At 44.9% G+C, this 115,343-nt stretch carries 99 protein-coding genes and 2 pseudogenes (1 of these 101 cut by a window edge); 51 read left to right on the top strand and 50 right to left on the bottom strand.

Features of this window, described 5'->3' with window-relative positions; all coding sequences use genetic code 11:
• The 12 genes from murC to JV36_RS0116030 form a co-directional block, all read right to left on the bottom strand.
• Positions 1 to 3, bottom strand: partial view of a UDP-N-acetylmuramate--L-alanine ligase gene (gene murC, locus JV36_RS0115975; RefSeq protein ID WP_032097465.1) — the start only. It extends 1,452 nt beyond the left edge of the window; the window shows 3 of its 1,455 coding nt (coding positions 1–3); the start codon lies at positions 1 to 3; its stop codon lies beyond the left edge, outside the window.
• Positions 3 to 1,184: an undecaprenyldiphospho-muramoylpentapeptide beta-N-acetylglucosaminyltransferase gene (murG, locus tag JV36_RS0115980; RefSeq protein WP_032097464.1), complete on the bottom strand. Its 1,182-nt coding sequence runs from the start codon at positions 1,182 to 1,184 to the stop codon at positions 3 to 5. Before murG ends, murC begins: the two co-directional genes overlap by 1 nt.
• Complete coding sequence (gene ftsW, locus JV36_RS0115985) at positions 1,177 to 2,556, bottom strand: cell division protein FtsW (RefSeq protein WP_032097463.1); 1,380 nt, start codon at positions 2,554 to 2,556, stop codon at positions 1,177 to 1,179. The genes murG and ftsW overlap by 8 nt, the downstream gene beginning before the upstream one ends.
• Positions 2,553 to 3,953: a UDP-N-acetylmuramoyl-L-alanine--D-glutamate ligase gene (murD, locus tag JV36_RS0115990; protein ID WP_032097462.1), complete on the bottom strand. Its 1,401-nt coding sequence runs from the start codon at positions 3,951 to 3,953 to the stop codon at positions 2,553 to 2,555. Before murD ends, ftsW begins: the two co-directional genes overlap by 4 nt.
• A 7-nt stretch (positions 3,954 to 3,960) precedes the next feature.
• The gene (gene mraY / locus JV36_RS0115995; protein WP_032097461.1) at positions 3,961 to 5,043 is read right to left on the bottom strand and encodes a phospho-N-acetylmuramoyl-pentapeptide-transferase; all 1,083 of its coding nucleotides are present in this window, start codon (positions 5,041 to 5,043) and stop codon (positions 3,961 to 3,963) included.
• Positions 5,037 to 6,434 (bottom strand): UDP-N-acetylmuramoyl-tripeptide--D-alanyl-D-alanine ligase, encoded by a 1,398-nt coding sequence (locus JV36_RS0116000; RefSeq protein ID WP_032097460.1) that lies wholly within the window; start codon positions 6,432 to 6,434, stop codon positions 5,037 to 5,039. Before JV36_RS0116000 ends, mraY begins: the two co-directional genes overlap by 7 nt.
• Entirely contained in the window at positions 6,431 to 8,008 is a 1,578-nt protein-coding gene (locus tag JV36_RS0116005; RefSeq protein ID WP_032097459.1) for a UDP-N-acetylmuramoyl-L-alanyl-D-glutamate--2,6-diaminopimelate ligase, read from the bottom strand. The genes JV36_RS0116000 and JV36_RS0116005 overlap by 4 nt, the downstream gene beginning before the upstream one ends.
• Complete coding sequence (locus tag JV36_RS0116010; RefSeq protein ID WP_032097458.1) at positions 7,998 to 9,773, bottom strand: penicillin-binding transpeptidase domain-containing protein; 1,776 nt, start codon at positions 9,771 to 9,773, stop codon at positions 7,998 to 8,000. The genes JV36_RS0116005 and JV36_RS0116010 overlap by 11 nt, the downstream gene beginning before the upstream one ends.
• Positions 9,770 to 10,099, bottom strand: coding sequence for a cell division protein FtsL (gene ftsL / locus JV36_RS0116015; protein ID WP_032097457.1), 330 nt, complete (start codon positions 10,097 to 10,099; stop codon positions 9,770 to 9,772). Before ftsL ends, JV36_RS0116010 begins: the two co-directional genes overlap by 4 nt.
• Positions 10,096 to 11,052: a 16S rRNA (cytosine(1402)-N(4))-methyltransferase RsmH gene (gene rsmH / locus JV36_RS0116020; RefSeq protein ID WP_032097456.1), complete on the bottom strand. Its 957-nt coding sequence runs from the start codon at positions 11,050 to 11,052 to the stop codon at positions 10,096 to 10,098. The genes ftsL and rsmH overlap by 4 nt, the downstream gene beginning before the upstream one ends.
• Complete coding sequence (mraZ, locus tag JV36_RS0116025; protein WP_032097455.1) at positions 11,049 to 11,507, bottom strand: division/cell wall cluster transcriptional repressor MraZ; 459 nt, start codon at positions 11,505 to 11,507, stop codon at positions 11,049 to 11,051. The genes rsmH and mraZ overlap by 4 nt, the downstream gene beginning before the upstream one ends.
• 390 nt (positions 11,508 to 11,897) lie before the next feature.
• A complete protein-coding gene (locus JV36_RS0116030; RefSeq protein ID WP_032097454.1) occupies positions 11,898 to 12,659 on the bottom strand; it encodes a SapC family protein in 762 nt (253 codons plus the stop codon).
• Between the two features lie 555 nt (positions 12,660 to 13,214).
• Here JV36_RS0116030 and JV36_RS0116040 point away from each other — a divergent pair.
• Positions 13,215 to 14,501, top strand: a complete 1,287-nt coding sequence (locus JV36_RS0116040) for a dipeptidase (protein WP_152561607.1) — start codon at positions 13,215 to 13,217, stop codon at positions 14,499 to 14,501.
• A 338-nt stretch (positions 14,502 to 14,839) separates the two neighbouring features.
• Here the strand turns inward: JV36_RS0116040 and JV36_RS0116045 are convergent, their stop codons facing one another.
• Both JV36_RS0116045 and JV36_RS0116050 read right to left on the bottom strand, forming a co-directional pair.
• Positions 14,840 to 15,874 (bottom strand): alpha/beta fold hydrolase, encoded by a 1,035-nt coding sequence (locus JV36_RS0116045; RefSeq protein ID WP_200883168.1) that lies wholly within the window; start codon positions 15,872 to 15,874, stop codon positions 14,840 to 14,842.
• Between the two features lie 173 nt (positions 15,875 to 16,047).
• A complete protein-coding gene (locus JV36_RS0116050; protein WP_032097451.1) occupies positions 16,048 to 16,788 on the bottom strand; it encodes a glutathione peroxidase in 741 nt (246 codons plus the stop codon).
• Positions 16,789 to 17,260: 472 nt separating this feature from the next.
• Between JV36_RS0116050 and JV36_RS0116055 the strand changes: the two genes are divergently transcribed.
• From JV36_RS0116055 to JV36_RS0116075, 5 genes are all read left to right on the top strand, one after another.
• Positions 17,261 to 17,956, top strand: coding sequence for an AAA family ATPase (locus JV36_RS0116055; RefSeq protein ID WP_032097450.1), 696 nt, complete (start codon positions 17,261 to 17,263; stop codon positions 17,954 to 17,956).
• Positions 17,916 to 18,284: a hypothetical protein gene (locus JV36_RS0116060; RefSeq protein ID WP_032097449.1), complete on the top strand. Its 369-nt coding sequence runs from the start codon at positions 17,916 to 17,918 to the stop codon at positions 18,282 to 18,284. The genes JV36_RS0116055 and JV36_RS0116060 overlap by 41 nt, the downstream gene beginning before the upstream one ends.
• A 442-nt stretch (positions 18,285 to 18,726) precedes the next feature.
• Positions 18,727 to 20,865 carry a diguanylate cyclase gene (locus JV36_RS0116065; protein ID WP_032097448.1) on the top strand — a complete coding sequence of 713 codons (2,139 nt, stop codon included), beginning with the start codon at positions 18,727 to 18,729 and terminating at the stop codon, positions 20,863 to 20,865.
• Positions 20,866 to 20,869: 4 nt separating this feature from the next.
• Positions 20,870 to 21,172, top strand: coding sequence for a hypothetical protein (locus tag JV36_RS0116070; protein WP_032097447.1), 303 nt, complete (start codon positions 20,870 to 20,872; stop codon positions 21,170 to 21,172).
• A 220-nt stretch (positions 21,173 to 21,392) separates the two neighbouring features.
• Positions 21,393 to 21,851, top strand: a complete 459-nt coding sequence (locus JV36_RS0116075) for a hypothetical protein (RefSeq protein ID WP_032097446.1) — start codon at positions 21,393 to 21,395, stop codon at positions 21,849 to 21,851.
• Between the two features lie 213 nt (positions 21,852 to 22,064).
• Here the strand turns inward: JV36_RS0116075 and prsR are convergent, their stop codons facing one another.
• From prsR to JV36_RS0116095, 4 genes are all read right to left on the bottom strand, one after another.
• A complete protein-coding gene (prsR, locus tag JV36_RS0116080; RefSeq protein ID WP_032097445.1) occupies positions 22,065 to 23,426 on the bottom strand; it encodes a PEP-CTERM-box response regulator transcription factor in 1,362 nt (453 codons plus the stop codon).
• Between the two features lie 110 nt (positions 23,427 to 23,536).
• Positions 23,537 to 25,573, bottom strand: coding sequence for an XrtA/PEP-CTERM system histidine kinase PrsK (gene prsK / locus JV36_RS0116085; protein WP_032097444.1), 2,037 nt, complete (start codon positions 25,571 to 25,573; stop codon positions 23,537 to 23,539).
• Positions 25,574 to 25,815: 242 nt separating this feature from the next.
• A complete protein-coding gene (locus JV36_RS0116090) occupies positions 25,816 to 26,940 on the bottom strand; it encodes a beta-ketoacyl-ACP synthase III (protein ID WP_032097443.1) in 1,125 nt (374 codons plus the stop codon).
• 406 nt (positions 26,941 to 27,346) lie between these two features.
• The gene (locus tag JV36_RS0116095) at positions 27,347 to 29,149 is read right to left on the bottom strand and encodes a choice-of-anchor I family protein (RefSeq protein ID WP_032097442.1); all 1,803 of its coding nucleotides are present in this window, start codon (positions 29,147 to 29,149) and stop codon (positions 27,347 to 27,349) included.
• Positions 29,150 to 29,570: 421 nt separating this feature from the next.
• Here JV36_RS0116095 and JV36_RS0116100 point away from each other — a divergent pair, with 421 nt between their 5' ends.
• Entirely contained in the window at positions 29,571 to 30,371 is an 801-nt protein-coding gene (locus tag JV36_RS0116100) for a M48 family metallopeptidase (protein WP_032097441.1), read from the top strand.
• A 67-nt stretch (positions 30,372 to 30,438) separates the two neighbouring features.
• Here JV36_RS0116100 and JV36_RS0116105 read toward each other — a convergent pair whose 3' ends face one another.
• Positions 30,439 to 31,281 carry a mechanosensitive ion channel family protein gene (locus JV36_RS0116105; RefSeq protein WP_032097440.1) on the bottom strand — a complete coding sequence of 281 codons (843 nt, stop codon included), beginning with the start codon at positions 31,279 to 31,281 and terminating at the stop codon, positions 30,439 to 30,441.
• A 951-nt stretch (positions 31,282 to 32,232) separates the two neighbouring features.
• On the opposite strand from JV36_RS0116105, the gene JV36_RS0116115 reads away from it, so the two are divergent.
• From JV36_RS0116115 to ruvX, 4 genes are all read left to right on the top strand, one after another.
• The gene (locus JV36_RS0116115) at positions 32,233 to 32,961 is read left to right on the top strand and encodes a 16S rRNA (uracil(1498)-N(3))-methyltransferase (protein WP_032097583.1); all 729 of its coding nucleotides are present in this window, start codon (positions 32,233 to 32,235) and stop codon (positions 32,959 to 32,961) included.
• Positions 32,962 to 33,083: 122 nt separating this feature from the next.
• The gene (gshB, locus tag JV36_RS0116120) at positions 33,084 to 34,040 is read left to right on the top strand and encodes a glutathione synthase (RefSeq protein WP_032097438.1); all 957 of its coding nucleotides are present in this window, start codon (positions 33,084 to 33,086) and stop codon (positions 34,038 to 34,040) included.
• 117 nt (positions 34,041 to 34,157) lie between these two features.
• Entirely contained in the window at positions 34,158 to 34,724 is a 567-nt protein-coding gene (locus tag JV36_RS0116125) for a YqgE/AlgH family protein (protein WP_032097437.1), read from the top strand.
• Positions 34,717 to 35,160 (top strand): Holliday junction resolvase RuvX, encoded by a 444-nt coding sequence (ruvX, locus tag JV36_RS0116130; RefSeq protein WP_032097436.1) that lies wholly within the window; start codon positions 34,717 to 34,719, stop codon positions 35,158 to 35,160. Before JV36_RS0116125 ends, ruvX begins: the two co-directional genes overlap by 8 nt.
• Positions 35,161 to 35,234: 74 nt before the next feature.
• On the opposite strand, the gene JV36_RS0116135 is transcribed toward ruvX, so the two are convergent.
• The 3 genes from JV36_RS0116135 to JV36_RS0116145 form a co-directional block, all read right to left on the bottom strand.
• Positions 35,235 to 35,564 (bottom strand): putative signal transducing protein, encoded by a 330-nt coding sequence (locus tag JV36_RS0116135; RefSeq protein WP_032097435.1) that lies wholly within the window; start codon positions 35,562 to 35,564, stop codon positions 35,235 to 35,237.
• A gap of 33 nt (positions 35,565 to 35,597) precedes the next feature.
• Positions 35,598 to 36,710 (bottom strand): PilT/PilU family type 4a pilus ATPase, encoded by a 1,113-nt coding sequence (locus JV36_RS0116140; RefSeq protein ID WP_032097434.1) that lies wholly within the window; start codon positions 36,708 to 36,710, stop codon positions 35,598 to 35,600.
• Positions 36,711 to 36,771: 61 nt separating this feature from the next.
• Positions 36,772 to 37,815 carry a type IV pilus twitching motility protein PilT gene (locus JV36_RS0116145; protein ID WP_032097433.1) on the bottom strand — a complete coding sequence of 348 codons (1,044 nt, stop codon included), beginning with the start codon at positions 37,813 to 37,815 and terminating at the stop codon, positions 36,772 to 36,774.
• A 27-nt stretch (positions 37,816 to 37,842) separates the two neighbouring features.
• Between JV36_RS0116145 and JV36_RS0116150 the strand changes: the two genes are divergently transcribed.
• From JV36_RS0116150 to JV36_RS0116170, 5 genes are all read left to right on the top strand, one after another.
• Entirely contained in the window at positions 37,843 to 38,529 is a 687-nt protein-coding gene (locus JV36_RS0116150; RefSeq protein WP_032097432.1) for a YggS family pyridoxal phosphate-dependent enzyme, read from the top strand.
• A gap of 216 nt (positions 38,530 to 38,745) precedes the next feature.
• On the top strand, positions 38,746 to 39,567 hold the full coding sequence (proC, locus tag JV36_RS0116155) for a pyrroline-5-carboxylate reductase (RefSeq protein ID WP_032097431.1): 822 nt from the start codon (positions 38,746 to 38,748) through the stop codon (positions 39,565 to 39,567).
• A gap of 21 nt (positions 39,568 to 39,588) precedes the next feature.
• The gene (locus JV36_RS0116160) at positions 39,589 to 40,128 is read left to right on the top strand and encodes a YggT family protein (RefSeq protein ID WP_032097430.1); all 540 of its coding nucleotides are present in this window, start codon (positions 39,589 to 39,591) and stop codon (positions 40,126 to 40,128) included.
• 177 nt (positions 40,129 to 40,305) lie between these two features.
• Positions 40,306 to 40,695, top strand: coding sequence for a DUF4426 domain-containing protein (locus JV36_RS0116165; RefSeq protein WP_235207880.1), 390 nt, complete (start codon positions 40,306 to 40,308; stop codon positions 40,693 to 40,695).
• 618 nt (positions 40,696 to 41,313) lie between these two features.
• Positions 41,314 to 43,341 carry an NADPH-dependent 2,4-dienoyl-CoA reductase gene (locus JV36_RS0116170; protein ID WP_032097429.1) on the top strand — a complete coding sequence of 676 codons (2,028 nt, stop codon included), beginning with the start codon at positions 41,314 to 41,316 and terminating at the stop codon, positions 43,339 to 43,341.
• A gap of 40 nt (positions 43,342 to 43,381) precedes the next feature.
• On the opposite strand, the gene JV36_RS0116175 is transcribed toward JV36_RS0116170, so the two are convergent.
• From JV36_RS0116175 to yaaA, 3 genes are all read right to left on the bottom strand, one after another.
• Complete coding sequence (locus tag JV36_RS0116175; protein ID WP_032097428.1) at positions 43,382 to 44,593, bottom strand: tetratricopeptide repeat protein; 1,212 nt, start codon at positions 44,591 to 44,593, stop codon at positions 43,382 to 43,384.
• 135 nt (positions 44,594 to 44,728) lie between these two features.
• Positions 44,729 to 46,561 (bottom strand): DUF885 domain-containing protein, encoded by a 1,833-nt coding sequence (locus JV36_RS0116180; RefSeq protein ID WP_032097427.1) that lies wholly within the window; start codon positions 46,559 to 46,561, stop codon positions 44,729 to 44,731.
• A 584-nt stretch (positions 46,562 to 47,145) separates the two neighbouring features.
• Positions 47,146 to 47,922 (bottom strand): peroxide stress protein YaaA, encoded by a 777-nt coding sequence (gene yaaA, locus JV36_RS0116185; protein WP_032097426.1) that lies wholly within the window; start codon positions 47,920 to 47,922, stop codon positions 47,146 to 47,148.
• 299 nt (positions 47,923 to 48,221) lie between these two features.
• Between yaaA and tal the strand changes: the two genes are divergently transcribed.
• The 3 genes from tal (at position 48,222) to JV36_RS19480 (ending at position 51,317) form a co-directional block, all read left to right on the top strand.
• On the top strand, positions 48,222 to 49,181 hold the full coding sequence (gene tal, locus JV36_RS0116190; protein WP_032097425.1) for a transaldolase: 960 nt from the start codon (positions 48,222 to 48,224) through the stop codon (positions 49,179 to 49,181).
• A gap of 13 nt (positions 49,182 to 49,194) precedes the next feature.
• On the top strand, positions 49,195 to 50,844 hold the full coding sequence (gene pgi / locus JV36_RS0116195) for a glucose-6-phosphate isomerase (RefSeq protein WP_032097424.1): 1,650 nt from the start codon (positions 49,195 to 49,197) through the stop codon (positions 50,842 to 50,844).
• A gap of 296 nt (positions 50,845 to 51,140) precedes the next feature.
• On the top strand, positions 51,141 to 51,317 hold the full coding sequence (locus tag JV36_RS19480; protein WP_012519516.1) for a DUF3545 family protein: 177 nt from the start codon (positions 51,141 to 51,143) through the stop codon (positions 51,315 to 51,317).
• Between the two features lie 61 nt (positions 51,318 to 51,378).
• On the opposite strand, the gene ung is transcribed toward JV36_RS19480, so the two are convergent.
• The 5 genes from ung to JV36_RS0116220 all read right to left on the bottom strand — a co-directional run bounded on the left by ung (position 51,379) and on the right by JV36_RS0116220 (position 58,041).
• Complete coding sequence (ung, locus tag JV36_RS0116200; RefSeq protein ID WP_032097423.1) at positions 51,379 to 52,038, bottom strand: uracil-DNA glycosylase; 660 nt, start codon at positions 52,036 to 52,038, stop codon at positions 51,379 to 51,381.
• A complete protein-coding gene (thrC, locus tag JV36_RS0116205) occupies positions 52,035 to 53,321 on the bottom strand; it encodes a threonine synthase (protein ID WP_032097422.1) in 1,287 nt (428 codons plus the stop codon). Before thrC ends, ung begins: the two co-directional genes overlap by 4 nt.
• Before the next feature lie 100 nt (positions 53,322 to 53,421).
• Positions 53,422 to 54,372, bottom strand: coding sequence for a homoserine kinase (thrB, locus tag JV36_RS0116210; RefSeq protein ID WP_032097421.1), 951 nt, complete (start codon positions 54,370 to 54,372; stop codon positions 53,422 to 53,424).
• A gap of 33 nt (positions 54,373 to 54,405) precedes the next feature.
• The gene (gene thrA / locus JV36_RS0116215) at positions 54,406 to 56,871 is read right to left on the bottom strand and encodes a bifunctional aspartate kinase/homoserine dehydrogenase I (RefSeq protein ID WP_032097420.1); all 2,466 of its coding nucleotides are present in this window, start codon (positions 56,869 to 56,871) and stop codon (positions 54,406 to 54,408) included.
• A gap of 291 nt (positions 56,872 to 57,162) precedes the next feature.
• A complete protein-coding gene (locus JV36_RS0116220) occupies positions 57,163 to 58,041 on the bottom strand; it encodes a LysR family transcriptional regulator (RefSeq protein ID WP_032097419.1) in 879 nt (292 codons plus the stop codon).
• Between the two features lie 383 nt (positions 58,042 to 58,424).
• Between JV36_RS0116220 and JV36_RS0116225 the strand changes: the two genes are divergently transcribed.
• The 6 genes from JV36_RS0116225 to arsB all read left to right on the top strand — a co-directional run bounded on the left by JV36_RS0116225 (position 58,425) and on the right by arsB (position 63,384).
• A complete protein-coding gene (locus JV36_RS0116225) occupies positions 58,425 to 59,582 on the top strand; it encodes an S-(hydroxymethyl)glutathione dehydrogenase/class III alcohol dehydrogenase (protein ID WP_032097418.1) in 1,158 nt (385 codons plus the stop codon).
• A 258-nt stretch (positions 59,583 to 59,840) separates the two neighbouring features.
• Positions 59,841 to 60,521, top strand: coding sequence for a hypothetical protein (locus JV36_RS0116230; RefSeq protein ID WP_235207870.1), 681 nt, complete (start codon positions 59,841 to 59,843; stop codon positions 60,519 to 60,521).
• Between the two features lie 191 nt (positions 60,522 to 60,712).
• Complete coding sequence (locus JV36_RS0116235; RefSeq protein WP_032097417.1) at positions 60,713 to 61,063, top strand: metalloregulator ArsR/SmtB family transcription factor; 351 nt, start codon at positions 60,713 to 60,715, stop codon at positions 61,061 to 61,063.
• Positions 61,064 to 61,121: 58 nt separating this feature from the next.
• Positions 61,122 to 61,604, top strand: coding sequence for an arsenate reductase ArsC (locus JV36_RS0116240; protein WP_032097416.1), 483 nt, complete (start codon positions 61,122 to 61,124; stop codon positions 61,602 to 61,604).
• Positions 61,605 to 61,633: 29 nt separating this feature from the next.
• Positions 61,634 to 62,308 (top strand): arsenical resistance protein ArsH, encoded by a 675-nt coding sequence (gene arsH / locus JV36_RS0116245; RefSeq protein ID WP_235207881.1) that lies wholly within the window; start codon positions 61,634 to 61,636, stop codon positions 62,306 to 62,308.
• A 53-nt stretch (positions 62,309 to 62,361) separates the two neighbouring features.
• A complete protein-coding gene (gene arsB / locus JV36_RS0116250) occupies positions 62,362 to 63,384 on the top strand; it encodes an ACR3 family arsenite efflux transporter (RefSeq protein WP_032097414.1) in 1,023 nt (340 codons plus the stop codon).
• A 155-nt stretch (positions 63,385 to 63,539) separates the two neighbouring features.
• Here the strand turns inward: arsB and JV36_RS0116255 are convergent, their stop codons facing one another.
• The gene (locus JV36_RS0116255) at positions 63,540 to 63,935 is read right to left on the bottom strand and encodes a response regulator (RefSeq protein WP_032097413.1); all 396 of its coding nucleotides are present in this window, start codon (positions 63,933 to 63,935) and stop codon (positions 63,540 to 63,542) included.
• A gap of 296 nt (positions 63,936 to 64,231) precedes the next feature.
• Between JV36_RS0116255 and aceK the strand changes: the two genes are divergently transcribed.
• The 4 genes and pseudogenes from aceK to JV36_RS19940 form a co-directional block, all read left to right on the top strand.
• Positions 64,232 to 65,962 carry a bifunctional isocitrate dehydrogenase kinase/phosphatase gene (gene aceK / locus JV36_RS0116260; protein ID WP_032097412.1) on the top strand — a complete coding sequence of 577 codons (1,731 nt, stop codon included), beginning with the start codon at positions 64,232 to 64,234 and terminating at the stop codon, positions 65,960 to 65,962.
• A 204-nt stretch (positions 65,963 to 66,166) separates the two neighbouring features.
• Positions 66,167 to 66,847, top strand: a complete 681-nt coding sequence (locus tag JV36_RS0116265) for a response regulator transcription factor (RefSeq protein ID WP_032097411.1) — start codon at positions 66,167 to 66,169, stop codon at positions 66,845 to 66,847.
• Positions 66,844 to 68,268 (top strand): sensor histidine kinase, encoded by a 1,425-nt coding sequence (locus JV36_RS0116270; RefSeq protein ID WP_032097410.1) that lies wholly within the window; start codon positions 66,844 to 66,846, stop codon positions 68,266 to 68,268. The genes JV36_RS0116265 and JV36_RS0116270 overlap by 4 nt, the downstream gene beginning before the upstream one ends.
• Before the next feature lie 128 nt (positions 68,269 to 68,396).
• Positions 68,397 to 68,555 (top strand): annotated as a pseudogene (locus tag JV36_RS19940) (DUF2986 domain-containing protein); the annotation flags it as partial.
• A 273-nt stretch (positions 68,556 to 68,828) separates the two neighbouring features.
• Here the strand turns inward: JV36_RS19940 and JV36_RS0116280 are convergent.
• The 4 genes from JV36_RS0116280 to JV36_RS0116295 all read right to left on the bottom strand — a co-directional run bounded on the left by JV36_RS0116280 (position 68,829) and on the right by JV36_RS0116295 (position 73,599).
• Positions 68,829 to 70,331 carry a catalase gene (locus JV36_RS0116280; protein WP_032097408.1) on the bottom strand — a complete coding sequence of 501 codons (1,503 nt, stop codon included), beginning with the start codon at positions 70,329 to 70,331 and terminating at the stop codon, positions 68,829 to 68,831.
• A gap of 352 nt (positions 70,332 to 70,683) precedes the next feature.
• Positions 70,684 to 71,967, bottom strand: coding sequence for a pectin acetylesterase-family hydrolase (locus JV36_RS0116285; RefSeq protein ID WP_032097407.1), 1,284 nt, complete (start codon positions 71,965 to 71,967; stop codon positions 70,684 to 70,686).
• A gap of 267 nt (positions 71,968 to 72,234) precedes the next feature.
• Complete coding sequence (locus tag JV36_RS0116290; protein ID WP_032097406.1) at positions 72,235 to 72,789, bottom strand: DUF3833 domain-containing protein; 555 nt, start codon at positions 72,787 to 72,789, stop codon at positions 72,235 to 72,237.
• 153 nt (positions 72,790 to 72,942) lie between these two features.
• Positions 72,943 to 73,599 carry a chalcone isomerase family protein gene (locus JV36_RS0116295; RefSeq protein WP_235207871.1) on the bottom strand — a complete coding sequence of 219 codons (657 nt, stop codon included), beginning with the start codon at positions 73,597 to 73,599 and terminating at the stop codon, positions 72,943 to 72,945.
• Positions 73,600 to 73,718: 119 nt separating this feature from the next.
• Here JV36_RS0116295 and JV36_RS19130 point away from each other — a divergent pair, with 119 nt between their 5' ends.
• The 4 genes from JV36_RS19130 (at position 73,719) to nspC (ending at position 78,160) form a co-directional block, all read left to right on the top strand.
• Positions 73,719 to 74,948, top strand: coding sequence for a 1-aminocyclopropane-1-carboxylate deaminase/D-cysteine desulfhydrase (locus JV36_RS19130; protein ID WP_052010336.1), 1,230 nt, complete (start codon positions 73,719 to 73,721; stop codon positions 74,946 to 74,948).
• Between the two features lie 182 nt (positions 74,949 to 75,130).
• On the top strand, positions 75,131 to 75,541 hold the full coding sequence (locus tag JV36_RS0116305; protein ID WP_032097405.1) for a hypothetical protein: 411 nt from the start codon (positions 75,131 to 75,133) through the stop codon (positions 75,539 to 75,541).
• 197 nt (positions 75,542 to 75,738) lie between these two features.
• A complete protein-coding gene (locus JV36_RS0116310; RefSeq protein ID WP_032097404.1) occupies positions 75,739 to 76,941 on the top strand; it encodes a saccharopine dehydrogenase family protein in 1,203 nt (400 codons plus the stop codon).
• A 67-nt stretch (positions 76,942 to 77,008) separates the two neighbouring features.
• Entirely contained in the window at positions 77,009 to 78,160 is a 1,152-nt protein-coding gene (gene nspC, locus JV36_RS0116315) for a carboxynorspermidine decarboxylase (RefSeq protein ID WP_160173377.1), read from the top strand.
• A 135-nt stretch (positions 78,161 to 78,295) separates the two neighbouring features.
• Here the strand turns inward: nspC and JV36_RS0116320 are convergent, their stop codons facing one another.
• The 3 genes from JV36_RS0116320 to rsmI form a co-directional block, all read right to left on the bottom strand.
• Complete coding sequence (locus JV36_RS0116320) at positions 78,296 to 79,288, bottom strand: LLM class flavin-dependent oxidoreductase (protein ID WP_032097403.1); 993 nt, start codon at positions 79,286 to 79,288, stop codon at positions 78,296 to 78,298.
• A 93-nt stretch (positions 79,289 to 79,381) separates the two neighbouring features.
• On the bottom strand, positions 79,382 to 79,645 hold the full coding sequence (locus tag JV36_RS0116325) for a hypothetical protein (protein ID WP_032097402.1): 264 nt from the start codon (positions 79,643 to 79,645) through the stop codon (positions 79,382 to 79,384).
• 91 nt (positions 79,646 to 79,736) lie between these two features.
• Positions 79,737 to 80,573 carry a 16S rRNA (cytidine(1402)-2'-O)-methyltransferase gene (gene rsmI / locus JV36_RS0116330; protein ID WP_032097577.1) on the bottom strand — a complete coding sequence of 279 codons (837 nt, stop codon included), beginning with the start codon at positions 80,571 to 80,573 and terminating at the stop codon, positions 79,737 to 79,739.
• Between the two features lie 149 nt (positions 80,574 to 80,722).
• Between rsmI and JV36_RS0116335 the strand changes: the two genes are divergently transcribed.
• The 9 genes from JV36_RS0116335 (at position 80,723) to JV36_RS0116375 (ending at position 90,540) form a co-directional block, all read left to right on the top strand.
• Positions 80,723 to 82,762 carry a penicillin-binding protein activator gene (locus JV36_RS0116335; RefSeq protein ID WP_032097401.1) on the top strand — a complete coding sequence of 680 codons (2,040 nt, stop codon included), beginning with the start codon at positions 80,723 to 80,725 and terminating at the stop codon, positions 82,760 to 82,762.
• A 9-nt stretch (positions 82,763 to 82,771) separates the two neighbouring features.
• Positions 82,772 to 83,113 (top strand): YraN family protein, encoded by a 342-nt coding sequence (locus JV36_RS0116340; protein WP_032097400.1) that lies wholly within the window; start codon positions 82,772 to 82,774, stop codon positions 83,111 to 83,113.
• A gap of 87 nt (positions 83,114 to 83,200) precedes the next feature.
• Positions 83,201 to 83,797 (top strand): phosphoheptose isomerase, encoded by a 597-nt coding sequence (locus JV36_RS0116345; RefSeq protein ID WP_032097399.1) that lies wholly within the window; start codon positions 83,201 to 83,203, stop codon positions 83,795 to 83,797.
• A gap of 19 nt (positions 83,798 to 83,816) precedes the next feature.
• The gene (locus tag JV36_RS0116350; RefSeq protein ID WP_032097398.1) at positions 83,817 to 84,389 is read left to right on the top strand and encodes a BON domain-containing protein; all 573 of its coding nucleotides are present in this window, start codon (positions 83,817 to 83,819) and stop codon (positions 84,387 to 84,389) included.
• A 40-nt stretch (positions 84,390 to 84,429) separates the two neighbouring features.
• On the top strand, positions 84,430 to 85,785 hold the full coding sequence (locus JV36_RS0116355; protein ID WP_032097576.1) for an MFS transporter: 1,356 nt from the start codon (positions 84,430 to 84,432) through the stop codon (positions 85,783 to 85,785).
• A gap of 213 nt (positions 85,786 to 85,998) precedes the next feature.
• A complete protein-coding gene (locus JV36_RS0116360) occupies positions 85,999 to 87,735 on the top strand; it encodes a serine hydrolase domain-containing protein (RefSeq protein WP_032097397.1) in 1,737 nt (578 codons plus the stop codon).
• Positions 87,736 to 88,010: 275 nt separating this feature from the next.
• Positions 88,011 to 88,592, top strand: a complete 582-nt coding sequence (locus tag JV36_RS0116365; RefSeq protein ID WP_152561606.1) for a hypothetical protein — start codon at positions 88,011 to 88,013, stop codon at positions 88,590 to 88,592.
• A gap of 250 nt (positions 88,593 to 88,842) precedes the next feature.
• Positions 88,843 to 88,962 (top strand): cold shock domain-containing protein, encoded by a 120-nt coding sequence (locus JV36_RS19485; RefSeq protein WP_081926654.1) that lies wholly within the window; start codon positions 88,843 to 88,845, stop codon positions 88,960 to 88,962.
• A 504-nt stretch (positions 88,963 to 89,466) separates the two neighbouring features.
• On the top strand, positions 89,467 to 90,540 hold the full coding sequence (locus tag JV36_RS0116375; protein WP_152561605.1) for a hypothetical protein: 1,074 nt from the start codon (positions 89,467 to 89,469) through the stop codon (positions 90,538 to 90,540).
• A 103-nt stretch (positions 90,541 to 90,643) separates the two neighbouring features.
• Here the strand turns inward: JV36_RS0116375 and JV36_RS19490 are convergent.
• The 7 genes and pseudogenes from JV36_RS19490 to JV36_RS0116410 all read right to left on the bottom strand — a co-directional run.
• A pseudogene (locus JV36_RS19490) lies at positions 90,644 to 91,003 on the bottom strand (transposase); the annotation flags it as partial.
• A 188-nt stretch (positions 91,004 to 91,191) separates the two neighbouring features.
• Entirely contained in the window at positions 91,192 to 91,578 is a 387-nt protein-coding gene (locus tag JV36_RS0116385; RefSeq protein ID WP_032097393.1) for a Na+/H+ antiporter subunit G, read from the bottom strand.
• Between the two features lie 102 nt (positions 91,579 to 91,680).
• Complete coding sequence (locus JV36_RS0116390; protein ID WP_032097392.1) at positions 91,681 to 91,950, bottom strand: K+/H+ antiporter subunit F; 270 nt, start codon at positions 91,948 to 91,950, stop codon at positions 91,681 to 91,683.
• Positions 91,944 to 92,444 carry a Na+/H+ antiporter subunit E gene (locus JV36_RS0116395; RefSeq protein ID WP_032097391.1) on the bottom strand — a complete coding sequence of 167 codons (501 nt, stop codon included), beginning with the start codon at positions 92,442 to 92,444 and terminating at the stop codon, positions 91,944 to 91,946. The genes JV36_RS0116390 and JV36_RS0116395 overlap by 7 nt, the downstream gene beginning before the upstream one ends.
• Positions 92,441 to 93,967, bottom strand: coding sequence for a monovalent cation/H+ antiporter subunit D (locus JV36_RS0116400; protein ID WP_032097390.1), 1,527 nt, complete (start codon positions 93,965 to 93,967; stop codon positions 92,441 to 92,443). The genes JV36_RS0116395 and JV36_RS0116400 overlap by 4 nt, the downstream gene beginning before the upstream one ends.
• Entirely contained in the window at positions 93,964 to 94,332 is a 369-nt protein-coding gene (locus JV36_RS0116405) for a Na+/H+ antiporter subunit C (RefSeq protein WP_032097389.1), read from the bottom strand. The genes JV36_RS0116400 and JV36_RS0116405 overlap by 4 nt, the downstream gene beginning before the upstream one ends.
• The gene (locus tag JV36_RS0116410; protein WP_032097388.1) at positions 94,332 to 97,127 is read right to left on the bottom strand and encodes a monovalent cation/H+ antiporter subunit A; all 2,796 of its coding nucleotides are present in this window, start codon (positions 97,125 to 97,127) and stop codon (positions 94,332 to 94,334) included. The genes JV36_RS0116405 and JV36_RS0116410 overlap by 1 nt, the downstream gene beginning before the upstream one ends.
• Positions 97,128 to 97,485: 358 nt before the next feature.
• On the opposite strand from JV36_RS0116410, the gene JV36_RS0116415 reads away from it, so the two are divergent.
• From JV36_RS0116415 to JV36_RS0116430, 4 genes are read left to right on the top strand one after another with little or no spacing between them, the layout of a single operon-like run.
• The gene (locus JV36_RS0116415) at positions 97,486 to 98,076 is read left to right on the top strand and encodes a DUF7010 family protein (protein WP_052010349.1); all 591 of its coding nucleotides are present in this window, start codon (positions 97,486 to 97,488) and stop codon (positions 98,074 to 98,076) included.
• A 23-nt stretch (positions 98,077 to 98,099) separates the two neighbouring features.
• Positions 98,100 to 98,429 (top strand): DMT family transporter, encoded by a 330-nt coding sequence (locus JV36_RS0116420; RefSeq protein WP_032097387.1) that lies wholly within the window; start codon positions 98,100 to 98,102, stop codon positions 98,427 to 98,429.
• A gap of 13 nt (positions 98,430 to 98,442) precedes the next feature.
• Entirely contained in the window at positions 98,443 to 99,612 is a 1,170-nt protein-coding gene (locus JV36_RS0116425; protein WP_052010333.1) for a sensor histidine kinase, read from the top strand.
• 9 nt (positions 99,613 to 99,621) lie between these two features.
• Positions 99,622 to 100,227, top strand: a complete 606-nt coding sequence (locus JV36_RS0116430; RefSeq protein ID WP_032097386.1) for a response regulator transcription factor — start codon at positions 99,622 to 99,624, stop codon at positions 100,225 to 100,227.
• Positions 100,228 to 100,254: 27 nt separating this feature from the next.
• Here JV36_RS0116430 and JV36_RS0116435 read toward each other — a convergent pair whose 3' ends face one another.
• Together JV36_RS0116435 and JV36_RS0116440 are read right to left on the bottom strand one after the other, a co-directional pair.
• Positions 100,255 to 100,611: a hypothetical protein gene (locus JV36_RS0116435; protein ID WP_235207873.1), complete on the bottom strand. Its 357-nt coding sequence runs from the start codon at positions 100,609 to 100,611 to the stop codon at positions 100,255 to 100,257.
• Between the two features lie 238 nt (positions 100,612 to 100,849).
• On the bottom strand, positions 100,850 to 103,114 hold the full coding sequence (locus JV36_RS0116440) for a TonB-dependent receptor (RefSeq protein ID WP_032097384.1): 2,265 nt from the start codon (positions 103,112 to 103,114) through the stop codon (positions 100,850 to 100,852).
• A gap of 850 nt (positions 103,115 to 103,964) precedes the next feature.
• Between JV36_RS0116440 and JV36_RS0116445 the strand changes: the two genes are divergently transcribed.
• The 5 genes from JV36_RS0116445 to prpF all read left to right on the top strand — a co-directional run bounded on the left by JV36_RS0116445 (position 103,965) and on the right by prpF (position 111,243).
• A complete protein-coding gene (locus tag JV36_RS0116445; protein ID WP_032097383.1) occupies positions 103,965 to 104,627 on the top strand; it encodes a GntR family transcriptional regulator in 663 nt (220 codons plus the stop codon).
• Between the two features lie 65 nt (positions 104,628 to 104,692).
• Positions 104,693 to 105,568, top strand: a complete 876-nt coding sequence (prpB, locus tag JV36_RS0116450; protein WP_032097382.1) for a methylisocitrate lyase — start codon at positions 104,693 to 104,695, stop codon at positions 105,566 to 105,568.
• A 259-nt stretch (positions 105,569 to 105,827) separates the two neighbouring features.
• The gene (gene prpC, locus JV36_RS0116455; protein WP_032097381.1) at positions 105,828 to 106,952 is read left to right on the top strand and encodes a bifunctional 2-methylcitrate synthase/citrate synthase; all 1,125 of its coding nucleotides are present in this window, start codon (positions 105,828 to 105,830) and stop codon (positions 106,950 to 106,952) included.
• 11 nt (positions 106,953 to 106,963) lie between these two features.
• Entirely contained in the window at positions 106,964 to 109,555 is a 2,592-nt protein-coding gene (acnD, locus tag JV36_RS0116460) for a Fe/S-dependent 2-methylisocitrate dehydratase AcnD (RefSeq protein ID WP_032097380.1), read from the top strand.
• A gap of 506 nt (positions 109,556 to 110,061) precedes the next feature.
• The gene (prpF, locus tag JV36_RS0116465; protein WP_032097379.1) at positions 110,062 to 111,243 is read left to right on the top strand and encodes a 2-methylaconitate cis-trans isomerase PrpF; all 1,182 of its coding nucleotides are present in this window, start codon (positions 110,062 to 110,064) and stop codon (positions 111,241 to 111,243) included.
• Positions 111,244 to 111,306: 63 nt separating this feature from the next.
• Here prpF and JV36_RS0116470 read toward each other — a convergent pair whose 3' ends face one another.
• The 3 genes from JV36_RS0116470 to JV36_RS0116480 form a co-directional block, all read right to left on the bottom strand.
• Positions 111,307 to 112,926, bottom strand: coding sequence for a sodium:solute symporter family transporter (locus tag JV36_RS0116470; RefSeq protein WP_032097378.1), 1,620 nt, complete (start codon positions 112,924 to 112,926; stop codon positions 111,307 to 111,309).
• 68 nt (positions 112,927 to 112,994) lie between these two features.
• Positions 112,995 to 114,686 (bottom strand): PH domain-containing protein, encoded by a 1,692-nt coding sequence (locus JV36_RS0116475; protein ID WP_032097377.1) that lies wholly within the window; start codon positions 114,684 to 114,686, stop codon positions 112,995 to 112,997.
• A complete protein-coding gene (locus JV36_RS0116480) occupies positions 114,686 to 115,237 on the bottom strand; it encodes a PH domain-containing protein (protein ID WP_032097376.1) in 552 nt (183 codons plus the stop codon). Before JV36_RS0116480 ends, JV36_RS0116475 begins: the two co-directional genes overlap by 1 nt.
• Positions 115,238 to 115,343: the final 106 nt, after the last annotated feature.

A 115,343-nucleotide genomic window follows, 5' to 3' on the forward strand; every position in this document is an offset into this window, starting at 1 on the left:
CATTAGTCCCCTACTCCTACCACTGACTTAATGTGGCTTACTACTTGGTGTGTGGCGTGGGGGCTTGCACATTTACGTGCAAGCTCGCCCATTTTCAAACAGTCCTCTGGATGCTGTATCCAGTGACGAACGGTTTGCCCTAAATTCTCTTTTAATACCGATTGCACAATCATGACGCCAGCGCTGTGCTTAACCAGCGACTGTGCATTTTTAGTTTGATGATCGTCCACCGCATGAGGCAGCGGTACAAAAATCGCCGCTCTTCCCGCCGCCGCAACTTCGCTAACGGTAAGCGCGCCCGCTCTGCATACAATAAAATCGGCCCATTCGTACGCGTCTGCCATATCGTCAATAAAATCACTCACTATTACATCTACTGTATTAGCGCCTAAATTATCGTAGGTCTGTTTTACAGACGAGGCGTTATCTTTGCCGCATTGATGGCGAATGGATAACCCTTTTAATGCGCTGCACACTTGCGGCACTACTTCGTTGAGCACTTGTGCTCCTAGACTGCCGCCAACAACCAGCATATTGAGGGATGAGGCGCTTTTCTCTAAGCTATTCTCCGGGCTTTTTTCTGAGCTATTTTCTAAAATATTGGCCGAGCTATTAACAGTTTGGGATTCGTTTTGGTAAACGCTCTGTAAGTGAGACTTACGAGAGACTTCCCAAATATCGTCTCTTACTGGGTTGCCAACAACGTGCACTTTGCTGGCCACGTTGGCAAATTGCGCTTTCGCATCCTCAAACCCAAGTAAAACGCGATGCGCCACTTTGCTCAATAGTTTGTTCGTCATTCCGGCAGCCGCATTTTGCTCGTGAATAATCACCGGAATGCCAAGAGTCTTAGCGGCTATGCCACCAGGTCCACTCGCGTAACCGCCAAAACCGACGACAATATCAGGATGTATACGCTTGATAATACGCCTTGCCGATAGCAAACTTTTCAGTAGTGCGATGCCACCTTGAATACGCGCTGACATACCTTTGCCACGTAAACCCTTTACCGGAATAAAGTGAATAGGAATATCGTGCTTTGGCACCACGCTCGCTTCCATACGCTCTGCAGTACCAAGCCAATGAATGTCCCACCCTTCTGTGCGAAGCGCGTTGGCTACTGCGAGTCCAGGGAATACATGCCCGCCAGTGCCGCCGGCCATAATAAGACAACGTTTAGTCATTATCGGCCTCCTCGGCTACCCGTGCGAGTATAGCTTTGATACCGGCCTTTCCTTCGTCTTCCGGTTTTGCTTTAGCACTAGAAGAGTTAGATGCAGCCTGTGAAGAAGTATTCGCCCCAGCGCTTTTATCTGAGCTTGGGGCATTTGAGCCTGCAGCATTTGATGTAGAAGCCTTAGTCTTTCTCTTTTCCCCGCGATTTAATGCCTGTACGCCATCTACGCGAAGCTCAAAGTCTATTCGCAATAAAATGGCAACCGCAATCGACATGATAATAAGGGAAGAGCCACCGTAGCTGACAAGCGGTAGCGTAAGCCCTTTTGTGGGTAAAATACCTGCGCTAGCGCCAATATTTACCGCCGTTTGAAAACTAAACCAAATGCCGATACTGTAAGATAGGAAACCGTCGAACGCCCGTCCTCTCTCCAATGCGTGATTGCCAATATGCAGTGCTTTAATCACCATCCACAAAATAAGACCTAACACAGCAAGAACGCCTACAAAGCCCAGCTCTTCAGCTAATATTGCCATCACGAAATCGGTATGGGCTTCAGGCAAAAACTCTAACTTCTGTAAACTATTCCCTAGCCCTTGACCAAACCAGTTACCTCTACCGTAGGCCATTAGCGATTGGGTTAGCTGATATCCAGCGCCGAAAGGGTCGGCCCACGGATCTAAGAACGATGTCACGCGCTTAAGGCGGTATTCTTCAAATACGATAAGCGCAACCACAGCCATAAGCCCAACAAACACTAAAGCGAAGAACTGCCACAACCTTGCGCCAGCTAAAAACAACAGCCCTATTGTGGTGGCAAACATCACTACAACTGTGCCTAAATCTGGCTGCAGTAGCAGTAGTAGCGCAAGTAAGAAGAACACGCCGAGGGGCTTGATAAACCCTTTTAAATTCTCGGTAACTTCTTCATAACGACGAACTAAATACCCAGCAAGGTAGGCAAAGAAAAATAACTTTGCCGGTTCGGCTGCTTGAATGGTAATGGGCCCAAGTGCTAACCACCGGGTACTGCCGTTTACGGTTCGACCAATAAGCAGTACCGCTAGCAATAAGCCTATTGCGGCAAAAAGAAGGTAAGGGTTGGTCACACGCCAAAACTGCATGGGCAGCTGCAATACAGCAATAGCCGCTAAGATGGCGCCGACGATATAAATGCCGTGGCGAATAGCAAAGTGAAAAGGATTACCGTGTAATCGGTCGGCCACGGGCATTGATGCCGAGGTAACAATAATGACGCCTATGCTCATTAGCGCTAGCGCAATCAGCACCAAGGTAGCATCGTAAGGGTACTTTGGCTGCTGCGGTTTATCATGCTTGGCTGCAAATAGCGCGCTGAGTTTGGTAGAGGTTAACATCATGCTGCTAATACCTCTTCAACGGCCTGCTTAAATACATCGCCACGGTGCATATAGTTGTTAAACATATCAATGCTAGCGCAGGCCGGAGACAGCAAAACCACATCGCCATTGCTTGCCACCTTGCACGCACTTTTCACTGCATCGTTTAAATTGCTGCTTATTACGGTGTTGGCAAAAGCAGTGGTGAACAAAGCTGCATCTTTACCGATGGCAAATACGTGTGAGACAAACTGATTCAAATAGGGAGACAGCGCATTTATATCGCCGCCTTTTGCATCTCCACCAGCAATAAGGATGAGCTTACCTTGTGTAACAGGCGCTAACCCTTCAAGGGCGGCAATGGTGGCTCCTACGTTTGTGGCTTTTGAGTCATCTATAAAGCGCACGCCATTGTTTGCGATTTCAACACAGCGGTGTGGAGCACTGGTAAAGCTGCCGATATGCGTTGCCGCTGCCTCTAGACTTATCTCTAGTGCATGGCTCTTATTTAACGCATGGCTCTTGTTCAATGCGTGGCTCTTATTTAACGCATAGCAGAGACCTAGCGATGCCATTACGTTAAGCACATTATGCGTGCCTGCAAGGTGGATGCTACTGAGGCTGCAAAGAGGTTTACCGTTAAAGGTTAGTTGCGGTTTCTCGGTAGAATCGCTAACACCAAAACCATGCAGCGCTTCCCCTAACCCATATTGCAGCTGTGAAACAGATGACGAGTGAGGTGCGACATGATGACCATCGCGCCATACGATGGCCTGCGATGCATTATCAAAAATACGATGTTTTGCAAGAGCGTAATGTTCAAACGAGCCGTGGCGGTCGAGGTGGTCGTCTGACAGGTTGAGGATCGTCGCAGCACAGAGCGACAGGCTTGATGTGGTTTCAAGCTGAAAGCTAGAAAGCTCAAGCACAATAACATCTGCATCAGAATCCAACGTATCTAAAGCAGGAAGCCCTACATTGCCAGCAGCAATCGCTTTAACGCCAAGTGAGTTAAGCAAGTGCGTAGTCAGTAAGGTCACTGTGGTCTTGCCATTTGAACCGGTAATGCCGACAACGGGTTTGGTGTTCAGTCGAGCAAAAAGCTCTATATCACCAATAACTTCAACGCCACATTGCTTCGCTAGCTTAACTTGCTCTATATCCGGCGATAAGCCAGGACTGAGTACTAGCGTATCCACATTATCGAAAAAAGCGGCTGACAAAGGTGCTGTTTCTATTTTGCCCTTCATGCTTGCTTGAATGGCTTCTGGCATTGAAGCCATTATCGATGAAGCTGTAGGTCGTGTATCGAACGCTTTTACACTAGCGCCTTGTTGAAGTAAGAAGCGCACGCAAGCCTGACCTGTTATTCCAAGGCCTCCTACTACATAGCTGTGCTCGCGTACGTTATACGTCATTATCGACTTATCTCAACTTCAGCGTTGCTAGACCTACTAGCACTAAAATAATGGATATGATCCAGAACCGAACAATAACTCTGGGTTCAGGCCAACCCTTCAATTCATAGTGATGATGGATGGGTGCCATTCTAAAAATACGTTGCCCGCGCAGTTTGTAAGAGCCCACTTGTAAGATCACCGACAGCGTCTCTATCACAAACACACCGCCCATAATGATAAGTACCAGCTCTTGCCTTACTAATACCGCTAGCACGCCAAGTGTGCCACCTAGGGCTAACGAGCCTACATCGCCCATGAATACTTGAGCTGGATAGGTGTTAAACCACAAAAAGCCAAGTCCTGCGCCCACCATAGCGGTGCAGACAATCACCAGTTCACTGGTAAGGGGGATGTGTGGAATATTAAGGTAGGCCGCGAAGTTCGCGTTCCCTGTCACATAGGCAAAAACGGCAAACGCACCGGCAACTAAAATGGTTGGCACAATGGCCAAGCCATCAAGGCCATCGGTTAAGTTGACTGCGTTACTCGTCCCCACAATAGCGAAGTAAGTAATAATGATGAAAAATATCCCTAACTGCGGGAATACTTCTTTGAAGAAGGGCACTAGTAGAGATGTTTCTGCACTTAGCGTAGCGCTACTGTAAAGATAAAACGCAACACCCAACGCAATCACTGATTGCCAAAAATACTTCCACCTGGCAATAAGACCTTTTGAGTCTTTGCGTATTACTTTTCTGTAGTCGTCAACAAAGCCAATGATGCCATAAGCCACGACCACGGTAAGCGTCACAAGCACGTATCGATTTGATAAATCAGCCCACAGCAAACCGCTTATTACAATTGCCGCGAGTATGAGTAGGCCGCCCATTGTAGGCGTTCCAGACTTCGACAAGTGACTTTGCGGGCCATCGTCGCGCACCGTTTGGCCTATTTGCATGTTTTGCAAATAGCGAATCATTTTAGGACCGATAAGAATAGCAATCAGAAGCGCAGTTAACGTACTTAAAATAGCCCGTAACGTGAGGTACGAAAATACGTTAAACCCTGAATCGAATTGAGTTAGCCAATCGGCCAGCCACATTAACATTTACTTTGCTCCTCATTACTATCGCACTGTCCGAATGAAGAGGCTTCAATAGCCTTAACGACTCGCTCCATTTTTGAACTACGGGATCCTTTTACCAAAATTGAAATATCTTGGTGTGCTGTCACTACGTCGTCTTGTAGCGAGGCGAGTAAACTGTCAAGGTTGTCGAAGTGACGCCCCCCGAATGATTCACTCGCTAAATGACTTAGGGCACCCATGGTGTAAAGGTAATTTATACCCTGCTGCTTTGCATACTCGCCGACGTGCTGATGGTAATAATCTGACTCATCACCAAGCTCCGCCATATCCCCTAAAATGAATACCTTAGCGCCAGAAAATTCGCCCAAGGTGTTAATAGCGGCTTTCACCGAGGCAACATTGGCGTTGTAAGTATCATCAAGCACTCTTAGCTGCTTGTTAAGCCGCTTTACGTTAAGTCGGCCATCTACTTGATTCATTGCACTTAGCCCTGCGCTTACATCAGCAAGGGTAGCTCCAACATTCAGCGTAAGAGCTGCTGCAAGTAGTGCATTGCCTACGTTGTGAATGCCGGGAATAGTTAGCGCAATAGCTATGTGACCCTTTGGTGTATTAAGCGTAAAAGACGCACAGCCGCTGTCTTTTATTTCAATATCTGTGGCAGTGAAGTCTGCTGCGTTTTTTTGATCAGGTGAAAACGTCAGGGTTTGCTTACCGCTCACTTTGTCCAACCAAAAATCACCAAATTCACTGTCAATGTTCACTATGGCAACGCCATTGTTGCCTAAGCCATCGAATATTTCGCTTTTTGCTCGTGCCACACCATCTACGCTACCAAATCCCTCAAGGTGTGATGCAGCGGCATTAACAATGGTGGCGACATCAGGCTTTACTAGTTCAGTGGTATAGGCAATTTCACCTTTGTGGTTTGCACCAAGCTCCATGACTGCAAAGTCATGATGAGGTTCAAGGCGAAGTAAGGTAAGCGGGACGCCAATATCATTGTTGAAATTGCCCTTTGTGGCCAACACACTTCCGCAACCTTGCAATATGGATGCGCACATTTCTTTTACTGTGGTTTTGCCACTGCTGCCTGTTATGGCGATAGTTTTTGGAGCCACAGAAGCTTTTACTGCCGCCCCTAATAACCCTAAGGCTACTTTTGTGTCTGAAACCTGAATAACGGGTAAGGATGTCGTAATATCTTCGCTAGCGATTATCGCTTTTGCACCTGCACGTTGTGCTTGGTTAACAAAGTCGTGGCCATTAAAATTAGGGCCCTTAAGCGCAAGATAGATAGCCCCTTCGCTAATTATCCGGGTGTCTGTGCTAACGTTTGAAACGTCGCAATCATTTCCTATTAATGTACCGTTTATTTTCTCGGCTACCCAAGACAGCGTTGTAATTATCATTTGCTGTATTCCTGTTGTAGTCGCGCCACTACTGCACGTTCATCGTAATTTGTTTTCGTATCACCAATAATTTGGTAATTTTCGTGGCCTTTACCCGCCACGATGATAATGTCGCCCGCTGCGCTGTGCGCTAAACAGTAACGAATTGCCTTCTCTCTATCGGGGATTGACACCGCAATGTCTGGGTTGTGCACCCCTTCAACAATGTCTTTTGCAATGTCCTCAGGTGCTTCACTTCGACTGTTGTCGGTAGTAATCACTATGCTGTCTGCACCCGTTTCTGCCGCGCGCCCCATCAAAGGACGCTTTCCTTTGTCTCTGTCTCCACCGCAGCCAAATACGCACCACACATTTCCTTGTGTATGCGCCTTAGCGCTGGCAAGCACTTTTTCAAGGGCATCAGGAGTGTGAGCGTAATCCACAACCACATTGGCGTGAGCTTGAAAGGGAAATACTTCCATACGCCCTTCAACGGGTGTAATGGCGTTGACGGCGCTGACCACCTCATTAAAACGCTCTCCCTGCTGCAATAAAGTCGCAATGGCACTAAGCACATTGGCAACATTAAATGCACCAAATAGCGGAAGCGCTATCGCGGCATTCCCCCAAGAGCTTTGAATGTCAAAACGACAGCCGGCTTCGTGGTACTCGGCATTTAGCGCAAAACAATATTTGCTAGCGGGGCTCTTTGCACTCGTAGTTAAAGCGGAGCCTTGGTTTTCATACGTACTGACTGAAACTTCGTTACTAGTTACACCAGTCCACACACGAGTAATGTGTTGTTCTGCCGCATGGTCCCAACGATTACTTTCTTCATCGTTTGCATTTAATACAATTGCCGCAAGCCCCGGTTGTTCTAGCAACAAACGTTTAGCCTTTGCGTACTCTTCCATAGAGCCATGATAATCAAGATGATCCCGGGTTAAGTTGGTCAACACCGCAATATCGGTTTTAACATGACTCAGACGCCCCTGAACCAGAGCATGAGAACTCGCCTCAAACGCAACGTGCTTCACATCGCTTTGCACAAACTCTGCCAACAAGTACTGCATGCGAATGGCATCGGGCGTGGTATTTGCCGCCGACGTCGTCTGCCACTGAGTATCAGCACCTTCAAACACACTGCTACCTAAGGTTCCAATACTGGCACTGCGTGTACCTAGCGCGTCTTTAAGTTGCGTAAGCAATTGAACTGTCGATGTTTTTCCGTTCGTACCCGTTACCGCAACCGATGTCATTTTTTGTGCAGGATAATCGTAAAATGCGCCTGCTAATGTGGATAGCAAATTGGGCAACTGATAAAGCGAAATGATAACGCTATGGTCGCGCATCTCCATAGCGCCATGGTCATCACTGTCGTCAGTTTGCGCCAGAATCACTCGGGCACCTAAGCTGATGGCTTGGGGAATAAATTCACGACCGTCCCTTTCATGACCTTTTATGGCAACAAACGCTGAGCGCGTGCTAACTTCACGGCTATCAAGGGTGAGTCCTTCTACGCGGATATCAGGGGCATCTACGCCAAACTTTGCTAGTAAGGCCCGAACGCTTTGAGTGAAGGCGCTAGCTACCACTTTCACCTCCCTTCAAAAATCGACTGAACGTAACCTGCTTGTCATCGGGGGTAATATTTAATATGTGAAGTGCCCCACCCATAATGGATGAAAATACAGGGGCAGCGGTGTCGCCTGCGTGGTACAAATCGCCACCAGGCTCATTAATAAGCACAACTGTGACTAATCGCGGATCGGAAACAGGGGCTATGCCTGCAAAAATATTCACATACTCTTCGCCATAACCACCCGCTACTGCTTTTCGACTTGTGCCCGTTTTGCCCGCAACACGGTAGCCAGGTACAGCGGCCTTAGTTGCTGTACCGCCACGCTGGGTAACGCTCTCCATCATTTGAACAATGGCTTTTGCATTTTCTTCGCTAATCACGCGCTCGGCCTGCCCTTGCCATGCAGGCTGCTCTGGCGACTTCACCATATTAAGTGGCATTTTAATTCCACCATTGGCGATAGTAGCGTAAAGCCGTGCTAACTGAGCAGTGGTTACCGAAATACCGTAGCCAAAAGACAGCGTGGCTAATTCAAATTTAGACCATCGGCTTCTTTCGTGGAAAATACCGCTGCTTTCCCCAGACATATTAAGCCCAGTGTCGCTCATTAAGCCAAGGTTGTAGTAGGTGTCTAATAAGAAGTTTTTAGGCACAGAAAGCCCTAATTTAGACGTTCCCATGTTGCTTGAGTGTTGAATAATTTCTTCAAGCGATAGTTCACCGTAATTGCGAGAGTCTTTGACTAAACTGCCGCCAAGTCGCATCCAACCAGGACTAGTATCAATAGTATCGTTAGGTTCTACTTCGCCAAACTCAAGTGCCGTAAGCACCGCTAATGGTTTTAATGCAGAGCCTGGCTCAAAGGCATCAGTAATTACGCGGTTACGCATTCTGTGCGGCGCAATATCACTTCTGTCATTAGGATTAAATGACGGTGCGTTTACCATGGCCAATACATCGCCCGTTTTTACGTCAACCACCATGGCTGATGCAGAGCTGGACTGATAATAAATCATGGCTTCTTTAATTTCTTTATATGCTAGAGCCTGGATACGCTGGTCTATAGCAAGCTGAAGATTACCGGCTTTTTCGCCTGCTTTGGTCTCAAGAATTTCTACCTGCCGTCCTTTTGCATCGCGACGGATTTTTCGAGAGCCAGGCGTGCCCGTTAGCCACTCATCGAACATGTGTTCAAGACCTTCAACACCCGTATCATCAACATCGGTGATGCCAATAAGCTGTGCTGATACTTCACCGGTTGGGTAATAACGGCGACTTTCTCTTCTGAGATAAATACCGGGAATATCAAGTTTGTCCACGTATTCGGCCATAGCTGGCGATACCTGGCGCTGCAGATACACAAATCGACGTTTAGGGTTTGCTACCTTCTCTTTCAGCTCAATTACGTCCTGACGTAAAACGTCTGCCAGTGCATCCCAGCGGCGCACTTCATCAAAACCGTTGTTTTCATGGATTACTTTTGGATCGGCATAAATCGCTCTTACCGGTACGCTGACCGCTAATTCAACGCCGTTCCTGTCAGTAATAATACCGCGGTAGGTGGGCATATTGCGTGTACGCAGTGTGCGGCTGTCACCCTGTTGAATAAGCTCATCGGGCTCTATCACTTGAATAAACGCGGCGCGGGCTGCAAGTACCCCAAACACAGAGGTAATAACCACAAGCACAACGAGGAATCGCCAGTGCATGAAACTTGGCGTTACGTTTTGTTTTGCGCCTGTCTTCTTGCGCGACCGAGTAGTCGATACCGTGCTCATTTAAGTCTGACCACCACTTCATCATCGGCAGTAGGACGATACATACCAAGCTGCTTTTCAACTAAGGTTTCGATGCGGTTGTGCTCGGTTAAAGCGCGTTGCTCAAGCACGAGATTTCGCCACTCAACGTCAAGCTCGTCTTTCTCCTGCATTAAGTCCTCTAATGCAATAACTTGCTGTCTATTGTGGTGACTACTCAAAATCACGGCCATAGCACTTGTAATAACCATCAAATACAACAAAACCCGCAACTTGTTGCGGGTCAAATCTGAGACGATAATCAGTATTAAGTTAAAATTAGTACTGGCTTTATTCGGCGTTGTCATAGCTTTTCGGCCACCCGCAATACTGAGCTACGAGAGCGCACGTTATTTATGACTTCTTGCTCAGATGGCTTGATAGCTCGACTAAGCGCTTTTAGCACTTTGTCGGCATCAATTTCGGCTTGAGTAATGGGCATGTTGTGAGGAACCGACTTCCCTTTACTCTGATCTTTAATAAACCGTTTAACCAATCTGTCTTCTAACGAGTGAAAAGAGATAACCGCTAATCGACCTTCTTTCGCCAACACCTGAGTGGCTGCTTTTAACCCAACACGAAGCTGCTCAAGCTCAGCGTTGATATAAATTCGAATGCCCTGGAAAGCTCTTGTGGCCGGGTGCTTATATTTATCTTTCACCGGCACGGCTTCATCGATAATTTTTGCTAATTGGGCTGTACGAGTAATAGGCGTTTCCTTGCGAGTATTCACAATCGCATGGGCTATTCGCTTGCCGAACTTCTCTTCACCGAACTCTTTTATAACTTGCGTGATATCTTGCTCTTCTGCGTGCGCCAACCAATCAGCAGCGCTTTGGCCTTTAGAGGTATCCATACGCATATCAAGAGGGCCATCGCGAAGAAAGCTGAAACCCCGTTCAGCATCGTCAAGCTGAGGTGATGACACACCTAAGTCCATTAATACGCCATCAATTTTCCCCGTCAAACCTAGGGCTTCTATTTCTTCGGCCATATTGCCGAAGGGCGCGTGGATAATACTGAAGCGTTCGTCCTCGGCAAAGCGTTCAGCTGCCTTGATAGCTTGTGGGTCGCGATCAAACGCAATAAGTCTCCCGCCACTACCTAACGCCGCCAAAATGTGCGCAGAATGGCCTCCACGTCCAAAGGTCGCGTCAATATAAATGCCATCTGGCTTAATAGATAACGCCTCGATACATTCATCAAGCAATACGGAAATATGTTTAAATTCGCCTGTTGATGACGTGTTTTGCGATGTCATAAAGAGAAATCCTGTAGCCGTTCGGTAAGTTCAAATTCGCCTTTGCGTTCGGTGTCTATATCAACCTCAATTTGTTGAGCCCAAACATCGGCATCCCAAATTTCAAATTTGTTTAACTGACCAACTAACATGACTTCTTTGGATAGCTTTGCGTGAGCACGCAAAGGTGTAGGTATAAGAATTCGACCGCTTTTATCCATTTCCCCCTCTGAAGCATGGCCTAATAGCAAGCGCTGCATTCTGCGCTCGGCTGGAACCATACTAGAGAGCTTAATGAGTTTGAGCTCGATTTCTTCCCATTCGGGAAGTGGGTAAAGTAGCAAACAGCTTTGCTGTGTATCGACAGTGCAGACAAGTTGTCCCTCACAATCATCCAGCAGCGACTGACGATACCGCGTAGGTATAGCTAGTCTGCCTTTTGTATCCAGATTAATTGCGTTAGCGCCGCGGAACATTCCCCTAGCCTTTTGTTATTTGCTTTTATTTTTCTTACTTTTTGAGTACTAATCTGCAAAGTGATGATGATTTGATCCACATTTCGCCACATTTACCCACTAGGTGACAGTTTAGGTATCATTGATCCCCACTGTCAAGTATAAAAACAACGCCAAGCCCGCGTATTTACTGGCTTTAGACTGTGTGTATATACAGTACTTAGAGGAAGTGTATGATTAGGCATGTAAAAAAGAGAAAAATAATGGGAAAAGAAATTAAGCCTAGAAAAATTAATCGATGAACTGCAGTAAATAGTGTGGCTAACGGGTTAATTTGCGTGAGATACAAAAAGCCCCGCAAAAAGCGGGGCTTTGAAATACGCTAGGCCGTATAGACTACGGTTAAATCTATTATTCGCTTGCTTGTTGCTCTTCAGGCTGAACGGCTGAAAGCTGCATGTTGCGAATTGGGTTTTCTGTCTCGTTAGAAAGCTCAACCAAACGGTTTAATTGACCCACTGACATCATTACCGCGTAGATTGCACCTAAGAAGCCCGCTTTATGTAGCTCAAGTACTTGCTCTTCAGGAAGCTCAAGTAACTTTTTCTCATTGATGCTCATCATGCCAGTTACATTGCGTTGTTTACCGTCTTGGTAAGTTAGGCGAATTTGGATTTGATCAAGAAGGTCTAGCTCAACCACTTTAGCAACAAAACGCTGTGTTAGCATTTCGCTGTTAGCAAGGTCTGCTAAGAACTTCTGACGACCGTCTAGGAACTCGCTTGGCTCGCCAGCATCAGTGAACAGTGCTTGACCTTCACCCGTTGACACTAGGTCGCTGTTCTCATCGATGTATACACCTAATTTGTCGCCGTCAGGACGAACGTCAAACGGATAACGAAGAATGTTCATTGGAACATGAGGGCCTTTCCACGTGTCGCCAGTTAAAAACAAGTTTTGACCTTGTTCCATACCTAGCATAGTGACTACGTGGTGACGCTTTGATGTTGGATCTTCGATGAACACTAGAGGCATAGTTGCCGCAAGTTGTGCAAACTCACGAATTGTTGCCGCAGCAAGGTGAGTATTTTTTGCGAAGCTGAAAGATGAATTTACCGCAACCTTCAGGTCTTTATGCTTTTCTTTATCTAGCGGTACAAAATTAATAGCCATATTTATTTCTCATACTTGTTAACGGTGGCCCCTGCTTTTGTTTTGATAAGTGCGGAGCCACAAAAAATGTAGTTTTGCCGTTCAGGTGATATGTCGTCATCACCCATCGGACGAGCGCTAGGGCGTGTTGACCTCTGATGTACAGCAAAGGTCAACACGCCCAGGGATTCTCCCGAAAATAGCGCCATAAAATAGCGCCATGAAGTATCCCGTATTCGCGCAATGAAGTCACGCAGGCCTCACAATAACAAGTTTTAAATTTTTATTGCAATGTAAACTTGAGGTAAATACGCCCGACCGCTTTAAAAATGAGCAATTGAGGTAAAAACCTAGCTCAATAGGCCTAATAGTCGAAAGGAAGGTAGTAAATAGGCTCTAATAACCCGTTTAGAAAATGCGATAATAAACGATAGAAAAGCAGTCGTTGTAGCCCACCAAAATATGCATTAGGCTCATAGTATCGACTAAGCTCTGGTTTAAAAGCTCTAACACAAGGGCTTTTATCTACACCTAATGACCCACGAGTAATGAAAATAACAAATAAGGAATAAAATAATGAAGGGGCGTCTACCAACAACACACTTTTTAAAAAGTAAGTGTGCACTGGCTATCACCACATTTTTTACCGCCAGCGTATTGTCTGCTGGCGCATTCGCTTTTGTACCATTGTCTCAAGGCCAGGCACAGGACAATGGCCCTGCGGCTTCTAAATCATACAGTGCTTCAGATAAAGCGGTGAGCATTGCCAAGGAAACCATTATTGTCGATGGCCATATTGATGTTCCCTATCGGGTTAAAAATCAGTGGGTTGATGTGACTAAAGCCACCGACGATGGTGACTTTGACTACCCTCGGGCGGTAAAAGGAGGATTAAACGCTCCCTTTATGAGTATTTATGTTCCAGCCAGTTTGGATAACTCGCCCGAATCAACCCAACTGGCACATCTGCTTATCGATTCTGTAGAGGCCATTGTGGCGAGAGCGCCCGATAAGTTTGCCATTGCCAAAAGCCCAAGCGACGTAAAAGCACATTTTAAAAAAGGCATTATTTCACTTCCGCTTGGAATGGAAAATGGCTCACCTATTCAGGGTAACTTAGATAACCTGAAAGACTTTCACGAGCGCGGCATTCGCTATATAACCCTTGCACATAGCCAGTCTAATCATATTTCAGATTCATCCTATGACCTGCGTCGACAGTGGAAAGGATTAAGCCCGTTTGGAAAGCAGTTGGTTAGCGAAATGAACAACATTGGCATTATGCTGGATATTTCTCATGTGTCTGATGATGCCTTCTATCAGGTGATTGAACTTACTCACGTTCCTGTCATTGCATCACACTCTTCGCTGCGCCGTTTTACCCCAGGGTTTGAGCGCAACATGAACGATGACATGATTAAAAAGCTGGGCGACAATGGTGGCGTGATCATGATTAACTTTGGCTCAAGCTTTGTTTCTAAAGAAGCGGGTCAATGGCGCACTGGACTCACTAATGCGCGAAAAGCGCTGATAAAAGCTGAAGGCGAAGACAGTCCTAAGCTCGAAGATTTTGAAGCACAGTATCGCAAAGAAGTGCCTTATCCATACTCTACCCTTGACGAAGTGTTGGATCATATTGATCACGTGGTTAAGTTAATTGGCGTTGACCACGTAGGGATTGGCTCAGACTATGACGGCGTTGGCGACTCATTACCAATAGGCCTTAAGGATGTTGCGAGCTTTCCAAACTTAGTGCAAGGCTTGTTAGACAGAGACTACAGCCGAGCCGATATTGAGAAGATATTAAGTGGCAATTTACTACGTGTGTGGCAACAAGTAGAAGACTACGCAGAAACACACTAAAACACGTTTATCAAAACGGCTGTAACTGTTGCTCACCGAGTCTTATGTAATCTAAAATATTGAAAAAAAGGGGCGTTTTTTATAAAGAAAACGCCCCTTTTTTTGTCTTTTGCTTGCTGTTTATTGCTACTGTCTATTGTTGCTATCTATTGTTACTGTTTAGTGAATCATAGTGTCGTCAGCTCGCAATCCACTCCTCAGTTTAAAACTACTTCGTTACTTATGCTTCACTGGCTTATGCCTCACTGACGGGTACCACTGACGTTTAACCTAACGGTTAAACCAAGTATCTTTTACTTAAACCTGCCTCGCTTAAACCTGCCTTGCTTAAACCTGCCTTACTTAAAGTTAGCGAGGTAATCAACTAACATCAGTTTCATGGTAGGGAACAATGGGTTTGCTTTTGGAATAGCACATTCTTCCTGTTGATTGACCATATTTGCATTAAAGTCCATTTTGGCAAGCAGCGCAGCGTTAACGACTAAGTCGGCATGGCAAAGCTTGTAAGATTCATCAATCACGAAAAAGGTGTTGATACCTTTACTTTGCGCTATCAGGTTTTCAACCCCGTAAATAGGCGTTGTTGAATCCGCCTGAGAGTGGGCAGCAAATACAGGAATGTCTATGTGCTTCTGTCCGCCAGAGCTGCTTTTATCAGAACTGTTCTCATCAAAGCTATCTTCAGCGTCGTTGGAAGCATCCATCACGTCGCGAATATCATTAATGATATCCATTAGTTCCAAACCAGCAAAACCAGCCACATTAGGATACTTATAAGGGTTGGGACCATGAGTTTCATAAGTGCCATCAACAATTTTGGCAAGCAGTTTTATGCCCCAAATTCGAGACATGCCTTCTGCGTTATCAGACAACGCTAACGCCCCCGAAAACAGCATGAGTCCATCAATATTGTTTTCTTTGGTAAGGTAGTTATCAACGGCTAACGCCCCACCTGTGGAAAATCCGCCGACTACGAGGGTGTCTCCCATGGTGCCCGCTAATGAAATGACATCGTCCACATGGGCTTGCCAGCGCTCTGCAAGGCTCCAATCCGACATATCGTCATCGGCTTCTCGTAAGCCGTGCCCCGGTAGCAGCGGCACTACAACTGAAAAGCCTTCATCAAACAATACCTGTGCTATTGCACGCATGAAAAAGGGAGAGTCGCTTAAACCATGTACGAGCACTGCAACCTTGTCGCTATTTTTGTTATGCAAAATAAAAGGCGCATTTCCTTCATTTCGCAAAACATTGCTGCAAACGCCAAACTTATTTAACGCCGTCTCGCGGCACGTTTGTGTCTGTCCCCACTCGTTCTCGTAAAATCCTTTAAACCGCTCATTGGCTTCATTAGCCACAGTTAACATCGACATCAACGACAATATGAGTGCAGAAAGTAGTTTAAAACCTAATTTTGACGACACCTTAAATCTCCACGGAAAAACTCAAAAAAAAGCGGTTAATAAATGACAATAAAAAAGCGGGGCCATGGTATCACGGCCCCGCTAATTGTTGTTCACATTAGCTTTAGCTTACAACAACCTCTTTAGCTGAAGTAGGCTTCTAAGTCATCAGAACCACCAATGTGCTTACCACCGATAAACACTTGAGGTACTGTTTCTCTTCCGCTAATGGCTGAAAGGCTGGTTAACGTAGCATCTTTCCCTAGCACTAGCTCTTCGTACTCGTACCCTTTTTCTGTAAGAAGTGCTTTAGCTTTCGCACAGAAAGGGCAGCCTGGCTTGGTGATTAGTGCAACCGGTGCATTGGCGACTTCTTCAGGTGCAATATAGGACAACATAGTATCAGCATCTGATACTTCAAATGGGTCGCCTGGCACATCTGGCTCGATAAACATTTTATCTACCACACCGTCTTTCACTAGCATAGAATAGCGCCAGCTGCGTTTACCAAAACCTAAGTCTGCTTTGTCCACTAGCATGCCCATTCCATCGGTAAACTCACCGTTTCCATCTGGTATCACGGTAATGTTTTCTGCCTCTTGGTCGGCAGACCACGCATTCATTACAAAGGTGTCATTCACTGACATGCACACAATGTCGTCGATACCGTGCTTGGCGAATTTTTTCGCAAGGGCGTTAAAACGAGGTAGGTGTGTAGATGAGCACGTTGGCGTGAAAGCCCCCGGTAAAGAAAACACTACAACGTTCTTTTTAGCAAAAATGTCTTCCGTCGTTTTCGCTACCCACGACTCACCTTCTCTACACTGAAACGTTACGCTTGGTACTTTTTGGCCTTCTTTGGATGTGAAACGACTCTCTGACATATTTCTCTCACTGTTAAAGTTACTGTTATTAGTGGCGGCTTATCTTTGCTGTATATATTTTTGCTGCATGCATGTTGTTCACTCTACGTGCGTGCAGCACACTCTCGGCACATATTGTTTGTGCGCAGACTCGCGACGCATATTAAAGGTGCAATGATTCTGCATCTCAAGCAAACAACAAATAAAAACACATTGTGACAAGACTAGTTTGTGTTAGATCACAAATCAATAGATGCCCTTTATAAACTGCGCCATGCTTTATAAACAGCATCGGGGAGCGATTATGCCATAACAACAGTCACTTAATCATTATTAGGTATTTAACTACATTCGTTAATATCGTTTTTGATGCTGAAGATTCACCTAAGTGTTTCTATGCTTTGTGTCATAGGTTACCGACGCCGCACATTCAAAGCGTGACTCATGTTGGTAGCACAACGATTTATTAAAGGTTTACTTGAGGGTTTGTACCATGATTATTCTAGTCGGTGGTGAAAAAGGCGGAAGCGGTAAAAGTTGCTTAGCCCAGAACATAGCAGTGTATTTGCGTACCGAAAAAGGAGCAAATGTGCTAATGGTCGATTGCGACCCTCAACGAACCACATCGGATTGGATCCAAGAGAGAAAAGCCAACCCCAGACTTGCTGAAATAAATTGCGTTCAGTTATACGGAAAAATACGTAACGAACTTTTGAATCTTCGTCAGTATTACGATTACGTCGTAATAGACTGCGGTGGGCAAGACAACCTTGCACTTCGCTCTTCTATGGCAGTGGCCGACCATATTCTTATTCCGCTTCGCCCAAAACGCAGAGACTTAAAAACCGTTCCCCACATGGAAGATATACTGTCAACGTGTAAGATGGTAAATCCAAAGATGAATGCTGCATTTGTTGTAACGCAGTGCCCTTCCCTTCCTAGCCTTGCAGGACGAATTCTAGAAGCAAAAGAAGTGTGCCGTTCTTTTGGTATTCCGGTGCTTAACGCAGTTACCTTCAGCCGCAATATGTATGATGATTCAGAAGAATCAGGACAGTCAGTCATAGAGAGCGAGCCAGAAGGTAAAGCGTCGCACGAAATAAGAACCTTGTTTGAAGAGCTATTAGCGGGAAAAGTGGAGGATTCGCATGAGTTTACTCAGCCTCAAAAAGTCGAAGCCGTCAGCTAAAGCCACGCTTCACTCTGTCGATTCGTTTATTGACGATGCAATATCTTACGCAGCGGGTAAGGGGTTACAACAAGAAACGCCATTGGAAACGCTGGCAGACTCGAACCAAAAACCAAAAGACACTCGAGCAAAACCGTGTCTGAAAGCGGTTAAGTGTAATGCCACTCAGAAACAGCAAAAAGGCATGCGCCATGCAACCTTCACCCTTTCACCCGAGTGTATTACGCAGCTTTCACTGCTATCGCAAGATAGCGGTATGGCGAAATCAGCAATAATAAGAGAATGGATATCAGCTGAATTTGCCAAGCGTCAATTTAGAAAGCGCTAATTTTTAAAGCTCTAATTTATAGAGCTTTAATTTAGAAAGCCCTTATATATAAATCTCATTTTACAGATAACCGCGGTACAGAAGAGCGCGGCACGGATGGCGTTGCGAAAAAGAAATGAGCGTGGCTCAACACGTTTCATAAAGAAATAAAGATCATAAAACACTGAGCTTTATTTAGGCTCAGTTCGTTTAATCATTTATACTAAAGTATAACTGCCATCCTAGACGTTATTGAAAAACCGTTTATCGTTTATGCACGATGGGAGTATATAGATGGCAGTATATCGATGCCATCATGGCGGCTCTCGCTACCTAGCGCTCAGAGAACAAGGAGCACTCAAAAAAAGAGCCTATAAAGCGACACCTAAAACGCTATATCTAAAAAGCTATCAGCTAAAGAGTTATTATTAAAAATCTTATCACGCAACTCAGGAGGAAGAACGTGATTTACAGCTTCAAGCTTATTCGCTCGCTTGTTCTTTCTCTTTTATTAAGCAGTATCTTCGTAACACCATCGTTTGCTCAAAATAATGAAAAAAGCGAAATAAATGAACTCAACGTTATCAGTGGACTTTTAGAAGCAAAAAGATACGCAGATGCTGACAGACAAGCGCTTCTTTTTATAGAAAGAGCGCTTCAAAAAGATAATGCACCGTCAGACTACCTCCCCTTGGGAACGCTGCTTCAAGCCTACTCACGATTCAAAGCTTCCAAAGCAGTACTAAACGCAGCCCTTGAAAGGTATACACGTGAGGGTAAGTTACTCAACGTAGCTCGTTCACTTCTGCACCTAGCCAGCGCTGAACGGCACTTATCAAATTACGCATCTGCAGAAGAATATTTACGTCGTTCTCTATCGATTGCCGAAATGAGAAATGACAGACAGCTTAAAGCAAAAGTGCATTTAGAGTTGGGCGTCGTATATAAAGAGCAAGATAAATTAGAGCTCGCTTTGGAGCCTTTGAAGCTCGCATTGGCTGTGTTTCGCGACAACGACAACGTAACTTATTCAAGTCTTTGCTTGTCTCATATCGGGGATATTTACGGCTTACTTGGCCACACTACCCTCGCCTTTACGTATTATGACGATGCGTACTCTGCTGTTTCTAACTTAAGCGCAAATGTAGAAAATAAACGCTTATTAGGAATGATAAAAAGCAAAATGGGAAGTCTCCAGCTCAAAGACAACGAAAAAGAAGAAGCACTGCAATCAATTACTGATGGGCTTGATCTTCTTTTATCGACCAATGATGTTGGCGCCATTTTCGAGGCAAAGATGTTAATGGGCAAAGCGCTGTTAGAAACCGGAGACACAGCCAAAGGCACTACTTTGTTGCAAGAGGCAATGAGTTTTGCCTTAGAGTCAGGGCAAATTGGTTTAGTCAATGATGTGCGCTTAGCGCTTGCTCAGGGCTATATGCGGGAACAAAAGTTTGACCTAGCGCTCGTCTATGCGCGCGCCGGAACCGTTGACGCTCGAAAACATGGGAACTTGCGAGACCAATTGCGCTTTTTAGCTATTCAGCTAAGCGCCAATGTTAGCCTTGGCGATTTCGAGAAAGCATTAGACATACAGTCGGTAGTTCAAGAACTTCGCGAGGCGCTTCTTAATTCCGAAACCCAGAATGCTGTAAAAGGGCTTCAAGCGGAAATTGAGCTTGTTAGGCAATCGGGAGAGCTTGAAAAATTAGAAGAGTCCAAACAGCTTGTTATTGCAAAAGCGGAGCGGGAGAAGCTAAAAAACACTCTCTTTTGGAGTGCGTCTGTCGCGGTATTACTTATGCTCTTTCTAATGTGGAGCAGGTTTAAGCAGCGCCAACAAACCATTATTTTACGCCGTGAAGTTAGGCAGCAAACTGAAACCTTACAAGAGAAGAATAGTGAATTAGAGCAAGCCTACAAAACCTTAGAGCATGTCAGCTTACGCGACCCACTCACTGGGTTATACAACCGACATTACTTGGAATCTCAACTACCTTCAGAGATTAAACGCAGTCAGGTTGAAATTGACAATATATCTACGCCGTTAAAGAAGCGGGATCTTCTGTGTTTACTCATTGATATAGACCACTTTAAAAGTATTAATGATGATTATGGACATTTAGCAGGCGATAAGGTGCTCGAAGGTTTCTCATCTGTACTTAAAGAGGTGTTTAGGCACACCGATTTGATTATTCGCTGGGGCGGGGAAGAATTTCTTGTGGTTTGCCGTCATTCCTCGCGAGAGGAGCTTCCTGAATTAGCAGAACGTTGCCGGGCAACGGTGGCAAGCAGTGTATTTAATATCGGCGATGACAAAACGGTTAAAGTTACCTGCAGCATTGGATTTTCACTGCTTCCACCTAACGAAATTTCACATTTTGATAAGGCGTGGCAACGAACGTTTGCGGTCGTTGATTATGCCCTGTATGCCGCTAAACTTTCTGGCAGAAATGGGTGGATAGGGCTAATTGAAACCTATCACACGACAGATGCCAATCGAACGCCCTTAGACTGTAAGTTCGATTTTCCAAGTTCAAGAATAGCAACATCATTTAACAATATCGCTAGTATTCAATGGCCTGAAGAAGTAACGAGGTAGCAGTATGTATAGGGGAAATTGCAAATGCCAAGCTGTGCATTTTGAATTAGCCGATGGCAACCATCTAGAAGCCCATTCTTCAACGTCTCTGCTAACAGATGACAGTAAAATGTTACTTGAAGCTGATAGACAGCATGTCATTGTAGATTGCGCACCATCAAGTGTCGCAAGACTCCATGCTTCAAGCGGCGAAACACATCATGTGTGTAATATATGTGGGTCGCTGTTGTTTGTGGAAGTAAAGCCAAATACTTTCCAGCTTGAAGTCGTGTTTGCAGGGCATAGTAAACCGATTGGTTTCGCCTAAGTTGGCGGCTCAATTCAGTACATTACGGTATTGACCCATTGCGGTTTCTTCTTTGTGGGCGCTAATTCTCGCTATACAAATACTTCTCACACTTTGCTTTAGAATTAGGCTAGACTCGTGAAGTTAAGCGTAAGCTGAGGTGTGGTAGAGTCATTACCTGTTCTACGCTTATCAACTTGTGACACCAGCACTCAAATTATCCGGCAAAAGGAGTTTTACCATGAAAACAAAAACAATTGCGCTAGCACTACTACTTACCACTCTTGGCGTAGCAGGCTGCTCTGATCAGAAAGAAGAGCCGAAAGAAGAAGTAATGGCTGAAATGGAAAAGGCAGGCGAAGCAACTGCTGATACCTATGAAGATGCAAAAGAGAAAGCAGCAGATTCATGGGATGAGACCAAAGATGCAACATCTGATGCCTACGAAGAAGGTAAAGACATGGCGTCTGACGCGTATGAAGACGGCAAAGATATGGCCTCTGATGCATACGAAGACGGCAAAGATATGGCCTCTGATGCATACGAAGACGGCAAAGAAATGGGCTCTGATATGATGGACAAAGGCGCTGAAAAATCTGAAGAGCTGAAAGATGCGGCATCAGAAAAAATGCGCGAAGCGTGTATCAAAATGAAGAAAAAAATGGGTGGCGACGTTAGCGAATGCGACACGCAAGACTAATTTAGTCAATGCGATACGCAAGACTAATTTAGTCAATGCGATACGCAAGGCTAATTCAACGAATACGAATTTCCTAGCTACTTAGCAAGTTACCCTGTGAAGTGTTGGTTGGCGTAAGCCACCCAACACTTTATTTTGTAGAAACTATTCAACAGGTCTCGTTCTTTACTGGCGCAAATGCAAAAACTCGGTTGACTAGCTCGATTATCTGGCTCAGTCGCTACTTTTAATATCTTCCATGTGATATTTATCGATAAGCGAATAAAGCGTTGGTCTTGTAACCCCGAGTAACTCCGCAGTTTTAGACATGTTCTTTTCAGCTTTTTGATAAGCGTTTCGAATTGCCTTACTTTCCGCTATTTCTCGCACTTCCCTCAAATTTAATGTGGTGGGCTCGTCAACACCATCTGCAGGTAACAACCCTAAATCATCGGGCTGTATCACCGTTCCCTCAGCCATAATTACCGCTGATTTGAGTTTATTCTGCATTTCCCGAATATTGCCAGGCCATTTGTGAGCTAGCAGTGCGTTAACAGCAGACTCGGAAAAGCTTTTTGCTTTCGCTTTAAACTCTTCGCGATAAATATTGAGAAACGTTCGTGCGAGTAAAATGACATCCTGATCCCTGTCTCGCAGTGGTGGGATCATAATAGGCATTTCCCCTACCCTGTAATATAAATCTTCTCTGAATGTTTCGTTCGCCACCATAGCCTGCAAATCTCTGTGGGTTGCACAGATAACTCGAATATCGACGGGTATCTCACTTCTTCCACCTACACGTTCGATAATGCGCTCTTGAAGAAAACGCAGCATTTTAGCCTGTAGTCCAATCGGCATATCGCCAATTTCATCAAGAAAAAGAGTCCCGCCCTGGGCGGTTTCGATTTTACCGAGCGTGGTTTTGTTAGCTCCGGTAAATGCCCCTTTTTCATAACCAAACAGCTCACTTTCAAGTAAGTTTTCCGGTATGGATGCGCAGTTAATAGCCACAAACGGCTTATCTTTACGCGGACTATGTTCGTGAATACTGCGGGCAAACACCTCTTTACCCGTACCACTTTCCCCAAGAAGCAACGTGCTAATATCAGTATTTGCTATTTTTTCTGCGCGTCTTACCACCGTTTGAATGGCTTCGCTATTTCCTACAATTCGAGACATCCCGGTACGAGTGCGGGCTAAAATAGCGTTCTCGTGTTCCAATTTTGCTAAGTTTAAAGCGCGGTTTACCAACAGCTTTATCGTATCTGAATCGATAGGTTTTTGATAAAAGTCATAGGCACCAAAGTCGATGGCCTTTAGCGCATTTTGTTTATCGCTGTTGCCCGTTACCACGATTACCTTTGTACGAGGCGCGAGAGAAATTATATCGTGAAGTATACGCAGCCCTTCTGAGGCGTTTGCTGGGTCTGGAGGGAGTCCTAAGTCAAGAGTAACAACTTTGGGCTCATGACGTCGCAACTGGGCAATTGCCGAGGTGTGATCATCGGCAAACACAACGTTGTAGTCGGTTAAACTCCACTTGAGCTGCTTTTGGATACCGAGGTCATCATCAACTACCAGTATGGTATCTGTCATCTTGTCATCCTATTCTTCTACTTCATCATACGCCGCGAACAATCCACTGCGCTCGTATTTGATTGCGTGCTTACTGCGCCTAAGCGCTATTTTGCGAAAGGTATCATCGCCTACTCTATGGGAAAATGCAGAGTAAAACAGCTTCCTTTTCCCACTTCACTTTGTACGGTAAGTTTGCCGCCAATAGACTCTAGGTAGGTTTTTGCATCGTAAGCGCCAATGCCCATACCTGCATTTCCTTTTGTTGTATCAAAGGGTTTGAAAAGGCGCTCTTCAATAAAGGCTTTTTCCATGCCGGTACCCGTATCTTCAATCATGATCATTTGCGTGCGCTCTGCGCCATCAACCGTCAATACCACATCAACCTCACCATCATCTGCGGTAGCCTGCTGAGCATTGCTGATTAAGTGATAAAGTACATTGGCCACTTTCTCTTTGTCCACAATAACAGATTCTTCTTTCATCAAGTGGACTTTTGGTATCGGAGAAATTGAACTGCAGCGCTGCGTTACCACCTCATCGGCTATTCGCGACAGATACTGATCATCATTCACACTCTCTTCAATGACCTTTTTATCGGTTAATTGTTTCAGCATTTTTTCCATACGCGCTTTTGTGTGCTCAAGCGTCTCAAACGTATCTTCAATGAACTCGGGATTATGTTTGTGCTGCTGCGCATTAGCAAGAATGAGGTCTACCTGAGCAAGTACGTTTTTCAAATCGTGCAGCACAAATGCGGACATTCGATTGAAAGCGGCAAATTGTGCATTCTCAGCGACGACTTGAGCTGCTTCATGATGTTGTATAAAGGTACCGACTTGTTCTGATACTGCGTTGAGGTAATCTTTAACTTCCCAATTCAAAGCGACTTTTTCTTTATCACCCGCGGCTAACACGGCAAAGCCCCATACTTGGGCATCTTGCATGAAGGGGATGAATAGTTGGTAATCCCACTGTTTTAACACTTCCCTATCAAGCTTTAACCCTTCATAGTCAAAGGGCTTTACCAAATAAGCATCCGTATCGATTACCCACCCTTTTTCACCACTATATTCAATTAGTTGCGTAAGCATAGCGTGCTGCTTTTCATTCAGGCTTGTATCGCCAGACGGAGAGGCAGCGGCGACGCAATCGAGGCCGCTTTTTGATACTTTGAACAACAAGCCTGAGTCGTATTGAATGGCATTTAATAGACCGGTTAACCCCGAATGATAAACGTCTGCCGTGCTATCCCCTGAGCGGGTTAACCATTTAGTAAGCTTTACCCACTCCACTCGATAATCGTATTGATTAGCAAAAAAGTGCTTGGTGATGAAAATTTTGATTTTTGTTCGAAATGCATTTGATAAAAAGACAGTGGCTAACAAGGCGAAAGACATGACCACCAAAATAATTTGTACTGTGGCGCCCCAGCTCCCCCCTACGAAGTTAATCGCATAGCCAACAACGGCCATGACAAATAAATAGCCACCAGCCACAAGTAACAGGGAGCTATGCAGAACCACATCTCGGGAAATAAAAATGTCGATACCCCAGTGATGGATACGACGAATAGAGATAACGAGGAGCGGCATGAGAAGGAAATAGATATAACCGCGCGCTGCGATGTACCCGACCTCGACCTGGTTCACCATGGTAGCATTCGCATAGGTGACAAATTCAAATACATTTGCCGCGCCAAGGTAAATGATGAGGGGTTTAAACGCCCACTGCTCCCGCCCAGCCTGGCGATAAACAACCTCGAGTAGCACCAACACTTCCAGCGACAACACAATGAGCGTTAAAAAGCTCCACGTAGGGTCAATAGCAAACAGATAGGGAGCAACAAGTGCGACAATGGCAGGCGCTATGATCATTAATGTCGCAGGGCGACGAAGCACGTGATGAAGATTTTGAAAATTAGTTTGAATACAGCCAGCAAGGAAAAGAAGCCACGCCAGCTGTTTGACTATGTCGACAGTGAGTAACCAGTTTAGCGAAATAGGCCCAAACAACACCGTAATTAAACTTGTCGACCAAACGAATGTGGTGGCAGTAGCGAGCACAAGTAAATGCTTCGCTACACCTGGCTTCCTTACCGTTAGCAATAAAAGTAGCAGTGCTAAATGCGCTAGGCTATTTAGCCCATAACCTAAATCTGAAACCATCCCTTCGCTGTCATCCTAGTAAGTCTTATTATTTGGGTGCCGATAGGCTATTTCTCATAAGTGCTCTTTTAAAGCGCTGTTCTTGTAACCATTTTTAAGTACTTATGTTCACGTACTTATGTTTACGTACTTGGCTTGAAGCACTTATCTTAAAGCCCTTGGCCTAAGACAATTGACTTGAAGCGCTTATTTTCGAGTACTTGTCCTCGAGTATTTGGCTTCAAGTGCCTATCTTTAAATGCTTAGCGCTTTTTAACGACCAACGAGCCAATCGAGTAACCTGCACCAAATGAACATAGCACGCCCACATCGCCAGAAACTAGGTCTTGATGATGCAATCCAAACGCAATCACCGACCCTGCTGACGCTGTGTTAGCATACTCATCTAGCACAATTGGCGCTTCTTGTTGTGTGGCATCTCTGCCAAGCAGGCGCTTACAGATCAGTGTATTCATGTTGATATTCGCCTGATGGAGCCACCATCGTTTCACTTGCGCGGGCGTAATATTGTGTTTTTCTAAATGCGCTTCGATGTGTGAGGCCGCCATGGGGCAAACTTCTTTGAATACTTTGCGCCCTGACTGATGGAACAGCTTGTCTACACCGTAGGGTTCAACGTCTTCAGCTCTCGTTAAATAACCAAAATTCGAGCGTATATTGTTTGAAAACTTAGTGACCGCTTTTGTGCTCAGCACGTCATACACATGCTCGCTTTTTGCAGTATCAGCTAATTCCATAACGGTTGCTGTAGCGACGTCGCCAAAAATGAAATGGCTATCTCGGTCGGTATAATTTATTTGCGGCGATACTAGCTCAGGGTTTATCACCAACACTCGAGAAGCGTTGCCGGCACTTAACATTTCAAATGCTCGGTGCATCCCAAACGTTGCTGCTGAACATGCCACGAGCATGTCAAAACCAAAACCCTCTATGTTCAGTGCTTCTTGTACTTCAATGGCAATTGCGGGATATGCCCGTTGCGTATAAGCACACGAAACAATAACGGCATCTATCTCTTCTGCATTTACGTTCGCTGAATTAAGTGCCAAGCGCGCAGCTTCAACAGCGATTTCAGCCTGATGGGACAACGCGTTATCACTGCGAGGAGAAATTTTAGGCTTCATTCGCTCGATATCCAAAGCACCTTCTTTCTGATAGACATATCGGCTTTTAATACCTGATGCTTTTTCGATGAATTCAGCACTTGAATAAGGCATTGGCGCTACGTCGCCGCTTTCGATGTCCTGTTTATTCTTTTCGTTGAAGCTGTCTACATACGCATTGTAACTTGCTACCAATTCTTCGTTGGTGATGCTTTCTTCAGGGTGCCAGACACCCACGCCACTTATCACGACTTGCTGAGACATAGTTACTCTCTTCTAATTATACGCTTCTATTATTTGGTGAACCTAGATGGTAAATACAGGGGCACAAACCCTATTATCAAAGCAATCGCTTGCGCCTCTATTTACGGCTGAATCACCTACGCATCAATATTAAAGGCATTAATACACAGTCTGTGTATTTGAATTAGGCAAACCTTCGATATCTTTGCTCGCGGGCATCCTATAAAACGCCACTTCTTTTGCCATAGCTTACCTCAATCAAGTCGCTCTGTAACTATTCTCAACCATTGAGACGCTCTTGCATTACTACGTGAGTCCGCAGTGTATTTATGCAAAAGAGTGACTCGCTAACCCTTGAAACAAAAAAACCCGCTTTTGAGCGGGTTTTTGTCACTAATGCAACATACTAGGTTGTTGTCATATTTTATTACAGCTGGCTAATTTGCCATACCGAAACGGTACCACTTACTTCGTTACCGACAACCAGCAACGCTTCACCGCTTGGGCTGTCTTCTGCACTAACAAACACTAAACTCTCAGGCGCTAAGTCACCAATCACATCGTCAGAGGTTAGGCCTTCAGTCAAGTCACGGTTAATTACGTATTCGGTAAATTGCGCATCATACGGATTAGTCACATCATAAACGAAAATTCCGCCCATGCGCTCTAGACCGATAAAGGCGTACGTACGATCGCCAATTTGACCAACGGTAATAGCTTCCGGCTCAGGCCCTTTGTTTTCAGAGCGTGAATCGCCTTCGTTTACATCATTGTCGTTATTAAACTGTGCGCCGTGCACTGACGCCGTAATGCGCTCAAAATCATCACCTGAATCGAAAACCACTAAACCGTTTTGATCCCAGATTGTGAATGAACGTGCGCCGTAGGTAAATGCAGCGTCATACTCACCGTCGCTATCAGCATCACCCATGGCCGTTGTAACACGTAAATCATCAGCTTCACCACTGGATTGCAACATCGCTAATTCGGAGTTTGCTTCTGCAACTAAATCACCCACTTGTACTTCATCGGTGTAAGCTAAACAGCCGTCGTCTTCATCAAAAGAAACGCCACCTGCAGCGGTACATGCAGCATCATCAGCAGCATCAAAGAAGTATTCACGAGCATCACCCTCGTTAGCTGTCACAATAAAGGTAGCGTCTTTCCAAGTAAAAGTAGCAAGGCTATCAGGCTGATACACGCCATATAGACCAGTGTACTGACCAAAGCTTACTGAGCTGTCTTCTTGAATATCGATATTCAAATCAGCCCATGCTTTAGTACCTAACCCAACAACATCAACGGTTAACTCTTCTAAATCAAGTACCGCTAGGCCGTTATTTTCTTGCAAGCTGACGTACGCTACGTCATTAGTTGCTGCAATGTACTCAGGCTCTAGATCTTGCGCCACTGTCGTTGCAATGGCAGTCCCATTGATTGTGCGACCAGATGGGTTGGGGAACATCATGCCCTGTGCCATAAGCTCAGCTTGTGAGCCGTTGAATGCCGTGAACCCAACGGTGGTTCCCGTTTCTTCTGGTTCGCCACTGGCAAGTACATTAATAACTGATATTGAACCAACCGGGTCTACCGTGTAATCGTCTGAAGGCTCGCCTTCGTTTGCCACTAACACTTTGCCGCCATCGGGAGTGAACGTAACCATATCTGGTAGCGCGCCCACTTCTACCGAATCTAAAAATGCCGGCGTTGCGCTATCTAAACCGTTGTAGAAAAGCACATAGCCGTTGTCAGTTTTCACTGCTGCTGATACGGCAACAGCCATAAGGTCACCGCTAACCGCAATGCTATTAACACCGCCTAGGGCAACCCCATTAATGTCTGCTGGTAAATCAACAGTTGAAGGTGTCAGGTTAATTGTGTTTATCGGGTCGCCTAACGCCGCTGTAGTAACAGTGCCAGCGGGAATAACCGCTATAGTATTGGTTGAGGTGTTAGTCGCGTAAATCGTTTGGGTATCGGCGTGATATTGAACAATTTCCGCAGCGCCCTGATTACCTAAAAATGCACGACCAACAACATCTAAGGCAATACCAATTGAAGCATCAGTACCGTCAGAACCATCTGCGCCAGGTGTTCCCTGTTCACCCTGAGGCCCTTGAGCACCCGTTTCGCCTTGCTCACCATCGTCGCCGTCTAGGCCACAACCCGTTAACGATGCAGACACAAGAAGGGCGAGTAATCCGTACTTGAATTTATTACGCACTGCCATTTTTATTTCCTTTTTTATTAGTGTGTTATTCAGTGTTGAACTGTTGAAATAGGTATCGCTTCCTGCGCACTAGTACAATCAGCAGGCGTAGGTATCTGTTCAACATTATTCCAGTACAACAGAAATATCATGTAACTTCTATGTATAAATTAAAGCCAGTTTATGACACAAATATTAATTTGGCAAAGGCTTTACCAAGGGCTATCAACTACTTATTGAGCGATGGTATTTTTACCATTGCGCACCACGGGAACCACTAAATAATTTAGCCACTATTGATGCACCGAAAATAAAGGTATGCTTAGCGTCAGCCTAATGACCTTTGGTCTGCACGTTTCTGCGCTTTCTTAGGCCTTAAAAGTGCAAACCAAAGATCATCAGGCCCAAAGCCAAACGATGTTTAAGACACAAAGGACTCAAAATGAAATTGAAATTCACCTTATCAGCGGCGGTGGCCGCAGCGCTCGCACTATCAGCGTGCGCCACCTCCCCAACTGGCAGAAACCAAGTACTGCTTTTTTCTGACTCCCAGTTATCTGAAATGGGAGCACAAGCGTTTTCAGGCATGAAAGAAGAACTCAAAGTGTCGACTACGCGAGTGCAGAACACTTACGTGGAATGTATTGCCAATGCAATTACTGCACAGGTGCCCGCCTCCGTTTTTGACGGAAAATGGGAAGTGGTAGTTTTTGACGATGAGCAAGTCAATGCATTTGCTTTGCCTGGCGGTAAAATAGGGGTTTATACTGGCCTTCTTGGTGTCGCTGAAAACCAGCACCAGCTTGCAGCGGTAATAGGCCATGAAGTCGGTCACGTTATCGCTGAACACGGTAACGAGCGTATGTCTCAATCTACCTTAATCAATATGGGTACTCAGGCAGCAGGCCAGGTGCTTGCAGCGAATGAGGTACCTCAGTCGGGCCCTATTATGGCGGCCATTGGATTAGGTATGCAGGTTGGCGTTCAATTGCCTTTTAGCAGAACTCACGAATCAGAAGCCGATGAAATAGGTCTTCAGCTAATGGCAAAGTCTGGCTTTGACCCTCGTCAGTCTGTCAACCTTTGGCAGAACATGGAGGCAGCGAGTGGAGGAAATAGCCCAATGGAGTTTTTATCTACTCACCCGGCTCCGCAAACGCGTATTGCAGATTTAAGAGCAAATATGGGTCCAGCGCTTGCTGATTATCAAGCCACGAACAACCGCCCCAATTGTAAGCAGTAATTCAAAGTAATAGTAATAAAAAACGCCGCTTAAAAGCGGCGTTTTTGTTTATCTCGCTGGCGTAATCTTATTCGCCATCTGTTTTATGCAAATGCACATCCATTTGTGGAAACGGAATAGAGATGCCTTCTTGGTCGAAACGCAATTTAACCGCTTCAGTAAAGTCGAACTTAACGCCCCAGAAATCTGCTGCCTTAACCCATGGGCGAACCACAAAGTTCACACTGCTATCGGCAAGTTCAGATACTGCAACCGTTGGCGCTGGCTCTGCTAAAATTCGTTCATCAGCTGACACCATTTCTTGAAGTATTTGCTTCGCTTTCAATAAGTCAGCGTCGTAGCCAATACCTACAACCATATCTACACGACGAGTTTCCTTAGCCGAGTAATTGGTAATATTACCACTGTAGATATTACCGTTTGGTACAATAATTTCTTTATTGTCAGGCGTTGTCATTGTCGTTGTGAAAATGCCAATCTTTTTAATTGAGCCCGCAGTTCCACCCGCTTCAACGAAGTCACCCGCTTTAAATGGTTTGAATAAAAGAAGCATTACGCCCGCTGCGAAATTCTTGAGCGAGTCTTGTAATGACAAACCAATGGCTAGGCCAGCTGCACCTAAAATAGCAACAAGCGATGTGGTATCAACACCAAGTTGGTCTAGCGATGCCACAATAACGAAAAGCATTAATATGGCGCTAATGATTGCTTCTAAGAAATCAACGAGCATGTCGTCGTATTTAGATTTGGCCATTACGCGTCGGAAAACTGACAGCAACAGACCGACAACAATTTTACCAATCACATAAATTGCGATTGCCATGGCGATATTAATGCCCCATGGAATTGCGTAATCATTTATATACCTTTCAACGTCACTTGCAGAAAAGAGCGAGAGTTGTTCTTCCATAATTATTCCTTGTTGAGTTTATAGTTACTATGCAATTCACGATATCAGTAAAAACTAACATCACCAATAGTTAAAATAAGTTAATCTTCAAAACTAAGCTAAAGTCTAACGCTGACGCAGCCTATAGAGGGCATTCATTACCCAAAAGTAGTAAGTTTTATGGTTATACATTCACGATTTCTGTTATCATTACGAATGTCATTTTGATTTCATTTCGAACTTTATTTTGTGTTCACTCACCTGTCACATTTCTCACCTAAGCTCTAAGCATAGTTTTAGCTTACGTATTAATTTAAATACTTCATTTTAAATCTTCATATTGATCACATAGATAGTTTTTTAGACAGTATGAGAAGAAAAATACTGATGTTTTTTTAATCAAAAAAGTTTACACTAGGGCTTCACGGATGGTGCATTAGGCAATTGCATCGACTTTTAAATAAAAGTCGGTTCATTGCACTCCTAATGCAAAGACATTAAGTACGCTGTTGTATAAAAACCACAGCCACACTGATGCTTTAGTAGATTATTATAAAAAAGGATTATCGTATGTTGCTCTTAACCACGTTATTTACTGTCGTTGCTGGAATTTTTCTTTATTCTTTGCGATCAGACACCGGCAAACATACCAAGCACGCACGAGCTCAACGGGACATGAACCGTAATAAAAGCGAAAATACAGCGTCGACGCCTGCTCACTCTCTACAGTCGGGTTCCACGGATTCAGCTCGCGCTGCGTAACCGTCTCTATTTAACATTCACACGGTTTCTGTCACGCTTTCTCACTTTATTGAGTTGCTCATTGGCTTAACTCAATTGCGAATGTTTACAGTAAAGTAACTAAAGAAAGAACGTGTTTAAACGTGTTATCGCCGATTTCGCTGACGTCGGCGTTGCATGTCGCCCCCCTCCCCACGTATTATACGCAAAAACGACAACTGCAAATTTTTCATGCGTATACCTAGAGTTTATTACCCCGATCCTATCGCCTTAGAACAAGAATTTGAGCTTACCCAAGAAGCAGGACATCACGTTGCAACGGTTTTACGCCTGAAACCTAATCGACCGATTGTTTTGTTTAACGGCGATGGCAATGAGTACAGTGGAATAATCATCAGTGTTCAGCGGAAAAACGTTATCGTTGAGATTGATGCCTGCTTGTCTGTCTCTAATGAGTCACCTCTGCACCTGCATTTAGGTCAAGGCGTTTCTAAAGGTGACAGAATGGATATGGTGTTGCAAAAGAGCGTTGAATTGGGCGTCAGTGAAATTACCCCAATCATCACTGAGCGGTGTGCAGTGAAATTAGAGCCATCACGCTGGGAAAAAAAGCTGCAACAATGGCAAAAAATTATCCTAGGTGCCTGTGAGCAAAGCGGTCGAAACAGAGTGCCTACGCTTAATGAGCCAGTTTCTCTTGTTCAGTGGCTGTCTCAATCTACTTCTAGTTCTCGTATAGTCCTTGCACCGGGTGCGTCACAGCCTCTTGCTAAGCAACCCTACAATACGCAAGGCTACAGATTACTAGTGGGGCCGGAGGGCGGCCTTTCTGAGACAGAAATTCATCAGGCTAATGAAAATGGATACCTGTCGGTAAGCTTAGGTCCACGAATTTTAAGAACAGAAACTGCAGCCCTCACGTCGTTAAGCATACTGCAAGCTCAACATGGCGATTTCTGAGTAACCTGAATCCTCTTTACATTTTAGAACATAACGCCGCTGTCTTGAACTGTGGTAGAGCGCCCCAACATAAGGGGGTATAAGGTCATAGTGACTACCGTTAATTTTAAAGCGAGAACCTAATGCAATATACTGTCGGCGTAATCATGGACCCCATTGAGGCCATCACACCACACAAAGATACCAGCCTCGCAATGATGCTAGAAGCACAGCGCCGCGGTGCAACTGTAGTGTATTTTGAACTTAAGGATCTCTACTTAGAAAACGGTAAGCCAATGGGATTGGCGAAAACGGTAACAGTGAAAGATCAGCCCGCAGACTTTTACGAGATTACCGAAACCAATGCGGTTCACCTAGGTGATATCGATGTGTTGCTTATGCGTAAGGATCCGCCATTTGACAGTGAATTTCTCTATGCCACTCAAATGCTGTCGTTGGCACAAGATGCAGGCGCTCTTGTGGTAAATAACCCTCAGGCGTTGCGAGACTACAACGAAAAGCTGTTTACTTCATACTTCCCTGAACATATTCCAGCTACGCTTGTTGCTAATAACCAAGTGCCAATTCGTGAATTTCACGCTAAGTACCAAGATATTATTTGTAAACCTCTTGACGGCATGGGCGGAGCTTCCATATTTCGTGTGAAGCCTGATGGCAATAACCTTGGGGTCATCATTGAAACGCTGACTCACCTAGGCACGCGCTACATGATGGTTCAAGAATATTTGCCGCAAATAAAAGACGGTGACAAGCGCGTACTCATTGTAGACGGTGAAGTTATTCCTTATTGCTTGGCTCGCTTACCTACCAAGGGAGAAACTCGTGGTAATTTAGCCGCCGGCGGTACCGGACGGCCCCAACCCATTTCTGAATCAGACAGAGCGTTAGCAGAAGCCATTGCGCCAACGCTGAAAGAGAACAACATTCTTTTTGTTGGGCTTGATGTGATTGGCAATAAAATAACGGAGATAAACATTACTAGCCCCACATGCGTACGAGAAATTGAACGTCATTTCGATATCAACATTATGGCGAAGCTGTTTGAGGCAATAGAGAAACGCTTGGCACTCAAGGCTTAGTGCAACTCAGGCCAGGTAAAACCCAGGCCTAGTAAAAGCTAGGCTTGACGAAACTCAGCCTTTATAAAAACTGAACGGGATAAATTTTGAGAGAAATAAACTGAAAGTGAAAAAAATATGACAGAGTTAACGAGTTTAAAAAATCACTTTTTGGTAGCAATGCCAAGCTTAGACGACCCTTATTTTTCTCGCTCTTTGATTTATGTTTGTGAACATGACTCAGAAGGCGCCATGGGAATTGTGGTGAATCAACCCTCCACAATGAATGTGAAGCAACTTTTAGAACAAACCGACAAAGAACTCACGGTGTCAGACGATAAAGCCGAAGAAATCGTACTCGCAGGCGGCCCTGTAAGTCAGGAACGAGGTTTTGTATTGCACTCTACGCAAAAAGGTTGGGCCTCGAGTTTAGCCCTAGCACCAGGGGTAATGGTAACAACGTCAAAGGACATTTTAACCGCCATCGGTAACGATGAAGGTCCTGATGATGCCATTATCGCTCTGGGGTTTGCCGGTTGGTCTAAAGGGCAGTTGGAGCAGGAAATGCAAGATAACGCATGGCTAACGATTGAAGCTGATGAGGAAATCTTATTTCACACGCCTATCCATAAGAAATGGCAAGCTACCGTGAACAAGCTCGGCGTCGATGTGTGGCAATTAGCACCAGGCTCTGGTCATGCCTAAAATGGGAAATAAACTTGGCAACAGAACAATACTTTCCTTCGATTTTGGTACTAAAAGCATTGGCGTTGCCGTAGGCCAAGAAGTCACAGGTACCGCATCGCCCCTTCCCGCTTTGAAAGCCAGAGACGGCATTCCCGATTGGAACCTTATCGAAACCTTATATAAGGATTGGTTTCCTGATGTGGTCGTTGTTGGGCTACCGCTAAATATGGACGGTACTGAGCAGCAGATGACCCAGCGGGCTCGTAAGTTTGCTAATCGCTTGCACAATCGCTTTAAGGTTAAAGTAGAGGTTTGCGACGAGCGGCTAACTACCACCGACGCTAAAGCCATGCTGTTCGAACTAGGTGGGTATAAAAAACTGACAAAAGAGAAAGTAGATAGTGTGTCGGCGTGCGTTATTTTTACTAGCTGGATAGAAAGCGCCTACGAGTAAGGCTTCAGACCGATTTTAAGCGTCGGCGCCTGAAAATTTCTCCTCTACTACTGGCCCTGTAGATGCTCGTAGCCTTATAGATCATCGCCGCATTGCCAGCAAACCTCAAACGCACTGCCATTTTCTTCACCGCAACTGTTGCATACCCATTCGCGCCCTTCTTGGCCCTGGCCGCCTTGGCTAGATGCAAAATTGGCTTTAATGCCGTCCACTACCTTTGAAGCGCGATGAAACCACGTATCGTCAACCAACCACAGCTCTTGCTGTGCTTCTTGCCATGGCAGTTCCCCGAGTGCTCCACTAGCAAACTCATTTTTTACCATGTAGGGAATACTAAGCGCGTCAAGCTCGCTGCGCACTGCCTGAAGTTCAAACGCATGCTCAGAAGAAAACAGTTTTTTCAAGCAGTCACTCCCGCGGCGCTCCAACTCATGTTGCTATTCATCCATATCAAAAGACACATTCGATAGCGTTCCCAAACTTGAGTTATCACTGGCATCTAGCTTAATCATAAGGCGAAGGTCGTTTGGTGAGTCAGCGTGATGCAGCGCTTGGTCCATTTCAATCCGTCCTTGCTTATACAGGTCGTATAGGGCCATATCAAAGCTCTGCATACCCTGCTCTTTACCTTTTTTCATCGCTTCTTTAAGACTGCCAATCTCGTTGCGTTGAATAAGGTCGCTTACCAACGGCGTATTAAGTAGCACTTCTATTGCCGCGACTCGGCCTTTTCCGTCTGGCGTGGGCACCAATTGCTGCGCCACAATGGCGCGGATGTTTAGGCTTAAATCGAAACGCAGCTTGTCGTGCATATCTTTTGGCGCTAGGTGCATTATTCGCTCAATGGCTTGGTTGGCATTATTAGCGTGCAAAGTCGCTACACATAAATGCCCTGTATCGGCAAACGACATGGCATACTCCATCGTCTCCATAGAGCGAATTTCACCAATAAGAATGACATCTGGCGCTTGGCGTAGAGAGCTTTTTAACGCATCATCAAAAGATTGCGTATCTATGCCTACTTCACGCTGGGTTATAACGCAGTTGTTGTGTTCGTGAACGAATTCAATTGGGTCTTCAATAGTAAGAATGTGACCGTGAGAGTTTTCATTTCTGTGGCCAATTAGCGCGGCTAAAGAGGTTGATTTACCGGTACCGGTTCCCCCGACAAATAGTACGAGCCCGCGTTTTGCCATAATGATTTCTTTTAAGACTCTCGGTAGCCCTAAATCATCGGCCTTGGGGATTTGCGTAACGATCCGCCTTATAACCATTCCTGCTTGGTCGCGCTGCCAAAAAGCAGAGCAACGAAAACGCCCAATTCCTTCTCTAACGATAGCAAAGTTACACTCTTTTGATGTATGAAACTCGTGTTGCTGTTTTTCTGTCATCGCTTCATGTACCAGAGACAACGCTAATTCTTCAGAGGTTACTGAATCAGAGATAGGCGTAAGCTTGCCGTTGATTTTTGCACTAATTGGAAAGTTTGCCGTGACGAATAAATCTGAGGCATTACCGTCGATCATTTTTTGTAAAAGCGAATCTAGCATTATGGTTCCTGGGCTTTAAACCTGAAAAATTGGACCTAATTACGGGTGTCTAACAAACTGTCTAGAAGCTATTCATCGATTGTTTATCAACAGACTTAGCCGCAGCATCTTGCTTTGTAATCACGCCCATTGCCACCAAGCGCTGCAGACACTGATCCATGGTTTGCATACCATGTGCCTGACCGGTCTGAATAACCGAGTACATCTGTGGCACTTTATCTTCGCGGATAAGGTTTCTAATGGCCGGGATACCCACCATAATCTCATGGGCAGCTACTCGTCCGCCGCCTACTTTTTTCAATAGGGTTTGCGATATTACCGCTCGTAAAGATTCGGATAACATTGAACGCACCATTGACTTTTCCTCTGCCGGAAACACGTCGATAATCCGGTCAATGGTTTTTGGCGCTGAGTTGGTATGCAAGGTACCAAATACCAAGTGACCAGTTTCCGCGGCGGAGATAGCAAGGCGTATAGTTTCTAAATCACGTAGCTCGCCCACAAGAATAACATCGGGATCTTCACGTAACGCCGAGCGCAGCGCATTGTTGAACGAGTGTGTGTCTCGATGCACTTCACGCTGGTTAATCAGGCTAAGTTTATTGTCGTGCACAAATTCAATGGGGTCTTCTATGGTAAGAATATGCTCTCGTTTGTGGGTATTAATGTGATCGACCATAGCCGCCAATGTGGTACTTTTACCCGAGCCGGTAGCACCTGTCACTAACACTATTCCAGTTGGCTGATTGATAATTTCTTTGAAAATATCTGGTGCACCTAAATCGTCTAAAGTAAGCACATCGCTAGGGATTGTACGAAGTACCGCTGCGGCGCCGCGATTTTGCACAAACGCGTTTACACGAAAGCGCGATAGTCCTTTTACTTCAAAAGAAAAATCGGTTTCTAAGTTTTCCTCGTATTCTTTGCGTTGCATGTCGTTCATGATTTCATAAACGAGGCCATGAACCTGCTTGTGATCAAGGGCTGGAACGTTGAGCTTACGCATTTCGCCATCAACGCGAATAAGCGGCGGGAGTCCGGCTGACAAATGTAAATCTGAGGCGTTATTCTTAACACTAAACGCTAAAAGTTCGGTAATATCCACAACCACTTCTCCATAACAAGGTGAATAATGCAAACAATAGCAGAAAGAATAAATTCCGCACTAGAGGGAATTACACAAGCCGCTACGTCAGTACATCGTCCACCAAATTCAGTCAAATTACTAGCGGTAAGCAAAACTAAACCCGTATCGGATATTATTGAAGCGTATGAAGCGGGACAACGATTGTTCGCAGAGAACTATGTTCAGGAAGGTGTTGAAAAAGTTCAGGAACTTGCTCACCTCACTGATATAGAGTGGCACATGATTGGCCCCATTCAATCGAATAAAACCAAGGTCGTAGCCGAGCACTTTCACTGGGTACAGTCGGTTGATAGAGAAAAAGTGGCGCGAAGATTAAATGATCAACGCCCCGACAACTTATCTGCGCTAAATGTATGCGTTCAACTCAACATTGATGATGAAGACAGCAAATCTGGCGTTAAACCTAGCGAACTTGACGGCTTAATTCAGTTTATCGAATCGCAGGAAAAATTATGTCTTCGCGGCATTATGGCCATTCCAAAAGCCAACCCAAGCGAGGAAGAACAAGCCCATACTCTCGGTAAACTGAAGGAATTATATGACCATTACCACAAATCGCTGGCCAATTTTGATACCCTATCGGTAGGAATGAGCAGCGATATGAACGCTGCCATCAAAAATGGTTCTACAATGGTGCGTATAGGCACGGCTATTTTTGGTAAACGTGGTTGAGTCGTCTCCCCCAAGCGTGAGCGTTTTAAAGTAAGCCGCTAGCGTTTGAAAATGAGCCGCGAGCGTAAAAAGTGAAACGTTGGCGTTCAAAAAACGAGGCGACAACGTTAAAACCCACGATTTAACTACTTATTCAGCAATACGCGATTGCAACGTTACTTTTGTGCAATTATGCGTGTTGAATTAAGCATTACATAGACAACAAATAGGATTTACATGCAACAGAAAAAACTGGCATTTATTGGCGCAGGCAACATGAGCCGCAGCATCATTAGTGGATTAATTCAGTCTGGCTATGCAAAAGAAAATATACTTGCAGCTAACCCGTCTACACCGAAATTAGACAAGCTGAAAGAAGAGTTCGGCATACAAACTACCCAATCGAACGATGAAGCCTGCCAGTTTGCCGATGCCATTGTGCTTGCAGTAAAACCACAGATTATGGGCGACATGTGCGCCGATTTACAGAAAAACAATGACCTCGCGGGTAAGCTCTTTTTGAGTATTGCAGCAGGCCTTCCGGTGTCTCGCCTGCAAGAGATGTTAGGTGGTGACTACCCAGTTGTTCGTATTATGCCGAATACGCCCAGTTTATTAGGTAAAGGCATGTCGGGTATGTATGCCGATGACACAGTGACGCAAGAAGACAGAACCTATGTAGACGATGTAATGAACAGCGTAGGTGAAACCGTTTGGGTTAATGAAGAAGATGGTATCAACGGTGTCATTGCCGCTGCCGGTAGTAGTCCTGCGTACTTCTTCTTATTCCTACAGAACATGCAAGAAGAAGCCATGAATATGGGGTTTGATAAAGACCAGTCTCGTCTTATGGTACAGCAAGCTATGCTAGGTGCAGCTGAAATGGTGTGCAATAACCCAGACCTTGAATTAAGTGAGCTTCGTGCCCAAGTTACCTCTAAAGGCGGCACTACTGCACAAGCGGTAAATACGTTCATTGACGAAGGCTTAAAAGATATTGTCAGCAAGTCTATGCGCGCTGCCGTCGCTCGAGCCGAAGAAATGGCAAAACAGCTTTAACGTTTTTAGGAAAAACAGTAGATGAACGCAACGGTATTTTTAGTCGATACATTATTTAACCTTTACCTGATGATTGTCATCTTGAGGTTGTGGCTGCAGATGGTACAAGCAGACTTTTACAACCCCATGAGCCAATTTATCGTGAAGGCCACACATCCGATTGTAGGACCGTTGCGACGCATTATCCCGTCCATAGGTCGATTTGATACGGCCACCTTTGTGTTAGCGATTGCTGTTTGTGCGCTTAAAATCATTACCTTAATACTGATATCTGGCGGCAATCTAAACCCTATCGGGATTGCCATTATGTCAGTCATGGGTGTGATAAAAGAAACCTTGTCGCTTATGTTCTGGGTGCTATTATTGCGGGCAATTTTAAGCTGGGTCTCACAGGGTCAGTCTCCTATAGACTATGTGCTTCATCAGCTTACCGAGCCTTTCTTAGCGCCTATTCGCAAAATTATCCCTCCCTTAGGCGGCCTTGATTTGTCGGTGCTTATCGCAATTATTGGATTACAGTTTTTACAGCTGCTGATCCAAGACGCGCTCAGAGTGCTATGAGTCTATAAGTGATGAATGGGCAATCCTCTCTCTTTGTAGGTGAAGATTTACGTAGGAGAGGATTAATGCTAACGCCGTTCACCAAATCGAAAGAAAACGGTGCGAACAATGTTAATGCGAGGAACAGCGGTGAATATAGTTAAAAAAGTGTCATCAGTGTTTATAGGTGCACTACTCATGTGCCTAAGCGTACAGGCTCATGCGGAGCAAAAAGAAACTCTCGGTGAGTGGGATGTGCACTACATGGTAGTGAATACGCCGTTTTTAACACCTGAGGTGGCAGCTAACTACGGTATCGTTCGCAGTAAATACAATGCGCTAGTGAATATTTCAGTGTTAAATAAGGATTCTGGCGAAGCTCAGCGAGTATCAGTGACTGGCAACGCAACGAATTTGCTTGGTAGTAAAAAGCAGCTGACGTTTAAGAAGGTGGAAGACGGTGATGCTATTTATTATTTGGCAGTATTGCCGTTCCGCGACCAAGAGACTTATCGCTTTGAAGTCACCGCTCAAAGAGCCGCTGAAAAGCAAACCCTTAAGTTTAAACAAAAAATGTTCGTGGACTAAGGCGAGCTGCCCTTGTTGACTACTTTTTAAAAACGAGGTCTTTGACCTCGTTTTTTTTATGTCCGCTATATTTTATACCAGTCCGCATAGATAATTGCTCACTCAGAAGGCGCTGGCAAGTTTCCTAGCGAAGCGTGGGAATGCAGGAATGGCTGTTCCCTTTCAAATTCCCAGAATGAAGCTAGGGAACTTGCCAGACCTTCCCAAAGGGCGAGTTTAAAATGTCCGTACTCTTTGTTGTGTCACCTTGATGTAGAACCACTGCACCTGCGGTAACACGCCGCGATTACGAACATTTTAAGTCTCGCTGAGTGGGTAACTATCTATGCGGACTGGTATTAATAAACTCTCTTTACGATACGCTGTTCCTAGTAAATAATCAGAACAGCGTTATTTTATGTATTCACATATTATTATGTTGTATTAGGCATAAGAGAGGCTTGTTAGGTGCGGCTTGTTAGGTGCGGCTTGTAAACTGCGACTTATAGGCTGGAACGCTTGCTTTGCGACCCGTGCAGTTTAGATTATCTACCTCAACACGTTTTGCTTTAAATAAAGCGCTTTATATAAAAGGCTTCGGAAAACGTGAGGCAAACCACTAAAATTATAAAAAGAGAAATGACTATGACTACGCCCTACCCCCACCTTCTCGAGCCTCTCGACTTAGGCTTTACCACATTGCGAAACCGCACATTGATGGGCTCTATGCATTTAGGCTTAGAAGAGGAAAAAGGCGGGTTTGACAAATTGGCAGCATTCTATGCAGAGCGGGCAAAGGGCGGCGTAGGCCTCATCGTAACGGGGGGAATAAGTCCTAACATCTCTGGGTGGGTAGCCCCATTTGCAGGGCGGATGACCAGTAAGAGACACGCTAAAAAACACAAAGTCATTACTGACGCTGTTCACGCTGAAGGCGGCAAGATATGTATGCAAATTCTTCACTCTGGGCGCTACGGCTACCACCCTCTAGCTGTATCAGCTTCATCCGTGAAATCACCCATTACCCCTTTTAAACCCAGAGCACTGTCTTCAAGCGGAATTAAAAGCACAATAAAAGACTATGCAAATTGCGCAGGTTTAGCTCAAAAGGCTGGATACGACGGCGTAGAAATAATGGGGTCAGAAGGCTACCTCATTAACCAGTTTTTCTGTGAACGCACTAATCAGCGAGACGATGAATGGGGAGGTAGCCTTGAAAATAGAGCTCGACTGGCTATCGAGGTAGTGAAAAGTGTGCGTGAAAAAGTGGGGCCGGAGTTTATTATTATTTATCGCCTTTCTATGCTGGATTTAGTGGGAGGCGGAGCCCAATGGGATGAGGTGGTTTATTTAGCGAAAGAGATAGAAAAGGCTGGCGCGACGCTTATCAATACAGGCATTGGGTGGCATGAAGCGAGAGTGCCAACGATATCAACCTCAGTCCCGCGAGCGGCTTTTACATGGATAACCAAGCGGATGAAGGCAGAGGTATCACTGCCGCTAGTGACGACTAACCGAATAAATACGCCAGAAGTTGCAGAGTCGGTATTAGCCGACGGTCACGCAGACATGGTTTCCATGGCGCGCCCTTTTCTTGCCGACGCTCATTTTGTGGCCAAAGCAATGCAAAATGAATCGAAGCTGATCAACACCTGTATAGCTTGTAACCAAGCCTGCCTAGACCATGCCTTTGAGCAAAAGCGTGCAAGCTGCTTAGTGAATCCCCAGGCCTGCTATGAAACCGAACTCACTTTCTCACCAACCGCTAACAAGAAAAAACTGGCGGTTATTGGTGCAGGGCCAGCAGGCTTATCCTTTGCCATGTACGCCGCTGACCGCGGGCACGATGTACATCTATTCGACCAAGCCAATGAGATTGGTGGCCAATTTAATTACGCAAAGAAAATACCGGGAAAAGAAGAATTTTATGAGACCCTTCGTTACTTTAAACATCAATTAGCGCGAGCCAATGTCACTATTAATCTAAATACTCTTGCTAACACAGAGACATTAAAGGATGGAAATTTCGATGAGGTTATCTTAGCCACCGGTATTAAACCGAGAAGCTTAACTATTGAAGGTCACGACCACCCGAAAGTGTTGGGTTATCTAGACGTATTGCGGGACCATGTTGAAGTTGGTCAGCGTGTAGCGGTAATCGGTGCTGGAGGCATCGGGTTTGATGTCGCCGAATACCTAGTTGAAGATGCAGATCTTACTGAAAATAGAGACAAGTGGCTCAATCACTGGGGTATTGATAAAAGCTATACTGCTGGCGGCGCACTTAAGGAAAAAGAGCTCACCCCAACGACGCGCGAAGTGTTTTTACTTCAGCGTAAAACCACAAAAGTGGGTAAGGGCTTGGGTAAAACAACGGGTTGGATCCACCGCCAGTCTCTCAAACTTCACAACGTGCAAATGATCAATGGCGTATCTTACGAAAAAATTGATGACAAAGGGCTTCACGTTGTTATTAACGATAAACCAAAACTACTGGAGGTTGATAACGTGATTGTATGTGCGGGCCAAGAACCGTTCACGCCATTAAAAGCGCCTCTTGAAGAAGCTGGGTTTACGGTACACATCATAGGTGGCGCCGACGTAGCAGCAGAACTCGATGCTAAAAGAGCCATTCGTCAGGGCGCCGAATTGGCTGCGAAAATCTAAGCGTTATTTGGCTGTATAAGTAATAAGGTTACTTTGCTAATCAATCGGTAAATTTATGAACACGCTGCAGGGCATCAAGCTTTGCAGCGTATAACCCTCTTTCCTTTTCACCAAAGGCGAGTTCCTTTGCTTTTTTAAGCTTAGACTCTGCACGTTCTATATCGCCGAGTAAAAAGTATGCTTTTGCTAACCCCATATAGCCTTCACTCAGGTACGGCCCGGTTTTTATGGACTTGTTGAAAAGGGCAACCGCCCTTCTTGTTTCGCCTTGATTTAAATATTTAACGCCTTGGTCATACCATTGATACGGATTGTTCTCTTCAACGTCTAATATCTTACTTTCTATTTTCGCTAATGTTGCAGTATCCCCTACCTCGGATAACAGCACGGCATAGTTCGATAAGGTGTGTATAGATTCAATGTTATTCTCAATCGCAAATTCATATATGTCTCGCGCTTTTTTATGTAGCATGTTCTGACGATAAAACACCGCCAAAGCGTTAAGGGTTTCTGAATTAAGTGGTGTTTGGCGCATTGCGGCTGAGAGTAAACTGTAGACTAGCGAAGAGTTATTGACTGCCATCGCCTTTGCCGCTTTGTTTTGATAATACATAGAAATAAAATCGTTAAAGGCAACGTACTCCCCTGTGTCGTTAAGCGATGAGGGGAAATAATCTATAACGGTTCTGCTGCGAAAAAATACAACGCCAAGCTTTTTCTCTTCCGCCTCAGGGCCAAGCACAATGGTTTTAACATGGGCAGAGGTGGTCAAAACATGATTGTGGCGCCGGTAAATAGGCGGCGTGAACACCTTCTTATAATACACATCTAACCCAACAACGTTAGCGAGTGCAGTGGTTAGTATTGCCAGGGTCAGGCAATTGCCCGACCTTTTTTCAAAGGCTTCTGTTGCAGTAAATGTGTCTCCTGCGTAGCTAAAATCCGTAGCCCATTTCTCTAAAAAGTTGGATATACGAAAATTGGGGGACACATCTTGCTGTTCGTCGCTATTGAAAAAGGATAAAAATTCCGCTTTTTGGTTGGGTGTGAGTGCTAATATCTCATGGGGCGTAATAACGTTGGTGTGGCTAAATTTGTCGCTTTGCCAGTTAAGTGAAGAAGACAGATTGCTGGAAACATCATCACTACTACTTACTTGCTGTGAGGTGCTTTGGCAGCCAGAAAGACTTAACGCTACACAGGCAAAGCCAATAGCGGCTAAAGACGCGAAAAGTCCATTATTTTGCTTCATTGCGTTCCCCTTACTCCACTTTCTAGTCCCGACGGGCTGAATTTTAGAATAGAGGAACTGTGATCAAAAAACCAGCTTTCGCTTGATAGCAAAAGCTGGCTTTGTGCGTACTTTTTTAAGAAGCTAACTTTTTGGCTAGCTTTTTTGACTGGCTATCCAGCGGTCTATTTTTTGTTCAAGAATAGCCAGTGGAATGCCACCTGTGTTTAATACCTGCGCATGGAATTCTCGAATATCAAAATTCTTGCCAAGGGCCTGTTCAGCCCGTGCGCGTAATTCTTGTATTTTTAATGCGCCAACCTTGTAAGATAAGGCTTGTGAGGGAATAGCAATATAACGCTCAACCTCTGCCACTACCTCAGTGCGCGTCATGCCAGAGTTATCAAGCATAAAGTCGATGGCTTTTTCTCTGCTCCAGCCCTTCGCGTGAATACCGGTATCAACCACCAAGCGCATGGCTCTTAACTGCTCATCTTGCAATGTGCCGTAACGGTTCCACGGATCATCGAAAAAGCCCATTTCGTACCCTAGCGTTTCAGAGTATAGCGCCCATCCCTCGCCGAAAGCGGGTAAAAAGCTAAAGCGCATAAACGACGGCAGTGAGTCATTTTCTTGAGCAAGGCTTATTTGAAAATGATGGCCCGGAGCTCCCTCGTGAAGATACAGCGTCACGTTCCCGGTAGTTAAACGGCTAGGTAAATCGTAGGCGTTAAAGAAAAACGTTCCTGGACGTGACCCATCAGGCGTACCCGGTTGATACGAACCACCGGCGCTAAACTGCTCAATTGCCGGATCGTAAGGCTTTATCTCTAGCTCTGACTTTGGCAATAATGAGAAATACTCACCAATTTTCTTGTCTACCTCTTTGCCAATACGATAGTAACTTTGGGTCAGTGCTTCACGACTTTCAGGCTTAAACTGCGGGTCTGTGCGCACGAAATCAAACAATTCGTTTAACGTGCCGTCAAATTCAACTTCGTCTTTTATTGCTAGCATGTCGTTTTTAACGCGCTTAACTTCTCTAAGACCAAGTTCATGCAGTTCTTCAGGAGTCAAAGGTAGCGTAGTCGAGCCTTCTACCATTAGCTCATAAAGCTTTTCTCCGCCTTTCATGTCGCTCAAACCGATGGTTTCACGAGCAACAGGTAGGTATTCAGTTTGAAGAAAATCGCGCATACGAGTGGTTGCATCATATATATCTTGCGTCGCTTGCTCATATTCACTTGTTAAGCGAGCCTTTTCTTCATCAGAAAATGAATCTGGAAGCATCGTCATAGGCCCCCAAAACTGCGACTCTTTGAGCGGTATTGCTAGCTGTGTATCAAACTGCTTAATAACGCGGTCTATGGTGAGCGTGGTTTCTAACACGCCAGATTCCATTCCCTCTTTAAAACGCTCTATAGCCCGGTCTGAAATGGCAATATAGTCTTTGTGGCGAGATAAATTGTTCTCGTAGTCTTCAACGGTTTTAAAAGGTGCTGCGCCCTTACCGCTTGCAAATGATGGATAGAAAGTATGGAACCCACTAAAGTGATTAACAGGACGTACTTCGGTTAAGGCGCTTATCTCAGGAGAGGACATCTCAAGTGCGCGCTCTTGATTGTACTTAAAAACGTCATAAGCCAATTTATCAGTATCATCTAGCTTGCTTCTATCAATCTGCGCAAGTTCCGATAAATTGAGCTGTGTATTGGTACGACTTGCTAAATCATGAGCATCAGTTAAAAAATCGCCCAAGCGATCTGCACGTCGCATATCACCGCGAAATATGGCCATTACGGGGTTCAGCGCTAAATTACGCTCATCAGATGCTGCAAAAAGCGCAAAGAGTTTTTCATGCTCATTCTGAGCTTCTTGCATAACGGTTGGCTCTTTTAAAGCGTCATTATGAGAATTTGCGGTAGCAGCTGATGTACCTAGCGCTAGCGCGACTGCACTGCTAATCAACAGCATCTTTTTGATAATCATACTTTTTCCTTTGTCGTTTTATTTTTAATTAGGTTTTGCAGACTACAATACAGCTAGCCCTTTCTCTGTACAATTGGCCTGTAAAAATGCTTGTAAAATCGCAAAGTAAAATTACTCTGTAAATCTACTTTTCTAATTTGGGCCGCTGCCGAAATCAGCGCATATTTTAATAAACAGAGCAAAACTTAATAAAGTGCGCCACTCAATCAAATACACGGTTTTATTTTAACCTTTTAAGATGCAACCCGAATTAGCGTGAACAGAGCCAGTCATTACTTCGGCGTGTTGCTCTTCGCTGCACGTTTTGCAGTGGCCTTTCTTAGCTAATTAATGCTTACTTTAGGCCTTATCCACACAAAGTGCTACGTGTGCGTGCATATCAATTGTTACGCAATATATACTAGGGGTGCTGTTTAAGAGGAAAGCTGGCTTGAAAGACTAGGTATCTGTAAGAGAGAGTCTGTTGGTAGAAGTATCAGAATGAAAATAATCGAATGTATGCATACGGCAAGACCGACACGCCATCTGGCGTGCCGGCTAAGTATTACGTCTTCTGGTTTCGCTTCAAGGTTACTCTTCTTGGGTTACTCTTCTTGGTTGCGCAAAAAGACAAGCTCAGTTGAGGAGCTTTGTTCTTCACTAAACTGGTAGCCATCAGTGTCAAACGCTTTTAACCCGTCTACATCAGCCACTTTGTTATCAATAATATAACGGGCCATGAGGCCTCGCGCTTTTTTAGCGAAAAAGCTGATTATCTTATACTGCCCGTTTTTGCAGTCTTTGAATGTAGGGGTAATAACCATCCCATCTAGCGTATTTTTCTTAACGGCTTTAAAGTACTCGTTTGATGCCAAGTTAATTAACACGTTATCACCTTGGGCCGCTAGTGCTTCGTTCAGCACCTCGGTAATGCGATTACTCCAAAACGCGTATAAATCCTTACCTTCGGAGTTGGCGAGTTTTGTCCCCATTTCCAATCGATATGCCTGCATTAAATCGAGTGGACGCAGCAGTCCGTAAAGCCCTGACAATATTCTCAAATGATCTTGCGCAAACGCTACCGATTCATCGCTGAGGGTATATGCATCAAGTCCGGTGTAAACGTCACCGTTAAACGCATACATGGCCTGACGGGCATTGTCTTTATCAAAAGGAGTAGAAAATTCAGCGAAACGATTAGCGTTTAAAGTTGCTAGCTTATCGCTAATTTTCATTAGAGACGATAAGTCTGCTGGCGACAAGGTACGACACACTTCCATAAGACGCTTTGTATCGTCCATCATGGTTGGCTGAGTGAACGAACTCACTGGAATTTCAGTTTCGAAATCAAGATTCTTTGCTGGGGAAACTACAACTAACATGTCAACTCCTTAGGTTTCTACAGACTAGCTCTTATAAACCCGAGTATATCACCACCTGATAGTGAAAAAATAATACCCCGCAACAAACATTCAAATTGGCTTAACAGAGAAATCCGATTAGCAGTAAATTAGCGCCTGTAAGCTATAATTTGTCACATGATTTTGGTATAACTATGTACCATAAGAATTTCATTAACGTAATCAAACGTTAATTCCCTACTCGCAGAAAAACGAACCATTTTATTCAACTTGTCTCCCTGACAAGTTGTACAAATTTTGAATGACTAATAGAGAGAATTATGAGCAATCAGCTAGCATCGTTACGTGATATCACTACCGTTGTTGCCGACACCGGTGACATTGACGCTATAAAAAAATACCAGCCTGTCGACGCTACTACTAATCCGTCTTTATTGTTAAAAGCGGCTGGCTTACCACAGTATGCAAGCTTGATTGACGACGCCGTAGCCTGGGCTAAATTGCAGTCGAACGACGCTGACCAGCAGCTTATTGATGCCTCAGACAAACTCGCGGTCGCTATTGGTAAAGAAATTTCAGGCACTATTCCTGGTCGTATTTCTACCGAAGTGGATGCTCGATTATCTTTCGACACTGCGGCCACTATCGAAAAAGCAGAACGCCTAGTTCAGCTTTATAAAGACGCGGGCATCGATAAGTCACGCATTCTTATTAAAATTGCATCGACTTGGGAAGGCATTCAAGCGGCAGAGGTTTTAGAAAAACAAGGAATTCAGTGCAACCTTACTTTGTTATTTGGTTTCGCACAGGCAAGAGCATGTGCTGAAGCAGGCGCTTATCTCATTTCTCCTTTCGTGGGCCGTATTCTAGATTGGTACAAGAAATCAACGGGCAAAGAGTCATACTCTGCCAGTGAAGACCCAGGGGTAGTATCAGTAACAAGCATTTATAACTATTACAAAGACCACGGCTACAGCACCGTAGTAATGGGTGCTAGCTTCCGTAATATTGGCGAAATTCAGGCATTGGCAGGGTGCGATCGCTTAACCATTAGCCCTGCTTTACTCGAAGAACTTGCCAATGAACCCGGTGAGCTTGAGGTGATGCTTAAAGACAATGGCGCAACACAAACTCCTGGTCCGCGCTTAACTGAAAGCGAATTCCGCTGGGATATGAATCAAGACGCAATGGCAACAGAAAAATTATCTGAAGGTATCCGTAACTTTGCTGCAGACCAAGATAAACTTGAGACTCTACTTCGCGAAAAACTGAATGCGTAAGGATCAAACTACGATGAGCGTATTAACATCACTACCCGAGTGGAAAAAGTTAAGTAAGATAGCCGAGACAGTTAAAAGCGCACACATGCGAGACTGGTTTGCGTCTGACAATGAACGCGCTGAAAAGATGACGCTTAACGCATGCGGCATTTATTTAGATTATTCTAAAAACCGTGTAAACGACGATGCGCTTTCTTCACTTTTCGATTTAGCCCGTGCATGTAATTTAGAAACAATTCGAACAAGCATGTTCGAAGGCAAACACATTAATACCACCGAAGGCCGCGCGGTATTGCATACTGCACTGCGCAACTTCTCTGACCGCCCAGTAATGGTTGACGGCGAAGATGTCATGCCTGAAGTGCATGCAACACTAGAAAAAATGAAAGCCTTTACCGAGTCGGTTCACAGTGGCGAGCACAAAGGCTACACCGGCAAGCCCGTTAAACATATTGTTGCAATTGGTATCGGCGGCTCGTTCTTAGGCCCTAAGATCATGACTGAGGCGCTTAAGCCTCACACTGTTGACGCCGTTAAAGTTCATTTCGTTGCTAACGTTGATGGCTGTCACATTCACGACGTGCTCTCAAGTGTAGATTTTGAAGAAACCCTTGTTGTTATGTCTTCCAAGTCATTCACGACACAAGAAACGCTCCAAAATACACTCACTGCAAAAGATTGGTTCTTAAAATCAGGCGGCACGCAGCAAGACATAGCTAAACACTTCGTTGCGGTATCTTCAAATGTTAAAGCGGCCACTGACTTCGGCATTAGCGAAGATAACATCTTCCCAATGTGGGACTGGGTTGGCGGGCGCTATTCATTGTGGTCTGCTATCGGCCTTCCTATTTCATTAGCACTTGGGTTTGATAACTACAAAGCACTGCTTGAAGGTGCTTTTGAAATGGATACCCATTTCACCACCGCGCCTCTTGAAGAGAACATGCCGGTACTATTAGGCCTTCTTGGCGTTTGGTATCGCAATTTCTTCGATGCACAGTCTCACGTTCTTCTTCCTTACTATCATTACTTGCGTGGCCTTCCAGCCTATGTACAACAGCTGGACATGGAGAGTAATGGTAAAGAGGTGACGCAAACCGGTGAAAGCGTAGACTATCCTACAGGGCCAATTATTTGGGGAAGTGAAGGTACTAACGGTCAGCACAGTTTCCACCAGCTTATCCACCAAGGCTCTGGCATCATTCCAGCTGATTTTATGTTGCCGCTTAACGTGCCCAATCAAGATGACACTCATCATGCAATGTTGGCCTCTAACTGCTTTGGCCAAACCCAAGCACTGATGCAGGGTAAAACCTTTGAAGCATGCTATGCAGACCTTGAAGGTCACGGCCTTGACGACGCAGAGCGCAAGCGTCTAGCGGCTCATAAAACCATGCCGGGTAATAAACCAAGCAATACTTTTTTGTTTGATAGCCTTACGCCTAAAACACTTGGCGCGTTGGTTGCAATGTATGAACATAAGGTATTCGTTCAGGGCGTTATCTGGAACCTTAATTCCTTCGACCAATGGGGCGTGGAGTTAGGTAAAGCACTTGGAAACCAAGTACTTGCAGGCATTCAAGGCGAAGCAGACAAAGACAACTTTGACGCTTCAACGCAACAATTGATTGCCCGCTTCAGAGCAGCGAATGCACCAAAATAAGGAAAGTATGGGGTAGCAACACACCCCGCCTTGGTGCAAATAATAAACTGAACGGTCGGCTTACCCCCGGCCGTTTTTTTTGGCCAGCTTTTAAGGCAATGTCTAAAGCTCACCATGGGTTTACTCGCTGCAAATAGATTTTGCTCGCCCTGAACAATGTCACGAAAATGCCACATCTTGTTAATAAAAAGTAAATATAAGTGTTTTATTTTAAATGCGGCTGTGATAAAAATTGTACAGAGGGAAGTTACTAAGTTGCTCTGTATTAGTTGTAGTGGTGTAAAAAGGAGATCCCAATGGATAAATCAGATCTATTTGCCATGTTAGACATCGAAGCAAGTCCAGCAAAAACAAAAAGTAAAAAAAGAAAGTGGAGAGAAATCGAGGCGCTGCAAGATCGTTACAAATTGGAAAAAGAACTCGCTGAGTTAGATTGTGGTTTTGAGTACGAACTTGAAACTCTAGAAAGATAACAAAAAGCCGCCTGAATTTTCAGGCGGCTTTTTTCTTTCTACATACCTAGCGCTTTTGTATTCAAACCTGCCACTGAATGGGCGTCTTGCCCGATTCAATAAGTAGCTGGTTTGTTTGGCTAAAAGGTTTACTACCAAAAAAGCCTCTGTGTGCCGACAGCGGAGAAGGGTGCGGCGCGTGTAAAACATGATGTTTTTCACGGTTAATAGTATTGCCTTTCTTTTGAGCGTGACTGCCCCACAGCAAAAAAACCACATTCGAACAATGCTGGTTTACAACCTCTATCACTTTATCGGTAAAGGTCTCCCACCCTAGCTTTGCATGGCTATGCGCTTTACCCTGCTCAACCGTAAGTACCGTGTTTAATAACAACACGCCTTGTTCAGCCCAGGGCGACAATGTGCCGTGGTTTGGAATAGTGAAACCGTCTATATCGTCGGCCAATTCTTTATAGATATTTCTAAGAGACGGTGGAATTTTAACGCCAGGTAAAACAGAAAAGCAGAGACCATGGGCTTGATGTGGCCCGTGATAGGGATCTTGGCCTAGTATAACAACGCGAATGTCCTCTAAGGCTGTCATGGCGAAGGCATTGAACACGTCTTCTTTTGGCGGGTAAATAACTTTACCCGCTTCCCTTTCTGCCTGAACATGTAACATTAGCTCTCGGAAATAAGGAGTTGCCTTTTCTTGTGCTAATGCCTCTGTCCACGTCATCATGGTTTTAACAGACTCATCATATGCTGCTTCAATGCGTCGTACGATGCAGGCAAATCGACGGCTAAGCTATCTTCTCCCGCCACATCAGCAAGGGGCTTAGGTAAGCTAATCGGGTTTCCTAATACGTTTTCTACCGTCTCGCGGAATTTCGCAGGATGGGCAGTACCAAGGAACAGGCCAATTTCCCCCTCTTCCAAGTCATGACTCACTGCGCGGTAGGCAATAGCAGCATGAGGTTCGCTAGTGTAGCCCTGCTGAGCCAGCTGGCGCATAGCAAGCTGAGTGTACTCTTCGTCAACCATTTCACCTTTCAAACACGCTTTGTCGATATACCCGCGCTCAATAAGGGCTTCGATACGCGGCCAGTTATTCGGCTGGCTCACGTCCATGGCATTTGAAATAGTGGCCACTGTTGACTTTGGATCCCACTCTCCCGTTTTTAAATAACGTGGAACGGTATCATTGAGGTTTGTCGCAGCAATAAAGCGCTTAATCGGCAGCCCCATTGCCTTAGCAATCATACCCGCGGTCAAGTTACCAAAGTTACCGCTAGGCACTGAAATAACGACCTGGTCGCGCTTTTCTTTTGGCAACTGGCTTATCGCCTCGAAGTAATAGCATACTTGAGCCAACAAACGGCTGATGTTGATTGAGTTGGCTGAGTTAAGGTGCAGGCCTTCACGTACATCTGGGTCGTCAAATGCCGATTTAACAAGCGATTGGCAGGCATCAAAATCGGCTTCAATGGCAACCGTGTGGATATTGCCGCCTAACGTGGTGAATAGCTTTTCTTGAAGCTTGCTGATTTTTCCCTTTGGAAAAAGAATAACCACGTTGATATTTTCAATGCCATGGAATGCGTGAGCTACGGCAGCGCCGGTGTCACCCGAGGTTGCGGTTAAAATAGTTATCGGCTTACCTTCACTGATGCGAGATAATGTTTGCGCCATAAAGCGCCCGCCGAAATCTTTAAATGCCAGCGTTGGGCCGTGGAAAAGTTCGAGTGAATACACATTGTCATTAACTTGCTCAACCGGTGCGCCAAATGAGAAGGCCGTTTCAACGATGGCATTTAACTCGCCTTCAGCTAATTCATCACCAATAAGGGTACGAAGCACGTCGATACTGCGTTCAACAAAGGGCTTTTCCAATAGTCCGTCAATATTGTGTAAGGCTGGAATTTTCTCTGGAAAATACAGTCCCTGATTTTTGCCCAAGCCGCGCTTTACTGCTTCTGCAAAACTTGCCGTATCTGATGAATCTTTTAAATTTACCAATTCCACTTTTATTTACCTTCTTAAATTCTTACCACGCCCATGCAGGCTTTAGTTCAGCCTTTTTAAGACTGTTTGCCCTTTTGAGTTAAAGCTGTGCGCTGCTGTATCAGGTCTTTGATACTAGCGTTCCGAGCTTTGGAATTTGACATACATGGCTAAAGCCATCGTCATTTTGCACATAATTTTTATCTAAGTAAGCTGCAATTTTTTTAGCTTGATCTTGGCTATTACATACCGCAAAGACAGTAGGTCCAGACCCTGAAATACCAAAGGCCAGTGCACCTTCACGCTCACTGAATGCACGCGCTTCATCGAAACCTGGCAACAGTGACTTTCTGTACGGTTCGGCAATCACGTCTTTCATTACCGAGGCCGCCAGAGAGAATGCTTTTGAATGCAATGCGTGAACAAACACGCCTAGCTGACGACCGAAAGTCAGTGCTGTTGCCATGTCCACCTGCTTGGGCAATATATCTCTAGCCGCCGCCGTCGATACACTGATACCAGAATAGCAAATAGCATAGTACCACTGGTCATTAAGCGGTAGCGATAACGTTACCGGCGATGGTGAGCCGGTCATTAACGTCATACCGCCAAGAAAGCACGGCGCCACGTTATCGTAATGAATACTGCCGCTAATCTGCCCCTCTAACTCCCCCATCATCGTTAACAACGTATCGTTATCGAAAGGACTGTCAAAGAACGCATTTAAAGCGGCAAAGGCAGCCACAATTGAGCTCGCACTTGAGCCCAAGCCACTACCTATGGGCAGGTTTTTATGCAGCGTAATAGCGACAGGTGATACCGCTTTATTGTCATTCAACATTTTTTCGCAAAAGTAATGATAGCATTTTGTCACTATATTGCTGTCGGCATCATCGGGTAGTTTGTGCGCAAAAGCACCGATGGTTTCAAGTGAAAAATGCGCCGCTTCTTTAACTTCTACCTCATCACCGAGTCTTGTGCCATCCACCGGTTCAAGTGCAGCACCAAGGACATCAAAGCCCAAACTTACATTACCAATTGAGGCCGGCGCATAGGCACGTATTGCTTTCATATTCGTATTCCTGCTTATTACTTCTCTATACGCTTAGTACGCCATTTGTTTCCAAGGCATCGTTCGTAGAATATCTGCAAACACACCGGCCGCAGTTACTGTACCGCCGGCGCCGTAGCCGCGTATTACATAAGGAATAGGATTGTAATAATCGCTATTGATGGCCAATGCATTTTCGCCATCTTTCACTTGAGACAGTGGATTGCTTGGTGGTACTGCTTCAATACTTACCTTGCACTTGCCATCTTCTATGCTGCCAATGTATCGCAGTACTTTACCTTCTGATTTAGCATCTTCAACACGCGCTGCAAACGCCTCATCAAGCTCTGGTAGTTGAGTCATAAACTCATCAACCGAGCAGGTTTCTGCAAAGCCTGGCGGCAATACAGATTCAATTTCAATATCAGACAGCTCTAACGCAAGGTCTGCTTCACGGGCCATAATTAAAAGCTTGCGTGCTACATCCATGCCACTTAGGTCGTCACGCGGGTCTGGCTCAGTAAAGCCGTTTTGCTTGGCGGTTTCAGTAGCCTGAGAAAGCGTCATACCTTCGTCCAGCTTTCCGAAAACATAGGATAAACTGCCAGAAAGTATGCCCTCAAAACGATGAAGTACATCGCCAGCGCTAAATAGCTTTTGAAGGTTATCTATAACAGGTAGGCCAGCCCCTACAGTAGTTTCATAAAGGTACTGACGGTTGGTAGCTTGAGCTGTTTTTCTCAGCTTACGGTAATACTCCATGGCTGAAGTATTCGCCTTTTTGTTTGGCGTTACCACGTGGAACCCGCTTTCCATCATGTCTACATATTGATTAGCAATGGCCTCATGGCTGGTGCAATCCACAATCACTGGGTTAACTAAACTATTGTCATTCACAAACTGATCTAGGCGTTCAACGCTCAACCCTTCACGGGCAGATTCTAGTGCGGCTTTCCAGTCGCCACTTAAATCGATACCTTGACTATTAAGCAACAACTTGCGGCTATTTGCCATACCGTATACGCGCAGCTGTATGTTACGTGCAAGCAAGGCCGGCTGCTGTTTCGCAATTTGTGCTAGCAGTTCGCTACCTACATTACCGCAGCCTACAAGGAATACGTCGATAGTGTGCCTGTCTGAGAAAAAGTTTTGATGAATAACCTTCACCGCTTTTTTCGCCCGCTTAGTCTCGATAACAGTAGAGATAGAACGTTCAGAAGAGCCTTGCGCTATCGCTACATTATTCACTCGTGCTTGCGCTAATGAATTAAAGAAACGAGCCGCAAGCCCCTTAGTTTGACGCATACCGTCGCCCACAAGCGTTACAATAGCAAGGTCGTTGCGCACTTCAATTGGGTCAAGTAATTGATTCTGTAACTCTAGCGCAAACGCATCTTCAAGCAAGTTCAGTGCTTTATTAGCGTCTTTACTCTGTATACAAAAGCTAATGGAGTATTCAGAAGACGACTGGGTAATAAGGCTGATTGAGATATTGGCGTTCGACATAACTTCGAATACGCGACTTGCCATTCCCACCATGCCTTTAAGGCCAGGTCCCGCCACGTTAAACATAGTGACATTATCAAGCTGTGATATACCTTTGACCGATGTCCATTTCTCGCTTTTCTCATTGCTGATAAGCGTTCCAGGAGCCGCCGGATTAAGGGTATTTCGAATAAGGCACGGTATATGATGCTGAGCAATAGGGCCTATTGTTTTTGGGTGCAGAACTTTTGCGCCGAAATAGGATAACTCCATCGCTTCTTGATAGGTGAGTTTATCAAGCAGTACTGCGCCCTCAACCTGATTCGGATCCGCATTGTAAACGCCGTCTACATCAGTCCAAATTTCGCAGCAGCTTGCGTCAATACACGCAGCAAGAATAGCCGCAGAGTAATCAGAACCATTTCGACCTAGGGTGACTTTTTGCCCTTCTTCGTTTGCGGCTACAAACCCCGGCATGATAAGAAACTCACTGCCATCAACGGGAACGTCAGTAAATCGCGCCTTACTTAGCGACACATCGGCAATGCTGTCTAAGTACTCGCCATCAGCAAGAATATATTTTACGGGGTCAATAATGCGATTAGTCACGCCTTTTGCAGTAAGAATGGCACCAAAGAGCGTTACCGAAATGTACTCACCAATACTTAGAATGCCTGCGGCCACATTGTCAGGCGCTACACCTAGCAAACTAATGCCCTGTAGATGTTTTTTCAATACTGCAAGCTGGCTGTCGATAAAAGCGATAACTCGGTTGTATTCAAACCCGTCTAATTCATCATTTAAGCTGTTAGCGATACCGGTTACTGTGTCGTTTAGCTTATCGAGAAGCGGCTGAAAATCTTCGCCACCGGCTGCTTGTTCGCACAATAATGAGAGCGCATTCGTTACGCCTTTTGGGGCCGATAGTACAACGGCAGCACCGTCGGTTTGGTGAGTATCCATGCTAATCTCTGTAACGCGTAAATATCGCGGTGCATCGGCTAGAGAAGACCCTCCAAACTTTAAGACTTTCATATGCTACTCCTTGAGGTTGCGCATGCTAAAACGTATATAAAAAAAAACCCGCTCTGTTTGAGGCGGGCTTTCGTTGTCTTTTGCTTATTCGCACTAGTCACCGACCGCCCTTCTTGAGGTGGTAATTAACATGGTCATGGTGCGAATCGCTAGAATCTGTTTCATGGGTTCAATTTGCCGTATAGACGTCTATCTGTCAACCGCAGTTTTCACCACACTGTATTGCACATAATGCAACACTCTAGACATAACGTTTCTTTTTTGAATATGAAAAGCCGATTATGGGTAACATTATCGGTCATCTGTAAGGTTTTCGGACAAAAAATCAACAAGAAGTCTAATTTTAGGTGCCACATTACGGTTAGAGGGGAACACGGCCCAGATGGCTTCTTGCTTATCTTTATAATCTGGTAAGACCTCTATGAGATGCCCCTCGGTGATGGCATCTCTCACGTAAAAACCGGGAAGTTGGGTTAGACCCAGTCCGTTAAGCGCAGCAGCTTTAAGTGCATTGCCACTATTATACCGCACGCGACCATTTACATTCAGAGTGTGAACCTGTTGATTAATTAGAAAGCGCCATTGAGGCTGCGAACCTACCAGCAAACTGTGTTGTTTTAAGTCTTCAAGCGTTTCTGGCATCGATGTGCTTTTAAGGTATTCTCGACTTCCGCACACGTACAGCTGGCGTGTAGCCAACTTTTTAGCAATCAATGAGGAGTCTTCAAGTTTGCCGATGCGTATTGCCAAGTCGAGTCCCTGCTCAATGATATCCAGTTTATCGTTGGAAAACGTGCACTGCACACTGATGCCGGAATAGGTAGCTAGGAATTTATTCAATAAAGGCGCAATGAATGCTTCACCAAAGGCTACTGGCGCGGTCAACTTAATGAGCCCCTGTGGAGATTGTTGCAGCGCACTTACCGTTAGCTGTGCATTTTCGAGCATGGTTAACGCCGGGTTGGTTTGCTCAAAATAAAGCGAGCCCGCCTCGGTTAGCGATACACTGCGCGTTGTTCTCTGCAGTAGCTTTACCCCAAGTCGCTTCTCTAGTGCAGCAACTTTTCGACTAATTTGTGCCACTGAAGTATCTAGCTTGTTTGCCGCGCCGGTAAAATTCCCCACGTTAGCGACATTACAGAATTCAACAATACCATCTAGATTTTTCACCGCTGTGCCTCGTGTATCAACCTATTCAATTTTTTAAAACCATCCTTTTTAATTTACTCTTTTCAAACCATTCCTTTTAAAGCATACGTCCTATCGTGCGTTTCCCGTGTACTTCAATAATTCTCTTACTCAGCGACTAACTTAGTCCCTCATTCACTTCTGGCTCACTTTTGGCTCGATTTTGGTTCACTTTTGGCTCAATTTTCGCCCAACCTTGGTTGGGCAAAATAAAGTACCGTACAGCTTAGAGCCTATGACGCTTTTACTATTATTACAAATAAGAAATAGTGATTTACTAAATCTGTATTTATCAATCGTCCTGCCTCTCCTATACTCGTCTTATCAAACATCACAAACTCGAATTGTAATGACAGGAGTAAAGTATGAGCTCGTTTAAAGATTCATTAGAAGCAGGTCAAACGCATATAAAATCCAAAGCAGCAGTGGCATGGGGACCTGGCGAGCCACTCAAAATGGAAGAGATAGATGTCGAGTTGCCTAAAAAAGGCGAAGTATTAGTTCGTATAAAAGCGACTGGCGTATGTCACACCGACGCATTCACCTTGTCAGGTGAAGATCCAGAAGGCGTTTTTCCATCGGTACTTGGCCATGAAGGTGGCGGTATTGTAGAGATGGTAGGCGAAGGAGTAACAAGTGTAGAAGTGGGCGACCACGTTATTCCTCTTTACACCGCAGAGTGCGGCGAATGTAAATTTTGTACTTCTGGCAAAACAAATTTATGCCAAGCAGTGCGCGCCACGCAAGGCAAAGGCTTAATGCCTGACGGCACTAGCCGCTTCTCAAAAGACGGCGAGCCAATTTATCACTACATGGGTTGCTCTACATTTTCTGAATTCACTGTTTTACCCGATATCTCTTTGGCAAAAGTCAATAAGAGTGCTCCACTTGAAGAGGTATGCCTACTTGGTTGCGGTGTTACTACCGGCATGGGCGCGGTGTTAAATACAGCAAAAGTACAAGAAGGCGACACGGTAGCTATCTTCGGGTTAGGTGGTATTGGGTTGTCAGCAATTATCGGCGCGCGTATGGCGGGTGCGAAACGTATTATTGGCGTTGATATTAACGAGAGTAAATTCGAGTTGGCAAAGCAACTTGGCGCCACCGACATGGTGAATCCGAAAGATTACGACAAGCCCATTCAAGACGTCATCGTTGAGCTTACCGATGGCGGTGTAGACTACTCGTTTGAATGTATCGGTAATGTGGATGTAATGCGCTCTGCACTTGAGTGCTGCCACAAAGGCTGGGGAGAGTCGGTTATTATTGGGGTTGCGGGTGCTGGACAAGAAATTTCAACCAGACCGTTCCAACTTGTTACCGGTCGTGTTTGGCGTGGTTCTGCCTTTGGTGGCGTGAAGGGCCGCTCGCAGCTGCCTGGCATTGTTGAGCAATATCTAAACGGTGATTTCGGTCTGCAGGAATTTATTACTCACACTATGGGGCTAGACGAAATCAATGAAGCGTTTGACCTTATGCACAAAGGCGAAAGCATTCGCTCAGTTGTTCATATGGACAAGTAGGTCATATGGACAAGTAGGTTATAAAAATAAGCAGTTCATATAGATAAATAGCTCATATGAAAAAATGCTTGTTATATAACCGCTAAAAAAGCCCGTCTTGGTAACAAGGCGGGCTTTTTTATTGCACAACACTAGGCAAAAAAACACTGATTTTCACAATGTGTTACGCATTGAAAAAGAGATTTTAATCACGTTTTTAGCTGTTACTGCGTATTCATGCCATAGTATTGATAACGCATTAATCGTGTAGGAAAGTTTATGAACTTGGTTACAGTTAAAAAAACGATGTCTTATATATCAGCTTCGTCTTTGCAGAGGCTACCGTTTCAAAAAACGTCGATGTTGGCAGTGTCTTTATTTGCTTTAGCGTCCTTAGGGGCTAACCCACCCGCCATGGCTACAGCTCAACAGCAGAGTGAAGAAACTCAGCAAGTTAATAGTTTAACGTCGTTGACCAACTTACAAAACAATAACGACTTCATGGTCTCTTCTGGATTACCTGCTAAAGCTCATTTAGCGCTGCTAAAAGAAGAGGGCGTTGCCTATGTTGTCGACCTTATCCCAGGCGATCGCTCTCAGGAAATTATGAATACTGCTGAATTGGGATTGAACTACTTCAACGTACCCGTTGAATGGGAAAAGCCGGTGCTCAGTGATTTTTTAAACTACTCGGCGTTTATGCAGCGGGTAGATAAAGGTTCTGAAAAAGTGCTTACCCACTGCAAATTAAACTGGCGCGGCGCCTCATTTACTTACCTTTACAGAGTGAACGTGCTCGGTGAGGACGAAAATATGGCCAAAAAAGACTTATTAGCCATTTGGCAACCTAATCCAACTTGGTATGCCTTTATGGAAGGCGTAATTGCTCACTACAATGCAATAAATAGCACAGATAACGCGATGTCTTTTGATGCGGCTATTCCAAAAACCGAAAGCTAATAATCGCCTTTAGCTCAGCGATAACCAATGGCTTAGCCGCATATTCGGCTTAGCCATACCCCTGGCTTAGAGCAAAATAACCCACTCTTTCCATCCACTGCATTATCACATATGAAATTTCAAATATGTTTTGACATATACGAAATTCCATATACCATAAAAAACATATGAAATAACGTATGTGAACAATTATGACAGCAACATGTGACTTCTCACCGCTTAGCTTTTTCAAATGCCTATCGGAAGACACCCGTCTTAAAACATTGCTGCTACTGAGCTTTGCAGATGAACTCTGCGTGTGTGACTTAACCGATGCACTAAAACTGAGTCAACCTAAGATATCTCGACACCTTGCCGATTTACGCAAGTGTGAGCTAGTGGTTGATGAGCGTAGAGGTAAGTGGGTTTATTACAGGCTTAATCCTGCCCTACCGGTATGGGCAAAAAACATCATTACCAACACCGCGCAAGAAAACGAAGATTACATTAGCGAAGCCAAGGAAAATCTAGCTTGCTGCCAGTCAGTCGGATGCGACGCCTAATCTTACAACACGTTTAATTTCTCATTTATCTACAACGCAACGCATTAGAAGGTTTATCATGAAAATTCTTTATATCTGTACTCACAATCGCTGCCGCAGCGTTCTATGTGAAGCGATTACCAACGCCTCTTCAGGTCCTCTTCAAGCACAAAGTGCAGGCAGCCAGCCCGTTGGTGAAGTTCACCCTCTATCGTTGAAATATTTGGCCGAAAAAGGTTATCGCACAGAGGGCCTTAAAAGCCAGTCTTGGGATGAGTTTGAAGATTATGAAGCAGACCTTGTTATCACTGTGTGCGACTCTGCTGCCGGCGAAAGCTGCCCGGTATATTTCGGCAAGTCATTGAAAATGCATTGGGGTCTTGAAGATCCATCTAAGTTAGAAGGCAGTGACGAAGATAAAGCCTTAGCGTTCTATCACACTATCGATATCATTGAGCAACGCGTTGCCGCACTAGCTGAGCTCGCTAAGCGGTCATTATCTGACGAATCATTTTCACGAGAGCAACTCAAAGATGCACTCGTTACATTAGGAGCACGCTAATGACTGAGGATCTTTTCAAAGAGAGTGAAATGCACAAACCTTCTGCGTCTGACTTTACACAAAGCCCGTCTTCACATAAGCCTCGTATCTTGCTGCTTTATGGTTCGCTTCGCGAGCGCTCTTACAGTCGCTTAGTCATTGAAGAAGCTGCAAGACTATTAGCGTTTTTTGGCGCTGAAGCGAAAATATTTGACCCTAAAGGGCTGCCCCAACCAGATACCGAAGACGACACACATCCTAAAGTGAAAGAACTTCGCGAGCTTATGGTGTGGTCAGAAGGGCAAATTTGGTGCTCACCCGAACGTCACGGCAGTATTACTGGCATTATGAAAAGTATTATCGATTGGGTGCCCCTTAACATGGGCGGTGTGCGACCAACCCAAGGAAAGACCTTGGCAGTAATGCAAGTAAGCGGCGGCTCTCAGTCTTTCAATGCGGTTAATCAAATGCGTATTTTAGGGCGTTGGATGCGGATGCTCACCATCCCAAACCAATCGTCTGTTGCTAAAGCGTTTCTTGAATTTGAAGAGAACGGACGAATGAAGCCTTCCCCTTACTACAACCGCATTGTGGATGTCGTCGAGGAACTGGTCAAATTTACCCTTCTTACTAGAGATAATAGTGAGTTTCTTGTGGACCGATACTCTGAGCGAGTGGAGAGTGCCGAAGAAGTAAGTAAGCGCGTAAATCAAAAATCGCAATGATGGTGCAAACATGTGGTTGAGCCACATCTGATCAAATTTAATAGGGGTTAACGATGGGTTTCTTTGAACGATACCTTTCTGTATGGGTTGGACTATGCATCGCTCTTGGCGTGGGATTTGGCTACGCCGTGCCGCAATTTTTTGAGTCGGTAGCAGCATTAGAATATGCCCATGTAAATTTAGTGATAGCAGTGCTTATTTGGTTAATGATTTATCCAATGATGGTACAAATCGACTTTAGCTCAATCAAAGACGTGGGTAAAAAACCCAAAGGCTTAGTATTAACGCTAGCGATTAATTGGCTAATAAAGCCCTTTAGCATGGCCCTACTTGGCTGGCTGTTTTTTAGAGTTATTTTTGCCGATATGGTAGACCCTCAAACGGCAACTGAATACATTGCAGGTATGATTTTATTGGGTGTTGCGCCCTGTACCGCTATGGTTTTTGTGTGGAGCCACCTCACTAAAGGCGATGCTAATTATACGCTAGTGCAAGTGTCTATTAATGATTTGATCATGGTGATTGCGTTTGCACCGCTGACCGCCTTGCTGCTTGGTGTTACTGATATTACCGTTCCGTGGAATACTCTATTACTCTCGGTGGCGTTATACGTAGTACTGCCACTCATAGCAGGCTTTCTCACTCGAAAGCGTATCGAAACGAAGGGGCCTGAGGCTGTTACCAAGCTGGTTAATAACTTTAAGCCATTCTCCGTCTGTGGCTTACTGCTCACCATCATAATATTGTTTGGCCTGCAGGCAAAAACCATACTATCTCAGCCTCAGGATATCGCGCTTATTGCCGTACCATTGCTTATCCAAACTTATGGAATTTTCGCGATTGCCTACTTTGCCGCGAAGAAGATAAAACTTCCTCACAATGTTGCCGCTCCGGCGTGTATGATTGGGACGTCGAACTTTTTTGAACTGGCAGTGGCAGTGGCCATCTCGATGTTTGGTTTACACAGTGGTGCAGCGTTGGCTACGGTGGTAGGCGTGTTGGTAGAGGTTCCCGTGATGCTGTCACTGGTATGGTTTGCAAATAGAACACGACACTGGTTTGATAACCCATCGTAAATAGTCAATTTTAGCGGGCGCTGACACTGGTAGCTCACACTAGTAAGGAGCGCCCTGCTTTACGACGTTAAAACACACAAAAAGTGTAAAGCAGTTTTAGAGAGTGTATTGATTAGTAGTGAGCGCTGAGGCAGGCCCAGCAAAATCTTAATAAGCTAGCCAGCAAGGGCTTCTTTTTCTATGGTGGTGACGAAACCAAACTTCTTCAGCACTGATTGCAGGCGTTCAGGCTGCAGCGGCTTTTGAACAAAGTCCAGAGCACCTAACGAAGCGACTTTTCTATGTATCAACGGCTGAATATCGCCTGACACAACAATAACGAAAGTCTCAAGACCTCTACGTTTTATCTCTCCTAAAACACTTATTCCGCCAAGTACAGGCATGGTCAGGTCGAGTAACATCAAATCGATAGAATGATGGGCCAATACCTCAAGGGCATCAACCCCGTTTGACACCTCGTAAGCATTTTCAACAAAACCAGCAGGCAGACTTTTTTTCATCATTTTGCGCGCCAACGCTGAATCATCGCAAATTAGGACATTGAAACTCATTAAGAACTCTTTACTGCTTAGTTTTGACTCAACCAATTTACCCTAAACTAAAGTATAAGAAAACAAAATAAGTCGCTGATTATCGACAACTTACCGTTGAAACAAGTGGCATCTGTGTATCATCTGCATTATTTTGTTAATAAATATGCGATGTATTTCGCGCCTCAACCTGCTGTCTGCGATCTGTTGCCAACATTGACTTCTAACAGATAGCGCGCTGTAAGTGCACATCATTTGAGGAGTTCGAAGACGTCGAAATAGGCAAGTGATGCTTGTTATTTCTAAGGAACCTAGTAATGCAAAATACCCTATCGCCCCAAGAAACAAGCTTAGCCAAAAAGGCTGCCTATTTGGTGTTATCTCATTTCGACAAAAGCTACCGGTGGTTCACTCGAATTACTCGAGGTGCGCAACAGCGGTTTGAAAAAGGCAACTGGAAAGAAACCCAATTAGCATCGAGAGAGCGCATCAATATATATGAACAAAGTTTATCCGATGCCGTTGCTGAGATTTATCACTTAACGTCGGTGCACAAAAAAGATGATGCGTTTTGGCAAGAGTTAAAGAAAATCTTTGCCCTTCAATTAGAAGGTCACCCTCAGTTTGAACTTGCCGAGACCTTCTTCAACTCGGTCATTGGCCGTATATTTAAACATCGTAAAATAGATGATGACATGATGTTTGTGCATCCTAGCCGCTGTTTTTTACCCGGTCAGGATAGAGACAAAGTGATTAATAGTTTCGATACCACCACCACGGTGAGAGAGATGTACGAAGCTATTTTTAAAACCTACCGATACAACATCCCCTTTGAAGATTACGAACGGGATTTGCAACATTTGGAAGACGCACTTCGCGCTCGACTCACCACATCGCAACTTGCCAGTGTGCAGGCCGTAGAAATACTCAAACCTACCTTCTTTAGAGGAAAAGCAGCCTACTTAATTGGCAGAATCTGTATGCCGGACGAGACGCTGCCCTTTGTCATTGCTATGCGCCGTTACAATGCGCCAAATATGTTTGTCGATGCTCTGCTTACAGATAGGAAAGATTTGAGCGTTATCTTCGGCTTTGCCCGCAGTTATTTTATGGCCGACACACAAAACCCAGCAGAAGTTGCCGCTTTTCTACAAGAACTGCTGCCGAATAAAAAGAACTTTGAATTGTATATGGCGCTAGGCCATTACAAACACGGTAAAACGGTATTTTATCGCAATTTCCTTTCTCATTTAGAAACCTCAGAAGACCACTTTGAAGCGGCGCCTGGAATACGCGGTTTAGTGATGATGGTATTTCACCTTCCCTCCTATGGTGTTGTGTTCAAAATTATAAAAGATGAATTTGCAGAGAGTAAAAAAATCACTCGCCAGCACGTGAAAGACTGTTACAAACTCGTGAAGATGTCTGATCGTATCGGCAGAATGGCCGATACCCATGAATACGTGAACTTTCGATTTCCACTTGACCGAATAGCGCCAGAATTAATTGAAGAGCTTAAAGAGACGTGTGCTTCCAGTTTGGAATTCACTGAGAACGAGCTTGTGATAAAGCATATGTACATTGAACGCAAAATGACGCCACTCAATCTTTATCTTCAACAAGAAACCGATGAAGACAAAATAACAAACGCACTAGATGAACTAGGTATGTGCATAAAACAGATTGCGATGGCCAATATATTTCCAGGCGACATGCTGCATAAAAACTTTGGTATTACCCGCCATGGTCGCGTCATATTTTATGACTACGACGAAATTTGCCTGATGAATGAACGAAACTTCCGCGCGCTGCCTAAATCTGATGATCCCTATGCTATTGATACCCTTTCAGTGGGGCCAAGCGACGTATTTCCAGAGCAGTTTGAACACTTCATTGTGGGTAAACGCAAGTTTAAGGATATCTTAAAAAACCTTCATGGCGACCTAATGACCCAAGAATATTGGCGCAATGTGCAGATAAAATGCGAGCGAGGCGATGTACAACACTTCACCCCCTATGCCGCGAGTAAGCGTTTCAAACGCGACTAGCGCACACTGCCATGCACAATTGTGCAGTAAAACTGGGGAAGAAACCGTTAACATACCGCCTTTACAAAAAGGGCTGTATTTCGCGGGTTATTTATCACGAACGTGGTGTAAAAGTGATCGCTTTTTGTCTACTGACACGTAAAAGAAACCGTAAGCCAATAGCGGCCTTACGTTTCGTTTTAACCTAAAAGTAGAAGTGTAATCATGAGAGTGTTACTTGTAGAAGATGATCCAAAGGTTGCCTCGCACATCGCAAACGGACTGTTGGGCGAAGGTCATGAATGTATTACTGCGGGTGACGGAGCATCTGGCTATAGGGAAGCAACATCAAATGAACTCGATGTTGTGATACTCGACGTAATGCTTCCAGAATACGACGGCTTCACTGTTTTAGAAAAACTGAGAGAAGCTGACAACAACACCCCAGTTTTATTACTTAGCGCCAAAAGCCAAGTAGAAGATAAGGTGCGCGGCCTGCGCACGGGTGCAAACGACTATTTAACCAAGCCGTTTGCATTTGAGGAGCTGCTTGCTCGCATTGAGGGTCTAGCCGGGCGCGGCAAAGAAGGTGATGACAAAACGCTCATTAAAGTTGGCGATTTAACCCTCGACCTCGTTAATCGCAAAGTACTGTGCGGCGAGCAAGAAATTGATTTGCAGTCGAAAGAGTTTCAATTACTCGAGTGCCTACTTCGCCATAAGGGTAAAGTCGTCACCCGCAGTATGCTGCTGGAGCAAGTGTGGAACTACCACTTTGATCCTCAGACCAACGTGATTGATGTGCATATTAGCCGACTGCGCCAAAAAGTGGACAAAGCATTTAATGTTCCACTGATTGAAACGGTAAGAGGTACGGGCTACCGCATCGCCGATAGCGCTACATGATAGCAATTCGCGACTTCACGAGAAGTTCTAGTTTTCGTGTTGGCGCGCTGCTTACCACACTGGCCAGCGTAGCAATTATTCTCATTGTTTACTTTTGGCGATTAACAAGCAGTGACCTTTTTATAACAGAATCTACGGCGGCAATTAATGCAAAAATTGCCGCTCTTTCCCAGATACATAATTCATTAGGCATTGATGCAGTTAAAGAGGCTATCGACAGTGGAGAGTTTTCACGTTCCACAATGGCCAATAATTCTGTATCGACGACCAACGCATCATCCGGCGAGCTACCCAAGTCCGTTCGCTCTTTCGTAGTATTAAGTCAAAACGAACAGTTTGTTACTGGAAATCTTGCCAGTATTCCACTTATTTTGGAGCGTCATGAGCACGCAAACTTTAACACGGCTGAAATTGTTATCTCATTGCCTGATAGCGGCGAACGCAAAACCCTTCGACAGGCGTTAGTTAGAGAAGTCTCCTTAGGCAACTATACGTTAATTGTAGGTCGTGGAATTGACGACTTATACAGTGCCCAATGGTTTGGCAGAGCGTTTAGTTGGATTATAGTGGTGCTGCTTTCGATGTTGAGCGTACTCAGTTTTGCCATTGCTGTTTATGTGGTTAATCGTATTAATCGAATGTCCCAAACCGCAGACAAAATAATAAAAACGGGGAATTTAGAAGAACGTCTAGAAATTGATAGTAACTGGGATGATTTAAGCAGCTTGTCAGCAGTATTCAACCAAATGTTAGATACCATAGAAAGCTCAGTGAACAATATCAAAACCGTAACTGACAGTATTGCACACGATCTTCGTACCCCCTTAGCACGATTACGCAACACATTAGAGCAAATAGACGACGAAAAGCTGCGTGACGAAACAACCCACGAAGCAGATAATCTGCTCAATATGTTCAATAGTTTGCTTAGAATAAGCGGGCTAGAAACTACCAACAAAAAAGAAGGGTTTTGCGAAACCGATGTTCTTGCAATTGTTGAAGATGTTGTAGACCTTTACCACCCGCTAGCTGAAGACAGGAATATAACCCTGACTAGCTCCTTGCAGCCAATCACCATGATTGCAGACCCCAACCTGCTATTTCAAGCTGTAGCGAACGTACTTGATAATGCCTTAAAGTACTCTCCCGATGGAAGCCGTGTAGTAGTGCAATTAACGTCGACGAAAACACACCACGTCATATCCATCAACGACGCAGGGATGGGCGTAGGAGAGCATGAACTTGAAAGTTTAGAACGTCGTTTTTATCGCGCAGATGGCAGCAGAACAAGTAAAGGCAACGGCTTGGGGCTGTCTCTTGTCTCTGCCATTGTTAAGCTACACGAAGGCCGTGTGTGGTTTGTACACGACCCACTCATGAATGGAACGGGCTTGGGCGTGGTGCTTAGTTTCAAGCGCTAGGCGATTAGACTATTCATATACAACTCCTCGCCCTTCAATAAACCGTGACTGGCCACATGCGTCTGGCACGAGTGCTTATTAACACGATATAATGCGCAAATTCAGTTGTCCATTTGAGGGAATTGGTTTTGAACCGTCGTAAAAAAATCATCAAAAAACTCCAGAAAAAAGACAAAAAGGCGAACGCTAAACTTCATAAAAGTAGTAAGCCAGTTTATGTTTCTAAAGCTGAGAGGGAAAAATTAGCTGAGCGGGCCGATAGCGATCGTTCCAGTAATGAGCAGTCAAATACCGAGCCATCAATTGCCGGGCAATCTATTACCGAGCCATCAATTACCGAGCAGGCAGATTGCGGTCAAAGGGATAAAGAACAGCTAGATAACGAGTAAATAACCGTGACTAAAAGTGGGTTAAAAAAAACATTCACGAAGAACAAACCACGACGTTAAAAGCCGTAGACAGTATTTACCTCAATCCTGAATTAAAAAAAATGCCAGTCACACGATAAATCTAGCGAATGACTGGCGTTTACTTAGTGTCTGTTAAAAGCTACTTTTGCTCTAGTTGTCTTCAAGCGGTGTGTTCTCAGTAATCGGTACTGTATTCACATCAGTATCAAGGCTTTCTACCGCATTTTTCACGCCAGCAGCGTAGTCAGGGTGCACCCTTTCAAGAACGGCATACCATCTCGATTTCACCTCATCTGAACATGGCCCCATAGCAGCGGCATAGTTCTTATACATCCGCTCTTTTTGCTCATCCGAAAACATTTCATAAAGCTTCCGGGGCTGAACATAATCAACGTCTGCATCATCTTGATGATACCTATCTGCATCGCCATCGATTCGTAGAGGCGGCTCTTTTACTGAAAAGTCCGCAACCGGCCCATCATGTTGATTTGGTTCATAATAAGCATCTGGATTCCCGAAATCATTAGTAAAGAATCGCATTGCTCCATCTTTATGGTAATGATTTACATCGCTGTTTTTTGGCGCGTTGGCAGGAAGCGCTTCGTAGTGCGTGCCTAATCTATACCTGTGAGCGTCGGCGTAAGAAAAAATCCTCGCTTGCAGCATTTTATCTGGGCTAAACCCGATCCCCGGAACAACATTTGATGGACTAAATGCGGCATTTTCAACCATTTGAAAATAGTTATCTGGGTTGCGGTTCATTTCTAATTCACCCACCTCGATAAGTGGGTAATCATCATGTGGCCACACCTTGGTGAGATCAAACGGGTTAAAGGTCTGCTCACCCGCCTCCTCTTCTGGCATCGCTTGTATGTACATTGTCCACTTAGGGAAATTGCCCTCATCTATCGCGCTGTAAAGCTCCTCTTGATACTTTTCCCGCGTGCTACCGATGATTTTTTCCGATGTTTCATTGGTGTAATTCTTAATACCCTGTTGGGTTTTAAAGTGAAATTTCACCCAGTGACGCTTGCCCTCTTTATTCCACATGCTGAAAGTATGGCTTCCATATCCATTCATATGCATAGGCGAAACAGGAATACCTCTATCTGACATTAAGATAGTAACTTGGTGTACGCTTTCTGGCTGAGCTGCCCAAAAGTCAAACATTGCCTCTGGCGAGCGCAGATTAGTTTTCGGATGGCGCTTTTGAGTACGAATGAAGTCGGGAAACTTATAACCGTCGCGAACGAAAAATACGGGAGTATTATTTCCTACCATGTCCCAGTTACCTTGCTCGGTATAAAACTTCAAGCTAAAGCCGCGAACATCACGTTCGGTGTCGGCTGCGCCTGACTCTCCAGCTACAGTGGACCATCGGCTCAATACCTCTGTTTGCTTACCTACCTGAGAGAAGATATCAGCACACGAATAGTCAGTAATATCATGAGTTACGGTGAATGTACCCTGTGCTCCCCACCCTTTTGCATGAACAACACGTTCGGGAATACGCTCACGATTTTGATGAGCTAGCTTTTCGAGAAGCTGGTAATCTTGAAGTAATGCTGGACCGCGTTCTCCCGCTGTTTTAGTCGTTTCATTACTGACTACTGGGGCGCCCGCTGATGTGGTTAACTGTGGCTTCTTTGACATAAAAATCTCCTTTAATGAGCCTTTAATAGGCTCAATTCCATTGCATGTAGGGCACAACACCTACGACATACAATTCCTACGATAGCGAAATCAAAAGGTTTAAATTTTTTTAATCTTTACATTGTGCACTGACGAGGAATTAAGAAGAAATAGAGCAAGAAGCCGTTGTTTTTCCACAACTGACTGTTTGAACAAGGGCGTGTAACAAAAAGAGCAAATGAATTGTGCTACTGCAACAAAAAGCAACTTGTTAGCGAAGAAGGCGGTATGGTATTTGTGAAGTATTCAGAAACGAAAGTCAGAAAGGCAATGTTAGATGGCGCTACCCTTAAATAAGGATAGCGCAACCAAATTAACGATAATACGCTACGCTGTTTTCTCTGAAACGACGGGCTGTAGCAAAGTGGTGGAGCCAATCTTTAAACTGTACACCTTGAGCACTTGCTTCATTGTAAAACGGGCTAGGCGATGAGACAGGAAAAGCATTGTCTTCACAGAAGTCGTTCAACACCATATGGCAGGTGCCTTCGCCTAAGTAAAATTGATAGTTCCATGTAAATGCTGACAATGCATTAAGCGATGTGTAGCTTTGTATTTGCCACCCAAAAATATAAATAAAGTCGTCTTCTGTTACCCCCCAAGTGGTGGGATCTAAATTACCCTTTGCCACTTGGTCAGATATCTTCAAAAACTGAATTTGAACAATATCAGTGCCAGTAGAGTATTGAGCGAAACGATTCCATGGATACTGATAGGCCAAGCGCAACATTACCTGTTTGTTCAGCGCAAGATGGTTGAAGTTTCCAATTAGCGACTGAAAGTTGCGCGGTAATGTATCTTCTATCCCCCAAGGCCCAGCGTAATTAAGTACTGACTGGGTAAAACCTTTCGAAATAACGCCCATAGACGCGTCTGCAAAAAGAGCTACCTTCGTTCTTCCAAAGAGCTGTTGAATAATGGGGAAATTAAACGTAGCACCATAACCGCCGGCACTACTTCCACTTAACAGAACCTTATTTGGCGACAACGCCTGTGAATCAAGTTTTTGCTTAATCCAATCCATTACTGCTAAAGCGTTATCGTGACCTCTATGCTTAATAACGACTTCAGCACCTGGCTGGCCTGAAACCAAGCCTAGGGTGTCAGTATAAGGCGTATCTTGAGACCCTATATGTAAGTCACCAGTACAATAAGGGATAAACACCTTCGACCACGATTGAAACGGGTTCTCCTCGGTATCCTCAAAAATTCCGCCCGAAATAAAGGGTGTATTTTCAACAACTGCTGAAGGATTAAAAGCCGCTCGACTTAATGGGTCGGCATCGAATTCAAGCTGAAGAGAGGCTAAACACGTAGCTCCATCCCAACAGGCGCCGCCACCGTTAAAGTAGATTAGAAGATTATCACTCTCGCCTTGCTCAAAATAAAACGAGAATGGGTTAGGCACTATTCCTTGTTCGGTAGCTAATGCAGGAAGCGCGCATGCGGGCGTAATCGTTTTTTGCTCTCCGCTAGGAAGCGAAACCTGCATTTCAGTAGGCGGAGTAATTTGTTCCCACTGTGCATAGGCAACAGTAGGTAGAATGAAACTAAATGACAGCGTGATAAGCAGAAGGCGTTTAATAGCAAGATGCATAAACAATTCCTTTTGTAGTTTAATAAAAAGATGGGTTGGGCGACGTAATGTGCAATGGCACGGTAAATCAGTACATCCGAGTCCGCTGATTTTGACTGCCTCACTGTAGGCGATACCAGTGGGCACATCGTTTCGTGCACAAATAGAGTAACGTAAAAACGAGCGCTGTCTACAAGTTAGTCATTATTAGTTGCGTTGATGCTTCTGTAGCATCAACGCAACACAATCCCACCTTAAAATTTTCACAATATCCAATAACTTACAATGCTACTCCTGCTTTTGCATGAATATGGTCACTTCGGCCATAACAATCCCGAATTTGCGGATATAAGAGCGATTCATCATGGTTGTTTCATCAAAAGCCCAAAACCAATCGTCAAACGTCACAGAGTAACTGGTGTCGTCTACGGGTAAATCCATTTGGTAATGGAAGTTGAAAGCATTACCGTAAGATGTACCTGCAGCAGGGCCGTCTATGTCGCCAGCGTTTCCAACGAATGTGCCGTCGCTTTGTTTAACAATTTTCCACGTGCGGGACATTGGACCTTCACCAACACCATAATCGAAGCTTTCATCGAGTGTTAACGTGTTACCGTCAATAGAACCATCAATATCCACTTTAAAACGCTGCACAACTTCACCAGAGCGATTTTGAACGATGCCCCACGCTTTGACATCACCATCAAAAAACTGCTCGATGTTAAATGCTGGTTGCACAGAGGTATAGTCTTTACCTTCAACCGACACCGAACAACCACTCAGTGTTACTGCACTTATTCCCAATCCTGCTAGTGCATAGGCAGCGCGTTTCAATGATTTCATAATTATCCTGTTCTTTACTCTAATGCTAAAATTAAAAATGGTATTTAAGCTACGCTAATAGTTCCGCTTTATGTTCCCAAAATGCGTTAGCTAAAGGTGTTTTACCCAACGCCTCTCTCGCTATCAGAGAGGCTTCGCCGCACACAAAGCAATTTATTTGATGCCTAGTAACGCTCTTCTAAACTTAGGCTCTGAGGTATTCTCACCCAACCAAATATCAAAGAATTTTTGCGTAAACTCTGGGTCTTTAACTTCCCCAGCATTTTCGCCGTTGAAATAGAATAAGGCGTTGCCCTCTTCATTGGCTACGCCTGTTAATACATCTCCCTCTTTTACATCCGGGAAAATATCTACCATGTCTTGTAACCAGCGCTTGGCTTTCTCTGAATCAAGCTTTGCCTGCTTTTTCATCTCATCAATAGAACGCTCCGCTATTTTCTTACCGTCTAGCGAACGTTGGTATTTTAGCGTTAAGGCAATAGGCTTTCCTTTCTCATATTCTCCCTTGGGAGCGAACAAAGTAGCCTCGTAAACGTCGAATAGGTAATAAGTAAACATATCTTTGCCCACAACTTCTGCATTGGGCACACTTTCGGATACTGGCGAAGGCAAAGCAGCATGTGATGTAAAAGATACGCTCATCAGAGAAATACTCATCATTGTTAAACTTAAAAAAGCAGCCCGTTTCACGACAGTGCGAAGCTTATTAGCTAGAGAACCCATGAGCGAGCTCTTCTCTGCCTGCGATTTATCTGAGATTGCGTGTTTGATACACACTAATTCAGCTTTCGTTATTAATTTAGGTTTCATCATTTTTCCCTGTATGACTGTCCAGCGTTAATTTTAGTCGCCCTATTTGACGAACTGACGCCTTCAACATTTCCATACTTTTTGATTTGTGGTTGTATTAGTTATACTGCGAGCAGATAATGAATGATCAATTATGGCAACTTCCTCCTGTGAATAAACTAACAGCGCTTGAGAAAACACTCACCCAGCCTTCACCTTTAGAATTGTTCACACCTGACTGGCCTGGTGCCGAGGATGTGACCATTTATGTAAAGCGCGACGACAAAATACACCCCGTAGTGTCTGGTAATAAATGGCGAAAACTGAAACAGTTTATTTATGGCTACGCAGAGCAATATCTAGACGGTGCTGCATTTGAGGAAGGACTACCTCAAAATGCTGATGGGGACTCTCCTGACGATGAAGAGTCCTCATTTATTGCTGAGGGTTCTCAATTCACCGCTGAGGGCTCTTCATCCACCGCTGAGGGCTCTTCATCCACCGTTGAGGGCTCCTTCAACGCTGAGGGCTCTTTTAACGCTCAAGGCTCTCTATACGCCAAAGGCTCTGTCAGACTCATCAGTTTTGGTGGTGGCTTTTCAAATCACCTGCATGCACTCGGATATGTGTGTAATACCCTCGGCATTCGGCTTACAGCCATAATTCGTGGTGACTATTCTGCTACACCAACACCAATGATTAGCGACCTAACTTCATGGAACGTCGATATTGAGTATGTTGACCGAATAACCTATAAAAAACGTGACTCTGCAGAATACCTCAACACACTAAAAGAGCGCTTTTCCCCTGCCATTATCATCCCAGAAGGGGGAAGCCAAGAACAGGCAATCGGAGGGGTTGCAGAGCTAGTTAGTGAGATTGCTGAAGCGCTCGCTGCCAATCACAATGCCGAGTTCGACACTATCATTGCCCCCGTAGCCAGTGGTGCCACAATGGCAGGTATTGTCAGTGCGTTAACGCCAAACCAGCACGCTATTGGTATTGGCGTGCTCAAAGGCCAAGATTACTTGGAATCCTTAGTTAATCAGTTCTTAGCCCCCGCTCTTTTGGCAAAAGAAATTATGACAAAAGAACTCGCAGCAAAAGCGCCTGCGAGCAATGACGAAGAGAGAAAAACAAACAGTAACTGGCATATTAACCATGAATTCCATTGCGGTGGATATGCAAAGGCGCCGCCCTATTTAAAGGCGTTTTGTGAGAACTTTAACAACGCCATGCCCTTTGATATTGAGCCTGTTTATTCCGGAAAAGTATTTTTCGCATTGAAAGATATGCTTAAAAAGGGCACATTTAAATCAGGTAGTAAGATTATTGTCTTACACACCGGCGGACTTCAGGGTGCTCGCTAAGGATATTGCACAGTGCTCATTTCTGTAGTGATAGTAAACCTATGAGTCCAATACACCGTAAGCAATGATGAAAGGAAAAAAAGTACAGGGTATCTAAAAACAGCAATCGTAAAATAATAGCGATGACCTATAGAGTCTTAACTATAGCATCGCAAGCAACGCTAACTTTGAGGAGATACAACATGATCGACCGACCAGTTACATTGCCAACCCCTTTAAAAGAACTTGTTTCCAAATCACTTTCCATATGTAAATTAATGCTGCTAAACAGCGATGTATTTTACCCTTTTGCGGCTATAAACCAAGACGGTAAAAACGGTTGTATATTTGCAGATGAAACCACTGAGAGCAAACGTGAGTCGCAGCTCATAGAGCAACTCCAGTGGAGGATCATCGACACAACCACAGACACCAACAGTTACAGCGTTTTAGTCTATGCTGCTACTATCAATACACAGAACAGCAAAAATGTTGATGCCATAGCGGTAGTGACATCGTCGCCTGAACAGGAAGAACGGTTGCTCCTATATCCTTATTACAAGGTTGACGGCTCTGTGGTGGTATCGCCGCCGATTAATACTGCGGCGCCCTAACTGCAATCTATGCACGACCCAAGCTTGACTAAACAAGCTTGTAAACCCTGCGATAGTTAAAACGTGCATAACGTTTTCTATCGTTAGCAGGAAAATTTATACTATTTATACTTTCAGACACTGACTTTGCTTGCCAAATCGTCGGTGTCTGCTAGCATTCAGCGAAAATTTACTCGCAAAATTTAGGGATTAATACTATGTCTCGCGTTCTCATTATTGGTGCTGGCGGCGTTGCCTCAGTGACGGTTAAAAAGTGTGCTCGTTTGCCACAACATTTCGATGAAATATTCTTAGCAAGTCGAACGGTGTCTAAATGTGAAGCTCTTCAGCAAGAAGTTGGTGAAGACCGCGTGAAAGGCGTATTTGCTCTAGATGCTGACAATGCTAAAGAAGTAGAAGCGTTAATCAACGAAGTACAGCCAGACCTAGTGATTAATTTGGCACTGCCATATCAAGATTTACCTATCATGGACGCGTGTTTGGCAACCAACACTCATTATCTTGATACCGCAAACTACGAACCGAAAGACGTAGCTAAATTTGAATACTCATGGCAGTGGGCGTACCAAGACAAGTTTAAAGATGCCGGTATCATGGCATTACTTGGAAGTGGTTTTGATCCAGGTGTCACTAACGTCTTTACTGCGTATGCAGCAAAACACTACTTTGATGAAATTCACTACCTTGATATTGTCGATTGTAATGGCGGCGATCACGGTCAAGCATTCGCGACTAACTTCAACCCAGAAATCAATATCCGCGAAATTACTCAGCGTGGTAAATTTTGGGAAAATGGTGAGTGGAAAGAAACTGATCCGCTTAGCGTTCGAGAAGACCTTGACTATCAAAATATAGGCGAGCGCGCTTCGTACCTCATGTTCCACGAAGAGCTTGAGTCGTTGGTGAAACACTTCCCAACCCTTAAACGTGCCCGTTTTTGGATGACATTTGGCGAGGCTTACCTCAACCACCTACGCGTGCTTGAAGGTATCGGTATGACGAGCATTGAGCCTATAGAATTTCAAGGCCAACAAGTTGTGCCTTTAGAGTTTCTAAAAGCTGTATTACCTAACCCAGGCTCGCTTGCAGAAGGTTATGTAGGCATGACCTGTATTGGTACTTACATTACAGGTATAAAAGATGGCAAAGAAAAGACCATCTTTATCTACAATAACTGCGAACACGCTAAGTGTAATGAGGAAGTGGGTGCTCAGGCGGTATCTTACACCACAGGCGTTCCTGCGATGATTGGTGCTGCACTTATGTTAAACGGCACGTGGAAAGAAGCCGGTGTGTGGAATATGGAACAGTTTGATCCAGACCCGTTCATGGATATGCTTAATGAACACGGACTGCCGTGGCATGTACTAGAGTGCGATAGCAGCCCATTTACTAAGTAGATTGCTTTAAACAAATACTTATTGATATTTACGAGGGGCGCTATGTTAAGTGCCCCTTTTTTACGTTATTGACCGGAGCGTGAACACCTTGACCGATCTTACCCAACGCACTGATATTCCCTCACCCTGCTATGTTCTTGAGGAGGCAAAATTAATTCGTAACCTAACGCTGATGAAGCGCGTTCAAGACGAGTCAGGCGTGCGAATTATTTTAGCCCTTAAAGGCTTTTCTATGTGGTCTTGCTTCGATATCGTCAAACAATATCTTCAGGGTGCCACCGCAAGCTCAGTGTGGGAGGCAAAGTTAGCAGCCGAAATGGGCAAAGAAGTTCATGCCTACTCCCCTGCTTATAAAGTCGAGGATGCAAAAGCACTGGCTTCACTGGTACATCATTTATCGTTTAATAGCCTCAGCCAATGGCATACCCATCGTGAGGCGCTAAAAGGCGTATCACTTGGTTTGAGAATTAATCCAGAGCATCAAGAAGCAGATACACCACTTTACGACCCCGCTGCACCCGGTTCGCGATTAGGGATAAGAGCGGATGAGTTAGAGGGTGTAAGCCTTGATGGAATTGAAGGTTTTCACTGCCACAATTTATGCGAATGTGATTCTTTTGCTACAGAGCGCACTTTGCAGGCCATTGAAAAACGATTTGGCAAATGGCTACATCAATTGAAATGGTTGAATTTAGGCGGCGGTCATTTAATGACAAGTGAAGGCTATGACGTTGAGCACTTAATCAACACACTGTCAGCATTTAAAGAGCGTTACCCCCACCTTGATATTATCTTAGAGCCAGGCTCTGCGGTAGCGTGGCAAACAGGCCCTTTACTATCGGAAGTGGTGGACGTGGTAAATAACGAAGGTGATATTGCCATATTGGATATCTCGGCCACTGCTCACATGCCAGATGTGCTAGAGATGCCCTATCGACCTACCGTATTAAATGCGGCATTACCAAATGAAAAAGCCCACAATTATAAGCTTGGCGGCAACTCATGTCTTGCTGGAGATGTTATAGACACCTACTCCTTCGATGAACCTCTCGTAGCAGGAAGCCGTGTTCAGTTTGAAGATATGATGCACTACACCATGGTAAAAACTACGTTTTTTAATGGTGTTGACCATCCGTCCATTGGCATATTGCGCTCGAACGGTGAGTTTGAATTAGTTCGAAGTTTCACGTACGAAGACTTTAAAGGGCGCTTGTCTTAAGCCAATAAATCTAAAAACAGTCGGCCTACATCGGCCGACTTTTTCTTAGTGTTTTTTGTGTTCTACCATGCTGGCCCTTATCTACGAATTTCGATGTAATCGAAACCGTTTTAATTACACGTCAGTCCAGCATTTCTAATGCATTATCTCGGCTAGCAGCGACACACTCTTTAACCTAGCGTCTAAATTATGGATGGGCATTGAAACAATCAGCTCATCGACCTCAGTTTTCCCTAAAAACTGTGCTAGCTGCTCAGTCACTGTGTTTTTTGAGCCGACCAGCGCGTACTTCAATACATGAGACAGCATTGCATGGTCAGTAGGCGTACACATTGTAGATAAGTCGTCCGTCGGTTTAGCAAAAGGCTTATTAAGCCCTCGGCGCATATTCATAAACTGTTGTTGAACCGAAGTGAAAAGGTATTGCGCTTCCTCATCGGTATCGGCTACTACCGCCATTACCCCTGCCATAACATAAGGTTTTTCTAATTTTTCGGACGGAGTAAACGTAGAACGATAAAGATGCAAAGCATCAAAAAGCTGGTCTGGTGCAAAATGTGAGGCAAATGAATAGCGAAGCCCAAACGATGCGGCAAGCTGCGCACTGTATAAACTAGAGCCTAATAGCCACAAAGGAATATGCGTATTAGCGCCTGGCACCGCAACAATGTTTTGGGCGGGTTCAGGAGTACTTAAATAGCGCTGAAGCTCTTTAATATCGTCAGGATAGGTGTCTATAGCACTTGAATTACTAAGGTTTCTACGTAATGCTTTAGCGGTAGCCATATCAGTACCTGGAGCTCGCCCAAGTCCTAAATCAATACGCCCGGGATACAAAGTCTCTAATGTGCCAAATTGCTCAGCAATGACCAGAGGCGAATGGTTAGGCAACATCACACCACCCGCTCCAACTCGAATATGATTGGTCGCATTAGCAATATTCCCTAGTACTACCGCAGTAGCAGAACTTGCCACGCCATACATACCGTGATGCTCTGCCAACCAAACCCGTTGATATCCACTGCGCTCTGCTTGTTGAGCTAGCTCTCGCGAATTACTCAGTGCATTACTTATACTCTGGCCTTCTGAAATAGGCGCCAAATCTAGAAGCGAAAGGGGTAACGGCATTGCATACCTCATCGTTTAATTGTCGTAAGTCAAAGGCCAGCAAACGTGTCGATGTTAACTACCGACATTTTGGCCGGGCTTTATCGATAGCGCTTATATAACACCGCTACCCTTTGCGGTTTCGCTTTCATCTATTTCCCCTTCCACTAGCACGATATCATCCAGCTCGATGGTAAATGAGGTACCTTGTTTTCCGCTTACGCTATACCGAAAACCATACATCTCACCTTCATTAAACGATATCTCAGCGCTGGTATTAGGGTGAATCAAATCGAACACTCCCGAATCATTGGCCTTTGAGAACACATCTACCAGCCACTTGCCCTCTGCCATGGTGATTTTCAATGTTTTTTTCATTTACGCCTCCATTTTCTGCTGTTCAACATTCTCTTAATTGGTAACAACTAAAAGACAGTTAAGATCAGTGCCAGCCCCAATAACCTCAGGTTTATTCTTTTGCGTCCAACCCCGCTTGATAAAGTGCGTTTTTCTTTAATCCATAGTGTCCTGCAACTACCGCAGCAGCTTTTTTCAGTGGAATGTGCTCACAAAGGGTGTGCAGCAATGACATTGCCTCAAAGGGAATTTCTTGTTCACTAATGTGAGCTGGGCCAATCATCACCACAAATTCGCCTTTTTGGTGGGCCGCTTCGGATGTTAGGTAATCAATAACATCTTGGGCGCTGCCGCTTACATAAGTTTCAAAGGTTTTGGTGAGCTCTTTCGCCACCACAATATGCCTTTCCCCGAGCACGCGCTGAATAAGCGTTACTGTGTCTAAAATTCTGCGTGGCGCTTCGTAAAATACACTCGTGTAAGGTCTATCTAGTAACGCAGAAACCGCACTCTCTCTGGCCTGTGCTTTTACTGGCAAAAACCCTTCAAAAATAAACTTATCTGTAGGTAAGCCTGACGCGCTTAATGCTGTAATGGCTGCGCAGGGGCCTGGCAGGGCGCAAACCGGGATGCCCTGCTCGCGGCAGCGACGTACCAAGATAAAGCCAGGGTCGCTTATAAGCGGTGTTCCTGCATCACTGATTAATGCAACCGCCTCGCCACCTTTTAATCGCTCGCATAACATGGCTGCACGCTTATCTTCGTTATGATCGTGCAGCGATAATGTTTTGGTAGTAATACTCAAGTGCTGAAGTAATCTTGAGCTATGGCGGGTGTCTTCTGCCGCAATCCAACTCACACTGCCAAGTACCTCGATAGCACGAGCGCTTATGTCGTTTAAGTTTCCGATTGGGGTGGGTACAATGTATAGCGTAGCAACGTCATTCATAGAATTGGCAGAGTTAGTCATAAATAATAATAGAAACGTGATAATGCGGTAAGTGTAACATGCCAATAGTCCAGTTTATGCCGCCAAGCGTAGATTTTCACACTGGTTGAGATAAACTGAGCCCATATCGAAGTAAAAGGAATGAAACTGTGCGCCATACCGGAACCACTGGAAAACACATTACGCGTTTTGCGGTAACCTCATTACTGCTTTCACCGTTATTGTTAGTTGGCTGCACGAGTACGCCCAAAAAAGCGGTTAACGTTTCAACAAACGTAAAATCTCCTGTTGAGCAGCCTGTTACCCAAGAAGAGATTACACCTGAACACAAGCTTGTTGAGGCAAAAAAGGCGTGGCTTGAAACTCGCAATAAAGAGCGAAGAGACACCTTACTTCTAGAAGCTGCTGAGCTGTATATCGCAAATCAAAAGCCCCTGTTAGCCCAACAAGTGCTGTATGAAGTGAAGCAAGACGGCGTATCTACTGCTAACCAATCTGCTTACGCTCTGCTTATGGCAAAAGTATATGTGAACAGCCCTGACGCGTCGCCTCAAACCCTACTGACCCTGCTTGAGACAGTGCCTGACCAAAGCCAATTTGCTGTCGAAAAAGCACACCTTCAGACACAGTTATTTGTTCGCGAGGGTAATTATGGCGCGGCGGCAAATAGCCTATTGAAAACCGACCTCACTGACGAACAAAAAGTAGAGCAAATTTGGGCATGGGTAACGTCATTGCCCTTATCATCACTTGACGACGTAAGCGCGCAGTATCCCGATCTTTCTCCCTTTGTTAGCTTAAGAAAATTAACGCAAGAATATCGTTCTACCCCTGAGCAACTTGCCGCTAACCTACGTAATTTCAAACGTGTCTATGCAGGTCATAGTTTAGGCAAAGCTTTCCCTAAAAATGTAGATACCGCTACCCAGCTTTCTCGCCCTAGCATCGACAGCATTGCCGTGTTGCTCCCACTATCGGGGCGCCTTGGCGCAACGGGTAACACCATTAAAAACGGCATCATGGCGGCGTATTATCAGAGCATTGAAGAAAATCAGAGCGAGCGCGACCTGCCTCAGCTTAGCTTTGTCGATACCACAGACAAAGATGTCGAGGGTATTGTAAGTGCCATCGGAGAAGCAAAATTTGTTATTGGCCCGCTACTTAAAGATAACGTTGAACGCGTAGTGCCTGCCCTACCTACTGGGGTAAATGTATTAGCCCTAAATCGGTTTGATAATTTCCAGCAGGCAATGGGCGAGCTTGATAGAACCATTGAGTTGCTTGCACAGCAGGATGCTTCGGGGAACGCTGCAGCCGGCTCGCTATCAGAACAAAAAAGCGCGATGCCCCCCTTATCTGCAGAGCAAGGTTTATCTGAGAAAACGTCTGTAGAGCAACCTATCGCAGCTAACTTCTTTGGTCTAGCACCAGAAGATGAGGCCAAACAGCTTGCAGAGCTTATATTTAACAAAGGTTTCAGGGCCCCTATTGTTATTGCAGAGCAGAGCTCTCTCTACATGCGTATGGACGACACATTTAAAGCGCATTGGGAAACGCTGAACCAGGCAGAGGGCAAACGCCGCACCAACATCACGTCGGTAACGTTTAATGACAGTAATTCGCTGAGAGAGGGCATTACTTCAGCGCTTGATGTGGCGCAAAGCAACGAGCGAATTAATCAAATTGAGTACATGACCAATGACGAAGTGTACAACATGCCTCGTAGCAGACGAGACATAGACGCGATTATCGCGTTTGCTTCACCACAAGACACTGAATTACTTAACCCGATTATTGAAGCCAGTCTTAACCCTCTTGATGGGCAGCCCATACCCGTTTATGCCTCATCTCGCTCTATGGATTACGACAGCGGTAAAAACCAGTGGCGTGATTTGAAAAACATTCACTTTATCGATATGCCCTGGTTAATGCCGCAGCATAAATGGCAAGGTTTAGCCCAAACCGTAGACCAAGCCTTTGCAGCACAAAGTACCATGCAAAAGCGTTTATTCGCCTTTGGGTACGACGCATATGAGCTACTCCCTCAGCTTGGTATATTAAACACGCTACAATACTTGAATCACGATGGGCTTACAGGCTCGCTGTCACTAAACGAGAATGGCGAAGTAGAGCGGCAGCAGCCCAGGGCTATCATTCGCAATGAAAAAGTGGAAATACTCACAGAATAGAGAGTTATTATGTCGCTAGTGCAAGGGAATGCAGCAGAGCAACAAGCCTGTCAATTTTTGTTGGAACAAGGCCTAACCTTACGCTGTCAAAACTATCGCACACGCCGAGGCGAATTAGATATTGTTATGCAAGACGGCGACACCATAGTGTGTGTTGAGGTCAAATATCGTAAGAATACGAAATTTGGCAATGCAGCAGAATTCGTTACCGCACAAAAACTGCAGCGAATTCAAGCTGCGTTTGAGTTCTATTTGTTAGATAATAGCCTCAATTCAACGTCTACCTCATTGCGGATCGACGTTATTGCTATCGACGGTAATCGTCTTCAATGGCTAAAAAATATTGGCTAATGCCAGCCTTAGCATTCGAAGCGCCTCATACGCGCCCACCAGCGCTGAAGATTTTCTATCAGCAGCTCGCTTAAAAAGAGAAGAAGTATGATTGAACAAATTAAAGCTAACTTTACTGAAAGTATTCAAACCAAAATTGCTGCCTCTGAAATTTTGCCAGAGTCGATTGAAAAAGCAGCGAGCATGATGGTTGAAGCGCTTATTCGTGGAAATAAAGTGCTTAGCTGCGGTAATGGCGGTTCGGCTGGCGATGCACAGCACTTTTCTTCTGAAATGCTAAATCGCTACGAAAGGGACCGCCCTAGCCTGCCTGCTATAGCATTGAGTACCGATACCTCAACAATTACGTCTATTGCCAACGATTACAGCTACGATGAAATCTTTGCCAAGCAAGTACGTGCGCTAGGTCAACCCGGCGATATCCTTCTTGCTATTTCTACCAGCGGAAACTCGCGCAACGTTACCGCCGCCATGGAAGCAGCACTGTCGCGCGACATGACGATAGTTGCATTGACTGGTAAAGACGGTGGAGAAATGGCCGGGTTTCTTAGTGAGCACGATGTAGAAATTCGCGTCCCCTCAAACCGTACTGCACGAATACAAGAAGTGCATTTGCTAGTCATTCACAATTTATGCGAGTGCATTGACGATAGCTTATTCCCAGCTGATCACGGTGACGAGTAATTATTAATTTATGAAGCCAATGACAAAATGCGTAAGCATTCTAGCTATTACTTTTGCCATGACCTTACAAGGTTGTGTAGTGGCGGTTGGCGCTGCAGGTGCTGTTGCAGCGAAGGTAGCTAACGACCGGCGAACCGTGGGCACCCAGCTTGACGACCAAAATGCCGACAGTGCGGTAGCATTTCAATGGTCTAAAAGCGATGCGTTGAAAGAGCAAGCTAACCTACAGGTTGATGTTTACAATGGCGTAGCGCTGCTCACCGGTCAAGCGCCCAATCAAGCGCTCATTAACGAAGCGGTTGAACGCGCCCAAAACGTGGATTATTTAAAGAAAATACACAACCAAGTGCGCGTTGCTACTCCAATAGGTGCAGGCACTCAAGCCAACGACATTTGGCTAGCATCCAAAGTGAGAACAAAGCTGGTTGCCGACGAGCGCGTACCTGCGTTGCAAGTAAGGGTAGTAGTACAAGACTCTGAAGTATTTCTTATGGGCAGATTATCCAGCCTAGAAGCCACCGCCGCGGTAGACATTGCTCGCAATGTGACTGGCGTAGCTAGAGTTGTGCGCGCCTTTGAAATTAATCAGTAAAGACGCTGCCACTGCCCTTCTCGTGGCGGGGGCGCTCTTTATGGAAATTCTGGACGCCACGGTTATTACCACGGCGCTCCCAGTTATTGCTGCAGATTTTGGGATCCCCGCTGCGCACCTTTCAATTGGTGTATCGGCATACCTTGTTGCGGTTACCCTGTTCATCCCCCTCAGTGGCTATGTGGCCGATCGCTTTGGCGCTAGAACCATATTTATTGCTGCCATTGGGATATTTACTCTTGCCTCTGTGCTATGTGGTTTGAGCACCACTCTGGTTGAATTTACCCTGTCGAGAATACTGCAAGGAATTGGCGGTGCAATGATGGTGCCCGTTGGTCGGTTAGTGGTACTTCGTGACCTGCCAAAAGAAAAATTAGTTAAAACGGTGGCCATAATTACCTGGCCAGCGCTGAGTGCCCCTTTACTCGGCCCTGTATTAGGGGGCTATATTGCCACACATTTCAGTTGGCAATGGATATTCTATATGAATATTCCTTTGGGCTTAATTGCGATTATTGCCTCGGCATATCTACTTCAAAATACAAAAGGCGAAGTAAGCACATTCGATGTAAAAGGCTTTCTGCTCACCGGCGTAGGGTTTGCACTTTTTATGGCTGGCATTGAGTTTCTTGCGAGTAACGGTGACAGACTATTAGAAAGTGCCACCATTATTTCCGTGGGTTTTGTGGGTATGCTGCTTGCCATGTGGCACATAAAAAGAGCAAAGAATCCGCTCTTCTCATTTGATGCAATGCAGCATCGCACCTTTCGATTATCGGTGTATGGCGGCTCTGTCGTGCGCATTGCGCTAGGCAGTGCGCCTTTTCTTATTCCCCTAATGCTGCAACTTGGCTTGGGTTACACACCTGTTGAAGCCGGCTCTATCTTACTGTGGCTGTTTGCAGGTAACCTTGCTATTAAACCTGCCACAACATGGATTATGAATACCTTTGGCTTTAAACCGGTATTGATTGTTAACGGAGTACTTATTGCGCTAGGTTTTGTCGCCTTGGCAATGATTGATGCTCACACCTCGTCCTTTACCATCGCAGCTCTGCTATTCATCAATGGCATTACCCGTTCAATGCACCTCACTTTGCTAAATACCATCGCTTTTGCAGACGTTCCCCCAGATAAGATGCGCGATGCCAATACCCTTGGGGCAATATTGATGCAAATGAATCGCGGGCTGGGAATAACACTTTCAGCACTGGCCATAGCAGTGGCTGCGTTAATACTCGGTCAATCTGCCGACACACCAGACATAACAACATTCACTATCGCCATGGTATTTATGGCAATACTGGCATTGGTAAGCATTACAGACAGCATCTTGCTTTCAAAGGAAGACGGCGATGCGGTGCTAAACAAACGCATGCGTAAAAAATCACTGTGAATACTAACGCGTGTGGGGCTTTGCTAAACATTTCTCTATAGAACGTATACGCTTTGGGGAAGTGATTACACCAGGTGAGACGTCCATAGAAAATATAATTGCCGATAGCCCAAAACAGTTTTACTCTACTATTTGCTTTTGAACGGCTTTCACTTTTTCTAGGCTCCTCACTAGGGAATATCAAAAAACAAGAGTTAACAAGGAATCGTTATTGTGTCTCATCTTGCTGTTAAAATAGTTATTAGCTTATCACTACTCATCTTTATATCTGCCTGCCAACCTTCTGCAAAGTCTAAAGTGCCTGATGATGCCGTTGCGAAACAAACCTCAAAGTTCGACAAACTCTTTGCCCAATTTGATGATATTGACAAGCCGGGAGCCTCGGTTGCCGTATTACAAGATGGAGAGGTTGTCTTCTCAAAAGGTTATGGCAGTGCAAACCTCGAATACGATATACCTGTTACGCCAGACACCATGTTTCACGTTGCATCTGTATCGAAGCAATTTACCGTTTTTGCCATTTTGTTACTCGCTGAAGAAGGTAAGTTAAATTTTGACGAAGACGTACGACAATACATACCTGAAGTACCTGATTTTGGTGAAACCATAACCTTACGACACTTAGCATCGCACACCAGCGGCATGCGAGATCAATGGAATTTGTTGCGTATGGCTGGCTGGCGTTTAGATGATGTGATCACTACCGAACATGTATTAAAAATGGTAGCGAAACAAAAAGAACTAAACTTCAAACCCGGAGAAGAATTCCTTTATTCGAATACCGGGTTCACACTGTTAGCAGAGGTTGTAGCTCGAGTTAGCGGTAAGTCCTTTGCACAATTCACACAAGAAAGACTGTTCACGCCATTAAATATGAGCAACAGCTTGTTTTATGACGATCATCAAAAAATTGTTAGCAATAGAGCTTATTCCTACGAGCCAATTGACAATGGCTATCAAAAAAGTGTGTTGAACTATGCAAATGTAGGTGCAACCAGTTTGTTTACTACCGCAGAAGACCTTCTTAAATGGTCGGAAAACTTCACCGCTCCTACTGTAGGCAGTCCTTCAATTATCAAACAAATGAATACGCTTGCCACGTTAAATAATGGAAGCACATTTGGTGGTGCATACGGACAATTTATTAGTCACTACAACGGCATCAAGTATATTCAGCACAGCGGCGGAGATGCCGGATTTCGTTCATATTTAGCTCGATTTCCTGAGCAGAATTTAGCAATTGCTATATTGAACAACGGCGCGGATGCAAGACCTTGGGAATTGGCTCTGCAAATTGCTGAACGCTTTCTAGAAATAGATACCCCTCCCCCTCAGAATGCTATTGCTGACGCGTTTATGGAGTCAATGTCACCAAAACAAACCCCTAATTCTTTTGAACTTAGCAAAGTTGAGTTAAGTGAAGACATATTAAATACATATGTGGGTCACTATTGGAATGAGCCAGACGCCTATTCAAGAGAGATATATTTAGACAACGGTAGACTCATGTATTCACGAGGCAAAAATGATACAAGCCCCCTTGCTCCCGTGAATGAAAACACATTTAAAATGCTGAATGTAGAGGGCGAAATTTTCGTTGAGTTTACTGAAGATGACGAGCAAAACCTTATGACAGTGCGAGTAGACAACATAGACACCTATGTGTCAGTTGCTTACACGCCAGTTGAAGTGACTGAAACCTGGTTATCTCAATTTGCAGGCAGTTACTACAGCCCTGAACTTTCTTCTACTTATCATTTTTCGCCGGACAACGATCAGCTCAAAATTTCTCATTATCGTCTTAGCGATCATCATATTGCGCCAGTTAAAGGTGACTTTTTCAGATCACAAGTAGGCGATATCTCGTTTGAACGTGATGATAGCGGCGCAGTAAGTGGTTTTAGGATATCTAATGGTAGAGTAAGGAATCTTTACTTTAAGAAACTATAGAAGATAAAGAGTGGAAATAATTTTTAATGTCCACTCTACCAATAAGGGCCGCTTGCTCGCATTAACGCTAATTCAAAAGTGTTAAAAAAGTACTAATGCTGCGATTATGATTTTTATGACGTATGGCAGCTTAGTACATAGAGTGGACGCCTAATCGCTATTCCTCTAAAAACACTGGTCGTGTTTTTTTATGGGAAATGAGTGTCACTTTAAACCTCAGTAATAAGCTTTTAAATTTACATAAAGCCATAGTGATTTTTGAAGGAATAAAATTTTTGGATAAACTTAATAAAGTTATACACAGCCAAGAGAGCAAACATGGTATTGCCATTCAAATTTTTGGAACATTTTGTTTTCTTGCTGCAATTAGCCTTCTTTACATATCAACTAAATCAAACTCACCTGCTATATACTTATTTTTTGGGGGCTTTTTCTCGTTCTCTATTCTTCTATGGGTAATAGGCGCTTATCAAAAACGGAAATTTTATAAGTTGGGCAAGACTCCATTAACATTAACACCATCACTCTGCGCAATTGGCGAGGAATTTAAAGGTTCTATTGAAATTGAAAAGCCAAGCTTTAATAGCGTAAAAGAAATAACAATTACTTTATGGCAGCGCAAAAGAGTTGGCGATGAGAGCCGAAACGATAAAGTTTGGGAATCAAGTGCTACAACAAAGATTAGCCATGTAAACTGTAAAACAATCTTAGATTTCAGTTTTACTATCCCGCACGACAAGAAGCCGACAAACAAAGAGTTCTTCTCAGAAAATAAATACTTTTGGGAGGCTAGTTTCGAGTTTGTTGAATCAATGCAAAGTATAAAAAGAACTTGGGAAATCCCTGTAAAAATATAACAAGCACTTCCAGTACGAAATCAGGTACTACGCGATTCTTGCTTTACTCGCTATCACTCAAACAATAACAAAAAACCACTGGATACCACTTGCGGCTGAAGTACGCGTTAAACGTCAGCTCATTGTTTTTTTGAGCCAGTGACTCTGGGGGCTGAAACTTACGTGGAGCAGACAGCTGGAGCGTATTTCTCGAAGATCGCCGTCTCGCTCAAAGCGATCGTGTCTTTTTCTCAGCATCTACGGCAGCTCCATGACTGTGTTTGTTCACTTCTGTTCAATTGTATCTGGCGGTTATAAAACTCTTGCTGAAGGTCAAACTGTCGAGTTCACTGTTGAAAAAGTTCAAAAGGCCCTCAAGCTGCGAACCTAGTACCAAGGTAAGGTCTAATACGATTTGCTCAGACTTGCACTGGGCACGATGAAAAGGGTCAGCATTGCTGTCCTTTTTTGTTGGGCACGCATTTGGGCTATCATTCGTATCGCTCAAAAAATTGCAGCTTGCAAGGCTTAAATCTCTTCCTAACTTATCTGGCAACTGTCTCTTCACAAACAGCCTAGCTGATATTCTATGTGTTACAAATTTATGAACTTATAAAAGTCATTTAGTGACAATTGTTCAAATAATATGCTAGCGTCATTCAGTACTTCGAGACTGAGAAAAGCTACCTAACGCATATCTTTGATGTTTGCTCTCCAACTTCGCAACGAACGCGATGATGTAATGGGCTCGAAAGTACACTTTAGGCTGAAGGACGCAGCCCTATGGACATTTTTATGAAAAAAGGAAAGTATTATGGAAATCAATAAAACTCTCACCTCAAGCCTTATTATTTCCGCATTTCTTGCACTCTTATCCTATGCACACGGTTCACAATTGACAGAAACCTATGCGTGCGATACCTGTGATTATAACGATGCAAGAAATATTGCTACACAGGAGTTTGAGCCATTCAGCTGTATCCTGGAAAATACCCATGAAAATCCACTTTTCGGGACCACGGAATACGTTTGCGAAACAACACAAAGGACCATCATTATCGCAAACCCTCTTACCGAGACCGCGTATAAGTTCGATATTTCAGCGACCAATCACAATCAATACACTGAAGCTCCTCACTTGGTCGTAACCGATGCTGGTCTCACAAACCCTGAACAGCAAGCGCTAACTCAGTTCTATGATATCAACGAAGAATTTAGAACGCATGTCAGCAATTTCTCGATGGATGATCCTGATATTGTTACTAGCCAGCAGACAAATTCATCCACTTCTAAAAAGACCTTAAGTCAACCCATGGACGCTTCAAGCTTGATGGATAGTTCTGGAGGAAGCGATTGTTCTACTCATCCTTCAACGTATTTGACCGGCTTAGAAGCCCAGCGACTTATTCGGTTTAAATTAGCACAAGGCCTTAAGGCAGAAATCGGCACCAGCAGCTGGAATGACCATTATGTTGAAACTAAGGCAACCGGTTTTGGTTTTGACTTGAATGTCACCGGTGGGGGTGTGCAAGTCAGCTGGGAGCACAATACGCTTGACGCAATCGCGTCTGTCAAATTTGGTAACCCTGGCGTTAACGTACTGGTTTTCAATGTCTCATTCGTCGGCGATGTATCGGCCAGCGGCCACAGGGATTTATACTTTGCAATGTCACTGCATAAAGGCGTGTCGCTGGTTGATGGTATTCCTATCGGTAATTTTATGAGTGGCAATGTGAACGATCTAACCAACGTCGGCGTGAATGAATGTCTTATAGAAAACTTGGCGCAAACAGCAATAGAGGACTTAGCCTGGGATTCAGGTATGGTCGATGATGGTACAAGCTCTACCTGGACACCGGGTGTTGCTTACCCCGGTGGCTGCACCAGACAAGTGAAGTATAGAACGTACTCAATCACAATGGGCGGTGTGCAAACCAGCACGGAAAGCTCGATTACGACAAGTTGTTAGTTATTAATTGATGCCTAGTAAACAGGCATTTTCTTTGAAAAAACATGCTGCGATCCAATTGCTCATTTTGAAAGAGAAGTTGAGAATTCAATTAGTATGTATTCTAATCAAACCACATTGGTAACCACATAAGTGCAAAAGCCAGTGCCAACACTCCGTAGTAGTTTCTGGCTAATTTATCATCATTGCCTGTTTTACTATTCCTCTTTCTTGGGATGAGATGCTTGGCATTACGGCTACTCACTAGTTCCCTTAGAGCTTGGCTATCGTAACCTTTGTCGGCAACCACCACCTCAGAATAGGGTGATGACTCCACCAGAGATGGGCCATGACTGACATTATGAACCTGTCCCCCTGACAACTCAAAGTAGACAGGTAAACCGCCGTTATCAACAGCTAAATGTATTTTTGTTGATTTCCCTCCGCGACTTTTTCCAATAGCTTGTTGTGCAATGTACGCAGCCTATACACTAGCTTTAGAGAATGTAAGCTTGAGGCCAACTACTTATTTTGCGCCATTGTAATTGAATAAGAGGAAACCGCATTAAAGCGCTTGAGGTATGGTGAGAATCAAAAACTACACGCAAGAGACTTTTGACAGAACGAGGTTGTCTAACCATAGATTATAAATAATCGCCAATATACACTTCCCTATTTATCACTGCTCGAGCCAGCCGCATCATTCACAGATTTTTGCTCTCTTGCCGTATCAACTAATCCTTCGTTTTGTGTCGAATCCATAGTTTCTACTTTGTGATGCATGGCAACTTTGGCCAGTATGTGTGCAGTTACTGGTGCAGTAATCACCAAAAACAGCGTGATCAGTAGTGCGTGAATATTGATGTAGCCTTGAAGGTGAGACATGTAAATAACCGAGCTCAGCAAAATACCCCCTAAGCCCACTGTCGTCGCTTTAGTGGGGGCGTGAAGGCGTGTGTAGGCATCTTTCAAGCGAAACAGGCCTATTGAGCCCACAAGCACAAAAATGCCGCCAATCATAAGTAGGGCTGATACGGTTAACTCAAGCCAAAAATTCATTACCTATCCTTATCCGCAGTCTATTCATTTTATTACTCATTCGATTACTTACTATTCGCTATCAGTCTTTTCTTCATTTTTTATTCGGTTTTTATTCGTTTTTTATTCAATGATATCGCCGCGAAGAATATATTTTCCGAATGCAACGCTACTTACAAAACCTAGCATGGCAATAAGTAGTGCCGCCTCAAAATACAGCGACGTGCCTTTGTGTATGCCGTACACCATGATTAACGCAATGCTATTAATAAACATAGTATCGAGTGCCAATATGCGGTCTACCACATCAGGTCCCATTAATAATCGCCATAGGTTGAGGACTAACCCTATAGAAATCATGATCCCTACGCATAGCAACGTGAATGCTAACATTGAAACATCTCCTTAATGGCTGCCTCGTATCGGTCTTTGATAAGCCGTATCACTTCTTGCTCGTCATCCGGCATTTGCAGCACATGCACATACAAATAGCGCTTATCTTTTGAGAGCTCGGCAGTAACCGTTCCTGGCGTCATAGTTACCGTACTTGCCAGTATGGTAATAGGCCGAATTTCTTTAATATCTAGCGGCACGGCAACAAAGCCAGGTTTTATTCTGCTCATGGGCCCAAGCACTAAAATCGCCACCTGCACATTTGCTACTACCACATCGCCAAGCACCATAAAAAAGTATTTAAGTGCTTTAAGGGGCTTTTTAATTCTCGGCTGTGAAATTTGTAGCGGTGCACACAATAAGGGTATTGCTATAGCAAACACAGACCCCAAAATAATGTGGCCCAGGCTTACGGTGACATTCAGCATAAGCCAAATAACAAGTAATATGGCGCTGCGACCAGGCGTAGGCAGCAAGCGTGACAGCAAGCTCATTGCTGACCTCCCTGTAATTGCAACACACTCACAGGAAGTCGTATGTCATGAAGTTGCGCAGCAGCCATTGCGGTGTATTCGGTAATGGGCCCAGCAAAAATTGCCATTATTGGAGACGCCACCAACAGTAATACAACACCCACTACCTGCCATACAGATGCAGACTCACCTTCTGAGTTAGCGCTCTCACCAGCATGCCGCCAAAATAGGGTTGTACCGGCTCGCGCAAGTGCGATAATAGTGAGTAGCGTAGAGATAAGTACCGTAGACCACACTAGCGCCTTATCTAATCCCGTTGCGGCAGATTGTAAAACCACTACCTTACCGATGAAACCCGAAAAAGGCGGCAAACCAACAACCACCATGGCAGCCACAAAAAAGAGTGCGCCTAGCAGTGTTGGCTGAGTCACCTTTTTGGCGATGACAAAGCGGTCGAAAGCTTTCCCTCTCTGCTGCCCTATCATATCGGCAAGCATAAAGAGCACCGCTGAAATTAATGTGCTGTGAAGTGCATAGTAGAACGCAGCCCCACTTGCCTCTGGGCTTCTTATGGAAAAAGCCATCAGCAAGGTGCCTACTGATATAAGCACGGTATTAGCAGCAATATTGCGCAAGTTAGGGCTAGCTAACACGCCAATTGTTCCAACAATTACTGTTAAAATAGCGAGCGGCCATACCCAAGGTAAAACCATGTTGCTAAGCGCCCCCGCTCCATCACCAAAGATGACAGTGAACACCCGAAATATGCTGTAAATACCCACCTTAGTCATTATGGCGAATAGCGCAGCCACGGGCGCGCTGGCAGCGCTGTAGGTATTGGGCAACCAAAAATGTAAGGGCAGCATGGCGGCTTTAAGTCCAAACACCACCAATAGCATCATGCCGCCTACTTTGGCCAGTACTTGCTCTCCCCCTGATAAAGTGCTTATTTTAAGGGACAGATCTGCAATATTGAGTGTTCCGGTAGTGCCATACAAAGTCCCTAAGGCAATCAAGAATATGGCGGAGCCCACAAGGTTTAATATCACATAATGCACGTTGGCTTGGGTTCTCTGCTTTCCACCACCGTGAACAAGCAATACATACGATGCAATTAGCAGCACTTCAAAAAAAACAAATAGGTTGAACAGATCGTGAGTTAGAAACGCTCCCGTTATACCCATTAACTGAAACTGCATTATGGGGTGAAAATAACGCCCTTCGCGGTCTGTGCCAGCGAAGGAATAAAGCGTTGAGGCTAACCCCAAAAATCCGGTGAGAAGAACCAAAAGTGCAGCAAGGGAATCTGCATACAATATGATGCCAAAAGGCGCCTGCCAGTTGCCCACCGCATACATGATAGGCCCAGCATCAATGATTTTTGCCATTAGCGCTATTGCAACGGCTATTTGCAGTAAGCATAAAAATAATGCTGCAACCCTTCGATTAACATAGCGTTCAATGCCAGCAAAAGGCGGCAGTAAAAGAAGTAACCCGCCTATCAATGACACCAAAATTGGTAGTATGGGTAAATGGTCCATCATTGCTTACTGCTCCAGCGAGACACCGACTGCTTTGGCCTGCCAGGTGGCTCTTTACCGTCCACAAAATCATTCCCAAGGTCGGCCCGGGCTCGCATCGACAAAATGACGGCAAAGGCTGTCATAGCAAAGCCAATCACGATGGCCGTTAACACCAGCGCTTGAGGAAGAGGGTCTGCGTAGGTTTCTGATTTACCTAAAATAGCAGCGCCATCTAAGCTAAGCCGCCCGGTTGAAAACAGAAATAAGTTGACGGCATAACCGAGCATCATTAACCCCATAACCACTGGGAACGTACGGCCACGTAAGCATAGGAATACACCGCTGAAAGTCATCACGCCAACACAAAGCGAATACAATAATTCCATTAGTTTTCCTCCATTGTTGGGCGATGCTGGGTTGTTAGCTTACCTAGGTTTGCTAGGATTAATAACGTAGCCCCTACTACTGTTAGATAAACGCCTAAATCGAATACAAGCGCGCTGGCCAACTCTGTTTTTCCGATGAAGGGAATATCGAAGTAATCAAACCACGATGTTAAAAATGGCTTCCCGAACGCCCAGCTGCCAACACCGGTGAGTACCGCCAGTAATACGCCCCATGCAATCACGCTTTGATAATTCACAGGTATACGTGGTGTAACCCAGTTCACACCGTGGGCGATGTATTGCTGAATTAACGCTACGGAGGTAACAAGGCCGGCAATAAAGCCACCACCGGGTAAATTATGACCTCGAACAAAAATATAGGCAGACACCAACAGCGCAAGGGGAAGTAAAGACTGAGAAATCATCACTAAAATAGGCGGGTGAATATCCTTCGTCCATGGAATACCCTTATCATCGGCCGAGGGCATGGCAAGGGGAATTCTCGTCAACAATTTGAAGATACCCAGCGCGGCAATGCCTAACACAGTAATTTCGCCCATGGTATCGAAGCCACGAAAATCCACCAAAATCACATTGACAACGTTAGTGCCACCGCCGCCTGTTTTACTGTTTTCTACAAAGAAATCAGAAATAGTCTCGAAGGGACTGGTGATAATTGCATAGTTAATGGTAGCCACTATGCCGCCGATAACGGCCGCAATACTTAAGTCGCGAACCACCCGCTTTGGCGCTGAGTCGGCAGAGGTTTTTTGGGGTAAAAAGAACAGGGCTAACATGAGCAAAATTACCGTGACAATTTCTACGGCTAACTGGGTTAACGCAAGATCCGGCGCTGAAAAACGCGCAAAAGTAATAGAGACCACAAGCCCCACTACCGAAATTGCAATGAGTGCGGTCATGCGCTGTTTATGCAAAATAGCGGTGGCAATGGCGCCAATACACAGTATTGCTGCCAATGTAATTTCAATACCGTTGACAGATTGAAGCGGTAAGCTTCCCGCAGCATTTTTAAGCATAATTAACGGTGGTGCGGTCATCACTATGACTAAAAGAAACAGTAACCCTATATACCGCTGCAATGATTCATTGTCTAAGCTGTTATGCATTCGCTGCGCGTACTTTACAAGCTTTTGCATGGCCTGCTCGAAGATTTGCTTTGCATCAGGGTCGTTAAATTGAAACTGAAAACGGTAAAGAGGATGGCGGTTGATATACAGCACTGCCCCACCCACAATAGCGATGACACTCATTAGCAAGGGAATATTGAGCCCGTGCCATATAGATAAGCTGTAGTAGGGTAAAGATGACGCAGGAAATAGCGTAGAAGCTGAAATAGCGAGTAAATCGCCTGCCATAAAGCCAGGGAAGACGCCGACTAAAATACACAGTACAGCCAAAAGCGCTATAGGCAGCATCATGAATACAGGAGGCTCTTTCGGTGTTTTAGGCAGTGCCTCTGGCTCACCTTTAAAGAATACGTCCTTGATGAAGCGTAATGAGTAAGCAACCGATAATACCCCGCCTACGGTGGCAAGAAGTGGCACCATCCACGATAGAGAGCCAAACACAGCTTGCTCTAGTGTTTCTGCAAAAAACATTTCTTTTGACAGAAAACCATTGAACAAAGGAATACCTGCCATTGATAACGCAGACACCATTGTTAGTGTGGCTGTATAGGGCATAAAACGCCACAGCCCGCTGAGCTCACGCATATCTCGTGTACCGGTCTCATGGTCGATGATACCCGCAGCCATAAATAGCGAGGCTTTAAACACAGCGTGATTCATAATATGAAAAAGCGCTGCCACCGCAGCCAATTCGGTATTCAAACCTAGCAATAGCGTAATAAGTCCTAGGTGGCTAATAGTGGAATACGCGAGCACGCCTTTTAAATCGTGTTTGAACATAGCCACATAAGCGCCAAGCAAAAACGTCATTAGCCCCGCCAAACTGACTAATAAAAACCATAACTCAGTGCCCGCTAATACGGGGTAAAGTAGCGCTAAAAGAAATATCCCTGCTTTTACCATAGTCGCAGAGTGCAAGTAGGCACTTACTGGCGTAGGTGCAGCCATGGCATGGGGTAGCCAAAAATGAAAAGGAAATTGAGCCGATTTGGTAAATGCACCAATAAGCACTAATACCAACACCACTGGGTAGAGGCTATGATCTCTGATGGTGTTGGCGCTATCTACGATTACACCGATATCGTAAGTTCCTACAATATCGCCTATTAACAGAAACCCTGCAAGCAGAGCCAATCCACCGGCACCGGTAACGGTAAGGGCCATACGCGCCCCTTTTCGAGACGCCGACTTAGAAGACCAAAATCCTATTAATAAAAACGAGCTTATACTGGTTATTTCCCATGCCATCCAAAGCTGCAGCAAATTATTTGCCAGCACAATAGAGAGCATTGCGGTCATAAATAAAATTAAAAAACCATAAAACCGCCCCACAGGCTCTTTTGCAGAGAGGTAGTAGCGCGCATAAAAGATAACAAGCAGGCCAATACCTAGGATAAGAAAAGCAAAAAGCAGCGCTAGGCCGTTGAGTCTCATCGACAGTGTAAGACCTATGGCGGGGATCCATTCGATATAGTCGGTGATAACGTCGCCAGCAAATATAGCAGGAGCAAAACTTGCGATGATAGCCAATGATGCCGCTGGGGCGAACATAGTCATTGCTGTGCATACATTTCTACCGAGCTTTTCGGTAGCTTTGGGTACAAGGGTGCCGATGAGTAATAAAATCGGGATCCAAAATAGGCTCATTAGATGAAACTTTCCTTTCTAGTTTTCATTACCTTCAACAAAGGCCCTGGTGATTTTTCTTTGGTGCATCCAACACGCTCAGGCAAAGCAACACGATACTAAAAAGTGTATTACTAAGACAGTAGAATACTGAAACTAGGCCTATTTGGTTTAAAAAGGGCCTTGCTAGCGCGTGTTCATTATCCACCGTATTGATGACAATTGTCATGCTGCATTGGTGATGTTTGTGACTTACTTTAATGCAGTCGCATCTTCATACTTCAACACTCACAACACAGTATTGAAGGAAATGATCATGAACGATGTTATTGCAGAGCGTCCATTGCACCAAAGTGCACACAACCACTCGAGCAGCCAAATAGAAGGCGGCTCACTCGATAAAGCCCAAAACCAACCTCTATCAGCTCGTGATTTATCACTTGATGAGCAACGCACACTATTTAAGCAAAATAGATTTATTGCCATGCCTTTAGCCGGAACCATCGTATGGGCTTTGCTAGGTATTGCGGCGCCTTTTGTTTCTGAGGTTGCGATAACTTGGATGTTATACATTGGCACAGGTGCCATTTTTTATCTCGGCACAGGTTTGTCTTATCTCACTGGCGAACGCTTTTTCTCAAAAGATAAGCCTAGAACAAGTTTCGACACGCTCTTTTTCGTGGGCATGATAATGAGCTTAATGGTATTTGGGATAGCTATGCCAGTAGCTGCCATCGACCATACGACCGTACCCTTAACCTTAGGCATATTAGCAGGATTGATGTGGATGCCCCTTTCTTGGTCTATCGAACATTGGGTGGGCTACTTTCATACTAGCGCCCGCACCGCAGGTATTGTAGCAGCATGGTACTTATTCCCCGATGCACGCGTAGAGGCCATTTCAGCGGTTATTGTTGCCGTCTACATAGTGTCTCTTTATGCATTAGAACGTCGCTACCAGTCTCTTTAACACTATAAAAAAGGAGGTTATTTATGATTTATTTATTATTAGCCCTCGCCATTGTTACCGAAGTTACTGCAACCTTACTTCTTAAAGCGTCTGATGGATGGGAGAAATGGGCATTTGGCTACGCCGCTATTGCATTTTATGCTATCTCTGGAGGTTTGTTTGCGGTTGTATTAAAGCACATGGGTATTGGGGTTGCTTATGCCATTTGGTCTGGTTTGGGTATAGCACTGATTACAGCGGCATCAGTCGTTTTCTATAAACAAACCTTCGACATGTTTGCCGTGATAGGTATTATACTGATTGTGTCTGGTACAGTGCTTATTACGAGTAAGTCTGCCGTCGTATTTCAATAAGGAAGAAGTACTTGTGCTTAAACACAATACTGATACCCAGTTAGAACAATCGCCCACCATGCCGCTACTTGCTAGTGGGCGCAAGAAGCGATGGTCGTATAGCAGCCTATTTTTTTCCTTGTTCTTTTTTGTGCCACTCCTACTTTCACTGCCGCTGAGCAGCGCTGTACTATCGTTTAACGTTTTAGCCTACACGCTATTTGTAATGACTTACCTTGTCGCGATTAATAAACCACAGCACCAGCTTCCGTTTTACATAGCCTTTATATTGGCACTCGGGTATGTCACCACCTACAGCAATCCGGGTGGTGCCGTATTTTTTGGCTTTGTCGCTTTTATTTGCGGTTACTATTATGCGCTGAAACGGTCATTGCTCATCATGTCATTGGTGCTTATCTCACTTGCAGCACTTCAATTTTATTTCATCAAAACAAACGATTACTTTTTGCTTGCGGCTGCGATAAACAGTGTCGTACTTCTTGGCTTTGGCATTATGGAGCGCAAAGAAACCCTTCATCAATTAAAAGAGTCCCAGCACGCCGCGTCATTACGCACACTGTCAGCCATTGCAGAACGTGAACGCATTGGCCGAGATTTACACGACGTTGCGGGCCACGCGCTAAGCTCTATTTCTTTAAAAGCACAACTTGCCGATAAGCTGTTGAGCAAAAATAACGTTGAATTAGCACAGCAAGAAGTTAGGGCGCTAGCAGAGTTATCGCAGTCACTCCTAAGTGAAATACGCCATGCAGTATCCGACATAAAACAACTTTCACTAAATGATGAAATTACCAAAAACAAAGCCTTACTCATGGAGAACGACGTCAATGTTAACTTGGATGTTGATGGTGATATCAATCAACATATTAGCGCGATGGAAGAAACCCAGCTGGCACTTATTGTTAAAGAACTCTTTACCAATACACTTCGCTACTCAAATGCTACCCACGTCACCTTGAGTTTAAAGCTATCTCAGATTAATACGCCCGACCCTTCATATACACTGGAATATCACGACTTTGGTCGTCTAGATAACGTCAATCAAATAAAAGAAGGCAATGGCTTAAAAGGAATGAGAGAGAGGGCCGCGTCAATAAGCGCCCAAGCCACGATGACATTTTCCTCTCACCCTGGTTTTACATTTACGCTTACATCTAACACGCCTAAGCGTACTCATTTATAAAGGAAGCAGATGACCACCATTCTCGTTGTTGAAGATCAATCACTCGTGCGCGACGCTATTGCTATGCTGTTGTCTCTAGAAGAAGAACTCGAGGTGGTAGGAAAATGCAGCCATGGACAAGAGGCTATTCACTTTTTAGAAAATAATCCCGCGCCAGATATCATTTTAAGCGACATTGAAATGCCTCAAATGAGTGGGCTAGATTTAGCAGTGCATGTAGCATGTCATCATATTGCTAGTCACGTGGTGTTAATGACGACCTTTGCCAAGCCTGGTTATATAAAGCGAGCCATGAGTGTTGGCGTAAAAGGTTTTGTCTTAAAAGAAGCCGATAGCGATTACTTAATTGCATCTATTAAGGACGTAATTGCTGGGAAAGTCGTTATATCTACTGAACTTGCGCTAATGGCGTTAGACGATAATAACCCACTGTCTGAAAAGGAAATGTCAGCGCTTAAGCTCGCATCAGAGGGGATGAAAACCCACGATATTGCTAGCGCGTTGTTTTTATCTGAAGGTACGGTAAGAAATTATCTCTCAGAGGCTATCTCAAAGCTAAACGCAACCAACCGCATTGATGCTGCTCGAATAGCGCAGCAAAAAGGATGGCTTTAAACTACACCGTATTTCCGTTGGTTTTAGTTAATATTGGGGAGACGTGTGCGCCGGCAAATTCAATGTTGAGGCAAGTCCAGTCACCACTCTCTCTGGCCCTACTACCTGCCCTAGCTTGTCGCTAGACCATGTACACACCAAAATGCTGGTGCCTTTTTTTAGCTCACACTCCCACTTTTTGGTGGATTCTTTAAGCGGAAGGTAATCTTCTTCAATTTCCCAACCGTCATCAACATGTGAAACGATAAGCTGTTCAAAGGCGTCAAAGGGGATCTGCTGAATGATACGCCAATCATGCTTTTTGAATTTTCGTTCAATCCAAGAACGTTGTAACTTAGATAGTATCCCCACCCCTGCTAATCCTCTTGTCCATTTGATTGTCACTAACCGATGTTTATTAATGTAGAGTTAGTCACACAAGGTCATGTAATAAAACTATTCTAATATCGTCATTAAAACAAGATTACCGATGTATTTAGTTACATATTACGTATACAAACTGAGTTATAGCTACTTTTTGCAGTCTCTCTCAAGCTTATAGGTATAAAAAAGCCGGTCGCTTCATTACAAAGGACCGGCTTTTATGTTTGTGCGCTATCGCATGCTTATTTAAGCGCGCTTTTTAGAACTCGGTTGAGAATCTCACACCAAACTCACTCGCATCGTTGCTGAGTATTTGCAGAATATAGTCGCCAGTATTTAAGCGAGCATTGTCATAACGCTCATCAAAAATGTTACGACCGTATAATGCCACTGTGTACGCTTCGTCTGCTGGTGTGTAAGCAATATCAAAGTTTACAAGCTCACGACTATCAAGCTCTGTCATACGCTCTGGTGCAGATGTTGGCTCGCCATACATCTCTGAACGATATGAATAATCGGCACGTACGCGAATTGAATCACCGCCATCAAGTTCAAAGGTATACTGTGGACCAATCGCAAGGGTTAAATCAGGTGTAAGTGGAGCAACTGGACTAAATCCTGCCTGCTCTTCTACGTCAACATCCATGTAACCAATGCTGGTCATCATGCTGAAGTTACCGTAATTAAACGTTGTATCTAGTTCGATACCGCGAGAAGTCTGTTCAACCACTAAGTTAGCAGTGTCGAAACCACCTTCACTTACACGGCTTACTTGGTAAGGTAGGTCATCAAATTCAGTATTGAATACTGCAACACTCATATCAACATATTCGTTAATACGGCCCTTAATACCCACTTCGTAGTTTGTCGCAGTGATGTTGTCAGAGGCAGTAAAACAGTTATTGGCACGCACTGCTGCTTGTGCACCGTCGATATCGTCAAAGCCACCGGCACCAAAGAACTGACCAATTAGGCAGTATGGACGCGCTGGATATTGACCCGACTGATAGCCCGACTGAATGGTAGCGTAACCCGTCATGCCGTTATCAAACGTATAGTTGGTAGCTAATTCCCACGTCAATTCGTTCCAGTCGTTCGAATCAAAAATAGTACCTAGTGCAGAGAATACGTTAGCAGAAGCGTCTTTTTCGTCTTTCGTGTAACGCAAACCACCCGATACAGATAGCTCGTCGTTAATATCGTGACGAAGATTGATGTAAGCTGCTTTAGACGTCGTTTCTTGGTCAAGTTCAAGTAGGTTTCCACCACCGTCGAAACTAGAATCTTCACCCTGGCGGTTACTACCTTCTTCGTTGAAGTAGTAAAGGCCAGCAACAAAGTCAGTATACTCGTTAATGTAACCATTTAACTGAAGTTCAATAGAGGTTTGGTCGGCTTCGCCGCGCTCTGGGAATTGATCTAGTGAGAAAACAGTGCCGTCATCGTCTAGGCCCGCTTTATATTTTGACGTACGCTGACTCGCCACTACTTTAGCCGTGTAGTCTTCGTTAATATCCCATTCGGTAGTAAGTGCAATACCGCGGGCTTCGTTAGATACGCCGGTTACCGCTTCAGTGCCAGTAGCGTTGTCGTAGCGATCCGCACCCGCTGGGGTAACATCGGTATTACGTAGTTCAACACCTAGGCCGTTTCCGCCACCAAAATAACGCGCAGAGCCAACTTCATCGATAAGCACAGTATATGGACGAAGGCCGCCGTCGCCGTTGTTTGCGTCAGCCGTTAGCACCATACGAAAATCGTTAGATGGTTCCCACTTAACTGATACACGTCCAGATACGTCTTCGGTTTCACCCACATCATATTCTGCATTTGGAACATTGATAAACTCACCTAAGCCATCACGCTTGTTAAACGATAAGTTTGCATTAAATGCTACTGTGTCAGAGAGCGCATGGTTAAGGAATAAGTCTGCTTTTACACGACCGCGTGTACCAAATTCTGTGTTGATTTTGGTTACATCGCCTTGGTCTGGCTCTTTGGTAATGATGTTAATTGCACCACCAATTGAGTTACGACCGTATAGCGTACCCTGTGGACCACGCAGTACTTCAATACGCTGAATGTTGTTTAAGCTCCAGTTTTGACCAACCTGACGACCTAAGTAAACACCGTCAACGTATACGCTTACGCCTGGATCGGTTGTGATCAAGTGATCTTGTAAACCAATGCCGCGAATAAACGGGTTAACTGATGAGGTATGGCCTGCTGAAAAACCAGTAACGTTTAGGTTTGGTACAAATTTACCCACGTCAGTTAGGTCAGTAATACCCTGTGCAGCGAGCTTGTCTCCGTCAAAAGCACTGAGTGCAATTGGCACTTCGTAAATAACCTGCGGACGCTTAGTCGCGGTAACGGTTATTGCTTCGAATTGTTGCTCTTCTGTTGCTTCTGCTTCTTGTGCAACAGCCACATTGGTAAGTGCTGGAACGGTCATCGCTACTGCTAAAGCGACAGGCGAAAGCTTACTGGCTAGTGTCTTAGACACGTCAGTGTGAGTGGTCATTTGGTGGAACCCCTTTGCGTGAGTGTTTGGTATTTACGGCTTATAGTTTGTGTTTCAAGTTCTTCTGCGGAACTCTTACAACCTAAGGACCTTGAAGGCAAAGAAGTACATGTTGAAATGTATTTTACTGACAGCATGCATGAATGCGTGCACCAGTCTTCGCCGTTTGAGTGTCTAACTTAGGCTCGAAAACTGGATCGATATGATACCGACAGTTTGCTTACTTGGAAAGTTAATTATCATTTTTTCACCAAACTAAAAAACCAAAAACAGACTAATTGGTTAGCTGGTACGACCTTTTAAGAACAAAAATAAATCGTGTAATAGCTTTATAATTCAATATTTTAAACACGCACTAAATAAGTCATTTTAATTGTAAAATTGACATCTCGAATTGACCAAATAGACAACTCTGCTCTCTGCCATTATCAACTTTCTCGCTCCTTACATAACCTTTGGTCTTTAGCCTTTAGCCGTAAGAATTAAGATTAAAAACCAAATGCACTTTAAACAGAAGTTCTTTTAAGCCCCCTATTTTAAGATCCCAGTAAACCAGCTTCATCACAAAAAACATCAGCACCCGCTTTTTAAACTGCCAATATTTTTGAAATCTGCCAATACCTTGAACTTGGTTAATGAGATTGATTCACGAGCTCAGGTTACGAGCTTAGATTGAAAGCTCAAACCACGCGCTTTGCTATTCCACACTGAAGCGCATTTCAATACAGGTACTACCGACCATCTCAATATGACAATAATATTAATTTGTCGACAATAAGGGGCTTAAAATTTGATATTGAGTTTCAAAGAGCCTATATTGTCGACATTATGAGAAAACAAGCAGCTTATTGTGACGCTAAATAACGAGCAAGCTATTACTAGCGCAGACAAAACGTTTTATCAGCTTCGGAACGATATCGTCGAAGGCATTATCCCGTCCGGCTCTAAGTTAAGCGAAACTGAATTGTCGACAAAATATGAAGTGTCTCGCGCCGTAGTGCGCGAAGCAATTAATCGCCTTGCAACGTGCCATCTTGTTGAACGTAAGGCCAACGTGGGCGCTCGCGTTGTTGCACTATCTCCAGAAGGCTTAGTGCAGCTGTATCAAGTAAGAGAAGCCCTAGAAGGAATGGCAGCTAGGCTTGCGGCACGCTATATGAGCGATGATGAAATAGCCGCGATGCAAGGTTTACTAGACAGTCACTTTAACAAAGTGAAAGGCGGTGAAAGCTACTATCAAGAGGCCGGTGACGTGGATTTTCACTATCGTATTGTCACTGGTAGCAAAAACAGCCACTTAATCAGCGTATTAATAGACGGCTTGTATCACTTGGTGCGGATGTATCGCGTTCAGCTTGGCATGGCAGGACCGCGGGTAACAACGGCATTTGATGAACACAGACACATTGTAAACGCCATTGCTAACCGAGATGAAGAGTTAGCAGAAATACTCATGCGCAGACACATTCTTTATTCAAAAAATAATATAGAAAAGAAGCTCAATCATGCATAAATGCAGCGATGCTTCGGTATTTTTCATTCACCTCTACCCTACTTCTAATTAAGCGAGTAACTATAATGAGTGCAGGAAAAAAATTTAGAGACGCCCTTTCTAAGAACAAACCACTACAAATTGTAGGCACTATTAATGCCTATTCAGCAATGATGGCAAAATCCATTGGTCACCAAGCTATTTATCTTTCTGGCGGTGGCGTAGCCAATGCATCATACGGTTTGCCAGATTTAGGCATGACATCACTTAACGACGTGATTGTCGATGTGCAGCGTATTACCTCAGCATGCGACCTTCCTTTATTAGTTGACATAGACACTGGATGGGGTGGAGCTTTTAACATCGCTAAAACCGTTCGCGATATGGAAAAAGCGGGCGCAGCCGCAGTACATATGGAAGATCAAGTTGCGCAAAAGCGCTGTGGTCACCGTCCAAACAAAGAAATTGTCAGCACTGAAGAAATGGTTGACCGCATTAAAGCGGCGGTAGATGCCCGCACAGACCCTGACTTTTTCATTATGGCTCGCACCGACTCTTTTGCTCAGGAAGGCCTAGAAAGTGCTATCGAACGGGCAAAAGCATATGTGGCAGCGGGTGCAGACGGCATTTTCGCTGAAGCGGTAAAAACCGAAGAACACTATCGTGCCTTCGCCGACGCATTAGACGTGCCTATTCTTGCCAATATTACCGAATTCGGCCAAACCGAATTATGGAATAAAGAACAGCTTGGCGAATGGGGCGCTAGTATGGTGCTTTACCCGTTAAGCGCATTTAGAGCTATGAACAAAGCTGCTGAAATGGTGTACAAATCTATACTTGAAAATGGCGATCAGAAAGCCGTTGTCGACAGCATGCAAACCCGCATGGAACTCTATGATTACCTTGGTTACCACGATTACGAGCAAAAACTAGATGAGCTCTTCGCAAAGGGTAAAAACTAAGAAATATGACTATAGCTTGAAGTTGCCAAGCACGAAGATGTAGGAGGGAAGTACAGTTCCCAGCCCCTACGAGGCATGGATGCCGAGTCGGAGCCCCCATGGATGGGTTCACGGCGTGGCTGGGGACTGTGCTTTACTCCGGCAGCCAATGTGCTTGCCAACTTCAAGCGCCAAAACATCAACTAGAATTTTTAACTAGAATATTTAACCTGAATATTAAAAAAATACCTTACAAATTTAAAAGACCGGAGATTACAAGATGGCTAAACAATTAAGTGGCGCGGGATTACGCGGCCAAGTTGCAGGTAAAACAGCATTATCGACCGTAGGCAAATCAGGCTCGGGTTTAACGTATCGCGGCTATGACGTAAAAGATCTTGCCAACCAATGTCAGTTCGAAGAAGTCGCTTATCTTATCTTAAAGGGCAAATTGCCTACTCAAGCAGAGCTAGACAGCTATAAAGAAAAGCTTCGTGGCATGCGCGGTTTGCCTGACGCACTTAAAGAAGTGCTTGAGCGCATTCCAAAAAACGCACACCCAATGGACGTACTTCGCACTGGTTGCTCTATGCTGGGTAACCTTGAGATGGAAAAGAGCTTTGACGAGCAGCAAGAAGTGACTGATCGTATGCTGGCGTGCTTCCCTAGCATTATTTGCTACTGGTATCGCTTCTCACACGACGGCGTTCGCGTTGAAGTTGAAACCGATGACGACTCCGTTGGCGGCCACTTCCTGCATATGCTTCACGGCGAAAAGCCTCGCGAGCTTCACGAACAGGTAATGCATGTATCACTCATTCTTTATGCAGAGCATGAATTTAACGCATCAACCTTTACAGCCCGTGTATGCGCATCAACCCTATCTGATATGCACTCGTGCGTGACAGGTGCCATAGGTTCACTTCGCGGTCCACTTCACGGTGGCGCAAACGAAGCGGCCATGGAAATGATTGAAGGCTTTACCTCTGCCGACGATGCCGAAGAAAAGATGATGGGCATGTTAGAACGCAAAGAAAAAATAATGGGCTTTGGCCATGCGGTGTATGCTGATTCAGACCCTCGTAACGGCATCATTAAAGAGTGGTCTGAAAAGCTATCTGCTGATGTGGGTGATACAGTACTTTACCCTGTTTCAGTGCGCTGTGAAGAAGTCATGTGGCGTGAAAAGAAACTGTTCTGCAACGCAGACTTTTTCCATGCCTCTGCCTATAACTTCATGGGTATTCCTACAAAACTATTTACACCAATTTTTGTAATGTCTCGTTTAACAGGCTGGGCAGCTCACGTAATGGAACAACGTTCTGACAACCGCATTATTCGTCCATCAGCCGACTATACCGGTGAAGAGCTTCGTCCAGTGCCCGCTATCTCTGACCGCGCATAAGGTAACCATTTATGAATATTGATTACCGTAAACCCTTGCCAAACGCGAGTATCGATTATTTCGATACTCGCGAGGCGGTAAATACGATAGAGCCAGGGGCTTATGAAAAGCTGCCCTACTCTTCTCGGGTATTTGCTGAAAACTTAGTGCGCCGCTGTGCACCTGAGCAACTTAATAAAGCGCTAGAGCAGTTAATCTATCGCAAACGCGACCTCGACTTTCCTTGGTTTCCAGCCCGTGTGGTATGCCATGATATTCTCGGTCAAACTGCACTGGTTGATTTGGCGGGTTTGCGAGACGCCATTGCAGCGAAGGGGGGCGATCCGGCCAAAGTGAACCCAGTGGTTCCTACCCAGCTAATTGTCGACCATTCGTTAGCTGTTGAACACGCAGGTTTTGAAGAAGACGCTTTTGAAAAAAATCGCGCCATTGAAGACAGACGTAACGACGACCGTTTTCACTTTATTAACTGGACAAAAACAGCGTTTAAAAATGTAGACGTTATTCCTCCAGGTAACGGCATCATGCACCAAATTAATTTGGAGCGTATGTCGCCTGTTATTGAATCTCGCGATGGCGTGGCGTTTCCTGACACATTAGTAGGAACCGACAGCCATACTCCTCATGTAGATGCTCTTGGTGTAATTGCTATTGGTGTGGGTGGACTTGAAGCTGAAAGCGTCATGCTTGGTCGTGCGTCTTACATGCGTCTACCTGACATTGTGGGTGTCGAGTTAACCGGTAAGCCGCAGCCAGGTATTACTGCAACTGATATCGTATTAGCACTTACTGAGTTCTTGCGTAAGCAGCGAGTAGTTTCTGCCTTCTTAGAGTTTTATGGCGAAGGCGCTTCACACCTTACCCTTGGCGATCGTGCCACCATTTCGAATATGACGCCAGAGTACGGCGCCACTGCCGCAATGTTCTATATCGACCAGCAAACCATCGATTATTTGCGCCTTACGGGCCGTGAAGAAGACCAAATAGCCTTGGTAGAAAACTATGCGAAGCACACGGGCTTATGGGCTGATGATTTAAAAACCGCTGAATATGAGCGCGTACTCACTTTCGATTTATCGTCAGTAGGTCGCAACATGGCAGGGCCCTCTAATCCACATGCTCGCTTGGCAACTAGCGATCTTGCGAGTCGCGGCATTGCGGCAAAATGGGAACAAGAAGACGATAAAATGCCTGATGGCGCGGTTATCATCGCTGCTATTACAAGCTGTACCAATACGTCTAACCCACGCAATGTGATTGCTGCTGGTCTTATTGCTCGAAACGCAAACGAACGCGGCCTCACCCGCAAGCCGTGGGTAAAAAGCTCGTTAGCGCCTGGGTCGAAAGCGGTAAAGCTTTACCTTGAAGAAGCTAACCTGATGAGCGAACTTGAAGCCCTTGGGTTTGGCGTAGTGGCTTTTGCTTGCACTACCTGTAACGGCATGAGTGGTGCACTAGACCCTAAGATTCAACAGGAAATCATCGACCGCGACCTGTACGCCACCGCAGTACTATCGGGCAACCGAAATTTTGACGGTCGTATTCATCCTTATGCCAAACAAGCGTTCTTAGCATCGCCACCTCTGGTTGTTGCTTACGCGATTGCCGGTACTGTTCGTTTTGATATCGAAAAAGATGTATTGGGTATTGATAACGACGGCAACCCAGTAACGTTAAAAGACATTTGGCCAAGTGACGAAGAAATTGATGCGATTGTTGCGAAAAGTGTTAAGCCTGAACACTTCAGAAAAGTGTACGAGCCAATGTTCGACTTAAGCGTAGATTATGGCAGTCATATCGACCCGCTCTATGAATGGCGCGAACAAAGCACGTACATCCGTCGCCCACCCTATTGGGAAGGCGCTATGGATGCAGAACGCACTATGACAGGCATGCGCCCCCTTGCCATATTAGGCGATAACATTACTACCGATCATTTATCTCCCTCTAATGCCATTATGGCAGACAGCGCGGCAGGCGAGTATTTGACGAAAATGGGATTACCTGAAGAAGACTTTAACTCTTATGCAACCCACCGAGGGGACCATTTAACTGCTCAGCGTGCCACGCTTGCTAACCCAAAAGTGTATAACGAAATGGTGCAGGAAAATGGCGAAGCCAAGCAAGGCTCTCTTGCTCGCGTTGAACCCGAAGGCAAAGTTGTACGCATGTGGGAAGCTATTGAAACCTACATGACCCGCAGACAGCCTTTGATCATTGTTGCTGGCGCAGATTACGGCCAAGGCTCGTCACGAGACTGGGCAGCAAAAGGCGTTCGTTTGGCGGGTGTTGAAGTGATTGCCGCGGAAGGTTTTGAGCGTATTCACCGCACTAACTTAATCGGAATGGGCGTGCTACCGCTGGAGTTTAAACCGGGTACCACCCGTAAAACACTCGAGCTAGATGGTACTGAAACCTACGATGTTAAGGGCGAGCCGTCACCAGGTGCAACGCTTACTCTTGTGATAAACCGCACTAATGGCGAAAAATTAGATGTTCCAGTGACGTGTCGATTAGACACTATGGAAGAAGTCTCTATTTACAGCGCTGGCGGCGTATTACAACGCTTTGCAAAAGACTTCTTAGAAGCCGAGGTTGGCTAAGTGGTCTCAACATTTGGCTGACTGGCTGGATAGAAAGTACTAAGCCGGGTTTGGGACACGCCGTAAATACATCCATGTAGGCTCCCAATTCGCATCCATGCGAATTGAGGGTCCCATACCCAACTTAGTGCTTTCTCACTTCCGCTAATGTTGAACAAATAAAACGAGTCTTATTATGAGCGATAGGAAGGCAAGTGAGATGGCTGCAGGGCACGCCGTAAATACTTCCCTGTAGGCTCCCAATTCGCATCCATGCGAATTGAGGGCCCTGAACCTAACTCACCATCCTTCTTTCAATTGGGCATTAGTTTTGCGTAGAGTTTGATTACGATTTAAAAACTTATCTCTCTAAGTACAGATAGATTCGAACTTTAAGAGAGGAGCGAGTACTCAGGTGAAACCTTCGGGGCGCATGGATGCGCCCCGAGAGCCTACAGGGACGTATTTACGGCGTGTTTCACCTGAGCATTCGCTCTCTTTGAATAAACAAAGAAAAAGGAATAAACATGACACAGTATGCGCCACAGCTTCGAGTACCAGCTACCTACATGCGCGGCGGTACGAGTAAGGGTGTATTTTTTAATTTAACGGATTTGCCAGAGGCAGCTCAAAAACCAGGAGCAGCGCGAGACGCCCTACTGCTTAGAGTAATCGGAAGTCCAGATCCTTACGGTAAACACACCGATGGCATGGGCGGGGCTACCTCAAGCACCAGTAAAACCGTGATAATTAGTAAGAGTGAACGAGAAGGTTACGATGTTGATTATCTTTTCGGCCAGGTTGCCATCGATAAACCCTTCGTAGATTGGAGCGGAAACTGCGGTAACTTAACAGCAGCTGTAGGTGCATTCGCCATTAATAATGGTCTCGTTGATAAAAGTAAAATTCCAGATAATGGCATTGCTGTTGTGCAAATTTGGCAAGCAAATATCAACAAAGCGATTATCGCTAACGTTCCCATTACCAATGGCGAAGTACAGGAAACCGGTGACTTCGAGCTTGATGGCGTAACGTTTCCCGCAGCAGAAGTAGAAGTCGCTTTTGTGGACCCAGCCGATGGCGAGGGTGCTATTTTTCCTACGGGAAGACTGGTAGATACCCTTGAAGTGCCGGGAGTGGGTTCGCTGCACGCTACTATGATCAACGCTGGCATTCCCACTATTTTTATCAATGCAGAAGACATTGGCTATACCGGTACCGAGCTTCAAGACGATATTAATAGCAAACCTGATGCGTTAGCCAAGTTTGAAGCAATTAGAGCCCATGGCGCAGTAAAAATGGGCTTGATCACCGATATTGGTGAAGCAGCCAGCCGCCAGCATACTCCTAAGGTTGCCATGGTTGCCCCTCCTTCACCTTATAAAGCGTCTAGCGGAAAAGATATTTTAGGCTCTGATATCGATGTTTTGGTTCGCGCCATGTCCATGGGCAAACTGCACCATGCCATGATGGGCACTGCGGCTGTTGCCATAGCAGCTGCCGCAGCAATTCCGGGCACACTAGTTAATTTGAGTGCAGGTGGTGTTGACCGTGATGCCGTTGTCTTCGGCCATCCATCAGGCACATTGCGCGTCGGTGCAAAAGCTGAGTTTTCAAATGATGGTTGGCATATTGCTCAAGCAACCATGAGTAGAAGTGCTCGAGTGCTGATGGAAGGCAATGTTAGAGTGCCTGCACCACAAATTTAGCTAATTTCAGTTCAATTTGACCCGCCAACCTATCGAGCGCCCATTGTTTTGGGCGTTTTTTTACTACGCAAACCAATCAGGCATTTTCCAACACACGAACACAAGTAATAAAAAATAGCTTAGCAATACTGTCATCACCGCAGGTGTTAGAATCGAATGCTTTTTGGTAGCAATGCTTCCTTTGGTTTCTCCTTGCTCAGTGCTCTCAATGCTCTTGGAATGAGCGTCGTCTACACTTGCTCCTTTCGAGCGTAGTTGTGAAGAGAGTACAGCCATTACAATCGCTGTCACAAATCCTATGACATTCCACCAAAACCAAAATATGTTGTGGATGAAAAACGCAATGACGATATTGGTGAACACCCCTGTGACCAAGCCTAGATTTACATCAAACCCTCTCACTACTTTGCTTAACATACCAAGAAGAAACACTGCTAACAAAGGGCCAAAGAATACTGAGCCAACTTTATTGATTGCTTCGATAACAGTAGGCGCAATATTGCCAGCATTTAAAGATAAAATAAGAATGATAACGCCCCACACAATTCCCATCACTTTCGCAATAAACAGATATCGCTGTGGCTCTATGTCTTCATTCAGCGCCCGACTAATATCCTCACCACTCACTGCGGCCAACGAATTAATAGCAGAACTCAGCGATGACATTGCCGCAGCAAGTATAGCGACAATCAACAAGCCAATAATCCCGTGGGGTAAATAATTGAGAATGAAAATAGGCATTAGCCAATCTGGGTTATCGGCAGGAATCTGATTTAAAAAGCTCGGGTCAGAGAAGGCGAGTGTGCCAACTATCAAACCCGATATGCAGTACAAAAGCGTGATTGGAAAGCGCAGAAGCCCGTTCGCGATCATCATTTTTTTAAGGTCTGCTTCGTTTTTTGCTGAAAGCGCTCGCTGCGCCTCCGATTGGTCGCAGCCGTAATATGAGGCATACAGAATAATTCCCCCCATAACCATTGGCAAAAAACCAAAGCTGTCGCCATTAACCCCTAATGATGAAAAGTTTATTGCGATAGTCCGCTCTGCTGGAACCCGTTGTAAGAACTCAGACACGCCGCCAAGCGCTTCAAGTCCAACAACCGCACATATAATTGTACCCAGCACGATGATGACCATTTGAATGGCATCACCGTATACCACTGCTTTCATACCTCCTTGCAAAGAGTAGAGCAGTGTAACCACACCAATCAGTGCGATTGCGTGCCAGGCCTCTATTCCCATCGTACTTTGCAAAATAATAGTGAGCGCATACACCATAATACCAGTTGAGAAGGCTCTGCTACATTGGAATACAACGCTGATGATAAGGCGTGTTGATAACCCGAACCTGCGCTCCAGATAGTCGTAAATACTGACAACGCCGCTGCGGTACAAGGTAGGTAGTACAGTACCAAGGAGGAACAACATCGCCAAAGGAACGGCCAATTCGTAAGTTAACCAAATGAGGCCGCCCCCTTCTCTAAAACCAACAAAGGCCGGAGCAGAAATAAAGCTTACTGCAGAAAGCTGAGTGGCCATTACCGATAAAGTAAGCGGTTTCCAGCCTAATTCACGTCCGCCCAGAAAGTAAGCTCTACTAGATGATTGACCTCTTAGTAAAAAACCGACAAACAATAAACCTATTAGGTAAAAGCAAATAACGGTGTAGTCGAGAATATCCATATAAAGTGAAATTGTAGTTCACGGTATTAACACCATTACACAATTAACGAGCTTTTGCATGAGTAAAATTACATCCATGACTTACGCGTAGACTCCACCTCATAAAGCACGCTGTCAGCAAGCGCTTTAACGTAATGCTCTGGCAAGAAAGGAACAGTAACCGACCCTGACGCTAATACGAACTTGATGGACGCAAGTTGATGCCGTCGCATAAACACACTTTGTTTAACAATAACTTGTTGTATTTTGTATGGTTCAAAACATAGGTAATCAACACCAATCCGCCCTCGCCTAACGTATACATATTTGCCATCGGCCGCTATGCCCCATCGCCACCAGCGCAGGGTTAGCAACAGACTCCCTGCAACCAAAAGCCCGATAGAGCCAAGAAAAATGTCGAGCTGAGATGAGACAATACCAACAATAAACAATGCTAAAATCGGTACGCTCCACGCTACTACCAACCAGTGCAATATAAAGCGTTTGCTAATGCCTAGATAATCATCGCGGTGAAGTTGGCAATCAGGCATGACTTCTTGACTAAGCTCAACCGCTTCCTGTTCGGTAACCGATGGCACAATAAGTTTATTGGGCGACATCAGTTCTTGCACTTGCTGACCTGCCGTGGAATTTTGCTCAAAATACAAGTTGACCCGCTTGAGTATTTTGTCGAGCCAGTCTTGTTTAGCTGTAATCATTTGAATACGCGACGCACGCATGCTGACTTCTTGTTTATTCAATAGACCGCTGCGGCGAATGTATCTGTCCTCAGAGCGCGAGAGGGTATATCCATAAAACGTGAATAGCGCTCCCCCTACGCTAAGTAGCGCCATAGCAGCCATTATCATCATAAGAATCACAAACGCGTAAAGCCCAAACTGCCACCATGCGACGGTTTGTTCACCCACGATTTGGTTAAGCTGCAGACCTTTATCCGCCAACCAGTCAGAGACTAAACCTATAGCGTCATCGTAAAAAGGGGCTGCGGCACCGAGTATTATCCACACCCTGTTATTGGTAATACCGTGAATAACGATATCGCCAATCGAGCGGGTGTTGAGTACCTCCTCGTCGCTCTCTACACTATCACCCTCTAGCTTGTTCCTTTCTGGCATGCCCCCTGCTAACTCGCCAAAGCGAGCCGCCCCATTATCACTAGAAAGATGCTCGGGAGAACTCTGAGCTGGGCTTTGAACTGAGCTGTCATTTAAGTTTGAAGATGATAGGGCAGCGGAATACTCTTCTTTCTTATTTTCAGCCAGCACTTGCTTTCTAAGCGCATTGGCATAGGAAACCGGCACCGCGACTATGTTAGCTTCTTCTTTACCGCTTCCTGCGGTATCCAGCACCACTAATGCATAGCCAAACGGACGATAATAAAAGGGGTGCTCTATTTTTACGTTCTGAATGCGCCAAAATGGTAAATTAGTATAGCGACGTTGAAATACGCCAGTTTGAATCTCAACATGCTGATTGTGCACGCGAAAGGTGTACATAAAAAAGCTTATCAGGCCACTGCCCACCGCCAGCGACACCAAGGTGCCAATAGCAATATACGCCTCTGGCGAGTTTAGCTTGGAGAGCACGTTAGAGCCTATGGCCAACGCGGGAATAATATAAATAAGCCCTTGGGCAGAATTTTTAATGTTGCGTGCCGAGAAATATAAGATAGCGATGATGGCTAAGCGCTGCCACGCATCACCGGTTTCTACTTTGACTGAGCTCCCAGCATTCGATGATGTAATCTCTTGCTCTTCCACTATCGGGCGCTCACATCTTTATGATCGAGAATAAACTGCCTAATCTGATTAGCCTCATCAATTTCAAGCCCTGGAATTTCAAAGGTATGCATCTCACCACCAGCTGAAAAAACCTGTAACGAAGCCAGTCCGGCCCATCGGTCAAGCGGGCCTCGCTTTAACTCAACATGCTGTACTCGAAGAATAGGCTGACAAGATAACTGCCGAAAGAAAAGGCCCGACTCCTTACTTACATCTTGCTCTCTAACAGCAAATTTCACCTTCTTGTCGGCAAAAAAATGATAGGTAAACCATAAAAAGCCCAACGTAAAAATGACTAGGCACGCATAGGGGTAGGCATTGTGAAGGTCGTCTGGCACACGAAACCAAGGTTGATATTTTGCTACGGATAGCGCGCCAAGCATAAGCACAGTGACGGTGGAACATACGCCTAAATTAATGGTGCGATACTTTTTCGACACTGACGTTAGCGCCAGTAAATCTAGCGCGGGTAAATCCTGCTGAGAAAGCGGTTCGTTAGAAAACTCGGCCGCCTTTGACGCTGAAAACATACACCTTATCCTTGTAAAAATTTACGCAAGCTCACTGCATAGCGTTACTGCCAGAGCGGCCAAATGCCCCCAGTCAGTAATTCAAAAAGAATAAAAAGGGAGCATC

Origin of the sequence: Alteromonas sp. LOR (assembly GCF_000753865.1) — a bacterium.
Lineage (GTDB): Bacteria > Pseudomonadota > Gammaproteobacteria > Enterobacterales > Alteromonadaceae > Alteromonas.

Coding starts and splice junctions, on each gene's coding strand:
- murG (WP_032097464.1), bottom strand. CDS start 1,184: ATGACTAAACGTTGTCTTATTATGGCCGGCGGCACTGGCGGGCATGTA.
- ftsW (WP_032097463.1), bottom strand. CDS start 2,556: ATGATGTTAACCTCTACCAAACTCAGCGCGCTATTTGCAGCCAAGCAT.
- murD (WP_032097462.1), bottom strand. CDS start 3,953: ATGACGTATAACGTACGCGAGCACAGCTATGTAGTAGGAGGCCTTGGA.
- mraY (WP_032097461.1), bottom strand. CDS start 5,043: ATGTTAATGTGGCTGGCCGATTGGCTAACTCAATTCGATTCAGGGTTT.
- JV36_RS0116000 (WP_032097460.1), bottom strand. CDS start 6,434: ATGATAATTACAACGCTGTCTTGGGTAGCCGAGAAAATAAACGGTACA.
- JV36_RS0116010 (WP_032097458.1), bottom strand. CDS start 9,773: ATGAGCACGGTATCGACTACTCGGTCGCGCAAGAAGACAGGCGCAAAA.
- ftsL (WP_032097457.1), bottom strand. CDS start 10,099: ATGACAACGCCGAATAAAGCCAGTACTAATTTTAACTTAATACTGATT.
- rsmH (WP_032097456.1), bottom strand. CDS start 11,052: ATGACATCGCAAAACACGTCATCAACAGGCGAATTTAAACATATTTCC.
- mraZ (WP_032097455.1), bottom strand. CDS start 11,507: ATGTTCCGCGGCGCTAACGCAATTAATCTGGATACAAAAGGCAGACTA.
- JV36_RS0116030 (WP_032097454.1), bottom strand. CDS start 12,659: ATGGCTATTAATTTTGTACCGCTAGATAAAGAAAAGCATAAAGACCTG.
- JV36_RS0116040 (WP_152561607.1), top strand. CDS start 13,215: ATGAAGGGGCGTCTACCAACAACACACTTTTTAAAAAGTAAGTGTGCA.
- JV36_RS0116045 (WP_200883168.1), bottom strand. CDS start 15,874: ATGTCGATGTTAACTGTGGCTAATGAAGCCAATGAGCGGTTTAAAGGA.
- JV36_RS0116050 (WP_032097451.1), bottom strand. CDS start 16,788: ATGTCAGAGAGTCGTTTCACATCCAAAGAAGGCCAAAAAGTACCAAGC.
- JV36_RS0116055 (WP_032097450.1), top strand. CDS start 17,261: ATGATTATTCTAGTCGGTGGTGAAAAAGGCGGAAGCGGTAAAAGTTGC.
- JV36_RS0116060 (WP_032097449.1), top strand. CDS start 17,916: ATGAGTTTACTCAGCCTCAAAAAGTCGAAGCCGTCAGCTAAAGCCACG.
- JV36_RS0116070 (WP_032097447.1), top strand. CDS start 20,870: ATGTATAGGGGAAATTGCAAATGCCAAGCTGTGCATTTTGAATTAGCC.
- JV36_RS0116075 (WP_032097446.1), top strand. CDS start 21,393: ATGAAAACAAAAACAATTGCGCTAGCACTACTACTTACCACTCTTGGC.
- prsR (WP_032097445.1), bottom strand. CDS start 23,426: ATGACAGATACCATACTGGTAGTTGATGATGACCTCGGTATCCAAAAG.
- prsK (WP_032097444.1), bottom strand. CDS start 25,573: ATGGTTTCAGATTTAGGTTATGGGCTAAATAGCCTAGCGCATTTAGCA.
- JV36_RS0116090 (WP_032097443.1), bottom strand. CDS start 26,940: ATGTCTCAGCAAGTCGTGATAAGTGGCGTGGGTGTCTGGCACCCTGAA.
- JV36_RS0116095 (WP_032097442.1), bottom strand. CDS start 29,149: ATGGCAGTGCGTAATAAATTCAAGTACGGATTACTCGCCCTTCTTGTG.
- JV36_RS0116100 (WP_032097441.1), top strand. CDS start 29,571: ATGAAATTGAAATTCACCTTATCAGCGGCGGTGGCCGCAGCGCTCGCA.
- JV36_RS0116105 (WP_032097440.1), bottom strand. CDS start 31,281: ATGGAAGAACAACTCTCGCTCTTTTCTGCAAGTGACGTTGAAAGGTAT.
- JV36_RS0116115 (WP_032097583.1), top strand. CDS start 32,233: ATGCGTATACCTAGAGTTTATTACCCCGATCCTATCGCCTTAGAACAA.
- gshB (WP_032097438.1), top strand. CDS start 33,084: ATGCAATATACTGTCGGCGTAATCATGGACCCCATTGAGGCCATCACA.
- JV36_RS0116125 (WP_032097437.1), top strand. CDS start 34,158: ATGACAGAGTTAACGAGTTTAAAAAATCACTTTTTGGTAGCAATGCCA.
- ruvX (WP_032097436.1), top strand. CDS start 34,717: ATGCCTAAAATGGGAAATAAACTTGGCAACAGAACAATACTTTCCTTC.
- JV36_RS0116140 (WP_032097434.1), bottom strand. CDS start 36,710: ATGCTAGATTCGCTTTTACAAAAAATGATCGACGGTAATGCCTCAGAT.
- JV36_RS0116150 (WP_032097432.1), top strand. CDS start 37,843: ATGCAAACAATAGCAGAAAGAATAAATTCCGCACTAGAGGGAATTACA.
- proC (WP_032097431.1), top strand. CDS start 38,746: ATGCAACAGAAAAAACTGGCATTTATTGGCGCAGGCAACATGAGCCGC.
- JV36_RS0116160 (WP_032097430.1), top strand. CDS start 39,589: ATGAACGCAACGGTATTTTTAGTCGATACATTATTTAACCTTTACCTG.
- JV36_RS0116165 (WP_235207880.1), top strand. CDS start 40,306: ATGTGCCTAAGCGTACAGGCTCATGCGGAGCAAAAAGAAACTCTCGGT.
- JV36_RS0116170 (WP_032097429.1), top strand. CDS start 41,314: ATGACTATGACTACGCCCTACCCCCACCTTCTCGAGCCTCTCGACTTA.
- JV36_RS0116175 (WP_032097428.1), bottom strand. CDS start 44,593: ATGAAGCAAAATAATGGACTTTTCGCGTCTTTAGCCGCTATTGGCTTT.
- JV36_RS0116180 (WP_032097427.1), bottom strand. CDS start 46,561: ATGATTATCAAAAAGATGCTGTTGATTAGCAGTGCAGTCGCGCTAGCG.
- yaaA (WP_032097426.1), bottom strand. CDS start 47,922: ATGTTAGTTGTAGTTTCCCCAGCAAAGAATCTTGATTTCGAAACTGAA.
- tal (WP_032097425.1), top strand. CDS start 48,222: ATGAGCAATCAGCTAGCATCGTTACGTGATATCACTACCGTTGTTGCC.
- pgi (WP_032097424.1), top strand. CDS start 49,195: ATGAGCGTATTAACATCACTACCCGAGTGGAAAAAGTTAAGTAAGATA.
- JV36_RS19480 (WP_012519516.1), top strand. CDS start 51,141: ATGGATAAATCAGATCTATTTGCCATGTTAGACATCGAAGCAAGTCCA.
- ung (WP_032097423.1), bottom strand. CDS start 52,038: ATGATGACGTGGACAGAGGCATTAGCACAAGAAAAGGCAACTCCTTAT.
- thrB (WP_032097421.1), bottom strand. CDS start 54,372: ATGAAAGCAATACGTGCCTATGCGCCGGCCTCAATTGGTAATGTAAGT.
- thrA (WP_032097420.1), bottom strand. CDS start 56,871: ATGAAAGTCTTAAAGTTTGGAGGGTCTTCTCTAGCCGATGCACCGCGA.
- JV36_RS0116225 (WP_032097418.1), top strand. CDS start 58,425: ATGAGCTCGTTTAAAGATTCATTAGAAGCAGGTCAAACGCATATAAAA.
- JV36_RS0116230 (WP_235207870.1), top strand. CDS start 59,841: ATGAACTTGGTTACAGTTAAAAAAACGATGTCTTATATATCAGCTTCG.
- JV36_RS0116235 (WP_032097417.1), top strand. CDS start 60,713: ATGACAGCAACATGTGACTTCTCACCGCTTAGCTTTTTCAAATGCCTA.
- JV36_RS0116240 (WP_032097416.1), top strand. CDS start 61,122: ATGAAAATTCTTTATATCTGTACTCACAATCGCTGCCGCAGCGTTCTA.
- arsH (WP_235207881.1), top strand. CDS start 61,634: ATGCACAAACCTTCTGCGTCTGACTTTACACAAAGCCCGTCTTCACAT.
- arsB (WP_032097414.1), top strand. CDS start 62,362: ATGGGTTTCTTTGAACGATACCTTTCTGTATGGGTTGGACTATGCATC.
- JV36_RS0116255 (WP_032097413.1), bottom strand. CDS start 63,935: ATGAGTTTCAATGTCCTAATTTGCGATGATTCAGCGTTGGCGCGCAAA.
- aceK (WP_032097412.1), top strand. CDS start 64,232: ATGCAAAATACCCTATCGCCCCAAGAAACAAGCTTAGCCAAAAAGGCT.
- JV36_RS0116265 (WP_032097411.1), top strand. CDS start 66,167: ATGAGAGTGTTACTTGTAGAAGATGATCCAAAGGTTGCCTCGCACATC.
- JV36_RS0116270 (WP_032097410.1), top strand. CDS start 66,844: ATGATAGCAATTCGCGACTTCACGAGAAGTTCTAGTTTTCGTGTTGGC.
- JV36_RS0116280 (WP_032097408.1), bottom strand. CDS start 70,331: ATGTCAAAGAAGCCACAGTTAACCACATCAGCGGGCGCCCCAGTAGTC.
- JV36_RS0116285 (WP_032097407.1), bottom strand. CDS start 71,967: ATGCATCTTGCTATTAAACGCCTTCTGCTTATCACGCTGTCATTTAGT.
- JV36_RS0116290 (WP_032097406.1), bottom strand. CDS start 72,789: ATGAAATCATTGAAACGCGCTGCCTATGCACTAGCAGGATTGGGAATA.
- JV36_RS0116295 (WP_235207871.1), bottom strand. CDS start 73,599: ATGAAACCTAAATTAATAACGAAAGCTGAATTAGTGTGTATCAAACAC.
- JV36_RS19130 (WP_052010336.1), top strand. CDS start 73,719: ATGAATGATCAATTATGGCAACTTCCTCCTGTGAATAAACTAACAGCG.
- JV36_RS0116305 (WP_032097405.1), top strand. CDS start 75,131: ATGATCGACCGACCAGTTACATTGCCAACCCCTTTAAAAGAACTTGTT.
- JV36_RS0116310 (WP_032097404.1), top strand. CDS start 75,739: ATGTCTCGCGTTCTCATTATTGGTGCTGGCGGCGTTGCCTCAGTGACG.
- JV36_RS0116320 (WP_032097403.1), bottom strand. CDS start 79,288: ATGCCGTTACCCCTTTCGCTTCTAGATTTGGCGCCTATTTCAGAAGGC.
- JV36_RS0116325 (WP_032097402.1), bottom strand. CDS start 79,645: ATGAAAAAAACATTGAAAATCACCATGGCAGAGGGCAAGTGGCTGGTA.
- rsmI (WP_032097577.1), bottom strand. CDS start 80,573: ATGAATGACGTTGCTACGCTATACATTGTACCCACCCCAATCGGAAAC.
- JV36_RS0116340 (WP_032097400.1), top strand. CDS start 82,772: ATGTCGCTAGTGCAAGGGAATGCAGCAGAGCAACAAGCCTGTCAATTT.
- JV36_RS0116345 (WP_032097399.1), top strand. CDS start 83,201: ATGATTGAACAAATTAAAGCTAACTTTACTGAAAGTATTCAAACCAAA.
- JV36_RS0116350 (WP_032097398.1), top strand. CDS start 83,817: ATGACAAAATGCGTAAGCATTCTAGCTATTACTTTTGCCATGACCTTA.
- JV36_RS0116355 (WP_032097576.1), top strand. CDS start 84,430: ATGGAAATTCTGGACGCCACGGTTATTACCACGGCGCTCCCAGTTATT.
- JV36_RS19485 (WP_081926654.1), top strand. CDS start 88,843: ATGACTGTGTTTGTTCACTTCTGTTCAATTGTATCTGGCGGTTATAAA.
- JV36_RS0116385 (WP_032097393.1), bottom strand. CDS start 91,578: ATGAATTTTTGGCTTGAGTTAACCGTATCAGCCCTACTTATGATTGGC.
- JV36_RS0116390 (WP_032097392.1), bottom strand. CDS start 91,950: ATGTTAGCATTCACGTTGCTATGCGTAGGGATCATGATTTCTATAGGG.
- JV36_RS0116395 (WP_032097391.1), bottom strand. CDS start 92,444: ATGAGCTTGCTGTCACGCTTGCTGCCTACGCCTGGTCGCAGCGCCATA.
- JV36_RS0116400 (WP_032097390.1), bottom strand. CDS start 93,967: ATGATGGACCATTTACCCATACTACCAATTTTGGTGTCATTGATAGGC.
- JV36_RS0116405 (WP_032097389.1), bottom strand. CDS start 94,332: ATGGAATTATTGTATTCGCTTTGTGTTGGCGTGATGACTTTCAGCGGT.
- JV36_RS0116410 (WP_032097388.1), bottom strand. CDS start 97,127: ATGAGCCTATTTTGGATCCCGATTTTATTACTCATCGGCACCCTTGTA.
- JV36_RS0116420 (WP_032097387.1), top strand. CDS start 98,100: ATGATTTATTTATTATTAGCCCTCGCCATTGTTACCGAAGTTACTGCA.
- JV36_RS0116430 (WP_032097386.1), top strand. CDS start 99,622: ATGACCACCATTCTCGTTGTTGAAGATCAATCACTCGTGCGCGACGCT.
- JV36_RS0116440 (WP_032097384.1), bottom strand. CDS start 103,114: ATGACCACTCACACTGACGTGTCTAAGACACTAGCCAGTAAGCTTTCG.
- prpB (WP_032097382.1), top strand. CDS start 104,693: ATGAGTGCAGGAAAAAAATTTAGAGACGCCCTTTCTAAGAACAAACCA.
- prpC (WP_032097381.1), top strand. CDS start 105,828: ATGGCTAAACAATTAAGTGGCGCGGGATTACGCGGCCAAGTTGCAGGT.
- acnD (WP_032097380.1), top strand. CDS start 106,964: ATGAATATTGATTACCGTAAACCCTTGCCAAACGCGAGTATCGATTAT.
- prpF (WP_032097379.1), top strand. CDS start 110,062: ATGACACAGTATGCGCCACAGCTTCGAGTACCAGCTACCTACATGCGC.
- JV36_RS0116470 (WP_032097378.1), bottom strand. CDS start 112,926: ATGGATATTCTCGACTACACCGTTATTTGCTTTTACCTAATAGGTTTA.
- JV36_RS0116480 (WP_032097376.1), bottom strand. CDS start 115,237: ATGTTTTCAGCGTCAAAGGCGGCCGAGTTTTCTAACGAACCGCTTTCT.